Source organism: Flavobacterium sp. NPDC079362 (assembly GCF_050267765.1).
In the GTDB taxonomy this organism is placed as follows: domain Bacteria; phylum Bacteroidota; class Bacteroidia; order Flavobacteriales; family Flavobacteriaceae; genus Flavobacterium; species Flavobacterium azizsancarii.
Genome location: NZ_JBNNFM010000006.1, coordinates 115,344 through 205,578 on the forward strand (window position 1 = coordinate 115,344; position 90,235 = coordinate 205,578).

A 90,235-nucleotide genomic window follows, 5' to 3' on the forward strand; every position below is an offset into this window, starting at 1 on the left:
ACTTTCGGAATGGACTTAGCTAAATACAAATTAGATAAAGAATAATTCAATCCCGCTCGCGGGATTAAATTTAAAATAGCAATGAGACACGGAAAAAAATTCAATCACTTAAGCAGACAGACTGGACATAGAAAAGCTATGTTAGCTAATATGGCTTGTTCTCTTATTGAGCACAAACGTATTAACACTACTGTTGCTAAGGCTAAAGCGCTTAAACAATTCGTTGAGCCTTTAATCACAAAATCAAAAGAAGATACGACTCACAATCGTCGTATTGTTTTTGCTTACTTACGTAGTAAATATGCGGTAACTGACTTGTTCAGAGACGTAGCTGCTAAAGTTGGAGACCGTCCAGGTGGATACACTCGTATCATTAAAGTTGGAAATCGTTTGGGAGATAATGCTGATATGGCAATGATCGAACTTGTAGATTTCAATGAACTTTACAATGGAGGTAAAAAAGAAGTTAAAAAAGCAAAAAGCCGTCGTGGTGGTAAAGCAAAAAAAGCTGATGAGACTTCTGAGGCTCCAGCTGCTGAGTCAGAAACGACTACTGAAGCTTCTGAATAATTATGAAAGTAATGATTCTATAGAAATCAAGGATAAGCTAATTTTTAGTTTATCCTTTTTTTTTGGTTTTTTTTTTTAAATTAGTTTGAAATATAACTTATTTTGAAACTTAGGTTTTAATTTTATCAATGAAATTTTTAAAAAATCTTGGAAGCACTGTTTTAAAGAAGTAAATTTGCAAAATATCTAATTACAAATAAAGCAAGCTTTACTGGTTTTACAGGACGTTTAAAAACAATACAAATTAAATAATGAAATACACTACACGACAAAGCGCCATTTTATTACTAAGTGATGGGACTATTTTTCACGGAAAATCTATCGGTATTAGCGGTAAAACTTTTGGTGAAGTTTGTTTTAATACTGGAATGACCGGATATCAGGAGATTTTTACAGATCCTTCCTATTTTGGTCAAATTATGGTTGCAACTAATCCTCATATTGGAAATTATGGTGTTAATGATTTAGAAATTGAATCAGATAGCATCAAAATTTCAGGTTTAGTTTGTAAAAACTTTAGTTTTAATTATTCAAGAGAAGATTCTTCGGGAAGTTTAGAAGATTATTTTATAAAAGAAAATCTAATCTGTATTTCTGATGTTGATACCCGTGCATTGGTAAGTTATATCCGTGATAATGGAGCGATGAATGCTGTTATTTGTACAGATGGTACTTCTATTGAAGATTTGAAAAAAGAGTTGGCCAATGTGCCAAACATGGAAGGTCTGGAGTTGGCGTCGAAAGTATCAACTACTGAACCTTATTTTTTTGGTGATCAAAATGCTACCTATAAAATTTCTGCCTTAGATTTAGGGATTAAGAAAAATATTCTAAGAAACCTGGCTAAAAGAGATTGTTATATTAAAGTGTTTCCATATAACTCAACTTATAAAGATTTAGCTGAGTTTAACCCGGATGGTTATTTCTTGTCAAATGGCCCTGGAGATCCGGATCCGCTTTTTAGTGCTATTGAAGTAGCAAAAGAAATTTTGGCTAATGATAATCCTTTGTTTGGTATTTGTTTGGGGCACCAAGTAATTGCTTTGGCAAATGGTGTTCAGACTTACAAAATGTTTAATGGTCACAGAGGTATCAATCATCCTGTTAAAAACTTAATAACAGGGAAAGGTGAGATTACTTCGCAAAATCATGGTTTTGCTGTTAATAAAGAAGCATTGGATAATCACCCGGATTTAGAGATAACACATCTTCATTTAAATGATGGGACTGTAGCGGGTATGCGTATGAAAAATAAGAATTGTTTTTCAGTGCAGTATCACCCCGAAGCAAGTCCTGGACCTCATGATTCATCATATTTGTTTGATCAGTTTGTTGAGAATATAAAACTAGCTACTGCTAAAACGATATAGTTAATAAATAAAGCTGTTTAATGGTTAAAATGCATTTTTACTATTAAAAATTTTTATAATTTCGAAAAAAAATATAATTTATTAATAAAAAACAAAAATAATGAGTATTATAATTAAAGTTCACGCAAGACAAATTTTTGATTCCAGAGGTAATCCTACTATTGAAGTTGATGTAATTACTGAGAACGGAGTTTTAGGTAGAGCTGCTGTTCCTTCCGGGGCATCAACTGGAGAACATGAGGCTGTTGAATTACGTGACGGAGGAAAAGCTTTCTTAGGTAAAGGAGTTTTGAATGCAGTGAACAATGTAAATACTGTTATTGCTGAAGAATTAGTTGGAACTTCTGTTTTCGAACAAAACACGATTGATCAATTGATGATTGATTTAGATGGTACTCCAAATAAATCTAAATTAGGTGCTAATGCTATTTTAGGAGTTTCTTTGGCTGCTGCAAAAGCTGCTGCTAATGAACTGGGCTTGCCTTTATACAGATATGTTGGTGGTGTTTCTGCCAATACATTACCTGTGCCAATGATGAATATCATCAATGGTGGTTCTCACTCTGATGCTCCTATCGCATTTCAGGAATTCATGATTTTTCCTGTAAAAGCGACTTCTTTTTCTCACGCTATGCAAATGGGAACTGAAATTTTTCATAGCCTGAAAAAAGTTTTACATGACAGAGGATTAAGCACTGCTGTAGGTGACGAAGGTGGTTTTGCTCCAAACTTGGCTGGTGGTACTGAAGATGCTTTAGATACTATCAAAAAAGCGGTTGAAAATGCCGGATATACTTTTGGTGACGAAATTATGATTGCTCTTGACTGTGCTTCTGCTGAATTTTATGTAAACGGTAAATACGATTACTCTAAATTTGAAGGAGAAACTGGTAAAGTAAGATCTTCTGCTGAACAAGTAGAATATTTAGCTGAATTAGTGGCTAAATATCCAATTATCTCAATTGAAGACGGAATGGATGAGAATGACTGGGACGGATGGAAATTGCTTACTGAGAAAATTGGACACAAAGTTCAATTAGTAGGTGATGATTTGTTTGTTACTAATGTAGAGCGTCTATCAACTGGAATTGAAAAAGGAATTGCAAACTCAATCTTGGTAAAAGTAAACCAAATTGGAACTTTAACAGAGACTATTGCAGCTGTAAACATGGCTAAAAATGCAGGATATACTTCAGTTATGTCTCACCGTTCAGGAGAAACAGAAGATAATACTATTGCTGATTTAGCTGTAGCTTTAAACTGTGGTCAAATTAAAACAGGTTCTGCTTCCCGTTCTGATCGTATGGCAAAATACAATCAATTATTAAGAATCGAAGAAGAGTTAGGAAGTACTGCTTATTTTCCTGGATTAAACGCTTTCAAGATCAAATAATTGTAAGAGTTATATGTTATAATTAAACCATTCGTTTTTGCGAATGGTTTTTTTTTGGACTTTTAACAAATTCATAGCAGTATTCTTTTTTTAATTAGTCTTAAATTCCTTAGATTTGATAAATTATTATTTTAAAGATTTATTTCCGATATATTATGTCAAAAATAGCTACATTAGAAGTAGATGGTCAAAAAATTGAACTTCCGGTAATCACGGGGAGTGAAAATGAGTCCGCTATCGATATTAACAAATTACGTGATTTAACTGGTATTATCACTCTTGATCCCGGATACAAAAATTCTGGTTCTTGCAAAAGTGAAATCACATTCTTAGATGGAGAATTAGGAATTTTACGCTACAGAGGATATTCAATTGAGGATTTAGCTGAAAAAGCTAACTTTTTAGAAGTGTCATATCTTTTGATTTTTGGAGAATTACCAACAGCTCAGCAATTGGAGCAATTCGAGAATGGTATTAAAAAACATACTTTGGTAAACGAAGAGATGAAAAATATCATTGACGGTTTTCCTAAAACAGCACATCCAATGGGTGTTTTATCAGCTTTGACAAGTGCTTTAACAGCATTTAATCCAAAAGCGGTAAACGTTGAAAACGAAAAAGAAATGTACGAAGCCATTTGTAAAACAATGGGTAAATTTCTTGTAATTGCAACCTGGACTTATAGAAAAACTATGGGTTACCCGTTGAACTATTACGACAATACACAAGGTTATGTAGAGAACTTTATGCAATTAATGTTTAAATTGCCTACAGGACCTTATGCAGCTAATCCGGTTATTGTAGATGCGTTAGATAAATTATTTATTCTTCATGCAGATCACGAGCAAAACTGTTCTACATCTACAGTAAGGATGGTAGGTTCATCTCATGCTGGTTTATTTGCTTCTATTTCTGCAGGAGTTTCTGCTCTTTGGGGACCACTTCACGGAGGGGCAAACCAGGCAGTACTTGAAATGTTAGAGGAAATTAATAAAGATGGTGGTGATACTGAGAAGTTCTTAGCCAAAGCAAAAGACAAAAATGATCCTTTCCGTTTAATGGGATTTGGTCACAGAGTTTATAAAAACTTCGATCCAAGAGCGAGAATCATTAAAAAAGCAGCTAAAGAAGTATTAGAGACGTTAGGCGTTGAAGATCCTATTTTAGAAATTGCTAAAAAATTAGAAACAGCAGCTCTTGAGGATGAGTATTTCAAATCAAGAAACTTATATCCAAACGTAGATTTCTATTCTGGAATTATTTACAGAGCATTAGGAATTCCTACAGATATGTTTACAGTAATGTTTGCTATTGGTAGATTACCGGGCTGGATTGCGCAATGGAAAGAAATGCGTGAGAACAAAGAACCAATTGGCCGACCAAGACAAATCTACACTGGACATCCGCTGAGAGACTTTAAGTCGAACAAATAAAAATATTTTAAAGCTTCACTTAACTGTGAAGCTTTTTTTATCTTTGGTCAAAATATAATAAAGTTATGTTGCAATTAAATGTAAAGAACGAAACCTCAAGATTACGTGCTGTAGTTTTGGGTTCTGCTGTTCATAATGGGCCAACTCCATCTTTAGATGAAGCCTATGATCCTAAATCATTGGAACATATTAAAGCAGGAACATATCCTATCGAGAAGGATATGGTTGCTGAAATGGATGCTTTTAATGCTGTTTTTCAAAAATATGATGTAAAGGTCTATCGTCCTGAAATGATTGAAAATTACAATCAGATTTTTGCCAGAGATATTGGTTTTGTAATAGATGATACTTTTGTAAAATCAAATATACTTCCTGACAGAGAACGTGAGTTAGATGCTATTGGGTATATAATTGATCAGATAGATCCCTCGAAAGTAGTTCGTCCACCTGTGGAAGTTCATATCGAAGGTGGTGATGTGATGCTTTGGAATGATCATATTTTTATCGGAACTTATAAAGGAAGTGATTATAAAGATTACATCACGGCAAGAACAAATATGCATGGTGTTAATTTTATTAAAGAATTGTTCCCCAATAAAATTGTCAAAGAATTCGATTTGGTTAAGTCCAAAATTGAGGCTCGTGATAATGCATTGCACTTAGATTGCTGTTTTCAGCCCGTTGGAAAAGATAAAGGGATTATCTATAAAAGAGGTTTTCGTGAAGAAGCTGACTATATGTATTTAGTGAATCTTTTTGGGAAAGAAAACTTATTTCATATCGAAAGAAACGAAATGTATAATATGTTTTCTAACGTATTTTCTATTGATGAGAATGTAGTGGTTTCAGAGAAAAACTTTACAAGATTAAACAATTGGCTTCGTGCAAATGGTTTTACAGTAGAAGAAATTCCGTATGCCGAAATTGCAAAGCAGGAAGGGTTGTTGAGATGTTCGACGCTTCCATTAATTAGAGATTAAATATTTGTTTCAAGTTTCAGGTTTCACGTTGCAACAAACTTGAAACTTGAAACCTGAAACAGAAAAAAATATAAAAATGAAACAAACTACAAATGCAATTTTGATGATTCGGCCAGTTGCCTTCAGAATGAATGAGCAAACTGCGGTGAATAATTACTACCAAAAAGTATTAGACGGACTTTTGCCAAGTACCGTGAATGCAAAAGCGCAACAAGAGTTTGATGCTTTTGTTGAAAAGTTAAGAGCCGTTGGTGTTGATGTTACAGTTGTTGATGATTCTTTAGATACAGATACTCCGGACAGTATTTTTCCAAATAACTGGGTTTCTTTTCATGAAAATGGAGATGTAGCGCTATATCCAATGTTTGCTGAGAATCGTCGTTCAGAACGTCGCGAAGATATTTTAGATATTCTTGAAGACAAAGGTTTTGAGATCGCTAATATAATGGATTATACATCTGCAGAAGAAGATGGTTTTTTTCTTGAAGGAACCGGAAGTTTGCTTTTAGACAGAGCGAATGCTAAGGCGTATTGCGCTTTATCGCCTCGTGCTGATGAAGAATTGTTTATTGAATTCTGTGAAGATTTTGATTATGCGCCGGTTATTTTCGAAGCTTTTCAAACCGTTGACGCAGAACGTAAATTGATTTATCATACCAATGTTATGATGTGCCTTGGGGAAACTTTTGCGGTTATCTGTGCAGATTGTATCGATGATAAAAAAGAACGCAAAATGGTTCTTGATAATTTAAAAGCTGATAAAAAAGAAATTATTCTGATTACAGAAGCTCAGGTAAATAATTTTGCCGGTAATATGCTTGAAGTTCGAGGTACAGATGATAAGAAATATATCGTTATGAGTGCATCTGCACATCAGAGTTTGACCCCAAAACAGATTGCTCAGTTAGAAAACCATGCTGAAATTTTGAGTTCAAGTCTTGATACGATTGAAGCTTGCGGAGGCGGAAGCGCCAGATGTATGATGGCCGAAGTTTTCCTGCCGAGAAATTAAGTTTTAGAAACTTCAAAAAAAAATCCAAATTCCATACTGAAATATTCAGCTTTTGGAGTTTGGATTTTTTTTATTTAAAATAGGGAATAAGTTACATCAAATTTACTTTTACGATATTAATTATTGAGCTTACAATATATTGTATTCCGATAGAGATAACAATAAAGCCAACAATTCTCGAAATAGCGACAATTCCTGAAGCGCCTAAAATTCGGGCCAGGTAATGTGCGCTTTTAAGAATAGCGAAAATTGCGACTGCAATGGCAAAAATGGCTAAAGACGAAAAAGCCATTTCTTTCATTCCGCTATGTTCCTGATGAAAAGCAATCAATAAAGAAATGGAGCCTGGGCCAGCCAGCATTGGTATGGCTAATGGTGTAAGGGCGATATCGTTTCGTTGTTGTATTTCGTTTTCTATTTTTTTATTGATTCCGCGTTTTTTGTTGAATTTTCCGGAAAGTAATGAGAATCCTGAATTTACAATTATAATTCCTCCGGCGATCCTAAGGGCATCAATACTGATTCCAAAAAAAGATAAAACATATTGGCCAATAAAAAAGGAAACGATCAAAATGATAAAGACATTTATGGCCGTCCAAAGCGAAATGCGTGAACGCTCTTTTTGAGAGTCATGTTGGGTTAGTCCAACAAAAATTGGCACAGTGCCAATTGGGTTTAATACCGAAAAAAGAGCGGCAAATAAATAAATGAATATATCCATACTGTTTTAGTTAGTGAAGTAAAAATAGTCAATTTTTAATATTTCAGGGTAAATTCATATTAGGATATTGTTTTTTGATGCTATTAATTCTATATCAATAACCTAAAGTAAGCTCATTCTTTTTGATTACTTTTGTAGCATATTTTAAAATGATGAAAAACAAAAAAACTTTAGTTCTGGGTGCTACCACAAAACCAGATCGTTACGCTTTTAGAGCTATAAATATGTTAGTAGAAAAAGGACATACTGTTTTAGCAATTGGTCAGAATACAGGCGAAGTTGCAGGTGTAAAAATTTATACCAAAGCAATTCCTGTAAAAAACATTGATACAGTGACGCTATATTTAAATCCTGCCCGCCAGCGTGATTATTATAATTACATCATAGAAGCGCAGCCTAAAAGAGTGGTTTTTAATCCTGGGACAGAAAATCCGGAATTCTATCAGTTGCTGGAATTAAACAATATTAAGGCTGAAGTAGCTTGTACTTTGGTTTTATTAGCTACAAATCAATATTAAACTTTTTTAGGAGCTCATCCCGCACCCGAGCCTGAAAGTGCGAATTGGCGAAGCAATTCGTTGCAATCTTTTTGTTTTTTAAAGAAAAAAAACAAAAAGGATTTCCACTTCTATCGGGGCTAAAAAGAAACATTAAAATAGTATTTTTGTAGTCATGGAATTTTCATCAAAACTAATAGAAAAGGCAGTCAACGAAATGTCTCAATTACCAGGAATTGGTAAGCGTACTGCATTGCGATTGGTTTTGCATTTATTAAAGCAGCCCAAAGAACAAACAGGTTTTTTATCTCAGGCGTTACTCAATATGCGTGCAGATATAAAATTTTGCGAAAGCTGTCATAATATTTCAGACACAAAAGTTTGCGAAATCTGTGCAAATCCGGTCCGAAATCATCAGACGATTTGTGTAGTGGAAGATATTCGTGATGTGATGGCGATCGAAAATACAGGGCAGTACAAAGGAATTTATCACGTTTTGGGAGGGAAAATTTCCCCAATAGAAGGCGTGGGGCCAAGTCAGCTAAATATTTCAACTTTAGTAGAAAAGGTAAAATCCGGCGCAGTAGTGGAAATTATTTTTGCGCTCAGTTCAACCATGGAAGGAGATACCACAAATTTTTATATCTATAAACAAATTGCCAAATCAGAAATTATAATTTCTACAATTGCAAGAGGAATTTCTGTAGGTGATGAATTAGAATATGCAGACGAAATTACACTTGGAAGAAGTATTTTGCATCGTGTTCCGTTTGAAAAAACTTTTAAAAATAATTAGATAGATTATATAAATGAAAACATCAACTCAGAATACAATTTTAATTACAGGCGGAGCTGGTTTTATTGGCTCGAATTTGTCCGGGTATTTTTTAGGATTAGGGCATAAAGTAATCTGTCTCGATAATTTTGCGACAGGGCACCGTCATAATTTGAAAGATTTTATAGAGAATCCTAATTATAAATTAATTGAAGGAGATATTCGAAATATTGCCGATTGTATTTTAGCGGTCCAAGGTGTTGATTATGTTTTGCACCAGGCAGCTTTAGGATCTGTTCCAAGATCGATTAACGATCCAATTACAACAAATGATGTAAATGTTTCCGGTTTTTTGAATATGCTGGTAGCTTCGCGCGATGCAAAAGTGAAAAGGTTTATATATGCAGCAAGTTCTTCTACGTACGGAGATTCGCAAGGACTGCCAAAAGTCGAAGATGTCATTGGGAAACCATTATCGCCTTATGCTATTACAAAATATGTAAACGAATTATATGCTGAGATTTTCAGTAGAACGTACGGAATAGAAACTATAGGATTGCGTTATTTTAATGTTTTTGGCAGAAAACAAGATCCTAATGGCGCTTATGCGGCTGTAATCCCAAAATTTGTAATGCAATTGATGAAACATGAAAGTCCCGTGATCAACGGTGACGGAAATTATTCGCGTGATTTTACTTATATCGATAACGTGATACAGATGAATGAATTGGCAATGACAAGTCAGAATCCGGAAGCGGTAAATACAGTTTATAATACTGCATATGGAGACCGAAATACATTAAACGATTTGGTGGGGTATTTAAAAGAATATTTAGCTGAATTTGATTCAAAAATTGCAGATGTCGAAATTGTTTATGGTGCCAACAGAGCGGGTGATATTCCGCATTCATTGGCAAGTATCGATAAAGCAAAAAAAGTGCTGGGTTACGATCCGAAATTCTCTTTGCAGGACGGATTAAAAGAAGCGGTCAGCTGGTATTGGAATAATTTAAAATAAGGATCAAGATAATAGTAAAAGATGAAAATTACAAAAATTTGTTGCATTGGTGCAGGTTATGTTGGAGGTCCGACAATGGCAGTAATTGCTCAAAAATGCCCACATATTCAAGTGACAGTTGTCGATTTGAACGAACAAAGAATTAAAGACTGGAATGATCCAAATACAGATAATATTCCGATCTATGAGCCGGGACTTTCAGAAATAGTCGCTGAGGCAAGAGGACGAAATCTTTTCTTTTCCACAGAAGTAGAAAAAGCTATTGATGAGGCTCAGGTGATCTTTATATCAGTTAATACCCCAACCAAAACTTACGGAAAAGGAAAAGGTATGGCTGCTGATTTAAAATATATTGAACTTTGTGCCAGGCAAATTGCCAAAGTTGCCAAACAAAATAAAATTGTAGTAGAAAAATCGACTTTACCCGTTCGTACGGCCGAGGCCATAAAAAGTATTCTAGATAATACAGGAAATGGAGTTCAGTTTCAGATTTTATCAAATCCGGAGTTCTTAGCTGAAGGAACAGCGGTTACCGATTTATTACATCCGGATCGAATTTTAATTGGTGGTGATACGACTCCGGAAGGTGAAGAAGCAATTAATGCTTTAGTTGATGTTTATGCAAATTGGGTTAGTAAAGATAAAATATTGACCACTAATGTCTGGTCGTCAGAATTATCTAAGTTAACAGCAAATGCATTTTTGGCACAGCGTATTTCATCTATAAACGCGATGTCTGAGTTGTGTGAAAAAACAGGTGCTGATGTAAATGAAGTAGCCAGAGCAATTGGAATGGATAGCAGGATTGGCCCGAAATTTCTAAAAGCATCAGTTGGCTTTGGAGGTTCTTGTTTTCAAAAAGACATTTTGAATTTAGTCTACATTGCAAAATCGTATGGATTGAATGAAGTGGCCGATTATTGGGAACAGGTCATTATTATGAATGATCATCAAAAAAGAAGATTTTCGAATAAAATTGTTCAGACTCTATACAACACAGTTGCTGATAAGAAAATCACATTTTTAGGATGGGCTTTCAAAAAAGATACCAATGATACCCGTGAATCTGCCGCGATCTATGTGGCGGATGATTTGATTAACGAACAGGCTAAAATCGCTGTTTATGATCCCAAAGTTTCGAGAAATAAAATGTTAAGTGATTTAGATTATTTAGAAACCAGATCGGGAGAAGAAAATAGTAATGCATTAACAATATTAGATGATCCTTACAAAGCCTGCGAAGGAGCGCATGCCATTGCTATTCTTACGGAATGGGATGAGTTCACAACTTACGACTGGCAAAAAATTTACGATTCGATGCATAAGCCTGCTTTTCTTTTTGATGGAAGAAATATTTTGAACACAAAAGAACTGGAATCAATAGGTTTTATTTACAGAGGGATAGGCGCTTAATCAGTAACTATTGAGTTAAGATCTAATATGGAAGGTAAAGAAAATAGGTTTGCAATTTTGTTTCAATAAAAAGAAAAAATGAAGAATTGGTATGTAGTGTATACAAAACCCAAATGGGAAAAAAAAGTTGCAGAAAAACTTACGGAGGTTGGGATAGAATGTTATTGCCCGTTAATTACTCAAATGAAGCAATGGTCAGACAGAAAAAAGGCTATTGAGGTACCTCTTTTTAATTCCTATGTATTTGTTCAGTTAGAAGACGGGAATAGAAATTCGGTTTTTCAGGTTTCCGGTGTGGTTCGCTATTTGTTTTGGTTAGGGAAACCTGCAATTGTAAAAGACGGGGAAATCGAAATTATAAAGACTAGTCTTAAAGCTCCGAATATTAGTGATATTTCGGTGGCTTCTATTCAGGTTGGAGACCGTATAAAATTAGAGACAGGAGCATTTAGTAATCAGGATGCAGTAGTTCAGGAAATATCAAATACCTATTATACGCTGGTTTTGGAATCTTTAGGCTGTGTGCTTAAAATAAAATACAAATAATTTAGTTATATTGTGTAACTATTGGCATTCAACAGAAGGTAAAATTTCTCCAAATAGAAATTTTATCGTCTGTTTTTTTATTATAAGACGTTTTTTATGTGTTGATTGGTAAGGGGTTGGCATTTCTTATTTTTTATTATTTGTTAGTTTTTTCTGTATTACGGGAAACCGTATTGAATAAATTGACTTAATATGTTATATTTGCCGAAAATGAATTTAGAGTAGCTGTGTCAAACCTTTGTGACTCAGAAGGGCGAAGCCGTGAATTGTTATGACTGAAATAGATAAAAAAGAGTACAAATTGATCGAAAATATAAAAATAGCTATTGTTGGCTTAGGTTATGTTGGTCTGCCTTTGGCCAGATTATTTGCTACGAAATATTCAGTAATAGGTTTTGATATCAATGAATCCAGAGTAGCGTCTTTAAAATCAGGTACCGATACAACATTAGAAGTAGATGATGTTACTTTGCAAAAAGTACTGGTTGAGAATCCAAACACTGAAAAAGGATTGTATTGTACCACTTCCTTAAACCATTTGGCAGATTGTAATTATTTTATAATCACAGTTCCAACTCCGGTAGATAAAAATAATCGACCTGATTTAACTCCTTTGTATAAATCGAGTGAGTCCGTTGGTAAAATACTAAAAAAAGGAGATATCGTAATTTACGAGTCGACCGTTTATCCGGGTGTTACAGAAGAACAGTGCGTTCCTGTTTTAGAAAAAATTTCAGGATTAAAATTTAATGAAGATTTTTATGCAGGATATTCACCTGAGAGAATAAATCCGGGTGATAAAGAGCATACAGTTGAAAAGATTTTGAAGGTAACTTCAGGATCAACGCCAGAAATTGGTTTAAAAGTCGATGCTTTGTATAAGTCAGTAATTACTGCTGGAACACATTTGGCACCAAGTATAAAAGTGGCAGAAGCGGCAAAAGTGATTGAGAACTCACAAAGAGACATTAATATCGCTTTTGTAAATGAACTGGCTAAAATATTCAACTTAATGAATATTGATACCCAGGAAGTATTAGAAGCGGCTTCTACAAAATGGAATTTTTTACCCTTTAAACCAGGATTAGTAGGGGGACATTGTATTGGTGTCGATCCTTATTATTTAGCACAAAGAGCTCAGGAATTTGGTTATCATCCTGAGATTATTTTAGCAGGCCGACGTTTGAATGATAGCATGGGCGAATATGTGGCTTCACAAATCGTAAAACTAATGATCAAAAAAGGAATTTCCGTTAACGGAGCCAATCTCTTAATGCTTGGAATCACTTTTAAAGAGAATTGTCCTGATGTTCGTAATACAAAAATTGTAGATGTTGTAAAAGCATTAAAAGAATACGGTATTGTAGTAACCATATTTGATCCGCTTGCGAATGCGAATGATGTAAAAAAAGAATATAATCTAATAACAATTGATAGTGTTCCAGACGATAAATTTGACGCGTTAGTTTTAGGAGTAGCACATGCTGAATTTTTACAGCTGAATTTTGCGGAGTTGCAAAATGAGAATAGTTTAATATACGATGTAAAAGGAGTTTTGGGTAGTATAGCTGATAATAGGCTGTAGTATTTAAAAGTTCGTTTTTATTTTAAAAAAAAATGGAAGCAAAGAATTCAATCATACATGTAATTTTGACAGGAGGAGTAGGAAGCAGATTGTGGCCACTTTCCCGAAAAAGCCGACCTAAACAATATTTGGAGATATTTGAAGGTAAATCTTTATTCGAGATGACTGTTGATCGTAATAGTTATTTAGCGAATAAGGTGATGGTTGTGGGGAATGTAGATAATCATCATTTGAGCGGTGAAGTAATGGATAAAACCAAAACTTCTTATGTGAATATTGTGGAAGCCACACCTCGCAATACTGCAGCAGCGATTGCTTTTGCTGCATTTGCATCAAATCCTGATGATATCTTAATTGTAACACCTTCTGATCATATCATTGATAAAATAGAAGATTATAATAAAGCAATCAATGAGGCTATTTCAAAAGCAGAGGATGGTTTTATTGTAACTTTCGGTATTATACCAACCAAACCGGAAACAGGATATGGATATATTGAATCAAAAGGAGATAAAGTCGTTTCATTTCGTGAAAAACCCAATCAAACTACAGCAAAAGAATTCATTGCAAAAGGAAATTTTCTTTGGAATAGTGGAATGTTCTGTTTCAAAGCGATCGTCCTTTTAGAGGAACTAAAACAATTTCAGCCTGATGTATATGAAAAATCTAAAGCAGTTTGGGAAGCAAGCGAAAATGGATTTTTAGATTTGAATTTATCATTAGAGATTCCATCCATTAGCATTGATTATGCCGTGATGGAGCGAAGTAAAAAAATTAAAGTAGTTCCTGCTTCTTTTTCTTGGTCAGATTTAGGGTCATTTGAATCAGTTTATGACTATCTGGTTTCAAAAAATCACCCAGTTGATAAAAATGGTAATATGGTCATTGGTTCTGGTAAATACACTACTTTTCTTGGTTTGAAAAACACTATTTTCGTATATACCGACACGGCAAATTTAATTTTACAAAAAGAAAACTCACAAGATGTAAAAGATATTTATAGTGAGTTAGAAAAAATAAATTCAGATTTATTAAATTAATTGAAATTTAAAATGAAAAAAATTCTTATAACTGGCGGAGCCGGTTTTATTGGGTCCCATGTAGTAAGACGTTTTGTAAATAAATATCCGGGATACCAAATCTTCAATTTAGATGCTTTGACGTATGCCGGTAATTTGGAGAATATTAAGGATATCGAAAATCAACCCAATTATACTTTCATAAAAGGGGATATCGTTGATGAGGCTTTTATCAATGAACTTTTTTCATTGCATAATTTTGATGGTGTTTTTCATTTGGCCGCGGAATCCCATGTCGATCGCTCTATTGAAGATCCTTTAGCATTCGTAAAAACAAATGTAATTGGTACAATGAATTTATTGAATGCTGCCAAAAATCAATGGAAAGATAATTTTGAAGGGAAACGTTTTTACCATATCAGTACTGATGAAGTATATGGTTCTCTTGGAGTAGAAGGTCTTTTTACAGAAACTACTTCTTATGATCCTAATTCACCTTATTCAGCTTCGAAGGCAAGTTCCGATCATTTTGTGAGAGCGTACGGTGAAACGTATGGTTTACCTTATGTTCTAACGAACTGTTCAAACAATTATGGTTCCTATCATTTTCCGGAAAAATTAATCCCCCTTTTTATAAACAATATTATCAACAACAAACCATTACCAGTGTACGGAGACGGAAACTATACACGTGATTGGCTTTTTGTCGAAGATCATGCTATTGCAATAGATTTGGTTTTTCATGAAGGAAAAAATCATGAAACCTATAATATTGGAGGGTTCAATGAATGGAAAAATATTGATTTGGTGAAATTACTGTGCCAAATTATGGATCAGAAATTAGGAAGGTCTGAAGGTACTTCTGAGGAATTAATTACTTATGTTAAAGACCGTCCCGGACATGATTTACGTTATGCGATAGATGCCTCAAAAATTAATAAAGAATTGGGATGGAAGCCATCCGTGACTTTTGAAGAAGGATTGGAGAAAACAATCAATTGGTACCTTAATAACGGAGAGTGGCTGCAAAATGTGACTTCTGGTTCTTATAAAGAGTATTATCAAAAACAATATTCATAAAAGCAAGTAATTTTATTTAAACCAAATAGGTTAAATTATAATTTCATATGAAAAAAATAACATACGTTCTTACGCTCCTTTTTATTTTAGTATTGTCAGTTAATGCAAATGCTCAGGACATACTCAAATCTAAAGATTTAAGTACTGTTAAAGTCGATTATTTGTCAGATGATGATTTGGCTAAAATTAGTGCTCAATTAAAAAGTAATAATGCAACAATTGATAGTGCGGAGCCAATCGCTTTGTCAAAAGGGATGAGTCAAACAGAGTTTAATAAGCTTAGAATTAAGCTTACTGAATATGAAAAGAAAAATGGTAAAGGAGTTGCAAATGATAATAGTAAGCCAAAAATAGTAGATAAGGATTCCGATTTGGGTAGAAAACAAGAGACAATTAAAAATAATAAAGTAAAAGATTCAGCAAATGCTTTAATTTTTGGATCTGAATTGTTTGATAATCCTACTTTAAATTTTGAACCTGATTTAAAATTGGCAACTCCTATGAATTATATTCTGGGACCTGGAGATGAATTGCAGGTAAGCGTTTATGGTGTTCAGGAATACAATGCCAGTATACCTGTTAGTGTTGAGGGAAAGATAACTATAGATTACGTTGGGCAAATTTTAGTTTCCGGAATGTCAATTGAAGCAGCTACTCAAAAAATTAAAGCATCTATTGCAAGAGTCTACAGTACAGTTTCATCTGGCCAATCTCAAGTCAGTGTAAGTTTAAGTCGAATTCGTACAATAAAAATAACGATTGTAGGAGGAAAACAGCCAGGAAATTATTCTATTTCTTCTTTGGCAACAGTGTATAATGCTTTGCATTTGGCTGGAGGGCCTGGAAAAAATGGAAGTTATAGAAATATAGAATTAATTAGAAATAATAAAGTTTATAAAAATGTTGACATCTACAAGTTTTTGGTGAAAGGGGATCAATCTGATAATGTGAGTTTGAAAGATAATGATGTTATTCGAATTCCTGCATATAGTCAAAGAGTTACAGTGGAAGGAGAAGTAAAACGTCCGGGAATTTTCGAAATGAAAAAAGGAGAAAAGTTTTCCGACCTGTTGAATTTTGCATCTGGTTTTAATGAATTTGCTTATACTGCATCAGTAAATGTAATGCAGAAAACAGGAAAAGAATTCAAAGTACATGATATAAACGAAAGTGAATACAATACTTATTTACCACAATCTGGTGATGTCTTCAGAGTGACTAAAATTTTAAACAGATTCGAAAATCGTATTAAAATCGAGGGAGCTGTTTTTAGACCAGATTATTATTCTTATAGTGAAGGAATGAGGATTTCTGATCTTATTACAAGAGCAGAAGGTCTGAAAGAAGATGCTTATACAAAAAGAGCAAGAATTATTCGTTTAAAAACAGATTTGACTACAGAGATTGTAAATGTTGATTTAAGTGCTGCTTTATCAGGTGATTTGAGTGCGGATTTAGAGCTAAAAAGAGAAGATATTGTAACCGTATATTCTATTCTGGATTTTAGAGAAGAATATAAGGTTACTATTGATGGTGAAGTAAAAAATCCAGGTGTGTATGAATACTTTGAAAACTTGACATTAAATGATTTGGTGGTTCAGGTTGGTGGTTTAACAGGTTCTGCCTCTAAGAGAGTTGAAATTGCAAGAATGGTAAAGTCTGATGTTATTGATGATGCTGATCCTAAGCGTATTGAATTAGTGGAACTTGAAATTACAGCGGGCAATAATGAACAAATTAAAAATTTTGTCTTAAAACCTTTTGACGTTATTAATATTCGAAGAATGGCGATTTATGAAAAGCCGGAAATGGTCATTGTTAGTGGTGCTGTAAGTTATCCGGGTAAATATGTTTTGGCAAATAAAAAAGAAACAGTCTATAACGTTGTGATGAGGGCAGGAGGATTAACCTCTATTGCCAATCTAGATGGTATGAAAATAAAAAGACCATTCAAACAAGAACAAATTGATCAATTAGAAAGTATAGATTTAAATTTATCAAAGAATGATTCAGTAAAGGGTAAGTTAGCTAAAAAGCTTAAAGAAGATTTAAAATTTGCTATCATACCAGTTAACTGGGAAAAAATTGTAAAAGATAAAAACCATTATTCAAACGTTACTTTGTTTCCTGGCGATGAGATTAAAGTTGCTGTTTATAATGAGGGTGTAAAAGTAACTGGAAACGTATTATTGACTTCTGAGATTCCATATAGAAGTGGAAAAGGTTTTAAATATTACATTAATGCAGTTGGAGGTGTAGATAGTAAAGGCTGGAAGAAAAAAGCTTATATTATTTATCCAAATGGGAATGCTTCCGTTACAAGTTCATTTTTATTCTTTCGATCATACCCAAAAGTAACACCTGACTCTCAAATTGTAGTTCCAGAAAAACCGGAAACTAAGAAGATGAGTACAGGAGAGTGGGTGGGAATCGGAAGTGTTTTGACTAGTTTAGCATTGTTAATTGTTACAGCTTTTAAATAAAATATTTTTTAATGAATAATACACCTGTTGAAAACGATGAAATTTCGTTGAAAGAATTAATACAAAAGGGTAGAGAGTGGTATTCTTATCTTTTATCGCAATGGAAAGTCATTGTTTTAGCTGGAATAATTGGAACAGCTTTAGGATTAACATATTCATTTATTAAAAAACCAATTTACACCGCAACGTTATCTTTTGCATTGGAAGATGAAAAGAGTGGAGCAGGGTTAGGTGGAGCTTTAGGTTTGGCTAGTTCATTTGGATTAGATTTAGGAGGAAGTGGAGGTGGAATTTTTACAGGTTCTAATCTAACAGAATTATTTAAATCGAGATCAATGGTCGAGAAAACCATGTTGTCTCCAGTAAATATAAATGGAAAGATTGTGTCCTTAGTTGACATGTATATTGATATTAATGAATGGAGAAAAGATTGGGATAAGAATTCTAAATTGTCTAAAATAAAATTTTTGCCAAATTCAAATCGACAAAAATTTACTCGTGTACAAGATAGTATTATGGGATTGATTTATCGAAACATATCTACAGGAGCTCTAAATGTTGCACAAAAAGATAAAAAAGTAAGTATTATAAGTATCGATGTGTCCTCTACAAATGAACTTTTTTCTAAACTCTTTTGTGAAACTTTAGCAAATCAAGTTAGTAAATTTTACATTGAAACTAAAAGTAAAAAGGCAAGATTGAATATGGCTATTTTAGAGCGTCAAGTGGATTCTATTAGAGGAGAATTAAACGGTGCAATTACTGGTGTGGCAATTGCTAATGATAATACTTTTAATTTAAATCCAGCTCTTAATGTTAGAAGAGCGCCTTCTGCGAGAAGACAAGTTGATGTTCAGGCAAATACAGCTATTTTGACTGAGTTAGTAAAGCAGGCAGAACTAGCAAAGGTTACTCTTCGTAAGGAAACTCCATTAATCCAAGTGATTGATAAACCAATAATGCCTTTGAATAAAGTTAAATTCGGTAAGATAAAGGGGGGAGTCTTAGGTGGTTTCTTAGGTGGTTTATTTACCGTTTTAGCTTTAATATTAAGAAGATTTTTTAAATTGATTAGCAAATTATAAATACATATAGTAAATATTAATGAACATTCTAAAATTGATAGGCAGGAAGGAAGAGATATTTGAAAGTGATATTTTAATTTATGAAAAACAATTGTCCAAAATTGTTAAGTCTTCTTCATTTTTAGTGATTGGTGGTGCAGGTTCAATAGGTCAAGCTGTAACGAAAGAAATATTCAAAAGAAATCCCGCTAAATTACATGTAGTTGATATTAGTGAAAATAATATGGTAGAACTTGTAAGAGATATTAGAAGTTCTTTTGGCTATATTGATGGTGATTTTCAAACATTTGCTTTAGATATTGGCTCAATTGAATATGATGCCTTTATTAAATCTGATGGGAAATATGATTATGTTTTGAATTTATCAGCATTGAAACATGTTAGAAGTGAAAAAGATCCTTTTACTTTAATGAGAATGATAGATGTAAATGTTTTTAATACAGAAAAAACTTTAGAGCAGTCAATCGAAAATGGGACTAAAAAATATTTTTGTGTTTCTACAGATAAAGCAGCTAATCCAGTTAATATGATGGGTGCTTCAAAAAGAATCATGGAAATGTATTTGATGCGTAAAAGCCAACATATTAAAATTTCGACAGCTCGTTTTGCAAATGTTGCTTTTTCAGATGGATCATTATTACATGGTTTTAATCAACGAATAATAAAAAAACAACCAATCGTAGCACCAAGCGATATTAAAAGATATTTTGTTACACCTAAAGAATCCGGTGAGCTTTGTTTAATGTCTTGTATTTTTGGGGACAACCGCGATGTTTTCTTTCCTAAATTAAGTGAAAATTTGCATTTAATTACATTTGCAGATATTGCAGTTAAATATTTGAACGAATTAGGCTACAAGGCCTATCTTTGCAGCTCTGAAGAAGAAGCTCGAGATAAGTCTGAAGCACTAATTAAAGAGAAAAAATGGCCATGTCTGTTTACTAGTAGTGATACAACAGGAGAAAAAGATTTTGAAGAATTTTTTACAGATACTGAAGTATTAGATATGGATCGATTTGAAAATTTAGGAGTGATAAAAAATGAAGCTAATTATGATGCACTAAAATTAGAGGGATTCAGCACTAAAATTAAAATTATGAAATCAAATAAAAGCTGGAGCAAGGATGAAATAGTTGATTTGTTTCATAAAATGATTCCAAATTTTGGACATAAGGAAACAGGTAAATATTTAGATTCTAAAATGTGATTATGGCTTCAATTGATTCAGTTATATCTTTTATAAAAGAACAATATAAAACAGAAAGTTTTATACCTCTACATGTTCCCAAATTTGGAGGTAACGAAAAAAAATACCTTCTAGAAACTATTGATTCTACATTTGTATCTTCAGTTGGTGCTTATGTAGATCAATTTGAGATAATGATGCAAACTATTACGCAAACTCAAAAAGCGGTTGCAGTTGTTAACGGTACAGCAGCAATTCAGGTCGCTTTGCGTTTATTGGGTGTTAAATCAGGAGATGAAGTATTAACACAAGCATTAACGTTTGTTGCAACTGCCAATGCTATAGCATATCAAAACGCAACTCCTGTTTTTCTAGATGTAGACTTAGATACTATGGGTTTATCGCCTAAAGCAATTTCCTCGTTTTTGGAAGAATTTGGTGAATTACGTGAAGATGGGTGTTATAATAAAAAAACGGGAAATAAAATAAGTGCTTGTTTACCAATGCATACCTTTGGGTTTCCAGTACATCTTGATGAACTATTAGCAATTTGTAATGCTTGGAAAATTCCATTGATTGAAGATGCTGCAGAATCATTAGGTAGTGAATACAAAGGAAAACCTACCGGGAGTTTTGGAAAGTTAGGTGCTTTTTCATTCAATGGAAATAAAATAGTTACTTGTGGAGGTGGTGGTGCGATTGTTAGCAATGATCTTAAATTGGGAGAAAAAGGAAAATACTTAACTACGACAGCTAAGATCCCACACCCTTATGAATATGTTCATGACGAAATGGGATATAATTTCAGAATGCCAAATTTAAACGCTGCATTGGCATGTGCCCAATTAGAACAGTTGAATAGTTTTTTAGAAAATAAAAGAAAGTTAGCAAGAGAATATGAATCTTTTTTTGCTACCAGGGGAATAAAGTTTAGAACAGAAACTCCAGAAACCAAAGCTAATTATTGGTTAATGTGTGTTGAGTTAGAAAATAAAATCGAACGAGATTTATTTTTGGAAACAACAAACAAAAACAATGTAATGACTAGGCCAATTTGGCAATTGATGTATCGTTTACCAATGTATAGTCACTGTTATAGAGACCAACAAGTTAATGCTGAATTTTTAGAAGAAAGAATTGTAAATATACCAAGTAGTGTCAGATAAAAAGATAATTCTTATAGGATATTCAGGACATGCTTATGTTGTGGCAGAAACCATTTTGGAAAATGGCTATGAATTGATTGGATATTCAGAAAAAGAAGAATCAAAAAGTAATCCTTATAACTTGTTGTATTTAGGATTTGAAAACGAAGAAACTTTTACAGGATGGAGAACTGATGCTTCTTTCGCAATTGGTATAGGAGATAATAAGATTAGACAAAATGTTGCCGTTTTAATTGAAACCAGAGGAAAAACAACTCAAACAATTATTCATAAAACGTCTCATTTGTCAAAGAATGCTTCAATAGGTTGCGGAACTTTTATTAATAAAAATGTAGTTGTTAATGCATTTACATCAATAGGAAAAAATGTAATCTTAAATACAGGTTGTATAATTGAGCATGAATGTGTTTTGTATGATGCAGTACATATAGCACCCGGAGCTGTTTTAGCAGGTAATGTCACAGTTGGAGAAAGGACTTTTGTAGGAGCTAACTCTGTAATTAAGCAAGGTATTGTAATTGGTAAAGATGTTATAATAGGCGCAGGCACTGTTGTAATCAATGATGTGCCTGACGGTAAAAAAGTAGTTGGTAATCCTGGTCGAATAATTTAAATATGAATAAAGTAATTATTATAGCTGAAGCTGGAGTAAATCATAACGGTGATATTAATGTAGCAAAGAAATTAATTGATGCTGCAGTAGATGCCGGTGTTGATTATGTAAAGTTTCAAACTTTTAAAGCAGATAGTTTAGTTAGTAAATCGGCTAAAAAAGCAGAATATCAGAATGTTAATATTAATGACGGAGATGATTCTCAATATACTATGTTGAAAAATTTAGAGTTAAGTCATGAAGATCATTTACAGCTAATGTCTTATTGCTCTGAAAGAAATATTAAATTTTTCTCAACGGCCTTTGATGTAGAAGGAGTGAATTATTTAAATGATTTAGGCCTTTCTTTTTTTAAAATTCCTAGTGGAGAAATAACAAATTATCCTTATTTAAAAGCGGTTGCTTTATGTGGAAAACCCGTTATTATGTCGACAGGTATGTGCTCAGAAATAGAAATAAAGAATGCTTTAGAGGTATTAATGAAATTTGGTATTAGTAAAGAAAAAATTTCAATTCTGCATTGTAATACAGAATATCCGACTCCAATGAAGGATGTAAATCTAAAAGCAATGTTATCTATTCAAAAGACTTTTGATGTGGAAATAGGATATTCAGATCATACACTTGGTATTGAAGTACCAATTGCGGCAGTTGCAATAGGAGCCAGAATAATAGAAAAACACTTTACATTAGACAGAACATTACCTGGACCTGATCATGTGGCATCTTTAGAGCCTGATGAATTGAAAAATATGGTGAAGGCAATTCGTAATATAGAATTGGCTATCAGTGGAGATGGAGACAAAAAACCAAGTGAAAGCGAGACTAAAAATATTGCTATTGCAAGGAAAAGTATTTTTATAAATAAGAGATTAGAAAAAGGACATACAATCACTGATAGTGATATAGTTTCATTGAGACCTGGAGATGGAATATCTCCGATGGAATGGGAAAATATAGTTGGAAAAAAATTGGTCGTTGATAAAAATGAGTTTGATAAACTTTTATTTTCTGATATAGGATGAAAATAGGTGTATTAACTAGTTCAAGAGCTGATTACGGAATATATCTTCCTTTGCTTCAAAAAATGAAAAATGATTATTTTTTTGAAATAGAGATTATAGCTTTTGGAACTCATTTGTCAAGATTGCATGGATATACCTTAACAGATATAGAAAAAGACAAATACAATTGTATTCATAAAATTTCTTCTCTAATTTCAAATGATGACGAGCAATCGATTGCTTCTTCTTATGGATTAACGGTATTAAAGTTTGCAGATTTTTGGAAAATGCATCGATACGATTTAGTCCTATGTTTAGGAGATCGTTTTGAAATGTGTGCGGCCGTACAGGCAGGAATTCCTTTTGAAGTAAAATTTGCTCATTTGCATGGAGGAGAAACTACATTAGGAGCAATAGATAATATTTATCGCCATCAAATTACTTTAGCATCATTTTTGCATTTTACTGCTACAGAAACGTTTACTGATAAAGTTAGGTCTTTAACAAATTCAGATAACAACATTTTTACGGTTGGAGCGTTAAGTTTGAGCGACATTAAGAGTTTTATCCCTGTAGAAAAACAAGCTTTTTATGAAAAGTTTATTATCCCTAGTGAAGAATTTGCATTAGTTACCTTTCATCCGGAAACGATTTCGTCCAATGATAATATTCAATACGCGCAGGAAATGAAAAATGCTTTAGCTACTATTTCTGAGAAAATATTTGTAGTTATTACAATGCCAAATGCAGATACACAAGGATCAATATATAGGAAGGAAATTCAAAAACTAAAGACCGAAAAACCTGAAAAAGTCCTATTAATTGAAAATTTTGGTAAGATTAATTATTTTTCCGCAATGCATTATTCTAAAATTCTAATTGGCAATACTTCAAGTGGTATTTTAGAAGCAGCTTCTTTTGGTAAATATGTGATAAATGTTGGAGATAGACAGAAAGGAAGAGCTCAAAGTAGTAATATTATAGACTGTAAGTTTGAAGAATCATGTATTGTTTTAGCTTTTGATAAAGCATTAAAGTTGGAAAAGTACGAGGGTGAAAATATATATTTTAAAGATCATGCAGCCAATAATATAATTAATATTATAAAGGAATTTTTATGAGAATTTACAAAGACCATCTAATTCTTTCTGGAAGTAAAGTAAAAGAAGCACTACTTTTGTTAAATGAATTGTCGCAAGATGCTATTCTTTTTGTAGTTAACCAAGAGGATAAATTAATTGGTGCACTTACTGATGGAGATGTAAGAAGGGGATTGATTAAAGGTTTCACAATTGATAGTTATATTGATGAAATTATTCAGGATAATCCACGATATATAACTAAGGGTGAAAATAATTTAGCAAAAATTATTGAGTATCGTGAAGGGGATTTCAGAATTGTACCGGTAGTTGACGAAAACCATAAAGTTGTAAATGTTATTAATTTTAGAAATATTAGGTCTTATTTACCTATTGATGCGGTAATTATGGCAGGTGGTAGAGGACAACGTTTACAGCCTCTAACTGATTCTAAGCCAAAACCATTGTTAAAAGTTGGTGATAAGGCAATTATGGAACATAACCTTGACCGTTTAACATTATTTGGAATCGATGATTTTTGGGTATCTGTAAAATATTTAGGAGAACAAATCGAAACCCATTTTGGAAAAGGAAATGATAAAAACATTAAAATAGAATATGTTTGGGAAAGTGAGCCCTTAGGTACAATTGGTGCTGTTTCTAAAATTAATAATTTCGAACATGATTATATTTTAGTTACTAATTCTGATTTATTAACAAATATAGATTACGAACAATTTTTTTTAGAATTTATAAAACAAGATGCTGATTTGGCAGTTTTGACTATTCCATATCAGGTCAGTATTCCATATGCCGTTTTAGAAACTAATAATGGTCTAGTTAAAAGTTTTAAAGAAAAGCCAACATATACTTACTATTCCAATGGAGGGATTTATTTAATGAAAAAAGAAATGCTTAAATATATTCCGGAGGATATTTTCTTTAATGCCACAGATTTGATGGAAGAACTAATTAAAAATAATTTAAAAGTGATTTCCTATCCATTTGTTGGGTATTGGTTAGATGTTGGTAAACATGAGGATTTTGAGAAGGCACAAAAAGATATAAACTATATAAAATTTAAGTGATGAAAAATTTTATACTCATAATTGGATTAGGTTCCATGGGTAAAAGAAGGGTGAGGAATTTAAAAGCTCTAGGAATAAATAATATAATCGGATTTGATAAAAGAGATGACAGGAGAAGCGAATCTGTGGAGAAGTATCAAATAGAAGTTGTGAGTAGTTTAGAAGATGCTCTATCAAATTTTAAAATTGATGCTTTTGTTATTTCCTTACCACCAGATATTCATCATATTTATATGAAGAAGGCTTTAGAATTAAATATACCAGCTTTTATTGAAGCGAGTGTAGTTGATACTGATTTTGAAGAAATGATTATAGAATCTAGAGAAAAAGGTATATGTTTAGCGCCATCATGTACTTTATTTTTTCATCCGGCAATAAAAAAAATAGCTGAAATTGTAAAAAACGAGGAACTTGGTATAATATCTAACTTTTTATATCATTCAGGACAATATCTTCCTGATTGGCATACGTATGAAGAGGTTAATGATTATTATGTTTCTAATAAAGAAACAGGTGGAGGAAGAGAGATTGTTCCTTTTGAATTAACATGGATTACTTTAGTTTTGGGATTTCCAAAGAGAGTTGTTGGTCTCTATAAAAATGCAATTGAAATAAAAGGGGCAGAGCATATTGATGAAACATACAATTTATTAATGGATTATGGTAATTCAATATTTAATTTATCAGTTGATGTTGTTTCTAGATATGCAACCAGGCGATTAACTATCAATGGAGACAAAAAACAGTTATATTGGAATTGGGATGATAATATGATTAAAATTTATGACCCTGAAACAAGTAATTGGGATGAAATAAAGTATGAAACTATATCTGCTCAAACAGGATATAATAAAAATATAACAGAGCAGATGTATATAGATGAGATGGCAGCTTTTTTAAAGGCGGCCAAAAGAGAAGGTGACTTTCCAAATACATTAGAACATGATCATCAGGTGTTGAAAGTTTTATATGCTGTTGAAAGTTCGGATGATAATAATGTCATTGAAAAATTGTAATGATAGGAATTTTTATTACCGCGAGATTAGGGTCAACCAGATTAAGTGAGAAGCATTTGATAGAAGTAAATTCAAAACCTTTGATAAAACATCTTGTAGAACGCTTTTCGGTTGCCTTTAAAGACATTATTGAGAAAAATGAATTGAAAATATTTATTACAACTTCGATAAAGCCTGAAAACAAAAAATTTGAAACAATATTTGATGAAAATGATGTAGAAGTATTTTATGGCTCTGACGAAAATATTCCTTTTCGTCATTTGCAATGTGCTCGTAAATTTGATGTAGATTTTATAGTTTCCATAGATGGAGATGATATCTTATGCTCCACTGAAGCATCAAAATTAGTAATAGATAGCTTGATGAACGGTTCAAAAATGGTATATACTTCTGGACTGCCTTTAGGTATGAATAGTACTGGTTATAGCAAGGACTTTTTAGAGAATTCTTTAAAAGGAATTGAATCTAATAAATTAGAAACTGGATGGGGGAAAATTTTTAATAAAGATGAGATTGATATTATTCAATTAAAATTTGCAGATGAAGTAGCAAAAATTAGAATGACTTTAGATTATGAACCAGATGCTGACTTTTTTAAAAAGGTGATATCAAATATTGATGTTTTAAATGTTTCTGACAAAGTCTTGATTGATTCGATAATTAAAAACGAGTGGGATCAATTAAATAATCATCTAGATGATATTTATTGGTCAAATTTTAACAAACAAAAACAAGAAGAAAACTAATTTTTTTGATATGGAAAAATCATATTCGCAAAGACTGCATAATGTAATACCAGGAGGAGCACATACCTATTCAAGAGGTGATGATCAATTTCCATCAAATGCACCTTCTATTTTAGAAAGAGGAGAAGGAGCTTACGTTTTTTCGCCAGAAGGGAATAAATACTTGGATTATGGAATGGGATTACGATCGGTTAATATTGGTTATGGAAATAAGGAAATAGCCGATGCGTGTTATGAAGAAATTTTAAAAGGGAATAATCTTACAAGAGCTTCTGTGACAGAGTTGAAAGCAGCTGAATTATTGTGCGAGTTAATCCCGTCTGTAGATATGGTCAAATTTGCTAAACATGGTTCTGCCGTTACAACAGCAGCTATGAAATTAGCGAGAGCCTATACTGGTAGAAAGATGGTCGCAGTTCCTGTAGAACAGCCTTTTTTTTCATATGATGATTGGTTCATAGGGTCAACAGTTCTTACTAGAGGTACGGTTGAAGAAGCGAGTCAACTTACTCTTAAATTTAATTATAATAATATAGATTCGTTAAGAGCACTTTTTGATGAATATCCAAATCAAATTGCGGGAGTAATGCTTGAAGCGGCAACTACGGTAGAGCCAACAACCAATTTCCTTCAGGAAGTTCAAGATTTATGCAAAGCAAATGGAACAGTTTTTATAATTGATGAAATGATTACTGGTTTCAGATGGGACTTGCAAGGTGCTCAAACTTATTATGGAATAGAACCTGATTTGTGTACATTTGGAAAAGCTATGGCTAATGGTTTTGCTGTTGCAGCTTTGGCAGGGAAAAGAGAAATTATGCAGATTGGAGGAATATTGGATGAAGGAGCCGAGAGAATATTTTTGACATCGACAACTCATGGTGCAGAAATGAGTGCATTAGGAGCTTTTATTAAAACGATGGAAATATTAAAAAGAGACCTCGTAGTAGATCATTTTTGGAATTATGGTAATAAATTAGTTACCGGAATAAATAATATTTCTAAGGAATTGGGAATTCATGAGCAATTTTATGTAGAAGGATATCCTTGTTCTCCAAACTATGTTGCAAAAGATAAGGATCGTAATGTGTCGTTGGCAATGCGTACTTTGTTTGCTCAGGAAATGTTAGAAAAAAAGATAATGATGCCATATATAGCAGTTTCTTATTCGCATCAGGAGATAGAATTGGATATGACATTATCTGCAGCGAAACATGCTTTGACGATTTATAAAAAAGCATTAGAAAGTGGATTGGAAGTATATCTAAAATCTCCAGTCATTAAACCAGTATTCAGAAAATATAATTAATGAAGTTAGCTGTAGTTTCTTTAAATTCAGTTTGGGAGGATAAACAATCCAATTTGAAAGAGGTTGAACGTATAGTTGCGTCTTTAAGCCTAAAGGTGGACTACGTTATTTTTCCTGAGATGTCTTTGACTGGTTTCTCTATTTCTAATTTGGCTTTGGCGGAAGATTTGGAAAGTTCAAGTTCACTTATAGCTATCCAAAAAACAGCTAAAGAGCACCGAATGAATATTGTATTTGGATTGATGATTTCTAAAAATAAAAAAATATATAATAGTTGCATTGCTGTAAATAATAAGGGAGAAATAGCTGGGACTTATGAAAAAATACATCTTTTTTCTTATGCTGGAGAAGATGAATTGATTGTAGGAGGTAATCAGATTAGGAGCCTTCCGTGGAATGGTGGTTGGGGATTAAGTATTTGTTTTGATTTAAGATTTCCAGAGCTTTACCAAGAATTGTCAAAGGAGAATTTAATTTTGGCTAATATAGCTAATTGGCCAAAAGGAAGAGTAAGTCACTGGAGAGCTTTACTGAATGCTCGAGCTATAGAAAATCAAAGTTTTATGATTGGTGTTAATCGAACTGGTCTTGATGGGAACGGTTTGGAGTACGAAGAAAGTTCTTGTGTTTTTTCGCCTACAGGAGAAAAGTTAGAACCTTTAGAAATCTGTGAAGAAATAAAAATATTTGATTTGAATTTAGATGAAGCGATAGAATATCGAAAAAAATTTCCAATTAAAAAAGACAGGCAGAATACCATTTATAAAGAGTTCTATAAATAATAAACAAGAATACAAGGATGTTTTCAATAAAAGATAAAGTAATAGTTGTAACAGGAGGTAATGGATTATTAGGAAAGCAGATGGTTTCTACTTTTCGCGAACAAGGAGCAGTCGTTATAGCAGCTGACATTTTTTTTGAGGAACAATATACTTATGATTTCGTAATTGATATCACTAATGAAGATTCAGTAAAGAATGGAATAGCGACTATAGTTGAGAAATACGATCGTATTGATGGCTGGGTAAACAATGCTTACCCTAGAACAAAAGACTGGGGTACTAAATTTGAAGATATACCTCTTGAATCATGGCGTAATAATGTAGATATGCATTTAAATGGGTATTTCCTATGTTGCCAAGTGGTACTGGAGCAAATGAAAAAGCAAGGATTTGGTTCGCTTATTAACATGTCATCTATTTACGGATTAGTCGGGCCTGATTTTACAGTTTATGAAGGTACAGAAATGACTATGCCGGCTGCTTATTCAGCAATCAAAGGCGGACTGAATAATTTAACACGTTATTTAGCTTCGTATTATGGAGTACATCAAATTCGTGTGAATACCGTTTCTCCAGGGGGGATTTTTGATAATCAACCACGATTATTTGTAGATAATTATAACAAGAAAGTTCCAATGAAAAGGATGGGAAATCCTCAGGACATCGTGTCAGCAGCTCTCTATCTTTTAACAGATGAATCTTCATATATAACCGGACATAATCTGGTTGTTGATGGTGGATGGAGTATAATTTAATAAAACTATTTATGAAGAATCTAGTGTATATCGGTTATCAGCCTTTAACACAAAAGGTGATGGAAGATTTTTTTATTAAAGATTTTATCCTCGATGGTTATAATGTTCAATATTGGGACCTATCTGAAATTTATTTTCCGGAAGTTAATTTTTTAAATGCTATTAATGAAAATTGGATTGTAAAAGTATGTGAAATTTCACAATTAAAGAGGCTTCTAGATAACGAAGATGAAGAATGTTTTTACTTTATTAATTTTCCCTATGAATGGTTTGTAATTAAAGTTTTTAAATTACTTACAAAGTATGATGTGAAAACAGGCATAATAGCTAGAGGAATGTTACCATTGCCCTCTTTTAGCTACGATCTATCTTTAACGAATTTTCTGCTGAAATTAAATTTTAAGAAAATTGTTAAGTTCACTCAAAATAAGATTTCATTTTTATTAAAAAAAAATGGATTTATTAAGCCTTTTGATTTAGTGTTTTATACAGGCAATGAGTCACTAAAAATTCTTGGAACTGGTTTTCAAACGGATATAAAATCAGCAAATCTAATTCCAATAAATTCTTCCGATTATGAAAAGTATCTAAAAACTAAATCTACCATTCCAGAATTCGTTGGAAAATATGTAGTTTTTTTAGATGAGTATTTGCCATTTCATCCAGATTGGGAAATGTTTAAAATTGAGACATTAGAGGCTTCAAAATATTACGAGTCCTTAAATAATTTTTTCGCAGAAGTCGAAGAGAAATATGGTCTTAAAGTTATTATTGCAGCTCACCCTAAAGCAGATAAATATAATAAAGAAAATTTTTTTAAAGGGAGAGAGGTTTACTTCGGTAAGACAGTAGAGTTGGTTAAAAATTCAGAATTTGTAATTGCTCACATGAGTACGGCAGTTGGTTTCGCAGCAACCTTTGAAAAAAAAATGATTTTTATCTATACTTATGATCTCTATAGAATAATGAGGTCTCAATATAATATAATTAAATATTTTTCAGAAATATTCAATACGCAGCTAATTAATATAGATTCATTTGTAGTCTCTGAAATTGATACAAAAATTGATAAAAAAAGATATAATAATTTTATTTTTTCTTATATGACAAGCGTAGAAAACAGAGATATAGATTCTTATTCTTTAGTTAAGAGAAATTTTTAATTGTTTATTATACATCAGATATAATTTAGAAAAAAATGGATTATCTAAAAGTTTTATTCTTGTGGTTCATCGTAAAATTACCCTCGGTATTCGGGGGTAATAAAATTAGAAATTTATATTATAAGAGATTTTTTCTTCACTCAGAGTTTGTTATTCCGGAGAATGTAATAATTTCAGACATTAAAAATATAAAAATTGGACGTTCTTTTAGAGTATGTCCATATGTTAAGTTGTTTACGGAAAATAAGGGCTCAATAATCATAGGGAATAATTTTTTCGCAAATTATAATTGTTTTTTTAGCGCAAATAAGGAAGATATTGTAATTGGTGACGATTGTCTTTTGGGCCCTGACGTATTGATAATTAATAGCAATCACGATTTTCAAACAAATATTTTGGTAAGAGAACAAGCTAATCTTGCTAAAAAAATATCAATAGGGAATAATGTTTGGATTGGTGCAAAAAGTGTTATTTTACCTGGTGTTAGCATTGGTGATAATGCTGTTGTAGCTGCCGGTTCAATTGTTAATAAAAGTATTGAAGCTAATACTTTAGTTGGAGGTATTCCAGCAAAAATAATTAAATATATAAAATAAGTTCATCAGTCATCATCAATTTATTCTAGACTCTTAATGCAGCAATCTTATACAAAAAATTACGTTAAAATCTATCTGTGGCAAGGTCTTTCGTTAGTTTTAAATTTTCTTTCGATGTTTATAGTGATACCCTATCTTACATCTGAGCCTACGGTTTATGGTATTTATTCGGTATGTATTTCATTTTCTATATTTCTTGCTTACGCTGACTTAGGTTTTTTGGGAGCGGGTCAAAAATATGCCGCCGAATATTTTGCCAAAGGAAATAGAGAAGAAGAAATTAAAGTTATAGGATTTACCAATTTTATATTGTTAATTTTTTTATTATTATTCTCGCTTGGTTTTTTTATTTTGAGTACACACCCTCAATTATTGGTTAGGGATATTGAGTCAGTTCAACAAGGAAATGTAGCAAGTTCGTTATTATTGATCTTAGCAATTTTTACACCAACTACATTGTTGCAGAGGTTGTTGCAAATGATATTTGGAATTCGAATGGAGGATTTTATAATTCAGCGAAGCAATATTATAGGAAGTGTATTTAAAATTCTTTCAGTCCTGTGGTTTTTTAGAAAAGGACAATATGACATAGTAGGATATTTTCTCTTTACACAAATTATTAATTTAATAGCGACATTAATTACATTATTAATAGCACGAAAAAGATACAATTATAATTTTAGAGGTTTATTTCGTTCTATTTGTTTTAGTAAAGTTGTATTTGCTAAAACCAAATCTTTAGCATTTGCAAGTTTATTTATCACAATTTCATGGATATTGTATTATGAACTCGATTCGGTGGCTATTGGAAAATTGTTAGGAGCGAATCAGGTTGCAATTTACGCTATAGGGTTAATGGTGCTTTCTTTTTTTAGAAGTATTTTAGGAATTCTTTTCTCTCCATTTGGTGTTAGGTTTAACCACTTTATTGGACATGGAGATGAAGAAGGATTAAAATCTTTTTATTTGCAAGTCGTTTCTGTTTTAGCACCGATTGTCGTATTTCCAATAATAATCATTGCTATACTGGCGCGCCCAATTGTGTTTTCATGGGTAGGCTCAGATTATTCAGAATCAATTATTGTTATTCAATTTTTGGTTTTCTGTAATATTTTAGCATTTGTTACTTATCCAACTAATTTCATGTTGATTGCAAAAGAGCGTCAAAAAGTCCTTTATTTGATTAATATATTGTTGCCTTTTGTTTTTTGGATAGGAATAATTGTTACAATTAAATTTTGGGGAGTATACTCTTTTGCTATTTTTAAATTAATAGCTTTTTTATTCTCGGCCGTATATTTCTATAGGCTGATGATAGAATATTTAGACTTAAGATTTATAAATTCTTTAAAGGTTTTTAGCTCAATGTTGTGGCCAGTTTTATTCCTGATTTTAACTTCTTTTGCCATAAAGGATTATTTGCCAGAGGAAAAGTCGAAGATTAACTTATTAGTGATAGCTTTTTTTATCGGTGTATTAATAATGTTTTCTTTTGGAATTCAATATTTTGTGTCGGATAATTGGAGAAAACAAGTAAGGAAAATTTTAGGGCAATTTAAAAAAAAGTAGTTTTATTTAATGCAAAAAACATGGAAAAGAAAAAGATACTCATTTTTAGTGATTGCTACATTTATGGAGGTAGTGAAAAATTAATGGCTTTCTTACTGAAAAATGAAGTTTTAAAACAAAATTATACTCTTTTATATAGTTATAGAACGCATAAAGAGTATGAAGTTGGACTGAAAAACGAAAATATTTCTACAAGAGCAAATAATTTTCCTTTGTTTTTAATGTCTAACAATACTTTATTTTATAAAATTAATTGTCTTAGCATTTCAAAATATTGGAAAGGAGCGATAAAAGTTCCTTTTTTTTTAGCACAAAAATTTAGAATCTATTTTTTATGGAATTTGTTAACTTTTATTTACTTGTTAATTAAAACGAAGCCAGATTTAATTCATGTCAATAATGGAGGATATCCTGGCGCTATAACATGTAATACATTGGTCGTTGCGAATTTTTTGACAATTCGTACTAAGGTTATTTATCAAGTCAATAATCAGGCTTTATCTTGTAACAGTTATTTTGAAAGAATTTATGATAATTTTATTCATAAAAATGTGAATTGTTTTATTAATGCTTCTCTTAGAGCCAAACAGCAGTTAGTTGAAAAACGAAATTTTGATTCCAATAAAGTTTTTTTGGTAGATAACTGTGTGCCCTTACCAAAAGTAAAAATGAATAGAGAACATGTTTTTAAAGAATTAAATATCCCTTTGAATAGCTTTTTGATTGTGGAGGTTGCTTTCCTCTCGGAAAGGAAAGGTCAAAAATTTTTGATAGATGCTCTAAATTCTTTATATAAAAAACAGTTGATTTCGGCCGAAAAAGTATATTGTGCTTTTATAGGTAATGGTGAGCAGGAAGCTTTTTTAAGGAATTATATCAATGAATTAGGTTTAAGCTCCAGTGTTTTTCTTTTGGGATATAGAACTAATAGTGAAGATTTCATCGCAGCTTGCGACTTGTTTGTATTACCTTCTATAAGAGATGAAGATATGCCTTTGGTAGTACTATCCGCTTTAGGATATGGGAAGCCAATTATTTCAACTGATTTTGCAGGGATTTCACAGGTGATAAAAACGAATGTTAATGGGGTATTGATAGAGAACAAGCTTGAGACTTTTACCAATAGTTTAGCAAATGAAGTCTATAGACTATATATTGATAGTGCATTAAGAAAAGAATTGGGTACAAGTGCAAAAAAAACATATGTAAATTTTAGTCCAAAAGCTTATGGAGAGAAATTAAAGCAAATTTATGAGCAAATTTATGCCAGTTAAGGAAACTATATTATTGCTTGGAGGTACAGGATTTATTGGTAAAAATATAATTGATTATATTTTAAATAAGAATGACTTGTCAAATTATCAAATTGTTGTTTTGTCTAGAACTTTTCAAAGCGATACAGTTGCACCAATTGAATATGTTTTTGGGAATTATGAAGATAAGGACGTTTTAATTAGTTTATTCTCGAAATGGAATTTTACAAAAGTATTTCATTGTGCGACTTCAACCACTCCATTGTCTTCAGGGAATAATATTCTTAATGATGTTAGTGGTAATTTAATTGCAACGATTTGTTTATTAGATATAATGAAAGAATATAGATGTAGCTATATTTTGTACTTATCATCTGGAGGTGCTGTGTATGGGGAAAAAAAAATGAACACAATTTCAGAAAATGAAATTTGTTATCCGGTTAGTTCTTATGGAGTTGTAAAGTTAACCATAGAAAATTATTTACGCCTCTACCAAAAACAATATGGAATTAATTACTTGATCTTAAGGGTTTCAAATCCTTTTGGTAAATTTCATGCTTCTGAGAAACAAGGGGTTATTAATATTGCTATAAGAAGAGCATTGAAAAATGAAACTGTTGAGGTTTGGGGTGACGGCACACAGTCTAAAGATTATATTTTTGTGGATGATTTGGTAAAAATTATTTTTAAGTTTCTAAAGCAAGGTGTTGTTAATAAAACGATCAATGTAGGATCGGGAGAAATCCATCAATTAAATAGTATATTGCATACGATTAAATTACATTTGCCAGCTTTAAAAATTAATTATGTTGCTTCAAAAATAACTGATGTAAAAGATTTCTGCTTAGATATTTCATTGATGAAATCATTGGTGAATTTTAAGTTTACAAAATTTGAAAAAGCGATAGAAGATACAATTGAATGGGAAAAATCAAAAACATAAAAAGCAAACTAGAATTATTTAATACAATAAATATATAGATTATGATGAAAACAGTTATATTATGTGGAGGCTATGGAACACGAATTCGTGATGTAGCAGATGATATACCTAAACCAATGATACCTATTGGTGGAAAACCTATTATTTGGCATATTATGAAGACTTATGCATATCATGGGTATCATGATTTTGTATTATGCATGGGGTATAAAAGTGAAGTAATTAAAGATTTTTTTATAAATTATGAACTTAGAACTTCGGATATAACAATAAAGCTAGGTAAAAAATCTGAACAAATTATATCAGAAGCAAGTCATGATGAAGATGGTTGGAAAATAACACTCGCAGAAACTGGGATTAAGGCAATGACTGGAGCGAGAGTTCGGCGTATTAAAAAATATATAGGTGATGATCCATACTTTATGCTAACATATGGAGATGGTGTGGGAGATATTGATATTGAAGCATTAGTTGCTTTTCATAAAAAACATGGAAAAATGGTTACGCTTACAGGTGTAAGACCACCTGGAAGATTTGGAGAGTTGGGTATTGCTGAAGATGGTACAACAATAACTGGTTTTAACGAAAAACCACAAGCAAGTGGAGGTCGTATAAATGGAGGTTATTTTGTTTGCAAAAGAGAATTTTTAGATATACTAAGTGAGGATGAAGATTTAGTTTTAGAACAAGAACCAATGAAAAGGTTGGTTGAATTAGGAGAATTAAAAGTTTTCGAACATGATGGTTTTTGGCAACCAATGGATACTTCTAGAGAATTTTCTTTATTAAATGAACTTTATAATAACAATCAAGCACCATGGGTAAAATGGGAGAAAAAGTAATTTTTGGCGATATATATCGTAATAAAAAAGTTTTAGTTACAGGGAATACTGGTTTTAAAGGATCTTGGCTATGTACTTGGCTAATTGCTTTAGGTGCAGAAGTGTACGGAATCTCTAATGAAATTCCAACTCAACCTTCTATGTTTTCAGAATTGGAATTAGGAGAAAAAATGAATCATTTTTTTGCTGACATTCGTGATTTAGATTCTTTGACCAAAATAATAAACCAGATTGAACCACATTTTGTTTTTCACTTAGCTGCACAGCCTATTGTTTCATTATCTTATCAAGAGCCTATTGATACCATTACGACGAATGTAATGGGGACTGCAAATATTTTAGAGGTTCTACGCAATTATTATAAGCCTTGTTCTGCAATAATTATTACTAGTGACAAATGCTATGATAATGTAGAGTGGATTTACGGTTATAAAGAAACTGATGCGGTTGGAGGAAAAGATATTTATAGTGGTAGTAAAGGTGCAGCAGAATTAATTTTTAAGTCATATTACCACTCATTTTTTAAAAAATCAGATGGCTTAGTTCAAGTAGCTTCAGCTCGTGCAGGAAATGTTATCGGAGGAGGTGATTGGGCATTGGATCGAATAATTCCTGATTGTATGAGATCTTGGAGTGATAAGAAGGTAGTTGAGATTAGGAGCCCTAAAGCTACCAGACCATGGCAACACGTATTAGAACCATTAAGTGGTTATTTGCAATTAGGAGAAAAACTGTATAAAGATCATTCTTTAAATGGCGAAAGTTTTAATTTTGGTCCTAAACCAGAATATAATCATACAGTTCAGGAAATATTAGAAGATATGAGTACTCGTTGGCATTTTCAGGATTCTAAAGATGCTTACAAGGTTACGGGAGATATAAAGTTTTACGAGGCTGGATTGCTGAAACTAAATTGCGATAAGGCTTTGTTTCACTTTCAATGGAAACCAACTCTTGATTATAAAACCTTAATTGAGTTTACAAGTGATTGGTATTATGAGTTTTATGTAGAAAAGAATAAAATGTTTTCATATACAAAATCACAAATTGAGAAATACGAAAATTTAGCAACACTTGCAAATATATCATGGACGAAATAACAATAGAAGGGGTTTTGTTGAGTCCTTTAAAAAAAATTGAACATCCGAAAGGTGATATATTTCATGGTATGAAAAAATCCGACAAAGGATTTTCTGGTTTTGGAGAAGCATATTTCTCAACAATAAATCACAATGATACAAAACCATGGAAAAAACATTTTCAAATGACATTAAATTTTGTTGTTCCAGTAGGAGAAATTCGTTTTGTTATTTATGATGATAGAGTAGGTAGCAAGACAAAAGATCATTTTTTTGATGTAACTCTAGGAAAAAATAATTATCAAAGAATTACAATCCCCCCAGGTCTTTGGGTGGCATTTAATGGTGTAGGGGAAGTATATAACCTACTACTAAATTTAGCTAATTTAGAGCATGATCCTAATGAAATAGAGCGTAAAGAGGCTTTGTCTGAAATTTCTTATTTATGGTAAATAAGAAAATTCTTGTAACTGGAGGAAGTGGATATATTGGTGCAAGGCTTTGTTTATATCTAGTAGAGCACGGATATGTTGTGACACCCCTTTGTTATTCTAATGTACCTTATGATGTAAATTGGGTTTCTAAGATGCATAGAATTGTGGTAGGTGATATTAGAGATGAAAAATTACTTTCTGAGTTAGCAGAGGAAAATTATGATATAGTGATTCATTTGGTATCTCTAGATCATAATCAATCTAATGGTCTGCCATCTAAGGTTAGTGCTTTAAATATTGCACCAGTATGGTCTATACTAGATGCTTTTTCTAAAAAAGGGCTCGAAAAATTTATATATTTTTCTACAGCACAGGTGTATGGAGCACTTAATACTAATATTATTACAGAATCTCATCAAACTAATACTCAAAATGCTTATGGTTTAACACATGATATAGGAGAGGTTATCTGCGAACATTATAACAGGGTTTCTAATGTTGATTGCCGGATTGTTAGACTTTCAAACAGTTATGGTTCTCCAATTTTTAAAGAAAATAACTGTTGGTGGTTGGTCGTTAATGATTTATGTAGGTCAGCTTATAATCATAAGGAAATAGTTTTACAGTCTGATGGTACGCCATTACGAGATTTTATTCATGGATGGGACGTTTGCAATGGTGTTCTGACTATTATTGAGACACATAAAGACTATTCTGTTTATAATTTAAGTTCTGGTGTAACGTTATCTATAATGGAAATTGCTATGAAGATAAAAGCCATATTTTTTGACAGATATAATATTAATTTACCTATAAATGCGAAAAAACGTAGTTCTGAAACAGAAGTTAATAAATATTTGCTAGATAATAGTTTGATTGTAAGTATTGGATTTAAGCCTATGTGGAGTTTAGAAGATGGAATTAATGAACTTTTTGACTATTTAGAAGACAATAATGGATAATAAAGCTCTTTTTTTTTCGATTGTAATACCTACATATAATCGATCATTAGATTTAGTAAGATGCCTAGACTCTTTAGTATCTCAAACTTATAAAAATTTTGAGGTTATTGTTTGTGATAATGCATCTGTAGATAATACTAAAGAAGTAATTGCACAGTATGAAAACATTCTGGATTTGCAACATATTTATTTGGATGTAAACTCTGGCGGACCAGCAAGACCTAGAAATGTTGGTGCAAGACAAGCTAAAGGAGATTGGATTTGTTTTTTAGATTCTGATGATTGGTTTTCAAGTAATAAATTAGAATACATATCAAAATTAACTTTAGATGATCTTGATTTTATTTATCATGATTTGAACATTATTCAAAATGGAGCAATGTTAAGAAAAATGAAATCGAAAAATTTAAGTAAAAAAGATGCTTATCACGATTTGTTATATAGTACGTATGGTATTCCTACATCTTCAGTATGTGTAAGAAAAAAAATATTTAATGATTCTGTAGGTTTTGCAGAATTAAGTGAATTAGTAGGTTTAGAAGATTATCATTTATGGATTGAATTAGCTAAAACAGGCACACGCTTTAAATATATTCCATTATCATTAGGAAATTATTTTTTAGGAAATGAAAATCTTTCATTAAATGACGATGGTCGGATAGTTCGGTATAGATTTTTGTTTCAAAAGTATATTGATGCTGAAAAAAAACGCAAGAGTAAGAAGAAAATTTCAGCTACATTAAATTATCATATAGGTTGGATTTATGCTAATAAAAAAAAGTTAGACAAATCTGGTAGTTTTTTGGTTCATGCTTTTTGTTATGGATCATTTGCTATAAAGTGGGGAGTAATTAGAATTGTTTTGAAAAATTTATTTAAGAAATAGTTTTTTAGTAAAGTGATAAATAGATGAAAAAGGCGGTGATTGCTATAATTTGGTATGTAATTATTTTACATATTTTGATTCCGTATTTATATTATTTTATAGTTGGTTTCACTCCTGTTTATTCAGATATAATAGATTATCCATCTTTAAATAAATCTACTCTAATAATCATTGTTCCATTAATAATTAGTGTTTTTGGTTTAAAATTAATTTCTGCTAAGCATGAATTTGTGATGCCTATTGTCGATGGACGTCCAATAAATTTTTTATATTACTTTTCAGTAGTATTTAAATTAGTAACATTTTATATGACCGGTGGCTTTGAAGGCATGCTATCAGGTGAAAATTCAGGATCATTATCAAATTACATATCGCTATTCCTAAATCCATTTACATTGTTATTGCTTTTATTATTTGTTCAGAAACGAAAATCGAATGTGATTTTCGCAATATTTTTTTATGTTGTATGTGTTTCATTGTCAGGTAGTAGAAGTGGGATAATTTCAATATTTTTTGTTTTGTTTATAGGGATGGCTTTCGAAGTTTTTAAATATTATAAAGTTAAAATACAAAATTTTTTGAAGTTTGGTATGTTATTGGCTCCAATTTTATTTGTATACGTTACAATTTCGCGGGGATTTGATGAAATAGTTGGCTTTGATTTTATAATGAATCAAATAATAGGAAGGATATCAACATTAGAAACTTCTATGTTGCCACTTTATTATCAAAGCCATAATTTAGATTTAACCTTGTTTTATTCTAAATATGATTTTTGGAATCAGTTAAAATTATCTATTGATACTTTATTGCCAGGTCAAATTTTCGAGTTTGATGTTATGCCTAATAATTATTATCGTGCTATATTTATGGGTTACTCGGAATCTTTTGTCTTTGAAAATTATATGTCTGTAAATCTTACACTGCCTATTTATTTATATTTAAAATATGGTTATTTGGGCTTGTTTTTTACTGTTTTATATATTGTAGGTTTTTACAAGTTGTTAGTTATCTTCAGAAATAAACCTTTTGTTATAATAGCTCTATTATCCACCTTTTATAATTTGATTTATTTTTTTGATTGGGTTATGGTTGTTATCACATTATATTCATCTTTTTTAACAATTCTGTTTGTTAAAATGTTTATTCCTGTTTATAAAATAATAGTGCAGATTTTGCAAAAATTAAGACTTTTTAATCCTAATACACAAGAAATTGATAATGTTAGTTAATAAAAGAATACAAAAATGTTAGTTTCCGTAATTATTCCAATGTATAATTCTGAAGTAACTATAGAGGGCTGTATTAATTCAGTAATGAGGCAGACCTATCGCGGTGAAATGGAAATTATTATTGTCAATGATGGCTCAAGAGATAGATCACAGGAAATTGTTGAGTCTCTAATCGAAAATAATAGATCAAAAATTTTAATAAAACTTTTTAATAAAGAAAATGGAGGAGTTTCTTCTGCAAGAAATGTAGGAATGAGAAATGCAAATGGAAATTTTATAGCTTTGCTAGATTCCGATGATTTTTGGGCATTTAATAAATTGGAAAGACAAATGGAAATATTTTCTAAATATCCTGAAATAGATTTTTTAGGAACAAATAGAAACAATGAACATTTGAAACGTTTCCTGTTAAAATTTTTTGATGATGTAACTTATATTAGTGCTAGACTTTTACTTTTGAAATGGTTCTTTATAACTCCAACAGTTGTTTTTAGGAGAGAAGTATTTGATTCTGTTGGTGAATTTGATGAAAGTCAAAAATATGCTGAAGAGGGTAACTATTGGCTTAGAGTATGCAGTGAAAATTGTTGTGCACTTCTCAATGAAAGTCTTGTAACCACTGGCGATGGTAAACCTCATTTTGGTCATTCGGGTTTATCAGGAAATTTACTGGGAATGCAGCAAGGAGAATACAAGAATTTAAAAGATGCGCTTAACTTAAAGATAATTAACAAGATTGAATATGCTCTGTTATTTCTATATTCAACTGCAAAATATTTAAGACGTTTATTAATTGTTAAAATTAGAAACTAAGATATGTATAAAAGATATGGTTTTTTTGGATCTCTCAAGTTATTGGTTTCACTAATATATACTAAATTGTTTTTTAGACAAGCTAGATTAATAAGGCTGCCATTTGATATAAGAAATAGGAAGCACGTAAAATTAGGTAAAAATTTTACAACTGGTAAAGGCTGCCGAATTGAAGCACACTCAGACGGAGATAAAAAAGTAATTTTTATTGGTAAAAATGTGCAAATAAATGATTATGTTCATATTGCAGCAATGAAAAATATAACAATCGGAGATAATGTTTTGATAGCAAGTAAAGTATTTATCTCAGATCTTAACCACGGCAGATATGGCAACGAAGACTTACATGATTCGCCTGATATTCCTCCTAATAATAGAAAATTGTATAGTAAATCTGTTATCATAAAAGATAATGTTTGGCTAGGAGAATTTGTTTCTGTTTTGCCTGGAGTAACTATAGGTAAAGGAACTATTGTTGGAGCAAATTCAGTGGTTTCGAAAGATCTACCAGATTATTCTATAGCAGTTGGAGTACCTGCAAAAGTGATTAAAAAATTTAATTTTAACACTCAAAAATGGGAAAAAGTTTAAATGTTAATTATCAAATGGAAATAAAAATTACCTCCTGTATTGTTTTGTTCAAAAATGATATTAAAATGTTGCAACAGACGATCAGCTCTTTTTTAGAAACTGCATTAAATGTAAAACTCTATTTAGTAGACAATTCTCCAACTAATGAATTGGAAGTACTTGTTACTGATTCTAGAATTGAATATATTCATAACCCTTCTAATCCTGGTTTTGGAGCTTCTCATAATATTGCAATTAAGAAAGCATATGATTTACAGTCAGATTATCATTTAGTTCTTAATCCAGATATTTATTTTGAGAAAGGTACATTAGAATATCTTTGTAGTTTCATGGATTCTAATCTAGAGATTGGACAGGTAATGCCTAGAATTACCTACCCAAATGGCGAATTTCAATATTTATGTAAGACAAATCCTACTTTTTTTGATTTGTTTGCTAGAGGTTTTATGCCTTCATTTTTTAAAAGGATTTTTAAGAAAAGAATGGATAAATATGAATATAAGAATTATGATTATAACAAGATTATATTAGATATACCTTATTTATCAGGATGTTTTATGTTTTTAAGGACTGACGTTCTGGAAAAAGTAGGTTTTTTTGATGATAAAATTTTCATGTATTTAGAAGACGCAGATTTAACAAGAAGGTTTTTAGAAGTTTCTCGAACAGCGTATTATCCAGATGCTCATGTTTTTCATCATTTTGCAAAACTTACTCATAAAAAATTAAAATTTAAATTGATAACAGTTCAAAGTGCTTTTATTTATTTTAATAAATGGGGTTGGTTAAAAAGTATTTATTAGATGACTAAGATATTATTAACTGGTGCAAATGGTTTTTTAGGAAAATCAATTATAAATGAATTGTCAAAAGATGAGGTTAATTTTTTTTGTTTGTCAAGAACTTCTGGAAAGTATTTAATAAGTCTTGAACATAAAATACCTATTTTTGAAGAGACTTTTGATTTAATAATTCATGCTGCTGGAAAAGCACATAGTATTCCAAGGAGCGAAGAAGAAAAAAAACAGTTTCATGATATAAATGTTATTGGGACTAATAATCTTTTACTCGGATTAGAAAAAAAAGAACTCCCTAAACAATTTGTTTTTATCAGCTCCGTTTCAGTTTATGGACAGGAATTTGGCAGAGATATAAAAGAAGAATTTCCATTAGTAGCAAAAGAACCTTATGGAAGAAGTAAAATTGAAGCAGAAAAAATTGTTACAGATTGGTGTATAACAAATAATGTTATTTGCACAATTTTACGTTTACCGTTATTAGTAGGTAAAAATCCTCCAGGCAATTTGGGAGCAATGATTAAAGCAATTAAAAGGGGATATTATTTTAATATTGCTAACGGAAAAGCACGAAAAAGTATGGTATTGACAAAAGATGTAGCCTCATTTATAAGTGTAGTTGCACCTATAGGTGGTGTATTTAACCTAACCGATGGAATCCATCCTAGTTTTTTTGAACTAAGTTATGCTATTTCTAAGAAAAAAAGTTTTAGTTTGCCATTATTTTTAGCAAAAATAGTTGGAAAAATAGGTGATTTGGTAGGTGATAAATCTCCATTAACTTCATTAAAAGTAAATAAAATAACTTCTGATTTAACTTTTGATGATTCAAAAGCGCGTAAGTTATTAAATTGGAAACCAGAGTCAATTATCGATTATCTTAAAACTGAAAGTTTTTAAGGTACGTAATGTAAAGAAATTTTATTTATGAATATATGGAGTATGTAATTATCTTTTTCTTTTTAACAATTTTAATGCTGATTTATTTTAAAGCCGCAAATCATTTTAATATAATCGATAAACCCAATTTAAGAAGTTCACATACTGAAATTACCTTAAGAGGCGGTGGAATTATTTTTTGGTTTTCTGCCTTAATTTATTTTTTGCAAAATATTCAGACCAATTACTTTTTCTTTACTGGGATTACTTTGGTCAGTTTAGTTAGTTTTTGGGATGATATTAAGAGTTTGTCTAACAAAATCAGGATTTCAATTCACTTTTTAGCAATTACCTTGGTTTTTTATGATTTAGATGTATTTACATTAATGCCTTTTTATGGAGTTGCTATTGCCTATATCCTGGCCATAGGATTGATAAATGCTTATAACTTTATGGATGGGATTAATGGTATCACAGGATTGTATACTTTGGTCGTTATGGGCGCATTATTATATGTTAACAAAAACATTCAATTTTTCTTTGATGCTGTTTTTATAAAGTATGCGATGATCGCTAGTTTAGTTTTCTTATTTTTTAACTATAGAAAAAAGGCAAAATGTTTTGCCGGGGATATTGGCAGTATCGCTATTGCTTTTTGGGTTATTTATTTGGTTTTGAAATTGATATTAGTAACAAATTCGCTTGTATGGCTTTTGTTCTTAGCGATCTATGGTGTTGATGCCATTTGTACCATTCTCCATCGATTATACTTAAAACAAAATATTTTCGAAGCACATCGTCTTCATTTGTATCAGGTTTTAAGTAATGAATATAAAATTCAACACCGTTTGGTGTCTTTATACTACGCAATCGCTCAAAGTGCAGTTTCAGCTTTAGTTATATTTTTATATAAAAGAGTTAATGATATCCTATTATTTGTAATTGTGATGTCACCATTACTTTTATTATATACCATTAAGTTTTATTTGTTAAATAAAAGCGATTTAAAATTAAAGGCATGATTCCAAAAATAATTCAGGGAGGTAATTTCTCCGATCATCGCGGAACTATTTCATATGTTAATGATTTTAAGTTTAAGGATATCGAGAGATTCTACATCATTGGTAATTCTGATGAGAATCCTATTCGTGCCTGGCAAGGACACAAATTAGATGTTAAAAATTTCTATTGCTTAACTGGTTCTTTCAATATACATTTTGTAAAAATTGATAATTGGGAAAATCCTGCGAAAGAATTAACGGTGGAAACCATTTTTGTTTCTGCAGATGATAGTAAAATAGTGCATATTCCGGCAGGTTATGCTAATGCTATAGAATCTTTAGAGAATAATTCAAAACTAATTTCTTTTTCAACATTGCCGCTTGCAAATGTTGGTGACGATGATATTCGTTATGCTTCAGATTATTGGAAAATTAATGCATAATAAACGAATTTATTTATCCTTATCTGAACAAAGCGGCTTTGAACAAGAGTATATTTAAAAAGCTTTACAAACAAATTGGATCAATTCCGGCGGACCAAATGTAAATGAATTTGAAAGTGCTTTAGAAAATTATCTTGGTAAGAAATCATTTGTCTCTGCACTCAATTCAGGTACATCGGCTATTCATTTAGCATTACTTTTGTTAGGAGTAAAGGAAGGAGATGAGATTATTTGTCAAACTATGACTTTTTCGGCTTCGGCCAATCCAATTCTGTATCAGGGATCCATCTCAATTTTTGTAGACAGCGAATTGGACACCTGGAATATTTGTCCTGAAAATTTCGAAATTGCAATTAAAGATAGAATTAAAATAGGCAAAAAGCCAAAAGCAATTATAGCAGTACATCTTTATGGGAATCCTTGTAAAGTGAATGAAATTTATGCTATTGCTGATAAGTATGATATTCCAATTATTGAAGATAGTGCTGAAGCTTTGGGAAGTTCTTATAAAGGGAAGAAATGCGGGAGCTTTGGAGATTTTGGAATATTTTCATTCAATGGAAATAAAATAATTACAACATCAAGTGGAGGCGCTTTAATCACTAATTCAAAAGAATTAAAAAACAGAGCCATTTTTTATGCAGCACAATCTAAAGACGAAGCGGTACACTACCAACATAGTCAGATAGGGTATAAGTACCGAATGATTAATATTTGTGCCGGAGTGGGATTGGGGCAGATGAAAATTTTAGATAAAAATGTAGATTCCAGAAGAAAGATAAATAGTTTTTACAAGGAGATATTTAGGTATATTGATGGAGTAGATGTTTTTGAGAGTATTAATGAAAATTATTTTTCGAACTATTGTTTAAGTACTATTCTGGTTGAACCTTATAAAAATAGAAATAAAGAAAGTTTGAGACTTGCACTTGAAAATGCAAATATAGAAAGTCGCCCACTTTGGAAACCGACGCATTTACAGCCAACTTTTAAAAAATACCCCTATTACGGTAGTAAGATTGCCGAAACTTTATTTGAAAAAGGATTATGCTTACCCTCGGGATCAAATTTGTCGATAGAAGATAAAAAGAGAATTAGAGAAGTTATAGTTGACTTTTTTAAAAAATAAATATTAATATGAAAATTGAAGAAACGTTTATAAAAAACTTAGTAGTTGTAGAACCAACTGTTTTTGGAGATGAAAGAGGTTATTTTTTTGAATCTTATAGTAAAACTAAATTTGAAGATTTAGGAATTGATATAGATTTCGTGCAGGACAATCAATCTTTTTCAAAAAAAGGAACTTTAAGAGGTTTGCATTATCAAAATCCTCCTTTTGCACAAACTAAATTAGTTCGTGTTTTAGAAGGAGAAATTATAGACGTTGCGGTTGATTTAAGAAAAGAGTCTCCGACATATAGAAAAGCTTTCAGCATTCTATTGACTGCAGAGAATAAAAAACAATTATTAGTTCCTCAGGGATTTGCTCACGGTTTTTCTGTAGTTAGCGAAACAGCATCGGTAATGTATAAATGTGATCAGTTTTATAATAAAGTTTCTGAAGGAGGAATTAAATTTGATGATCCATCATTGAATATTGATTGGGGAATGGATCTCAAAGATGCAATTGTTTCTGAAAAAGATCAAATACTTCCTTTTATTGACAGTTGTAATAGTTTGTTTTAATGAAAAAGATTCTTGTAACAGGAGCAAACGGGCAGTTAGGTTCTGAATTAGCAGTTTTATCATCAAATTATGATCAATATCAATGGTTTTTTGCTGACAGAACTCAAATTACTTTAAATGATTTAGATGTTCTTGAGACTCAGTTAGATCAAATTCAACCGGATGTGATTTTCAATTGTGGTGCTTATACAGCAGTTGATAAAGCCGAAAATGAAAAAGAGCAGGCTTTTGCGATAAATCATTTAGCGGTAGAATTAATTTCAAAATATAGCCAGGACAATAATGTAAAATTAATCCATATTTCGACAGATTATGTTTTTGATGGTACTTCTTCTATTGCTTTAAATGAAGACAAGGAAACTAATCCTGTAAATGTTTACGGAGCAAGTAAAAGAGCCGGAGAAATTGCTTGTTTGAAAGAAAATCCAAATTCAATTATTATACGAACTTCCTGGGTCTATAGTAAATTTGGAAATAATTTTGTGAAAACGATGCAACGTTTGATGCAGGAAAGAGAGGCTATTAACGTGGTTCACGATCAAATTGGTTCACCTACTTATGCAGCTGATTTAGCCCAGGCAATGATTGCTATTTTGGAATTTCCGGAATGGATTCCAGGAATTTACAATTATTCGAATGAAGGTGAAATAAGCTGGTATGAATTTGCGTTGAGCATTAAAGAATTGGGAGGATACAGTTGTAATGTTGGCGGGATACCATCAGCATCCTATCCAACTCCGGCAAAACGTCCTGAATTTTCATTATTGGATAAGAAAAAAATTAAAGCCACTTATAATTTAGAAATTCCAAATTATAAAGAGAGTTTAAAAAAAATGTTTGTATAAGTAAAGATGATTTTAATATTTGATTTTAGCATTTCGATAATTAAGAAATCTAAAATCTAAAGTCTAAAATCTAAAATCAAAATATATGAAAGGAATTATTTTAGCCGGAGGTTCTGGCACACGTTTACATCCATTGACTCTTGCGATGAGCAAACAAATGATGCCGGTGTACGATAAACCAATGATTTATTATCCATTGTCTACGTTGATGATGTCAGGGATCAGTGAAATATTGATTATTTCTACTCCGCATGACTTGCCAAATTTTAAAAAACTATTAGGAGATGGTTCGTTTCTAGGTTGTAAATTTAGTTATGCAGAACAGGCAATTCCTAACGGTTTGGCTCAGGCTTTTGTCATTGGGGAGGAGTTTATCGGTAATGATGATGTAGCTTTAATACTGGGAGATAATATCTTTTTTGGATCTAATATGCAGGAACTTTTAAAGTCAAATACAAAACCAAATGGAGGAGTTGTTTTTGCTTATCATGTGTCAGACCCGGAACGATATGGGGTAGTGGAGTTTGATGAAAACTTCAAAGCTATTTCTATCGAAGAAAAACCTGAGGAGCCAAAATCCAGTTATGCAGTTCCCGGATTGTATTTTTACGATAATTCGGTGGTTGAGATCGCTAAAAATATTAAACCAAGTGCACGTGGTGAATATGAAATTACGGATGTGAATAAAGTATATCTGGAAAAAGAAGATTTAAAAGTGGGTATTTTGAGCAGAGGAACCGCCTGGCTGGATACCGGAACTTTTAACAGTTTAATGCAGGCAGGACAATTTGTTCAGGTTTTGGAAGAAAGACAAGGTTTAAAAGTAGGTTGTATTGAGGAAATTGCCTGGAGACAGGGATTTATAAATGATACTCAGCTTGAAGAATTAGCTTTACCTTTGGTAAAATCCGGATATGGTACTTATTTGCTGGAATTTTTGAAACAAAAGAAAAAGGGTGTTAAAATCTAATTTAGATCAGGAAATAATTTTTTAAAACCTTTAATTTGTACTTTTGTAAGACAGACAAAGTTTACAAAATTAAACTATACCAAATTGGATACAGATAAACAAACCAAAATGACCTCTTTGTTACATAATTTTCTCTCACCAAGAAATTTAAGAACGAGCATAAATAATCTTAGCTATTTGCCGAGATGGATCATCATTGCAATAGATGTGATGGTGTTGATTTTTTCGTTTACATTTACTTATATGCTGTTTGAAGGAACTGCATTGGGGTATATTATTACGTCTCATCAGTTTTATTTTGTTGCTAGTCTAATTGTTATAAACGTATTTTTCTTTTGGTTGTTTAGAACCTATTCCGGTATTATTAGGCACTCTTCGTATATTGATGCAATAAAATTGTTGTTTTCTCAAATGTCGGTTTTGGTGTTTTTTTTATTTTTCAATTTAGTTTTTGAATTGTATACAGGACACAAAGCCTTTTTAAATACGGCGCTTTTTATTAACCTGGTATTGTCATTTTGTGGTTTGTTTTTGTATCGTGTGATAGTAAAGCAAACTTTTGAGTTGTACTTTTCTGAGAAAACCAATTCTAAGTTAATCAGAACAGTAATTTACGGAACAGATGCAAATGCGATTTCGGTAGCCAATGCATTAAAATTTGAAACTCCTTCCCGTTTTAAAATTGTTGGATTTGTAGATAAAAATAATCAGAATGCATCTAAGCGAATGTTAGATTTGCCTATTCTGATTTTAAGAAAAAAATTACCGGCTCTAATGCGATCTGTAGCTGCAGAAGGGGTAATCATAGCAGACAAAAGTTTGTCTAAAGAAGAACAGTTAATTATTGTCGATCAGTGTTTAGAATTCAATTATAGAGTATATACAGTTCCACTAATTTCGGATTGGGAGAATCAAAAAGAAATTTCCCAAAAAGTAAAAAACATTCAGATTGAAGATTTACTGGAGAGAAAACCGATAGTTCTGGATAGTAAATCGATTTCGAAACAATTAAAAGATAAAACGGTTCTTATTACCGGAGCTGCAGGATCAATAGGCAGTGAAATAGTAAGACAGGTTTTAGGGTTTAATCCTAAAATGGTGATTATATTAGACCATGCAGAAACACCGCTTCATAATTTATGTTTAGAAACATTAACAATTGGATCTGAATCAAAAATCGTAGCAGTGATTGCTGATGTCAGAAGTAAAAAAGCTTTAGAGAAAGTTTTTAAAAACTATAGTCCGCATGTTGTTTTTCACGCTGCAGCATACAAACATGTTCCTTTGATGGAAGAGAATCCATCGCAGGCTATTCAGACCAATATTAAGGGAACTAAAAATTTAGCTGATTTATCCTGTAAATATCATGTAAAGAAGTTTGTAATGGTCTCTACTGATAAAGCGGTTAATCCTAGCAACGTAATGGGAGCGAGTAAGCGAATAGCAGAGAAATATGTTCAATCTTTATTTTTGAAAAATCAAAGAGAAAACATTGATGGGGCTACTAAATTTATCACAACCCGTTTTGGAAATGTTTTAGGTTCAAACGGATCCGTAGTGCCTTTGTTTACAAAACAAATCGCTGAAGGCGGACCTGTTACTATAACCCATCAGGATATTATTCGTTATTTCATGACCATTCCTGAAGCATGTCAATTGGTTTTAGAAGCCGGTGCTATGGGTAACGGAGGTGAGATTTATATTTTTGATATGGGTAAACCGGTAAAAATTATTGATCTGGCCAAGAAAATGATTAAACTCGCAGGATTTATTCCTGATAAGGAGATCAAGATTAAAATTGTTGGATTAAGGCCGGGAGAGAAACTTTACGAAGAGTTATTGAATGATACGTCAAAAACATTACCAACTTATCATAATAAAATTATGATTGCCCAGGAAATACAAGACGAATATGAAAACTTGCATATTGAAATTGATGAGCTTATTGGTATCGCCGATTTCTACGATAACGATGATATTGTAACCAAAATGAAAAAAATTGTTCCTGAATTTAAAAGTATGAATTCTGCTTTTGAAGTTCTGGATAAGTAGTTTCTTATTGTAAATTGAATTTTAGATTCAAATGATATTAAAAGGTGTTTTTTTAGGAAAACGCCTTTTTTGTTTTTTAGATTAAATCTTAAAGGAGGTTGTTAGTGTAGTTCTTAAAGTAGTATCTCTGTATAGGAGACAAATAAATAAAGCTGCTCACATAGCGATAAAAGAATTATTTGTAAAGAATTATTCTTTTCTTTGCAACTTCAAATTCCATTTTTTAAAGTAAAATATGTTTTTTAATTCTTTAGCATTTGCTGTTTTTTTGCCAATCGTATTCTTTCTGTATTGGTTTGTTTTTAATAAAACAAAAAGCACCCAAAATGCTTTGTTAATCGTTGCCAGCTACTACTTCTATTCTTGTTGGGATTGGCGATTTTTGTTCTTATTGGTCTTTTCTACTTTTCTTGATTATTATACCGGAATTCAGATAGAAAAAGGAAAATCAGATAAAAGCAGGAAATTTTGGTTTTGGCTGAGTGTATTAACCAATTTAGGTTTTCTTGGGATTTTTAAATATTACAATTTTTTTGCTGCCTCTTTTTCAGAATTATTAAACTCGGTTGGGATACAAGCCAGTCCTATATTGTTAAATGTCATTCTTCCGGTCGGAATTTCGTTTTATACGTTTCATGGATTGTCGTATGTCATCGATATTTATTTAAAGCGTATAAAAGCCGAATATAACTTTATAGATTATTCCTTATTTGTGAGTTACTTTCCACTGCTGGTTGCCGGACCAATAGAAAGAGCAACACATTTGTTGCCTCAGGTAAAAGTAAAAAGAGTATTTAATTTTCAAACGGCTAAAGAAGGAATTTATCAGATCATCTGGGGATTGGTCAAAAAAGTGGTTATTGCTGATACGTGCGCGACTTATGCTAACGCTATTTTTGATAACTATACCACTATGAACTCGTTTTCATTGATTCTTGGGGCAGTCTATTTTGCTTTTCAAATTTATGGCGATTTTTCAGGATATTCAGATATCGCGTTAGGAGTGTCAAAATTGTTTGGGTTAGACTTACTGCGTAATTTCAATTACCCTTATTTTTCAAGAGATATTGCGGAGTTTTGGCGACGCTGGCACATTTCGCTTTCGTCCTGGTTCCGCGATTATTTGTATATTCCTTTAGGCGGAAGCAAAGGAGGGATCTGGATGAAAATTCGAAATACGTTTATCATTTTTGTAGTAAGCGGGTTTTGGCATGGCGCCAATTGGACGTATTTGGCCTGGGGATTTATAAATGCAATTTATTTTTTACCGTTACTGTTATCAAATAGTAATCGGAATAATATTGACGTAATTAAAGTTTCCTGGAATTTTGATTCGGTAAAAGTGATTTTTAATATTTTGATAACCTTTTCGATAACCTGTATTGCCTGGGTGTTTTTTCGGGCCAGGACAATTACAGATGCTGTTTTGTATTTAAAACGCATGATTGTGAACCGGGATTTTAGTTTTCAATATCTGGATAATGAACGTTACAGTTATGAATTACTGCTTGTAATTGGTTTGTTTGTTTTAGTGGAGTGGAATAACAGAACCAAAGTAGAACCTCTTTCAGGTAAAAGAAGCATGCTAAAAGTAGCTTTGGCAATTGCAGCTATTATAGCTCTTGGGACCTTTTCGGATTATAAAGAATTTATATATTTTCAGTTTTAATGAAACAGTTTTTATTTTATGCGCTTCGAATTTTAATCATCACACTTTTGATTGCTGTTGCATTGGATGGTATGTATACGTATGTTTTTTTGCAGTCTAAAAACAGAGGAAAAATTGAAACGGTCTTTAATTCTAAAGCAAAAAAGTTTGATGTAGTTATCCTGGGATCATCACGTGCAAATAATCATTTTGTATCGCAAATGTTCGAAGACAAAGGTTTGAAAACATTTAATTACGGAATGAGTGGCGGACATTTGTTTGAAGCATCATTAATGCTCAAGCTAATGATCGAAAAAAAATATGAAATTAAGAACGTTATTCTGGAAGCTGATTTGAATCTTTCTAACGATAAGGAATCTGATGGAGTTGCGGCAAAATTTTTACCGTACATTCATAGTTCAAAAGTGATAGAAAAACATTTCTCAGCTCAGGATAATTTTAATGAATTGTATTATCTGCCTTTCTACAGGTATATAAAATACGATTCTAAAATAGGTTTTAGAGAGGTTTATAAGATCATAAAAGGCGAGTTGACAAATGCTTTAGACAATTTGGGATATTATCCTCTGGTGAAGCATAAGAACGGCAATATGAAAAATAATATTGTTAATCTCAATCCGTTGCCGAAGAATAAGTATTACGAAGAAATCAAAAATATCTGCAAAGCGAATAATATTAATTTTATCGCGGTAATGACGCCGATGTGCGAGAATGTAAAAGGAATGAATTATTTTGATAAAGTAAAAAAAGCATATCCTGAAATTCATAATTATGAAAACGTAGTGCAGGAAGATAAATACTTTTCTTCTTGTGGGCATATGAATGATGCCGGAGCTAAAATTTTTACAGCACGAATATTGTCTGACTTTTTTGGAAAAAAATAAACTTTTCAATCTTAGAAAATCAGTACTAATTCGTGTTTATTAGTTGTATTCAGCTGATAGGTTGTTTAATACGATACTAATAAATATTTGATTAAACACATAGATTCTGTGTTGATTTCCAAATTATATTTATAATTTTTTATATTTTTGTCTCTAAGTCAGCTTTAAGCTAGACTCTGTAGCGTGTTTAAGTTATTCTTTAACTTTACACGCTATTTTTTGTTTTTCATAGTCTTTGTTATAAGTCATTTTATTTTTGAATAAAACATAAGTCATGGCTAATAGTTTTCTTTGAACCGCTACCAATGCCTTCATTTTTATTCCATGTTTTGATACTAATCGAGAATATAACTCTTTAAAATTATCATCCCATTTCACAGCCGATAGAGCTGGAAAATGCATGGCTCCGCGCAAACTCCTATTTCCCCTTTTAGATATTCGGGATTTCCCTTTTATAGAGGTTCCAGATTGTTTTTCTTTTACATCAAGTCCGGCATAGCTTGCTAATTGTTTTTTGTTTCTTATCAATTCAAACCCATTTGTTTCTGCTAAAATTATCACTGCTGTCAATTCTCCAATCCCAGGCAATGTGCAAATGATGTCTATTTCTTTTTTTAGATTTTCATCGCTTCTCACAATATCGTTGATCTCTTCTTTAATCTCTTGTTCCTGACTAGTCAAAAATCGAATGCGTGACTTTATTCGTTTTAAACTATTCTCATTGGGTTCAGCTTCTGATAATTCTGCATGTAACTGATTTTTCACTACAACTCGTTCTGTTACTATCTGGTCTCTTTCACGGGGTAATTGCTGTAGATTTTTGTAAACTCTTTTTGGGCGTTTCCATAAATCTAATTGCCTTTCTAATCCAAATTGAGCGATTGCCTGTGAACACGTTTTATCAGTAATAGTTTTAAGGTCTAAGCTTCGGATATAATTACTAATTTTGTTTGGCAATACAATACTAACCTGATAATCATTTTGGTCTAAATAATAAGCAAATCTTTGATGATAAACTCCTGTAGCTTCCATTACATAAATAACTTTTACCTATTCATCGCTTAGCTTTTTTACCCAGTCTGTAAGAGATACAAAACCTTTTTCTGTGTTTTTAAAAACCTTATAAGCATACAATTCAGTAGATAAATCATCAAACATTCTACCTAAGGTAACTACTAATTCTTTTTGAGCCACATCAATACCTACTACTTGTTTTAATTCTTTCATAACTTTAAAGTTTAATTTTATAAAGTGATGAATCTTCCTTCGTCTTTTCTCCTAATTGGATATTCTGGATATTAAGATTTACCTAATTCCTTACATTCTGTTCAGACTCTAAAAGATAAAAAAGAATGAGGCTTTTTCTATGTGACAATATGTTTCTTTGAACTATTTAAATACATATGTGCTCTCATTCTCTTTCACTTCACTTTTCAAATTTATTGACTTTAATTCTAAAAATCCATAACTTCGCAAACATAGGAGAAACATAGGTAATGTGTGTAAAAGAGAATGCGAAAAAAAAACATATTTCTTTTACATAGTGTGCTTTGTGTATTTTAAACAAGTGAAACGCCTTATTTTTAGTTACAAAAAAAGCTATGTTTGTATGTGTTAAAACGATTACACCAATTCGTAATTTTTAAAAGTTTATTCTACAAAAGCCATAAACGGTTTAGATAATTATCGGAATACGTTTTTTATTTCGAATCGCCACTCTTACCAGAACAAATCCACTGGTAATGATCATTGGTAAAACAATCAGAAAATGTGCTTTGTTGATCAGGAAAATGGTGTAAAAGATTAAGAATAACAGATGTAAAACCGCGAAGCGATACGTCCATCTTTTGTTTTTTATAAGAGAGAAGAAAATCAAAATCAACAATAATGGACTAAATAAAAGTACATTATAATTCATTGCCAGTTCCTGGTGAAGGGAATAAAATCCAACTACAACAAAAAAGATTCCGATAAAAGATAAAATCAAAAGATAGATTTTGTCCACTATTTTGTTGTGCGCCAGAACTACAAAACCTAATATGATGAGGTAAGTATAAACGTTGTTCCACCATGAGCCCGCGGTTTCTTTTTCGAAAGTCAATAAAGTTTTAGTCTTAGCAGCCAAAGGGTGGTCTTGATAAGTAGTTTTCTCTAAGCTATTTTTTAATTCAAACGGCAGGAAAATCTTAGTGCCGGGCTGATCTACTTTTGTTCCAAAAATAATACTTGTCCCCAACTGATCGTAAAAATGGCCATTGAAATAAGGAAATAAAATCGAACGGTATGTTTGGTCTGTATCGCCTTTTTTGGTGATGACTTCCCCGTCTAGTGATTTATTGATAATATCTGCCACCATTGAAGTACAGTTTTTATCAATAAATTTATAAGTATAATAGCGGTTTTCAAGAGCTAAAGTAGCATTTAAATTGTCAAAAAGTTTTTGTTTTAGATCTTGGGAAATAAGAAGTTCCTGTTCGAAAACGCTTCTTTTTTCAGTGGTATAATCATTTATAAAATCAGAGAACGAACGCACACTTACAAAATATTGTAAATCTCCTTTTGCAAATTTGGCAACAAAATTGGGTGTCCTAAAATCAAAATTCCCATAATTGTAAACGATATCAATATTGTTTTCGGGATCTGCAACGCGTACAGCAGTATGACCAAAATACGAATAGGTTTCATTCCCTAATCCGCATGTAATTACGCTTATTTTTGCCTCTTTCGATAAAGGCAAGCTTTGGCTAAAACCAATAAAACCTAGTAATAATAGTAAACTAAAAATTGTTTTTTTGAAAATGACATTTTTCATGATTTAAAATTTTAAGAAGTTTATGGTTTTATAATTTTTATCTAAAGATAGCTAAATATATTTTTGGAACTTTTTGTCCGTATTGTGATGTACAATTTAAAAAACAATAAAAATGCAAAAACGTACTTCGGCGGTTATTTTTAGTAAACGTGAGTGTGTTCTAATTTTTACCAAAAATATAATTTTTTAGTCAGCAAACTTCTTCCTTTTGATAAATATTCCGAAAGTCGAAATTTATAATCAAAAACTCCTTATTATAAAATGGTTTTGTTAAAATCACGTAATCTTTCTGATGAATTCATTTTGATTTTAGTTTGATTATTTTAGATAATAGTGTGAATTGTTCATATAATTATGCGAAATTTGTCGTTGCAAAAAATAAAACTTTAGACCATGAATATTAAAAAACACATTCCTAATTTAATCACATTAATCAATTTGTTTTGTGGTTGTGTCGCCGTTGTTTTTGTTTCACAAGCCGATTATTTAATGGCTTTTTACATGGTTTGCTTAGGAATCTTTTTTGATTTTTTTGATGGTTTTTTTGCCAGATTATTCAAGGTTTCCAGTCCGCTTGGTTTGCAATTGGACTCTTTGGCAGATATGGTAACCAGCGGTGTTGTGCCGGGTTATATTATGTATACTATGTTTTTAAAAAGTGCAAACCCTAATGATCTGATGGCATCCTCTATTATTCCTTTTTTGGGATTTATTGTAACCTTGGGTTCTTGCTACAGACTGGCCAATTTTAATATTGACACGCGTCAGACAGATTCTTTTATTGGACTGCCAACGCCGGCAAATGCTTTGTTTATTCTGAGCCTTCCTTTGGTTTTACAATTTTCAGATTCTTTAGTGATTTTCGAAATTTTGAGCAATCATTGGGTTTTATTAGGTATAACATTATGTAGCGCTTATATCTTAAATGCTGAAATTCCTTTATTTGCTTTAAAAATAAAGAAATTTACGGTAAAAGATAATGTCCTTCAGATTGTGTTTTTACTGGTTTCATTATTATTGTTAATTACGCTTCAATATATTGCAATTCCGTTAATTATCATTTTTTACGTGTTGTTATCAGTTGTGAATAATATATTTTTGAAAAAGTAGTCTTATTTTAATGGCAAGAAAAACGACAAGACGAACTCCATATTCCCGGAAAGCGAAACCTCAGAAATCGATTTTAGCGCGAGTAATTCGTTTCATTATTTATTCTTTTTTTGTATTACTGTTCTTTGCTGCGGTGTATCATTATCGTGATGGACTTGCGTATTATTTGGGTTTTAAATCGAATAAAGTTTTAGATGAAGATGCGGTTGATAAACATCTTTCAGACGTTCGTAATATCCGGGTTCTCGAAAATCATAAAGGAAAAGTAATAGGCATTGATGTATCTGAATTTCAGGGAAAAGTGCAATGGGATGAAGTAGAAGTTCTGGATGAAAAATATCCTGTAAAATTTGTATTTATCCGTGCGACTGCTGGAAATGACAGAGTGGACAGGCAATTTAAGAAAAATTGGGAAGGAGCAAAAGAGTATAAAATTATACGTGGAGCCTATCACTATTACAGGCCAAACGAAAATTCTATCGAGCAGGCCAATCTTTTTATTAAAACAGTAAAATTGCATAAAGGCGATTTACCTCCGGTTTTAGATATCGAAAGATTGCCTAAGAACCAACCTTTGGATAGTTTAAAAAAGGGTTTAAAACGCTGGCTAAATAAAGTTGAAGCGCATTATCAGGTGCGTCCTATAATTTATTCCGGAGAGCGCTATTATAGTGATTTTCTGAAAGAAGAGTTTGGGGAATACTTGTTTTGGATTGCCAATTACAATTTCTATAGAGAGAAAATCGAAGACGATTGGCTTTTTTGGCAATTCACAGAAAAAGCATCATTGCCGGGAATCAAACATCGTGTAGATGTGAATATTTACAACGGTGATCTGCAGCAGTTGCAGTTTATAACAGTGGATTAATTTAGTATTCAGTCTCAGTTTACAGTTTTCACTGAGACTGTAAACTGAGACTGAAAACTTTTTTATTTAAGCTGTGTAAGCGTATATAGGAAAAAAAGAAATGCAATTGTAATGAGGATCGCTTTCTGATTTGCAAAATTAATAGTGAAACCGGCCCATTTTAATTTCTTAGGAACAAACATTCTTTTGTCTTGTTTGTTGTGATAAAACATTCCCAAATGCCAGTTGTTTGGGTCATTATGCCAATTATTGTAATCTTGTTGAGTTGGTTTTTGTGGTATCATTTTTTTGTAATTTTCAGTCACTATTTTCAATTTCAGAAAACTGTAAACTAAAAACTGCGACTGTATACTGATTTAGAATTCAAGTTTCTTTTTACGAAGTTCAAAGTTTTGACCAAGATAGACACGGCGCACCATTTCATCTTCAACTAATTCTTCCGGAATTCCGGCTTTCAAAATTCCTCCTTCAAACATTAAGTAGGTTTTGTCCGTAATTGCTAAGGTTTCCTGAACGTTGTGATCCGTAATTAAGATTCCGATATTTTTATTTTTCAATTGTGCCACAATTCTCTGAATGTCCTCAACTGCAACAGGGTCAACTCCTGCAAAAGGTTCATCTAATAAAATAAATTTAGGATCTGTTGCCAAAGCACGTGCAATTTCAGTACGGCGACGCTCTCCACCTGAAAGTAAATCACCCCTGTTAGTGCGAATATGTTCTAAGCTGAACTCTTCAATTAAACTTTCCATTTTTGCAATTTGCTCTTCTTTAGAAAGTTTTGTCAATTGCAAAACACTAAGGATATTATCTTCGATACTTAGTTTTCTAAAAACAGAAGCTTCCTGAGCTAAATAGCCAATTCCCTGTTGCGCACGTTTGTACATCGGATAATCGGTGATGTCCAGATCGTCCAGATAGATATTTCCTGAATTTGGTTTTACCAATCCTACGATCATGTAGAAAGAAGTTGTTTTTCCGGCACCATTAGGGCCCAAAAGTCCAACAATTTCTCCTTGATTAACCTCTACAGAAATTCCTTTTACGACGCTGCGGCCTTTGTAGGTTTTGATTAAATTATCGGCTCTTAATTTCATTTTTTTAGTTTAATCGTTTAAACGTTTGAATCGTTTATTCGCCACAAATTAACGAATAAACGATTCAACAAATAAACCTATTAACAATTATTTAGTTTCAGCTTCCTCAAGAGCTTCCCAGAATTCGTAAGCTCTGCGTAAATGAGGTACCACAATAGTTCCTCCAACCAGAGTTGCGATTCCCATTGCTTCCATCATTTCTTCTTTTGTAACACCTTCTTTATGGCTGGTTTCCAGATGATATTTTACACAATCGTCACAGCGTAAAACTGCAGATGCAACTAATCCTAAAAGCTCTTTTGTTTTTACGTCAAGAGCTCCGGGAGCGTAAGCATTCGTGTCAAGGTTAAAAATTCGCTTTACAATTTTGTTGTTGTCAGCCAGTAGTTTTTCGTTCATTTTAGAACGATAATCGTTAAATTCTTGTATGATATCAGACATTTTCTTTCAATTTATTTTTATAGACAATCCTTGAAATCAGGATACTCACTTCGTAGATAATCAACATTGGTATTGCTACAATAGTTTGACTAACTACATCCGGAGGAGTTACAATTGCGGCAACAATTAATATAATTACTACAGCATATTTCCAGTATTTTCTTAAGAAATCAGGAGTAACTAATCCTAATTTGGTTAAGAAATAAATAATAATTGGTAATTCAAAAAACAATCCACTTGCGAGAATACTTGTTTTTACCATTCCCATATAAGAATCAAGTGTAAATTGATTTTTTACCACATCACTTACAGAGAAAGTGGCAACGAAATTAACAGACATCGGAATCACGACATAATAGCCAAATAACACTCCTAAAAAGAAAAGCAGGGAAGAAGTGAATATAAATAATTTGGCATTTTTTCTTTCTTTCTCGTATAAAGCGGGGCTGATAAATTTCCAAAGTTCCCATAAAATGTAAGGGAAACTAAGGATGAAACCGGCTAAAAGACACATCCATACAAAAATGTTTACCTGTCCTTCCATTTCTGTATTCTGAATGATAAAATTCAGTTCAGTAATACAGATACTGTCAGCGAAACCCAGTGCATGAGATAAATCACAAAACCATACATAAGTAAAAAATGTTGGTCGGATTGGGCCTAAAATAATCTGATCGAATAAATAATCACTGATAAAATAAGTGAAAAATGCCATGATGCATATTGCAATGGTACTTCTTACTAATAACCATCTTAATTCTTCAAGATGGTCTAAAAACGACATCTCGCCAAGGTTCTTTTTTGCCATTATACGATTCCTTCTTTTAAAATGTCATGTAAATGTAATACTCCTTTGTACTCACCATTATCTGCAACAATCAGTTGCGTAATCGAAAAATCTTCTAAAATATTTAAGGCGTCAACGGCCATAGTTTCTGAGGATACTGATTTAGGATTTCTTGACATAATATCTTTTGCAGTTAAGTCAGCAATAGTATCTACGTCATTTAGCATTCTTCGGATGTCTCCGTCAGTAATAATTCCGATAATTTTATCATTTTCGATAACAGCTGTTACACCTAATCGTTTTTCAGAGATCTCAAAAATAACTTTTTTAACTGAGGTATCCGGCGTTACCATTGGTTTTAACGAATGTTCAATCATGTCTTTTACACGAAGCAATAATTTTTTGCCTAAAGCTCCGCCCGGATGGTAAACAGCAAAATCTTCCGGTTTAAAATCACGCATTTCCATCAAACAAACTGCCAGCGCATCACCCATTACGAGTTGTGCCGTGGTGCTGTTTGTTGGTGCTAAATTTATTGGGCAGGCTTCCATTTCAACGGTTGTATTCAACACGTAGTCAGAACCTTTTGCCAGAAATGAAGTTGTGTTTCCTGTTATTGCGATTAAGGTGTTTCCGAAGCGTTTTAATAACGGAACCAAAACTTTTATTTCGGGACTGTTGCCGCTTTTTGAAATGCAGATAATGATATCTTCGTTTTGTATCATTCCTAAATCACCATGAATGGCTTCTGACGCATGCAGGAACATAGATGGCGTTCCGGTAGAGTTAAAAGTGGCTACCATTTTTTGAGCAATTATCGCGCTTTTTCCGATTCCGGTAACGATCAGACGACCTTTAGTTTCGTAAATACGCTGGACAGCTTCGTAAAAATTTTCGTCCAAAAAATCAATTAACTTTGTAATTGCTTCACTTTCAGAGAGTATGGTTTTCTTGGCAATCGCCAATATATTTTCTTTTGTGATCAAAACAGGATATTTTAAATTTGTATGTATAAAAGAAAGTTGTATCTTTATGTGTTGCAAATTTATACAAAATACCCTTAATATAAAGAATGAATTCAAACGAAATTGAAATACACAAGGAATTAAAGAAGTATTTCGGCTTTAGCCAATTTAAGGGCTTGCAGGAGCAAGTCATTACAAGTATTTTAAGTCAAAAGAATACTTTTGTAATTATGCCTACTGGTGGAGGAAAGTCTCTTTGTTATCAATTACCCGCTTTAATTCAGGACGGAACAGCTATCGTTGTCTCGCCTTTGATTGCTTTGATGAAAAATCAGGTTGATGCTATTAGAAGTCTTTCTTCAGAAAACGGAATTGCGCATGTATTAAATTCCTCTCTTACTAAAACAGAAATTGCACAGGTAAAAAAAGACATTACTTCTGGTTTGACCAAGCTTTTGTATGTGGCGCCGGAATCTCTGACTAAGGAAGAGTATGTGGCTTTTTTGCAAAGTGTGCCTATTTCGTTTGTGGCTATCGATGAAGCACATTGTATTTCAGAATGGGGTCATGATTTCAGGCCGGAATACAGAAACCTGAAAAATATTATCAAACAATTAGGGCAGGTGCCTATTATTGGGCTTACTGCAACTGCAACCCCAAAAGTTCAGGAAGATATTCTTAAAAACCTGGATATGTCTGATGCCAATACTTTCAAAGCATCATTCAACAGACCCAACTTATACTACGAAGTTCGTACAAAAACTAAAAATATAGAATCGGATATTATTCGGTTTATCAAACAACATAAAGGCAAATCCGGAATTATTTACTGCTTAAGCCGTAAAAAAGTAGAATCGATTGCCGAAGTTTTACAAGTAAACGGTATCAGTGCTGTTCCTTATCATGCAGGTTTAGATGCTAAAACCCGTGCAAAACATCAGGATATGTTTCTGATGGAAGATGTAGATGTGGTGGTGGCAACAATCGCTTTTGGTATGGGAATAGACAAGCCGGATGTTCGTTTTGTAATTCATCATGACATTCCAAAATCACTAGAAAGTTATTATCAGGAAACCGGTCGCGCGGGACGTGACGGAGGCGAAGGACATTGTCTGGCGTATTACTCTTATAAAGATGTAGAAAAGCTCGAAAAATTCATGTCCGGGAAACCTGTGGCAGAACAAGAAATTGGTTTTGCATTATTGCAGGAAGTTGTGGCTTACGCCGAAACCTCTATGTCACGCCGAAAATTCTTATTGCACTATTTTGGTGAAGAATTTGACAGCGAAACCGGTGAAGGTGCTGATATGGATGACAACGTTCGTAATCCTAAAACCAAAGTCGAAGCGAAAGATCAGGCTGTTAAATTGCTGGAAATTGTTCGTGATACCAAGCATATTTATAAGTCAAAAGAAATTGTGTTTACTTTAATAGGTCGTGTAAACGCTGTGATTAAAGCCCATAAAACAGACACGCAATCATTTTTTGGTTCAGGTTCAGATCATGACGAGAAATACTGGATGGCATTATTGCGACAAGTTCTCGTAGCAGGTTATTTGTCTAAAGATATTGAGACTTATGGTGTGGTGAAAATCACTAAAGAAGGTTTGGATTTTATCAAGAAACCAGTTTCATTTATGATGTCTGAAGATCATGAGTATAATGAATCTGAAGATGAAGCAATCGTAACGGCATCAAAATCTTCAGGAACTGCAGACGAAGTTTTAATGGGAATGTTGCGCGAGCTGCGTAAAAAAGTAGCCAAAAAACTTGGGGTTCCTCCGTTTGTTGTTTTTCAGGATCCTTCTCTTGAAGATATGGCTTTAAAATATCCTATTGCCTTACCTGAATTGTATAATATTCATGGTGTTGGAGAAGGAAAAGCCAAGAAGTATGGTAATGAGTTTATTACTTTGATTAACCGTTATGTAGACGATAATGATATTATTCGTCCTGATGATTTAGTCGTGAAATCTACCGGAGTTAATTCGGTAAATAAATTATACATCATCCAGAATATAGACAGAAAATTACCATTGAGTGATATTGCATCTGCAAAAGGACTTTCGATGGATGCTTTGATCAAAGAGATGGAGCAGATTGTGTATGCCGGAACGAAACTGAACATCAAATATTGGGTAGATGATATGCTTGATGAAGATCAGCAGGAAGAAATTCACGATTATTTCATGGAATCAGAATCGGATAAAATCGAAGACGCTCTTAAAGAATTCGATGGCGATTATGATATTGATGAGTTACGACTAATGCGAATTAAGTTTATTAGTGAAGTAGCGAATTAGTTATAAGTTAAATGTGAGATGTAAAAAGTATCGATACGATCATCTCACATTTTACTCAGTATAAACTTCCCCGCGATGCGGTTTTAAAGCATCTCTTATGGGAATCATATTTTCGTCAGTTGCTACCATAAAAGCGGTGGCATGCATATCGTTTACGATTTTAAATCCTGTAATATTTAAAGGAAGTTTTTCGATCACAATATATTCTTTCAAATGAATTTCATGATGCTCAGCTGTTTTTGCAGCAGCCGGACCGCGAAAATCCCAAATTAGTTTTATTTTTCTAGACATTTTTTTTAAAGGTGCAAAGGTTCGGAGTTGCAAAGATACAAAGTCTTTCTTGGCAAGATTAATAACTTACTGTAGAATTAAGGGTAAATTTTGTTTAATATACAGACAAATTTTTTATTTTCTTTGCGACTCTGCGACTTTGCGCGATAAAAAAATAAAGCTTTGCTAACTTTGCTTATATCTTTGTAAATCTGCGTGCAAATTTTACAGTTAAGGTATATTTCATTTCAAAATGTTATTTTTGCATGTTCTTTTCATAAATAGAAAAGCTAATTGAATAAATAAAACAAAATGCCAAGAGAACTTTTACTTCAGGTAACTCCGGAAATAGCGGCAAACGAATTGCTGCTAAAAGACTATTTGTCTAAACAAATAAAGGTTTCTCCAAAGGAAATTCAACATATTTCTATTTTAAAACGATCTATTGATGCGCGTCAAAAAGCGATAAAAATCAATCTGAAAGTGATCATCTATTTACAAGGAGAGACTTTTCAGCAAACTAAAATAGAGCTACCTATATATAAGGACGTTTCTTCGGCTCAGGAAGTCATTGTGGTTGGAGCCGGTCCGGCGGGACTTTTTGCCGCTTTGCAATTAATCGAATTAGGTTTAAAGCCAATTGTAATCGAACGCGGAAAAGATGTTCGGGGTCGCCGACGTGATTTAAAAGCAATAAATGTTGATCATTTGGTCAACGAAGATTCTAATTATTGTTTTGGAGAAGGCGGTGCAGGAACTTACTCTGACGGAAAATTATATACACGTTCTAAAAAACGTGGCGATGTAACGAGAATATTGGAGCTTTTAGTAGCTTTTGGTGCTTCTGAGGATATATTGGTAGAAGCACATCCGCATATCGGAACCAATAAATTGCCGAAAATTATCGAAGATATCCGAAATAAAATCATCGAGTTTGGCGGACAGGTTTTGTTTGATACCCGTGTAACGGATATTTTGGTAAAAAATAATGAAGTAGAAGGGATTGTTACTCAAAACGGAGATAAGATTCTTTCGAACAAACTAATATTAGCGACAGGGCATTCAGCGCGTGATATCTTTGAATTATTAGATAAAAAGAAAATTTTTATCGAAGCGAAACCTTTTGCTTTGGGAGTTCGTGCAGAACATTCGCAGGAATTAATTGATAGTATTCAATACAGTTGTGATTATCGTGGCGAGCATTTGCCTCCTGCACCGTATTCTATTGTAAAGCAAGTAAACGGCCGTGGAATGTACTCGTTTTGTATGTGTCCGGGAGGTGTAATCGCGCCTTGCGCAACAAGTCCGGGCGAAGTAGTTACAAACGGCTGGTCGCCATCTAAGCGCGATCAGGTTACGGCAAATTCAGGAATTGTTATAGAATTGAAACTGGAAGATTTTAAACCTTTTGCAAAATTTGGTGCTTTGGCCGGAATGGAATTTCAAAAAAGTATCGAACAAAAAGCATGGCATCTGGCTGGGGAAACTCAAAGAGTTCCGGCACAGCGAATGATCGATTTTACTCAAAATAAAGTTTCAGCAGATATTCCGAAAACATCTTATGTACCGGGAACAACTTCGGTAGAAATGGGGCAGGTTTTTCCGGGATTTTTATCACAGATTTTACGCGAAGGATTTAAAGAATTCGGAAAATCTATGCGTGGTTATCTGACCAATGAAGCTATTTTGCATGCGCCGGAAAGCAGAACTTCGTCTCCGGTTCGTATTCCAAGAGATCCAATAACGTATGAGCATTTGCAAATAAAAGGTTTGTATCCGTGTGGAGAAGGAGCCGGCTATGCGGGCGGAATTATATCGGCCGCTATTGATGGCGAAAAATGTGCCTTGATGATTGCTGAAACTTTAAAATAATATATTTTGATGAAAGACTTTTTTTTGAATTTGTTTGGTAGAAATAATAATCCAAAATCGATCGTTTCGTTTGATGTTATGGATGCTATTTATTCAGAGTTGTATAACGGGAATAATAATTTTGAATTTAAAATGAAAGGAGTTCATGATACGGTTTCTGTAAGTCTGTATTCGTTTCCAAGTTCTTTTGATCATGACGAGGGAAGAGCTGAGATTAAGAAAAGCGGTTTCAAAAATGCTTACGAAGTTTTAAACGAAATCTATAAAAAGATTAATATAGGGCCTGTTTCTGAGGAACAAATGCTTCAGGAATTAGAGTATGACTATATTCATATTCAGTTTTATACAGAGCCAACTGCAGAAGCGAAAAAATATTTTAAGCATATCCTGCATAATTTTGTCATCTTCTTTTGTTGTACGAATAGTTTGGAAACAAACGATTTCAAGATGCTTTATAACAATAGTTATTTCCTTGATTATACAAAAGGAATATTAGATGCGGAAGCTATTGATATAAAGGAGCCAAAAAATGATGCTCAAAAATTAGGTTTCAAAGAGTTTGAAAGGATTTTGCAGGGAATTTGCCAGCATCTGAATATCGAATTACCGGAAAGTATTGAGCTTCCTTCACGGGAAAATTTATTGCCGGAAGAGGTTGAGGTTACGCAGGAGACTTTTGAAGAATTTATAAAATTGGTTTCAAGAGGAGATGTAGACGAAAAATTAGTTCAGAAGCAATCAAAGAAACTTTTGAAGAATTTTAAAAAAGGACATACGGAATATCACGAAATTGTTCAGGGACAATGGGATTTCTTCGAAAGTATTGATGCTTGGAACAGCGACTGGAAATTTGACCCTGAAGATGCAGAATATTTCATTTCGGAAATGATAGGCGAAGATCTTAATTTCGATTATCCGGAAGAAACCTATAGTCATGATTTGTTTCCTTACATTCAGTCGGCATTAGAGCAACGAGGATTAGAATTGATGAGTTATGATACTCACGGAGATAACTATTTGTTTTTTGTGGCCAATAAAAATGATGTTCCCAGAATTTTACAATTGTCTGAATTGACAAAAATTGAGGTAGATAGTTTGTGATTAATTGCCATGACCCGAGCGATAGCGAATAGGCGAAGCAATTTACTAATTAATTTTCACGCAGATTTTGCAGATTATAGATTGGTTGAAAATTTAATTTTAAATCTGCGGATATCAGCTTGAATCTGCAAAATCTGCGTGAAAATGCATTGCAAATAATTCTTGAATTCGTGGCGAAAAAAAAATATTTAGTTCTGTTAAGGAATCAAAATTATTTTCCCGGTACTTTTTCGGCTTTCCAGATAATCATGCGCCAGTTTTCCTTCTGATAATTTGAAAGAAGTAGGTTCAGAAACTTTGATTTTTCCTTCGATAATCCAGTCAAATAATTGACTGGCTCTTTTGATTCTTTCTTCTTTAGAAACTAAGTAGCTCCACAAGTCGCCACCTGTTAGGGTTTTAGAAGTATCCATTAGCATTCTTGGATTTATGGGTTCAGGATCTCCACCGGCCATCCCAAAGAAAACGACTTGTCCGCATTCTTTGGTCACTTCAAAACTATCCATTAAAGTACTTCCGATACTGTCGTAAACGACATTGACACCTTTTTCAATCACTTTAAAAATAGCTGATTTCCAGTCTTCATTGTATAGAAAAACATGATCCGCTCCTTGTTCAATGGCAACTTTGGCCTTGTCAGAAGATGAGGTCAGGCCAATAACATTAGCGCCTAGTGACTTACTGATTTGAGTTAGTAATTGCCCGACTCCACCAGCAACGGCATGAATCAATATTGTTTCGCCTTTTGTGGTTTTGTGACTGTCTGTTGCTAAATAATGTGCTGTCAGGCCTTGCAATAAAATGGAAGCGGCAGTTTCGAAAGAAATGGCTTCCGGCAAAGGAAGAACATGGTTTGTATTTACGGCTACTAATTCTGCATTTGCAAAAGGAACATCGGCGAAAGCCACGCGATCTCCAATTTTATATTCCGGATGATTGTTTGCATTCACAATAATTCCGGCACCTTCATAGCCCGCAATAAAAGGCGGATTCCCTTTTAAATGATAATTTCCTTTGCGTCGGTAAACATCAGCGAAATTTAATCCGATGGCTTTCATTTCGACTAAAATCTCATCGCTTTTTAATTCAGGATTCGGAATTTCGATATATTCTAAAACATCTGAAGTCCCGAAAGAAGAGAAGGTAAGTGCTTTCATTTATAGTGTGTTTAGAGATGCAAAGTACGGTAAAAATCATTCTTATTGCCAGAGATTAAATGGATTAAAATGGTTTTTAACACTTGGTTCAATTTGATTGTAATCTGTGACAATCTTTTAATCTGTGGGAAAAAAACATAAAAAAACCGTTCATTTTCATGAACGGCAACTATTATTAACCAATATAAAAGTCTGTTATTTCTTTTTTAGTTTGTCTTTGAAGACTTTTTCGAATTTCTCGATTTTCGGCTGGATTACCATTTTGCAATACGGCTGGTTTTTATTGTTCGCATAATAATTCTGGTGATAATCTTCGGCTTTATAAAATGCTTTAAAAGGTTCTGTTTTTGTCACAATAGGGCTGTTGTATACTTTTGCTTTGTTTAGTTCGGCTATAATACTTTCGGCCGCTTTTTTTTGTTCGGCATTTTTATAGAAAATCACAGAGCGATATTGAGTTCCAACATCTGCGCCTTGTCGGTTTAGCGTTGTAGGATCGTGAACGGTAAAGAAAACCTTGAAGATTTCATTAATATCCGTCACGTTTTTATCAAAAGTAATCTGAACTACTTCGGCGTGTCCGGTTGTTCCTGTGCAAACTTCCTCATAAGTTGGGTTGGCGGCTTTACCTCCGGAGAAACCGGAAACGACAGATTTTACGCCGTCCAGATTTTCATAAACAGCTTCAACGCACCAGTAACAGCCTCCGCCAAGCGTGATGGTTTCCAGATTTGAGGCAGTTTTTGGTTTGTTACTTTGCGAGAATCCGTTTAGGGATAATGCGAAAATGGCAATTAGAAATATATTTTTCATCGTTGTTTTATTTAGAATCAGGTATAAAGTCTAGTGCAATCGAATTCATGCAATATCGTTTTCCGGTTGGCTCAGGTCCGTCATCAAATAAATGACCTAAATGTCCTCCGCAGCGACCGCATAAAGCTTCGATTCTTTCCATGCCAAGAGAGTTATCATTTTTGTAAACCACACTTTTTTTATTGTCCTGTTCAAAAAAGCTGGGCCACCCGCAGCTGCTGGCGAATTTGGCACCGGAACGGAAAAGTAAGTTGCCGCAAGAAGCGCAATAGTAAGTTCCTTTTTCGTCTGTATTCCAGTATTTTCCCGTAAATGGTCTTTCGGTATCTGCATTTCGCATTACGTCATAAACATCTTCTGGTAATACTTTTTTCCACTCAGCATTCGTAACATTGAGTTTTGTCGTATCGGTATTCGAATAATAAGGATTTCCTGGTTTGTTGATTTTGTTTTCCATAACCACTGATTTTGTATTTTGTTTTTTCGCGCTTTGTCCACATGCCTGCAAAATAAAGAGCGGAATTAAAAAGCAAAGACTGAAGATTTGAGTTTTCGTTTTCATTTTTTTTGAGTGCTTTAATTCTGTTTTTCAAAGATACGACGAGATTTCGCCTTGAAATGTCGTCTGCTTTACAATTCAGATTTTTTTAAGTATGTTTTAACTTTTAATATGTACGTAAAATAGATAGTTTTAGTTTTAAGTGTTGTTATTAAAGGATTTTAGGGTTTAAAATAATTGTATTTTGTTGTAAGTCAGTTTTTTGCAAAGTATCAGGCTCGTTAAACTTTTCACAATCTCCGTCAGGATTTTCAAGCCATTTCTTTTTTCGTATTTTTGTTTAATCAATAAGCCCTATGATAGAAGAAAACGTAATATTAGTAAATCAAAACGATGAGCAAATTGGCTTAATGCCAAAATTAGAAGCACATGAAAAAGCTGTTTTGCATCGCGCTTTTTCAGTTTTTATTTTAAATGATAAAAACGAGATTATGCTGCAGCAACGCGCTCATCAAAAATACCATTCGCCTTTACTCTGGACCAATACATGCTGTAGTCATCAGCGTGAGGGAGAGACAAATGTCGAAGCCGGAAGCAGAAGATTGTTTGAAGAAATGGGTTTTAAAGCCGAATTAAAGGAGCTTTTTCATTTTATTTATAAAGCACCTTTTGATAATGGTTTAACAGAGCATGAACTCGATCATGTTATGATTGGATATTATAATGATGATCCGGCCATAAACCCTGAAGAAGTAGAAGATTGGAAATGGATGAAGAGCGAAGATGTAAAAGCTGATATTGAGAAACATCCTGAAATTTATACCGTGTGGTTTAAAATAATATTTGATGAATTCGATCATTATTTAGAAGATCATAAGCTTTAACCAGACTAACCAGCTACCCAAATGAAAGTAACCATATCAAGAAAAGCGCATTTTAATGCTGCACATCGATTGCACAGAAAAGATTGGACATCTGAAAAAAACAATGCTGTTTTTGGAAAATGTAATAATCCCAATTTTCATGGTCATAATTATGGTTTAACAGTAAGTGTTACAGGAAAAATTGACCCGGAAACTGGTTTTGTTGTAGATGTGAAAGTATTGGCGGATATTATACACGAAGAAGTGGAAATTCCGTTTGATCACAAAAATTTGAATCTGGATGTTCCGGAATTTCAAGATTTGAATCCAACAGCTGAAAACATTGCTGTTGTGATATGGAATAAAATTAGAAAAAGAATTCAACCTGATTTTGACTTAGAAATCGTTTTGAATGAAACGGACCGTAATTTTGTAACTTATAAAGGAGAATAATAAATGTCACTAAAAATAGGAGATATAGTTCCGAATTTTACTGCAAAGGATAGTCATGGAGAAGTTTTTGAAAGCCAAAGTGTTTTGGGGCGAAAACCTCTTGTGATTTATTTTTACCCAAAAGATAATACGCCGGGATGTACTACTGAAGCTTGTAGTTTCAGAGACCAGTACGAAGATTTTGCAGCTTTAGGTGCAGAAGTTATTGGTATAAGCAGCGACAGTGTAAAATCACATCAAAAATTTGCCAACAAACATCAATTGCCTTTTATACTCTTGTCTGATGAAGACAAAAAATTACGACACATTTTTGGTGTCCGCGATACTTTATTTGGTCTTTTGCCTGGAAGAGTGACGTATGTAATTGATAAAAATGGTGTTGTTATTTTGATTTTTGATAGTATGAATGCCGGAAAACATATTCCGAAAGCACTTGAAACAGTCAAAGAATTAGTATTGTAGAAATAGAAAATAGTATCAAATTGATATTAAAATAATAAAGACATTAGCCTTAAAAAGATGAACCCAAAATCATACCCGTTACAATTTGAACCCATTTTGAAAGACAGAATCTGGGGCGGAGAAAAACTAAAGACAATTCTGAATAAACCAATCACTTCTAAGATAACTGGCGAAAGCTGGGAATTGTCTACCGTAGAAGGTGATGTAAGTGTTGTTTCGAACGGAATCCTGAAAAGTAAATCGTTGATGGAACTGATCGATAAAATGCCAAATGAAATTTTGGGAACAAAAGTTTACAGTCGTTTTGGAAAACAGTTTCCGTTGCTTTTTAAATATTTAGATGCACGCGAAGATCTTTCAATACAAGTGCACCCAAATGATAAATTGGCTAAAGAACGTCACAATTCTTTTGGTAAAACCGAAATGTGGTATGTAATGCAAGCCGATGCTGATGCCAGAATCATTGTGGGTTTTAAGGAAAATTCAAGTAAAGAAGAGTACCTGAAACATTTGAATGATAAAACCCTGGTTTCGATTTTAGATGATGTAAAAGCAAAAGCGGGTGATGTTTTCTTTTTAGAAACAGGGACTGTTCACGCTATCGGAGCAGGATTGGTGGTGGCTGAAATTCAACAAACATCAGATATCACATATCGTTTGTATGATTTTGACAGAAAAGATGCTAACGGAAATACAAGAGAACTTCATGTAGATTTAGCGCTCGATGCTATCAATTATAATAAGGTAGATACACAAAAGAAATACGATACAAAAACGAATACTTCTAACGTAGTGGTTGACTGCCCTTATTTTACTACCAATTTTATTCCTTTAGAAGATAAAGTTGAGGTAGCTAAATCAGGTGAAACTTTTACGGTTTATATGTGTATCGAGGGAAGTTTTGAAATTGAATTTGATGGTTTTAAACAATCGTACATAAAAGGAGATACCGTTTTAGTTCCGGCTGAGATAAATGCATTTATTTTGAGCGGAAAAGCTTCTATTTTAGAAATTTACATTTCATAGCGCTTAATAGAAAGATTATATGTATTTTTGCAGTCGCAAATTAAAATAAAAATAAAAATGGCAAACGTTAAAAATTTAAAGAAAGACATCAACTTCGTATTAGGAGATATTATTGAAGCAATTTACTTATTCGAAATGTCTACGTCAGGAAATCCTACTCCGGAAACGAATGCTTTGATCGATCAGGCTATTGCTGCATTTGATACTTTGATCACAAAAGTGAATGCTAAGAATGTTGAAAACAAAAAAGCACACTTCAAACAAATCAATGTTGAATTGGAAGAAACTGCTAATCAATTGATTGCTAAAATCAACGAATTGTAAGCAAAAAAAGTATAAAAAAAGTGCAAATTTATTTTGGTAAAACGAAAAACCGCTTTATATTTGCACCCGTAATGAGTCGCCAGCGTAGCTCAGTTGGCTAGAGCAGCTGATTTGTAATCAGCAGGTCGTGGGTTCGAGTCCCTCCGCCGGCTCAACATAAAACCATCACTTATAGTGGTGGTTTTTTATTAAAATAAGCAGTAAATTTATTTTGGAAAATACAAAAATCCACTTTATATTTGCACCCGTAATGAGTCGCCAGCGTAGCTCAGTTGGCTAGAGCAGCTGATTTGTAATCAGCAGGTCGTGGGTTCGAGTCCCTCCGCCGGCTCAACGGAAAACCATCACTTTTTAGTGGTGGTTTTTTTTTTTTTTTTTTTGAATAAATTGAAATTGTTTTGGATCAAACGCAAAGCTTGGGGATTAGCCAAAAAGATTAGATAATCTGAAATGAAGAAATCTACTTTACGCACTCCTCTAAATTGGCTTCTAGTTGGAAAAATATTAAAGTTTTTAATACCTGATTGCATAATCACAAAAGTGATCAATAAGAAAACGGAGCATTAGTATTTATTTGCGGAATGTGGTGGTGATCCTATTTTTTATTATCGTCAATTTCTAAATTGACTAAAAAATCAAATAGTTCTTTTGGTTGTATTTTTAAACCAATCGATAAGTTGAGTATCGTTTCTAAAGTAATATTTTCTTTTCCCTTTTGAATTTTACTAATAAAACTAAAATCGAGATCGCAATTTTCATCAATGTCTCTATAGGACATGCCTTTTTCTCTTTTTATTTCGCCCAAACGCTTACCAAATTGCGCTAAGAATTCAATTTTTTTGTTTTTACTAATCATTATCGCTTTATATTAAGGCAATTTGATTAATTTTAATTAAAAAAACGTGGTAATAAAATACCACGATCGCTTTTTTTTGTTATATTTGTTGCAAATAACTATATATTTGCGATCTTCACATAAAAATATTTGAAGCATTCGCTTTGAATCTCGCTTTTGAAAACTGGTAATTTTTAATTAGGAACGAGAGGATAAGTAAGATGCTCACGTCTATTGGCGTGGGCTCACTTATTGTTCCTCGGTATACCAGTACCTCAAAGGCAGTAAGATGAGTTCTGCGCCATTTCTTATTTTAGGCCTGTTAAATTCACTTATATTCTTAGCTAATCTTCTTCATTTTTCATAGTTCCGTATTTAAATAGTGCCTAACTAAAACCATTACTATGAATTAAAAAATTGAAGCAATATTTACTGCCTGTAACGTCTTAGCTTTATTTTGAATTAGTAGATTAGACCGATTGCAGGCTTTAAAACTGCACATATAACCAGCTTTATTTGAGCAAAAAAGCCCTCTAACTGGCGATCAAACAAGTATAGAGAGCTGAGCTGATTAATAAAAACTTTCGTTTCAAATTAACTAATCCCAAAATTATGAAAATTTTTTCATTGAGCAAAGGGTTGGTGCTACTTTGGTATCCGTTTATTTTCGGGTTTTATCTCTTTTGCACGCCAGCCCTAGCAAGGAATACCTTGCAATTCTCTTCTGTACAACAGCAACAACAAATTCGGGTCACGGGTATCGTGACTGATGGTGTAGTCCCCCTTTCAGGGGTGATTATTTCTATAAAAAACCAAAGAAATACTGTCGTGACAGATTTTGACGGTAAATATAATATAACGGTATCATTTTCTGATATTCTAATTTTTACTTACATCGGTTACAAAACCATAGAGATTCCAGTTGCTCGACATTTAACAATTAATGTTCAGATGCAGGAAGATGCGACGGCACTTCAGGAAGTCAAAATCAATGCAGGCTATTATTCTGTAAAAGAAAGTCAGCGTACAGGAAGTATTTCAAAAATAAGTTCAAAGGATATTGAAAAACAACCTGTTACAAATGTACTTGCTGCTATGCAGGGAAGAATGGCAGGGGTGAGTATAACTCAAAATACAGGAGTATCTGGAGGTAATTTTGATATTCAGATAAGAGGGCAAAACAGTTTGCGTTCTAATGGAAACAGACCTCTTTATATTATTGATGGTGTTCCATATTCTTCGGATTCCGGAGGTTCTGATCTCACAGGGATTGTACTTCAAGGATCAACGAGTCCATTAAATAGTATTAATCCAGGTGATATTGAAGGCATAGAAGTTCTCAAAGATGCTGATGCGACGGCTATATATGGTTCTCGAGGAGCTAATGGTGTTGTACTTATAACAACCAAAAAGGGTAAAGCAGGAAAAACACAATTCACAGCAAATGTATCTGGAGGACTAGCAAAAGTAACCCGGCTCATGGATTTGATGAATACAGAGCATTACCTGCAAATGCGAAGACAAGCATTTGTAAATGATGGTATAGCATATGGTCCAACAGATTATGATGTAAACGGTACATGGGATCAAAATCGTTATACCAACTGGCAGAAAGTGCTTATAGGTGGCACTTCAGAGATTAACGATGTACAGGCATCGTTATCAGGAGGTTCTTCCGGTACACAATTTCTCTTAAATGGTAATTTCCATAAAGAAACAACTGTATTTCCCGGAGATTACAATTACAGAAAAGGTAATCTGCTTGCAAATATGAACCATGAATCCGAGAATAAAAAATTCCAGGTCAATTTTTCTATGGGATATACCGCGCAACAGAATAATCAGCCGGGAATGGATATTACCCAACAAGGAATTCTTTTAGCACCTAATGCTCCGGCCTTATATGATCAGAAAGGTAATCTAAATTGGGAAAACAGTACATGGAATAATCCCATTAGTAGTTTGGAAGGGGAGTACATTTCGAGAACTAACGATCTTTTTGCTAATGGTTTGTTATCCTATAAAATCACTCCTTGTTTAATAGCCAAAACAAGTTTTGGCTTTACTGATACTCGTTTTAATGACAGTCGTACACAGCCCTCTACAATATATGACCCTGCTTACGAAGTTGGAAGCGAATTTTCATCGATATATGTCAATAACACCACAAGAAAATCCTGGATTATAGAACCTCAATTATCATGGTCTAAAAAAATAGGAAAAGGGAAAGCGGAAATTCTAATAGGCTCGACTTTCCAACAGCAAAACGCTACTCAACTCGTACAAGAAGCTAATGGATTTAGTAGCAATAGCTTGATTTATAATCTTTCTTCCGCTTTTAATGTCTTTGATTTGGTGCATAGTGAATCTGTTTATAGATATCAAGCCTTTTTTGGAAGAGTCAATTTTTCATGGAATGAACGTTATATTTTAAATTTTACAGGACGCAGGGATGGTTCAAGCAGATTCGGTCCAGGTAGGCAATTTGCCGCCTTTGGTGCCATAGGTACTGCCTGGCTGTTTTCGAATGAAAAGTTTATAAAAGAAAATTTTGATTCTCTAAGCTTTGGAAAATTTAGAGCGAGTTATGGCACTACTGGAAATGACCAGATTGGGGACTATCAATTTTTAAACACTTATGGGGCTACAGGAAATAATTATGGAGGTGTTATCGGTCTGGAACCAATACGATTGTTTAATCCCAATTTTGGATGGGAAATCAATAAAAAATTGGAGTTGGCAATCGAAACGGGATTTTTTAAAGACCGTATTTTTATAACGGTGGGATGGTACAGTAATAGATCTTCAAATCAATTGGTTGGCATTCCGCTTCCGGCAACAACCGGATTTAATTCCATCCAGGCAAACTTAGAAGCTACCGTTGAGAATAGGGGAATTGAACTTACTCTTAGAACAGTCAATTTTCAAAGACAATCCTTCAATTGGACAAGTAATTTTAATTTGACTATTGCTCGCAATAAATTACTCTCTTTTCCAGATCTTGAAGGATCAACTTATCAAAATCAGTTTGTAATTGGGGAGCCACTAAATATTAAAAAAGTATATCATTATACTGGAATCAATGCACAAACAGGTGTTTACCAGTTTGAAGATTACAATGCTGACGGTTTAATTACAGCCGTTGAAGATAAACAGGTAATACGTGATCTGAATCCGAAATATTTCGGAGGTCTTCAAAATACAATTACCTACAAAAAATGGCAGTTGGATTTTCTATTTCAATTTGTCAAGCAGCTAAACTATAGCGGATCATATGGTACAGGTCTACCTGGCACTATGACCAATCAACCAGCAACGGTGATGGACCACTGGCAAAATCCTGGAGATATTGCTAGCCATCAAAAGTATTCAACTGGAGTTAATAGCCAGGCAGTTGATGCATTTTATAAATATTATGCCAGTGATGCTATGATAATAGATGCCTCTTATGTTCGACTTAAGAATTTGTCTTTATCGTATAGCATGTCTGAGCAGGTGCTTAAAGGCGTAAAATGTAGACTGATATTTCAGGGACAAAATCTCTTTACGTTTACTTCCTTTAAGGGTGCTGACCCAGAGTCCAGATTTACTACAGCCCTTCCTCCATTGAAAGTTTTTACAACAGGGCTTCAGTTTACTTTTTAATCCTTTAATTCAAATATTATGGAAAAGAAATCAATTTTTCTATTTATCCAAGAGCGTGTAATAGAGATCTCATTTAATAACTTTCTTGTTGTATTGCTTGTATCAGGGATGATACTTACACAGGGCTGTGACAACTTTGTTGAAGTGGATCTTCCGTCATCCCAGCTCACCCAGAGTGGGGTTTTTGAAGACAGGGCTACTGCCAATGCTGCTATGGTGAGTATTTATGCCAAAATGCGAGATAGTGGTATCTTAAGTGGAAATCTTTCAGGGCTGTCCAATCAGATGGGAAATTATAGCGATGAACTAGTTTATTACGGCGATATTTCCGGTACCACTCGAGATTTCTACAACAATGCAATCCTGCCTTCCAATACAGAGGTTTTTAACTCATGGAGTAGCAGTTACAATCAGATTTATGCGGCAAATGCTATTATTGAAGCAGTAAGTGCTTCGAGTGCTCTGGGACTTAAAGATAAAAACCAATTAACAGCAGAGGCATTATTTGTTAGGTCCCTACTGCATTTTTATCTTTTGAATCTGTACGGAGATATACCTTATATAACCACAACCGAATATCAGAAAAATAGAGCAGCAAAAAAGATGCCCTGTGCCGAGTTGTATTCCTATATTATAAAAGATCTCGAATTGGCAGTAACACTATTGCCTGAAGAGTATGTTTCCAGTGATCGTATACGTCCCAATAAATCCGTAGCGATGGCTTTGTTGGCTAGAGCATATCTGTACAACAGACAGTGGGCAGAAGCAGCCAATGCCGCATCTTACCTATTAAACAATACCCAGACATACACTTGGCAAACTAATTTGAGCGACATGTTTTTGAAAGAAAGCACCACTACAATCTGGCAATTTAAGCCTCGTGTTGATGGACAAAACACGCAGGAAGGTGAAACGTTTATATTTACAGCAGGACCGCCGTCACTTGTGGCTCTAAGTACAAACCTTATAAATGCGTTTGAACCGGGTGATCAGCGCAAAGAATATTGGATAGCAAAAGTTACTACGGGTACTGATACTTGGTATCATGCCAATAAATACAAACAAAGATCAAATACTTCTGGTTCATTAGAATATTCTATAGTATTTCGTTTGGCAGAACAATATCTGATTCGAAGTGAAGCCCGCGCTGAGCAAGGAGATCTAGCAGGAGCAAAAGAAGATTTGGATAAAATCAGACATACGGCAGGTCTTGCAGGAACCACGGCTCTGAGTCAGTCCCAGATGCTTAAGGCTATACTTCAAGAAAGAAGAGTGGAATTCTTTACAGAATATGGACATCGTTTTTTTGATTTAAAAAGAGCAAATCATTTAGATGAATCGCTATCGCCATTAAAGACAGGGTGGGATACAACAGATAAGTTATTGCCGCTACCCGAGTCAGAGTTAATCCTTAATCCAAATTTAAAACCTCAAAATCCTGGTTATTAAAATAAGACTCTATTTTATGAAATACAATATAGATAAATTATTCCGAAGAATACCACTGATTGTCAGATGTACAATATTGGTCACTCTTTTGACACCGTCTTTTGGGTTTGCACAAGGTAATGCTAAAAAACAGCTTACAAAAGAGGACTATTCTTTATGGAGTAATCTTAGAGTGGGCAAACTTAGCCAAAGTGCAAAATGGGTAAGTTTTTCTCTTTTTTATGAAAGTGGCGAAGATACCCTATTTGTTAAAAATAGTACTGCAACCAAAACCTATAGTTTTCCTGGAGCAAGTAAAGGAGAGTTTATCGCTGATAATTGGTTTTCTGCGATGAGCTCTAAAGGGGAACTTGTAATTGTTGATTTGTTAACTTCAAAGCGAGAGATTAACGCAGAGGTAATCCGATATGATTTAAGAGTTGGAACAAAAGACATCATCCTTTTAAAAAAGAGGGCAGATGGCAAAAAAGATCTGGAACTAAAAAATGTAGTCACTAAGAAATCCCTGCTCTTAAAAGATATTGAAAACTATTGGTATAACTCAGGCAGAGATGCTGTGATCTATACGACAAAATCTGAAAACAATACAGCAATCGGGCTTTTTAATTTACGTGATAATACCACTACTATAATAAACAATAATCCTAACGCTTTTCAATATTCAGATATAGTTTGGCAAAAAGGCGGAAAGTCTATAGCTTTTTTACTACAGCCTTTGGAAGGTAGTAAAAGAATATACCGTACTTGCGTTGGGTACTATAGGTTAGCAGAGGATAAGTTTTATAGTTTTAATCCGTCTGCGCAGGATCATTTTCCTGAAGATATGGAAATAATCACATCTTCTTTTGCCTATCTCAGCATTTCGGAGGATGGCAAAAGAATATTTTTTGGACTAGAGAAAGCTGTAATTCCAGTGGATCTCTCACAGGTGCAGACTTGGAGTACAAAGGATAAATATCTTTATACTGCTAAAGTACAGATTGATGGTTGGGACAGAGCAGCAAAAGTAGCAGTGTGGTGGCCTGAGCGGAATAGTTTTAAGCGTATTACAGATAATGAATTTCCGAAATTGATGTTAAGCGCTGACCAAAAATATGCTTTTCTTTACAATCCTGAGCAATATGAACCGCAGGCAAACCGTGAAGCTCCTCTTGATATTTATATTTTGGATCTGGAAACAGGTACCCGCAAACTTTTGTTGCAGAATCAGTTGGGTAAGGAAGCGGCAATATCTATTTCTGTATATGAAAAATACATTGTTTATTTTAAAGACAGAGACTGGTGGGCTTATGATATAGTAAGTGGCCAGCACAAAAATCTTACTAAAGAGTTGGGGGTTTTCTTTTCAGATAACGAGTCAGATAGGCCGGAACAGGCCAGTCCTTTTGGTAATCCGGGATGGATACAAGGTGATAAAACTCTTTTTGTTTACGATAAATATGATATCTGGAGTATCGCAATAGATGGAAGATGTGCACTTCGATTAACTAGTGGTCGTGAAGAGAAAACCACTTACAGAATTGTTGCTCAATCAACCCAGCAGTCTTTCAAAATGAACTATGACGGAAGTTATAAAGGGGTATTTGAATCTAAAGACAGATTGCTGATCAAGGCCGAAGCGTTGGAATATACAGGCTATTGTTTTTGGGATAAAAAAGCTGGATTGCAGCCCTTGATAGACAAGATGATGTATACGAGTGAATTTATTGCATCAGCCAAGAATGATAGTTATGTTTATAAGGAAGAGAACTACAATTTATCGCCGAGATTGCTTATTAAAGAGAAATCAAATTCAAAAGTAAAAATGCTTTTTCAAAGCAATACGCAACAGGCAAAATACTATTGGGGATGTTCTAAACTAATTTCTTATACCAATTCCAAAGGAAGTATTTTAAATGGTGTCTTGTTCTATCCTGCAAATTATCTTGCTGGTGCAAAATATCCAATGGTAGTGCAAGTCTACGAAAAGCAATCCAAAGAATTGTATCGCTTTGTAAATCCATCACAGAAAAACCCGACAGGATTTAATATTGCTAATTTTAATTCAAAAGGATACTTCGTTTTTTTGCCTGATATTGTTTATCAAGTTGGGGACCCGGGATCTTCGGCGGTAGATTGTGTTGTTTCAGCAACTAAGCACGTTATTGGCAGTGAATCGTCTATTGATAGTACCCGTATAGGTCTTATAGGTCACTCTTATGGTGGATATGAAACAGATTATATCATCACGCAAACCAATATGTTTAAAGCCGCAGTGGCAGGTGCTGCTATTACCGATTATGTAAGTGGTTATCTTTGGGCAACATGGGGATTTGAAAAACCTAATTTTTGGCAGTATGAATTTGGGCAACTAAGGATCGGGAGATCTCTGTATGAAGATTTCGCGTCGTATCTGAGAAACTCACCAATTTACCATGCCCATAAAGTGAACACACCGTTGTTGTCATGGACAGGCGAAAAGGATAGTCAGGTGCATTATTATCAGAGTATTGAATTTTATCTGGCCCTAAGACGCCTTGGAAAAATACATACGATGCTGCTCTATCCAGGAGAAGGTCATGTGCTTATGGATAAAAAAAATCAAAAAGATCTGACCCGGCGAATTGAAGATTGGTTTGACTATTACTTAAAAGGGAATATAAAGCCTGAGTGGCTCTAAAACAATAGGATTTGATAAAAAAAACAATGCAGCTCCATTTGGAGCTGCATTGTCATTATACAAGCAATAGCCTTATGGTCTAAAAACCGGTACAACACATTGATTGGCCGAATTTTTACCAAATAACTGGGCGCCACCTGCTGTGAGTCCTACGGTACAAACAAATCCGTTACTGTCTGTAGAACACATATCACGCTGCTCACAAGATGTTCCTTGTGGGTTCAGTTTGATGTACCCTTGAATTGGTGTAGCTGCTTTAGAACGCACATTCATGGCATGGGAGGTAAAAGCACTAGCTATTGCAAGAGCAAATACGGCAACAGGTAGAACCTGTTTTGAAAATTTTGTTTTCATGATTTATAATTTAATATGTTAGCGACCTACTCTTTTACAGGTTTTCGGTCTTTTCCCTGACACTGCAGTATATTTTCATGATGAGATTTTATTTTTGACTTTTATTTTTATAGGCACTCGTTAGCCTTTTATTTAATTTGTAATGGACCATATACTTTCCAATAAAACCGTAGAAATTATCATTGAGAACAAAAAAGTTCTTCAGTCTTTGGTTTTTGATATGATAGATATAAAAACTACCTTTATAAAAATTGGTATTAAGGTCGTAGATATCAATAATACTGGCATCCTTCCACATTTCAGCAGGTTCATATTTACCTAATAATGCTGAATTGACAAACAACAAATTTTTAAATACGCTACTTGTTTTATTGACTAGTAAAGGAGGAGCTGCCAATTTTATTTCCTGCCTGCTGGCAACTGTCGTCACTTTGATATGGGCTTTATTGACCGTATCTATTGTCTTACCGCGATAGCTCAGATTAAGATACTTATCAGTTACAATAAATTCATTGCGATACAGGTAAATGTAGATCAGCCTTTGAAGATCTTTGTCGTAATTGAGTGTTCCGTCGACATCGAAAATTCCATCTATTTGTTTCTGTAATAATTTTGCATTAAAAATTACCTGTGGTTTGTCTCCAAATTGAAGTGATCCCAGTATGCTTTCGCCTTTTGTATTGGAATTGGAACGAAATGCCAAGTTAATTGAATCCATGAGTTGATAATGAGAAAAAGTATTGCTTCCATTCCATTTTACAGATGCCTTCCAGTCTTTTATCAGACCTTTATAAATAACAGGAACCGAACCGTCGATAAGATAAAAATTGGGAGATAAAACACGAACCTGAACAGATTGGAATGGAAAATCAATTCGATTTAGATGAACCTTAAAATCATCTCTTTTTTGCAAGGTGCTGTTAAATGCTGTGATTCGTAAAGGAGCTGTATAATTCCCCAAGTATATCTTTTCTTTCGTGGCTCCAGCAAAATAATAAGAACTAAACTGAAGGTCAATTTCTCCTACTTTTACAGCATTGCCAGGAAAACGACGTACAAAATTATTTCGATGCTCAATGATGTCTTCTGATAGGATAAAAAGAAATGCAACAATACCAATACTAAAAAAAACAGTTATTGATAAAGCACTGGCAAGAACAGCAGGCTTTGAAATGAGATGCGTTTTTGGCATCATACCGGCCAGTATCAGAATACCTGCTGCTGCCAGAATTATGAAAACTGAATTAAAAATTAAATGTTCCCTCCATCCCATTTTTTCCAAAATGCCTCCACAGGAACACGGAATAAAAGAACTGTAGTTTAGAATAATATAGATATATGCAGTAAACATAATCATAAGACTAAAAGATGCAAAGAGCCCTATTAATCTCCATTTTTTTGACATGACAAGTAATGCAATGAACAACTCTGCTAATGGGACTATCCAGACAATGAAACCTGCAAAAGCACTTAATAAAGGTGACTGTCCTAATTGTACTCGGAAGTTTTCAAAGTCAAGCAATTTACTTACTGCTGCATAAACAAATAAAGATGTATACAATATACAAACGGTGTTGATGATTATATTTTTAATTACTATACTTAATCTCATGTTTTCTGATTGTTAAGTTGACTATAATTGTAAAATGTTTAGATCATTCTGATTTTTTCCCTATATAAATCGTGAAATTTAAAATTTTAGTAAACTCAAAAAAATAGAACCATTTTGATTACGATTCATTTCTTTGAAGCTGGAGCGAAAACAAAATTACAACAGGTTGTTCTACAGGTTGTTACCGAAAACAGGCTAAAACTTTTAAAAAAGAGGCTTTTTTCATTGCTAATAAGATAAAAAGAAGCGTTTTTCTTATTTTTCATTAGAGCTATTTGTTTAGTGTTTAAAAATTAACTGTATTTATACCTTTTTTGATGGAAGAAAAATATAGTTTTATCACGCTTATTTGTAATTGTATTTCTATTAGAAATGACTTTTTAATTATGAATTGATTTATGGGATTATTTTTTGTTGAAAAGCGATCCACTATTTAACAACATTATACCAAAAACAAGTAAAGTTATTTCTCAAAAGGCTTTTTGTAGTTAAAACTTTAAAGTGATGGCTCTGAAATAAAATTGATATTTCTTATTTCCGATTTCATTATCTAGAAAAAAGAAATATCAATTACTTACACAGGCTGGGAGAAACTTTACTTAATATAATTTAAAAATGAAGATAATATTTGTCTTTTAGAAATTTGCATAATTAGGAGCTGTAGGCAGAAGTCTAAAAAGAAATAATTAGTAGACTGTTGGGCTACAGAAAATAACAAAACTAGTAACCAATATAAACTTACGGAAATTGCAAAAGTGCTAGGTTTAACTTTGGAAGGAATTAAGAATTTTTTCAGAAGAAGTTATTTTTAATATTATTGGTCGTATAGATAATGACAATGATAATACTTTAGTAAATTCAAATATTAAAATCAGCTAGCTTTCATTGAGCTTGCTAAACTGATATAGCTTTATGAATGTTTACTTCATGTTAAAAAAGAGAAGCGGAATATTTATGAAAACTCATAAAAGAAAATAAATATTTTTGTAAAAACAGATATTAAAAGTAGAGAAAGAGGGATCCTAAGATTTTTTAAGTTGTAAAGCTACTTGGAATTTAAAATCTGGAAGCTAGTTTAATAAAAATTGTAACAATATTTTTCTTATGTTTGTTTCTTAACCAAAACATAAATTAGACATGGAAGAAAATTCAGTTTTCGAGAAATTTGAGTTACAGCTCGATCAATCTTCAAAAGATTTTTTGAAGGAAACCGTTAAATGGGCATATTTTTTAGGAATAGTAGGATTCGTTGGCATTGGATTAATATTGGTGTTTGCAATTTTTGCAAGTGCAATTTTTGCTACACTAGGAAGTTCGATACCAGGAATGGCGGCTTATGGCAGTTCTTTTGGCGTAGTGATAACTTTTATATATATTATATTTGGTGCAATTTATTTCTTTCCGGTTTACTATCTTTTTAAATTTGGTGCAAATGGAAAAAAAGCTTTTAGAGACAATGATAATGTAGCATTAACGGCTTCTTTTGGTTACTTAAAATCGCATTATAAATTCATTGGGATTTTTATGATTGCAATTCTCGTATTGTACGGATTACTATTTGTACTTTCTATGTTTGGAGCTTTATTAGGAAGATAAAATGAAACTTTAAAAATTCCAAATTCTAAACAATTGATAGAATCAATACTATTGGTTTAATTGGGATTTGGAATTCTAAAAAGTTTGAATTTGCTATAAAACAAAAAAGTCCTGAGATTCTCAGGACTTTTTTGTTTTATGTAGTTGTCTATTGCTTTTGTTCTTCTTTTTTAATATCGGTAACATACTTGGTTAGTTTTTTCCCGTAAAGCGACTGTGCTACTTTTGGAGTCATCGATTTCTGGATTGTATCAAGGAATTTTACATTGATATCGTAGATCTCCGATAAAGCAATATAAGGTGCTATTTCGTGATCTTTATTGTTAAGCGCAAAGTTTGTTGCGTACAGGTATTTTCTTTTAGTGTTAGACTCTTGTTTTTTGTCTATACTGTCAATAGCTTTTTGGTCTTGTCTTTTTATTGCCTTAAATCTTGACTCAACCATAGAAAGGCTTTCGTCATTAAAACGAGAATTTATTTTTTTGTATTCATTATATAATTCCTGATTTTTAGATCCGGTAATTTTTGCACCGTAAATAAAGTTATCTAAGTTGGTGTCGATATTGATATTTCCGGGCTCAGCAAAAAATAAAATATTATTGTCTAATGAATTAGTAACTCCGCGGTCTAGATATAAATAAAGTACTTCTGGAGACTCTAATTTTATGTTACTTTCAAAAGATGAATCTCCGTCTATTTTAATGCTGTCGATAGCTACAAGAGAAGTGTCAACGATTCTTTGAATGTATAAAGTTCCGTTTTTTAATCCTTTTATATTTCCTGTAAGGTGCAAACTGTCGGTTGATTCTTTTTTGCTACAAGAGGCTAATAGTGCGAGAGTAACAAAAGCAATAATTGATTTTTTCATTGGTTTTTTAGATTTTGCTGCAAAATAAAGAAAATAGTTTGAATGTAATGATGTCGTGTTTAAATTTTGCGAAAAATAAATTCCAGTCCATTTTACAACAGAGATTCTTTTGTTTATAAAGTAAAAGCATAAAAAAAATCCTGTAAGCAACGCCTACAGGATTTTAGAATATTTATTAGACTAAAAAAATTATTTAATCATCTCAAAACTTCTTTTTACAAAAGCAGTTAAAGCTTCTCCTTTTAATAGGTTTTGCGATAATTTTGCTAAGTCTAAAGCTTGTTTTACCAAGTGTTCCTGATGTGTTTTGTCTTCAGTGTTCAAAATGCTGGTTGCCAAATCTGAATTGGTATTTACAATCAGATTGTACATTTCCGGCATATTTCCCATTCCAAACATTCCGCCACCACCAGATTGACTCATTTCTTTCATTCTACGCATAAATTCTGGTTGCGTGATGATAAACGGAGCCGCCTGACTGTCCATAGCTTCCAGTTGAACACTGTATGCTTTAGGAATATAAGATTCTAATGAAGTTTTTAGTGTTTCTTTTTCTTCATCAGATAATTTAGAAATCGTGTTTTCGTCCTTTTTGATTAAGTTATCAATATGGTCAGAATCTACACGAACAAAAGTTACATCTTTATTATCACCTTCAATTTTTTGAATCAAATGTGAGATAATCGGAGAATCTAAAAGTAATACTTCGTATCCTTTTTCTTTTGCTGTTTCAATATAAGAGTGCTGTGCATCTTTGTTTCCAGCATAAAGAACTACTAATTTTCCGTCTTTATCCGTTTGGTTTTCTTTCAGTTTCTCTTTTAATTCTTCAAGAGTAAAGTAAGTGTCATCAACCGTTGGATACAGTACAAATGCACCGGCTTTTTCGTAGAATTTATCGTCAGAAAGCATTCCGTATTCTAAAACGATTTTAATGTCATTCCATTTAGCTTCAAAATCCGCGCGATTTTCGCTGAACAATGTTTTTAATTTATCTGCTACTTTACGGGTAATGTAGTTTGAGATTTTCTTCACTGCACCATCAGCCTGCAATCCAGAACGAGAAACGTTCAAAGGAATGTCCGGTGAATCAATAACTCCTTTTAGCATCGTCAAGAATTCAGGTACAATTCCTTCTACGTTATCGGTAACGTAAACCTGGTTTTGGTACAATTGAATTTTGTCTTTCTGAATTTGCATATCAGATCCTAACTTAGGGAAATATAAAATTCCTGTTAAGTTAAATGGGTAATCTACATTTAAATGAATGTGGAATAACGGATCTTCAAATTGCATTGGATACAACTCTCTGTAGAAGCTTTTGTAATCTTCATCAGATAATTCAGTCGGTTGTTTAGTCCACGCTGGATTAGGGTTGTTGATGATATTATCTACTTCAACTTCAGTAAAAATATTATCTACATCTTCAGGAGCAACTTCTTCTCCCTTTTTTTGTTCTATTTTTTCTTTTCTTGTTCCGAATTTAATCGGAATAGGCATAAACTTGTTGTATTTGTTTAATAATCCGCTGATTTTTGAATCTTCAAGAAATTCAAGAGAATCCTCGGCAATGTGCAAGATGATTTCTGTACCACGTGAAGTTTTGTCAGCCGGCTCTAAAGTAAATTCAGGGCTTCCGTCACAAGTCCAGTGTGCAGCTGGCTCATCTTTGTATGATTTAGTAATAATTTCTACTTTTTCTGCAACCATAAACGCAGAATAGAATCCCAGGCCAAAATGACCAATGATTCCCGAATCTTTAGCAGAGTCTTTGTATTTATCAAGGAACTCTTCGGCTCCTGAAAAAGCAACCTGGTTAATGTATTTTTCAACTTCATCAGCTGTCATACCTAATCCCTGGTCGATAATGTGAATCTTTTTTCCCTCTTTGTCAATTTTGATTTCAATAACAGGGTTTCCGAATTCTACTTTGGCTTCGCCAATGCTTATTAAGTGTTTTAATTTTAAAGTAGCATCAGTTCCGTTCGAAATCAATTCACGTAAGAAAATTTCGTGATCGCTATACAAGAACTTTTTGATTAAGGGAAAGATGTTTTCTACTGAAACATTAATTTTACCTGTTGTCATATTTTTATAATTTTTTAGTTTAATGTGATGAGTATCATTTCTTCAAATAGAATACCAATTGTTTTTTGAGTGACAAAATGGCGTAAGTGTTAATTTTGAAAGAAAATAATCGGATTCTGGAACAAAAGATATTCCTATGAATTGTATCTTTGTGGTATAATAATTGTTAAATGGGTAAGTATTAACTTAAATAATGTACAAAATGAAGAAAATTATTTTCATTTGCATGATTGCCACAATGTTTTTTGCGTGCAAATCAGCTTCGTCTACAACAGCTTCAACAGAAGCAACAACGCTATCGACTAAACTTGACCGACCAAGCCAGGTTGCTCTTAAAGGAAATTGGGTTTTAACCAATGTATCTTATCCTGGTTCTGAGTATATCAAAGTAAACTCTTTTGATCTTGCAGATTCTAAATGTTTTATTGGTAGTACATGGAATTTTATTTCAAATAATAATAAGGGAAGTATGGCTCTGACAGCGCCAAGTTGTACTGCATTTAATTCTCCTATTGTATGGAGTATTAACAATCAGGGTATGTTTGTACTTAAAATTCTTGATGCTGGTATAAAAGCAAAAAAAGTTAGAGACGGATACTTACTTAAAGTAGCGGGATTGACTGATAATTCATTTCAATTGATCGATAACATCAATGTTGGTGGACAAGTTAAGGATGTGACTTACCAATTTCAGAGAGCTAATTAATATTAAAAAGATAAAAACATGAGAAAAATAACAGTTTTAGGTTTGAGTAGTTTACTTGTATTAGTAAGTTTCTTTACAAGTTGCGATTCAGTGAAAAACGCTAATAATACACAAAAAGGTGCCGGAATTGGAGTAGTTGCCGGTGGTCTTATTGGTGGTATTTTAGGAAATAATTTAGGACGCGGTGGAAATGCTGCTTTAGGAGCTGCTATTGGAGCTGCTGTAGGTGGTGGAACTGGTGCTCTTATTGGAAACAAAATGGATAAACAAGCCCGTGAAATCGATCAGGCTTTACCAGGTGCATCTGTAGAAAGAGTAGGAGAGGGTATTCACTTAACTTTAAATGAGAATTCTGTTCGTTTTGATACTAATAAATCCACTTTGACTCCTCAGGCAAAAGCAAATTTAGACAAATTAGTACCTGTATTCAATGAATACGGAGATACTGATATTCAAATTTTTGGTTATACTGATAATACAGGAAAACCAGAATATAACCTGACGCTTTCAGGACAAAGAGCTGCTTCTGTGCAAGCTTATTTAGTTGCAAAAGGATTAAAATCAAGCCGATTCAAAACTTCAGGTTTAGGAATCGCTGATCCAATTGCTACAAATGATACTCCGGAAGGAAGAGCTCAAAACCGTCGTGTAGAATTTTCTATTACTGCAAATGACAAAATGGTAAATGATGCAAAATCTGAAGCTGGAAAATAAGTTTCAAACGCAATAAAATTTCTTAAAAGCTGTTTCATAATTGAAGCAGCTTTTTTTTGACTTTAGAAATTAAACATTGTAAATTTGTGCTTTCAAATACAACCCATGCTCGACATTCAAAATATCTCTTTTACGTATACCGACAGCCCTGTTATAAAAAACGTTTCTTTTACCATAAATAAAGGCGAAAATATTGCTATTATTGGCGAAAGCGGCTGCGGAAAAAGTACGCTCCTTAAACTTATTTATGGTTTGTATAACTTAGATGATGGCAAGATTTTTTATAATGAAAAGCCAATTTTAGGTCCTAAGTACAATTTGATTCCCGGAATGCCTTATATGAAATATCTGGCCCAGGATTTTGATTTGTCTCCTTTTGAAACGGTAGCTGAAAATGTTGGAAAATTTCTTTCGAATGGTTTTGCGAATATGAAAAAACTTCGCGTTCAGGAATTGCTGGAAATGGTCGAAATGGAAGCATTCTCGAATGTAAAAGCAAAATTTTTAAGTGGAGGTCAACAACAAAGAGTGGCATTGGTAAGAGTTTTGGCTTTAGAGCCTGAAGTAATTTTACTGGATGAACCTTTTAGCCAAATTGATGCTTTTCGTAAAAATGCTTTACGAAGAAACTTGTTCAGGTACTTAAAACAAAAAGGGATTACGTGTATTATTGCAACACACGATAGTACAGATGCACTATCATTTGCAGATGAGGCAATCGTCATGCGAAACGGAGAAGTCCTTGCAAAAGGGGATCCGGTAAAAATCTATGAAGATCCGGAAACTAAATATGTAGCATCACTTTTTGGAGAAGTAAATGAAGTTCCTACTCATTTGATGCTTTCTTATGAAGATCAAACCCATAAAACTTTAGTTTATCCGCATCAGTTCAAAATGGTTGCAGAATCAAATTTGCAGGTAAAAATAAGAAGAACTTATTTTAGAGGAAATCATTTTCTAATCGAAACTGTTTATAAAAGACAGCTAATATTTTTTGAAAGTGAAATTGATTTGCCTTTAGATCAGGAGATATTTTTAGGATTAAATTATTTATAATTAGAGAATTGGTTTAACTATAAGAGGTTGTCTGAAAAGACGACCTCTTTCTTTTATTATACTAGTAGATTTACAGAGTGTTTCTTGAAAAATGTAAATTTGGGCTAAAATGGTCTT

General features: G+C 32.9%; 86 protein-coding genes, 2 tRNA genes and 1 pseudogene (1 of these 89 running past the window's edge). 71 read left to right on the forward strand and 18 right to left on the reverse strand.

Features of this window, described 5'->3' with window-relative positions; genetic code table 11:
* The 7 genes from ACQKCJ_RS08190 to ctlX all read left to right on the forward strand — a co-directional run.
* A protein-coding gene (locus ACQKCJ_RS08190) for a DNA-directed RNA polymerase subunit alpha (RefSeq protein WP_026109818.1) crosses the window boundary here: on the forward strand, positions 1-45 show its 3' end. Its footprint begins 948 nt before the window's first position; the window shows 45 of its 993 coding nt (coding positions 949-993); the start codon falls outside the window, past its left edge; the stop codon is at positions 43-45.
* A 36-nt stretch (positions 46-81) separates the two neighbouring features.
* A complete protein-coding gene (rplQ, locus tag ACQKCJ_RS08195) occupies positions 82-570 on the forward strand; it encodes a 50S ribosomal protein L17 (protein WP_271334613.1) in 489 nt (162 codons plus the stop codon).
* A 251-nt stretch (positions 571-821) separates the two neighbouring features.
* Positions 822-1,940 carry a glutamine-hydrolyzing carbamoyl-phosphate synthase small subunit gene (carA, locus tag ACQKCJ_RS08200; protein ID WP_427401750.1) on the forward strand — a complete coding sequence of 373 codons (1,119 nt, stop codon included), beginning with the start codon at positions 822-824 and terminating at the stop codon, positions 1,938-1,940.
* A gap of 100 nt (positions 1,941-2,040) precedes the next feature.
* The gene (eno, locus tag ACQKCJ_RS08205) at positions 2,041-3,333 is read left to right on the forward strand and encodes a phosphopyruvate hydratase (protein WP_072960641.1); all 1,293 of its coding nucleotides are present in this window, start codon (positions 2,041-2,043) and stop codon (positions 3,331-3,333) included.
* 155 nt (positions 3,334-3,488) lie between these two features.
* Positions 3,489-4,766 (forward strand): citrate synthase, encoded by a 1,278-nt coding sequence (locus ACQKCJ_RS08210; protein ID WP_072960644.1) that lies wholly within the window; start codon positions 3,489-3,491, stop codon positions 4,764-4,766.
* Positions 4,767-4,831: 65 nt separating this feature from the next.
* Entirely contained in the window at positions 4,832-5,746 is a 915-nt protein-coding gene (locus ACQKCJ_RS08215) for a dimethylarginine dimethylaminohydrolase family protein (RefSeq protein ID WP_072960647.1), read from the forward strand.
* 76 nt (positions 5,747-5,822) lie between these two features.
* Positions 5,823-6,758, forward strand: a complete 936-nt coding sequence (gene ctlX, locus ACQKCJ_RS08220) for a citrulline utilization hydrolase CtlX (RefSeq protein WP_427401751.1) — start codon at positions 5,823-5,825, stop codon at positions 6,756-6,758.
* A gap of 91 nt (positions 6,759-6,849) precedes the next feature.
* Here the strand turns inward: ctlX and ACQKCJ_RS08225 are convergent, their stop codons facing one another.
* The gene (locus ACQKCJ_RS08225) at positions 6,850-7,479 is read right to left on the reverse strand and encodes a MarC family NAAT transporter (protein ID WP_072960650.1); all 630 of its coding nucleotides are present in this window, start codon (positions 7,477-7,479) and stop codon (positions 6,850-6,852) included.
* 152 nt (positions 7,480-7,631) lie between these two features.
* Between ACQKCJ_RS08225 and ACQKCJ_RS08230 the strand changes: the two genes are divergently transcribed.
* The 45 genes and pseudogenes from ACQKCJ_RS08230 to ACQKCJ_RS08450 all read left to right on the forward strand — a co-directional run bounded on the left by ACQKCJ_RS08230 (position 7,632) and on the right by ACQKCJ_RS08450 (position 53,313).
* The gene (locus ACQKCJ_RS08230) at positions 7,632-7,997 is read left to right on the forward strand and encodes a CoA-binding protein (protein WP_072960654.1); all 366 of its coding nucleotides are present in this window, start codon (positions 7,632-7,634) and stop codon (positions 7,995-7,997) included.
* A gap of 154 nt (positions 7,998-8,151) precedes the next feature.
* A complete protein-coding gene (gene recR / locus ACQKCJ_RS08235; protein ID WP_427401752.1) occupies positions 8,152-8,772 on the forward strand; it encodes a recombination mediator RecR in 621 nt (206 codons plus the stop codon).
* 13 nt (positions 8,773-8,785) lie between these two features.
* Positions 8,786-9,769: an SDR family oxidoreductase gene (locus ACQKCJ_RS08240; protein WP_427401753.1), complete on the forward strand. Its 984-nt coding sequence runs from the start codon at positions 8,786-8,788 to the stop codon at positions 9,767-9,769.
* A 21-nt stretch (positions 9,770-9,790) separates the two neighbouring features.
* Positions 9,791-11,182: a UDP-glucose 6-dehydrogenase gene (locus ACQKCJ_RS08245; RefSeq protein WP_427401754.1), complete on the forward strand. Its 1,392-nt coding sequence runs from the start codon at positions 9,791-9,793 to the stop codon at positions 11,180-11,182.
* A 78-nt stretch (positions 11,183-11,260) separates the two neighbouring features.
* Entirely contained in the window at positions 11,261-11,728 is a 468-nt protein-coding gene (locus ACQKCJ_RS08250; RefSeq protein WP_427401755.1) for a UpxY family transcription antiterminator, read from the forward strand.
* Between the two features lie 271 nt (positions 11,729-11,999).
* Positions 12,000-13,313 carry a nucleotide sugar dehydrogenase gene (locus ACQKCJ_RS08255; RefSeq protein WP_427401756.1) on the forward strand — a complete coding sequence of 438 codons (1,314 nt, stop codon included), beginning with the start codon at positions 12,000-12,002 and terminating at the stop codon, positions 13,311-13,313.
* 32 nt (positions 13,314-13,345) lie between these two features.
* Positions 13,346-14,353 (forward strand): mannose-1-phosphate guanylyltransferase, encoded by a 1,008-nt coding sequence (locus ACQKCJ_RS08260; protein WP_427401757.1) that lies wholly within the window; start codon positions 13,346-13,348, stop codon positions 14,351-14,353.
* A gap of 12 nt (positions 14,354-14,365) precedes the next feature.
* Positions 14,366-15,412 carry a dTDP-glucose 4,6-dehydratase gene (rfbB, locus tag ACQKCJ_RS08265; protein WP_427401758.1) on the forward strand — a complete coding sequence of 349 codons (1,047 nt, stop codon included), beginning with the start codon at positions 14,366-14,368 and terminating at the stop codon, positions 15,410-15,412.
* 47 nt (positions 15,413-15,459) lie between these two features.
* Positions 15,460-17,895: an SLBB domain-containing protein gene (locus ACQKCJ_RS08270; protein WP_427401759.1), complete on the forward strand. Its 2,436-nt coding sequence runs from the start codon at positions 15,460-15,462 to the stop codon at positions 17,893-17,895.
* Positions 17,896-17,906: 11 nt separating this feature from the next.
* Positions 17,907-18,980 carry a Wzz/FepE/Etk N-terminal domain-containing protein gene (locus ACQKCJ_RS08275; protein ID WP_427401760.1) on the forward strand — a complete coding sequence of 358 codons (1,074 nt, stop codon included), beginning with the start codon at positions 17,907-17,909 and terminating at the stop codon, positions 18,978-18,980.
* A gap of 19 nt (positions 18,981-18,999) precedes the next feature.
* Positions 19,000-20,187, forward strand: coding sequence for a UDP-N-acetylglucosamine 4,6-dehydratase (locus ACQKCJ_RS08280; protein ID WP_427401761.1), 1,188 nt, complete (start codon positions 19,000-19,002; stop codon positions 20,185-20,187).
* Between the two features lie 2 nt (positions 20,188-20,189).
* Positions 20,190-21,332: a LegC family aminotransferase gene (locus tag ACQKCJ_RS08285; RefSeq protein WP_427401762.1), complete on the forward strand. Its 1,143-nt coding sequence runs from the start codon at positions 20,190-20,192 to the stop codon at positions 21,330-21,332.
* Positions 21,322-21,945: an acetyltransferase gene (locus ACQKCJ_RS08290; RefSeq protein WP_427401763.1), complete on the forward strand. Its 624-nt coding sequence runs from the start codon at positions 21,322-21,324 to the stop codon at positions 21,943-21,945. Before ACQKCJ_RS08285 ends, ACQKCJ_RS08290 begins: the two co-directional genes overlap by 11 nt.
* Before the next feature lie 2 nt (positions 21,946-21,947).
* Positions 21,948-22,970, forward strand: a complete 1,023-nt coding sequence (neuB, locus tag ACQKCJ_RS08295) for an N-acetylneuraminate synthase (protein ID WP_427401764.1) — start codon at positions 21,948-21,950, stop codon at positions 22,968-22,970.
* Positions 22,967-24,070 (forward strand): UDP-N-acetylglucosamine 2-epimerase, encoded by a 1,104-nt coding sequence (gene neuC, locus ACQKCJ_RS08300; protein WP_427401765.1) that lies wholly within the window; start codon positions 22,967-22,969, stop codon positions 24,068-24,070. The genes neuB and neuC overlap by 4 nt, the downstream gene beginning before the upstream one ends.
* The gene (locus tag ACQKCJ_RS08305) at positions 24,067-25,116 is read left to right on the forward strand and encodes a nucleotidyltransferase family protein (RefSeq protein ID WP_427401766.1); all 1,050 of its coding nucleotides are present in this window, start codon (positions 24,067-24,069) and stop codon (positions 25,114-25,116) included. Before neuC ends, ACQKCJ_RS08305 begins: the two co-directional genes overlap by 4 nt.
* Positions 25,116-26,132 carry a Gfo/Idh/MocA family protein gene (locus ACQKCJ_RS08310; protein WP_427401767.1) on the forward strand — a complete coding sequence of 339 codons (1,017 nt, stop codon included), beginning with the start codon at positions 25,116-25,118 and terminating at the stop codon, positions 26,130-26,132. Before ACQKCJ_RS08305 ends, ACQKCJ_RS08310 begins: the two co-directional genes overlap by 1 nt.
* Positions 26,132-26,878, forward strand: coding sequence for a cytidylyltransferase domain-containing protein (locus ACQKCJ_RS08315; RefSeq protein WP_427401768.1), 747 nt, complete (start codon positions 26,132-26,134; stop codon positions 26,876-26,878). Before ACQKCJ_RS08310 ends, ACQKCJ_RS08315 begins: the two co-directional genes overlap by 1 nt.
* Positions 26,879-26,888: 10 nt before the next feature.
* A complete protein-coding gene (locus tag ACQKCJ_RS08320; protein ID WP_427401769.1) occupies positions 26,889-28,187 on the forward strand; it encodes a glutamate-1-semialdehyde 2,1-aminomutase in 1,299 nt (432 codons plus the stop codon).
* The gene (locus tag ACQKCJ_RS08325; protein WP_427401770.1) at positions 28,187-28,969 is read left to right on the forward strand and encodes a nitrilase-related carbon-nitrogen hydrolase; all 783 of its coding nucleotides are present in this window, start codon (positions 28,187-28,189) and stop codon (positions 28,967-28,969) included. Before ACQKCJ_RS08320 ends, ACQKCJ_RS08325 begins: the two co-directional genes overlap by 1 nt.
* Positions 28,970-28,986: 17 nt before the next feature.
* Positions 28,987-29,724, forward strand: coding sequence for an oxidoreductase (locus tag ACQKCJ_RS08330; RefSeq protein ID WP_427401771.1), 738 nt, complete (start codon positions 28,987-28,989; stop codon positions 29,722-29,724).
* Between the two features lie 11 nt (positions 29,725-29,735).
* Positions 29,736-30,887 carry a hypothetical protein gene (locus tag ACQKCJ_RS08335; RefSeq protein ID WP_427401772.1) on the forward strand — a complete coding sequence of 384 codons (1,152 nt, stop codon included), beginning with the start codon at positions 29,736-29,738 and terminating at the stop codon, positions 30,885-30,887.
* Between the two features lie 35 nt (positions 30,888-30,922).
* The gene (locus ACQKCJ_RS08340; protein ID WP_427401773.1) at positions 30,923-31,483 is read left to right on the forward strand and encodes an acyltransferase; all 561 of its coding nucleotides are present in this window, start codon (positions 30,923-30,925) and stop codon (positions 31,481-31,483) included.
* A 114-nt stretch (positions 31,484-31,597) separates the two neighbouring features.
* Positions 31,598-33,052, forward strand: coding sequence for a lipopolysaccharide biosynthesis protein (locus ACQKCJ_RS08345; RefSeq protein WP_427401774.1), 1,455 nt, complete (start codon positions 31,598-31,600; stop codon positions 33,050-33,052).
* A gap of 20 nt (positions 33,053-33,072) precedes the next feature.
* Positions 33,073-34,326 (forward strand): glycosyltransferase, encoded by a 1,254-nt coding sequence (locus ACQKCJ_RS08350; RefSeq protein WP_427401775.1) that lies wholly within the window; start codon positions 33,073-33,075, stop codon positions 34,324-34,326.
* The gene (locus tag ACQKCJ_RS08355; protein WP_427401776.1) at positions 34,304-35,248 is read left to right on the forward strand and encodes an NAD-dependent epimerase/dehydratase family protein; all 945 of its coding nucleotides are present in this window, start codon (positions 34,304-34,306) and stop codon (positions 35,246-35,248) included. Before ACQKCJ_RS08350 ends, ACQKCJ_RS08355 begins: the two co-directional genes overlap by 23 nt.
* 41 nt (positions 35,249-35,289) lie before the next feature.
* Positions 35,290-36,090, forward strand: a complete 801-nt coding sequence (gene rfbF / locus ACQKCJ_RS08360) for a glucose-1-phosphate cytidylyltransferase (RefSeq protein WP_427401777.1) — start codon at positions 35,290-35,292, stop codon at positions 36,088-36,090.
* Positions 36,066-37,190, forward strand: coding sequence for a CDP-glucose 4,6-dehydratase (gene rfbG, locus ACQKCJ_RS08365; RefSeq protein WP_427401778.1), 1,125 nt, complete (start codon positions 36,066-36,068; stop codon positions 37,188-37,190). Before rfbF ends, rfbG begins: the two co-directional genes overlap by 25 nt.
* Complete coding sequence (locus ACQKCJ_RS08370) at positions 37,178-37,621, forward strand: hypothetical protein (protein WP_427401779.1); 444 nt, start codon at positions 37,178-37,180, stop codon at positions 37,619-37,621. The genes rfbG and ACQKCJ_RS08370 overlap by 13 nt, the downstream gene beginning before the upstream one ends.
* The gene (locus tag ACQKCJ_RS08375; RefSeq protein WP_427401780.1) at positions 37,615-38,565 is read left to right on the forward strand and encodes an NAD-dependent epimerase/dehydratase family protein; all 951 of its coding nucleotides are present in this window, start codon (positions 37,615-37,617) and stop codon (positions 38,563-38,565) included. Before ACQKCJ_RS08370 ends, ACQKCJ_RS08375 begins: the two co-directional genes overlap by 7 nt.
* On the forward strand, positions 38,558-39,451 hold the full coding sequence (locus ACQKCJ_RS08380; protein ID WP_427401781.1) for a glycosyltransferase family 2 protein: 894 nt from the start codon (positions 38,558-38,560) through the stop codon (positions 39,449-39,451). Before ACQKCJ_RS08375 ends, ACQKCJ_RS08380 begins: the two co-directional genes overlap by 8 nt.
* Positions 39,452-39,474: 23 nt before the next feature.
* Positions 39,475-40,683: a hypothetical protein gene (locus ACQKCJ_RS08385; protein WP_427401782.1), complete on the forward strand. Its 1,209-nt coding sequence runs from the start codon at positions 39,475-39,477 to the stop codon at positions 40,681-40,683.
* Positions 40,684-40,698: 15 nt separating this feature from the next.
* Positions 40,699-41,496: a glycosyltransferase family 2 protein gene (locus ACQKCJ_RS08390; protein WP_427401783.1), complete on the forward strand. Its 798-nt coding sequence runs from the start codon at positions 40,699-40,701 to the stop codon at positions 41,494-41,496.
* A gap of 3 nt (positions 41,497-41,499) precedes the next feature.
* A complete protein-coding gene (locus ACQKCJ_RS08395) occupies positions 41,500-42,087 on the forward strand; it encodes an acetyltransferase (RefSeq protein WP_427401784.1) in 588 nt (195 codons plus the stop codon).
* Positions 42,072-42,890 (forward strand): glycosyltransferase, encoded by an 819-nt coding sequence (locus ACQKCJ_RS08400; protein WP_427401785.1) that lies wholly within the window; start codon positions 42,072-42,074, stop codon positions 42,888-42,890. Before ACQKCJ_RS08395 ends, ACQKCJ_RS08400 begins: the two co-directional genes overlap by 16 nt.
* On the forward strand, positions 42,891-43,784 hold the full coding sequence (locus ACQKCJ_RS08405) for an NAD-dependent epimerase/dehydratase family protein (RefSeq protein ID WP_427401786.1): 894 nt from the start codon (positions 42,891-42,893) through the stop codon (positions 43,782-43,784).
* Between the two features lie 35 nt (positions 43,785-43,819).
* Positions 43,820-44,785: an MraY family glycosyltransferase gene (locus ACQKCJ_RS08410; protein ID WP_427401787.1), complete on the forward strand. Its 966-nt coding sequence runs from the start codon at positions 43,820-43,822 to the stop codon at positions 44,783-44,785.
* A complete protein-coding gene (locus ACQKCJ_RS08415; RefSeq protein ID WP_427401788.1) occupies positions 44,782-45,207 on the forward strand; it encodes a hypothetical protein in 426 nt (141 codons plus the stop codon). Before ACQKCJ_RS08410 ends, ACQKCJ_RS08415 begins: the two co-directional genes overlap by 4 nt.
* A 73-nt stretch (positions 45,208-45,280) precedes the next feature.
* A pseudogene (locus ACQKCJ_RS08420) lies at positions 45,281-46,336 on the forward strand (DegT/DnrJ/EryC1/StrS family aminotransferase); the annotation flags it as partial.
* Positions 46,337-46,344: 8 nt separating this feature from the next.
* A complete protein-coding gene (gene rfbC / locus ACQKCJ_RS08425) occupies positions 46,345-46,893 on the forward strand; it encodes a dTDP-4-dehydrorhamnose 3,5-epimerase (protein WP_427401789.1) in 549 nt (182 codons plus the stop codon).
* Positions 46,893-47,738 carry a dTDP-4-dehydrorhamnose reductase gene (gene rfbD / locus ACQKCJ_RS08430; protein ID WP_427401790.1) on the forward strand — a complete coding sequence of 282 codons (846 nt, stop codon included), beginning with the start codon at positions 46,893-46,895 and terminating at the stop codon, positions 47,736-47,738. Before rfbC ends, rfbD begins: the two co-directional genes overlap by 1 nt.
* A gap of 85 nt (positions 47,739-47,823) precedes the next feature.
* The gene (gene rfbA, locus ACQKCJ_RS08435) at positions 47,824-48,708 is read left to right on the forward strand and encodes a glucose-1-phosphate thymidylyltransferase RfbA (RefSeq protein ID WP_427401791.1); all 885 of its coding nucleotides are present in this window, start codon (positions 47,824-47,826) and stop codon (positions 48,706-48,708) included.
* An 84-nt stretch (positions 48,709-48,792) separates the two neighbouring features.
* Complete coding sequence (locus ACQKCJ_RS08440) at positions 48,793-50,760, forward strand: polysaccharide biosynthesis protein (RefSeq protein WP_427401792.1); 1,968 nt, start codon at positions 48,793-48,795, stop codon at positions 50,758-50,760.
* Between the two features lie 235 nt (positions 50,761-50,995).
* The gene (locus tag ACQKCJ_RS08445) at positions 50,996-52,429 is read left to right on the forward strand and encodes an MBOAT family O-acyltransferase (RefSeq protein ID WP_427401793.1); all 1,434 of its coding nucleotides are present in this window, start codon (positions 50,996-50,998) and stop codon (positions 52,427-52,429) included.
* Complete coding sequence (locus tag ACQKCJ_RS08450) at positions 52,429-53,313, forward strand: hypothetical protein (protein WP_427401794.1); 885 nt, start codon at positions 52,429-52,431, stop codon at positions 53,311-53,313. Before ACQKCJ_RS08445 ends, ACQKCJ_RS08450 begins: the two co-directional genes overlap by 1 nt.
* A 192-nt stretch (positions 53,314-53,505) precedes the next feature.
* Here the strand turns inward: ACQKCJ_RS08450 and ACQKCJ_RS08455 are convergent, their stop codons facing one another.
* From ACQKCJ_RS08455 to ACQKCJ_RS08465, 3 genes are all read right to left on the reverse strand, one after another.
* Positions 53,506-54,354: an IS110 family transposase gene (locus ACQKCJ_RS08455; RefSeq protein ID WP_427401816.1), complete on the reverse strand. Its 849-nt coding sequence runs from the start codon at positions 54,352-54,354 to the stop codon at positions 53,506-53,508.
* A gap of 9 nt (positions 54,355-54,363) precedes the next feature.
* Positions 54,364-54,540 carry a hypothetical protein gene (locus ACQKCJ_RS08460; protein WP_427401795.1) on the reverse strand — a complete coding sequence of 59 codons (177 nt, stop codon included), beginning with the start codon at positions 54,538-54,540 and terminating at the stop codon, positions 54,364-54,366.
* Between the two features lie 448 nt (positions 54,541-54,988).
* The gene (locus tag ACQKCJ_RS08465; protein WP_427401796.1) at positions 54,989-56,125 is read right to left on the reverse strand and encodes a DUF4105 domain-containing protein; all 1,137 of its coding nucleotides are present in this window, start codon (positions 56,123-56,125) and stop codon (positions 54,989-54,991) included.
* A 393-nt stretch (positions 56,126-56,518) separates the two neighbouring features.
* On the opposite strand from ACQKCJ_RS08465, the gene ACQKCJ_RS08470 reads away from it, so the two are divergent.
* On the forward strand, positions 56,519-57,235 hold the full coding sequence (locus tag ACQKCJ_RS08470) for a CDP-alcohol phosphatidyltransferase family protein (protein ID WP_427401797.1): 717 nt from the start codon (positions 56,519-56,521) through the stop codon (positions 57,233-57,235).
* A 10-nt stretch (positions 57,236-57,245) separates the two neighbouring features.
* A complete protein-coding gene (locus ACQKCJ_RS08475; protein WP_427401798.1) occupies positions 57,246-58,103 on the forward strand; it encodes a glycoside hydrolase family 25 protein in 858 nt (285 codons plus the stop codon).
* 62 nt (positions 58,104-58,165) lie between these two features.
* Here ACQKCJ_RS08475 and ACQKCJ_RS08480 read toward each other — a convergent pair whose 3' ends face one another.
* From ACQKCJ_RS08480 to ACQKCJ_RS08500, 5 genes are all read right to left on the reverse strand, one after another.
* Positions 58,166-58,387 (reverse strand): DUF5808 domain-containing protein, encoded by a 222-nt coding sequence (locus tag ACQKCJ_RS08480; protein WP_072960800.1) that lies wholly within the window; start codon positions 58,385-58,387, stop codon positions 58,166-58,168.
* Between the two features lie 72 nt (positions 58,388-58,459).
* On the reverse strand, positions 58,460-59,200 hold the full coding sequence (gene lptB, locus ACQKCJ_RS08485) for an LPS export ABC transporter ATP-binding protein (protein WP_056255108.1): 741 nt from the start codon (positions 59,198-59,200) through the stop codon (positions 58,460-58,462).
* An 87-nt stretch (positions 59,201-59,287) separates the two neighbouring features.
* On the reverse strand, positions 59,288-59,641 hold the full coding sequence (locus ACQKCJ_RS08490) for a carboxymuconolactone decarboxylase family protein (protein ID WP_072960803.1): 354 nt from the start codon (positions 59,639-59,641) through the stop codon (positions 59,288-59,290).
* A complete protein-coding gene (tatC, locus tag ACQKCJ_RS08495; protein WP_072960806.1) occupies positions 59,634-60,449 on the reverse strand; it encodes a twin-arginine translocase subunit TatC in 816 nt (271 codons plus the stop codon). Before tatC ends, ACQKCJ_RS08490 begins: the two co-directional genes overlap by 8 nt.
* Positions 60,449-61,414, reverse strand: coding sequence for a KpsF/GutQ family sugar-phosphate isomerase (locus ACQKCJ_RS08500; RefSeq protein WP_072960929.1), 966 nt, complete (start codon positions 61,412-61,414; stop codon positions 60,449-60,451). The genes tatC and ACQKCJ_RS08500 overlap by 1 nt, the downstream gene beginning before the upstream one ends.
* Before the next feature lie 86 nt (positions 61,415-61,500).
* On the opposite strand from ACQKCJ_RS08500, the gene recQ reads away from it, so the two are divergent.
* Complete coding sequence (gene recQ, locus ACQKCJ_RS08505; protein ID WP_427401799.1) at positions 61,501-63,696, forward strand: DNA helicase RecQ; 2,196 nt, start codon at positions 61,501-61,503, stop codon at positions 63,694-63,696.
* 51 nt (positions 63,697-63,747) lie between these two features.
* Here recQ and ACQKCJ_RS08510 read toward each other — a convergent pair whose 3' ends face one another.
* The gene (locus ACQKCJ_RS08510; protein ID WP_427401800.1) at positions 63,748-63,987 is read right to left on the reverse strand and encodes a hypothetical protein; all 240 of its coding nucleotides are present in this window, start codon (positions 63,985-63,987) and stop codon (positions 63,748-63,750) included.
* 291 nt (positions 63,988-64,278) lie between these two features.
* Between ACQKCJ_RS08510 and ACQKCJ_RS08515 the strand changes: the two genes are divergently transcribed.
* Both ACQKCJ_RS08515 and ACQKCJ_RS08520 read left to right on the forward strand, forming a co-directional pair.
* The gene (locus ACQKCJ_RS08515) at positions 64,279-65,838 is read left to right on the forward strand and encodes an NAD(P)/FAD-dependent oxidoreductase (protein ID WP_427401801.1); all 1,560 of its coding nucleotides are present in this window, start codon (positions 64,279-64,281) and stop codon (positions 65,836-65,838) included.
* A gap of 9 nt (positions 65,839-65,847) precedes the next feature.
* Complete coding sequence (locus ACQKCJ_RS08520) at positions 65,848-66,939, forward strand: DUF6630 family protein (RefSeq protein ID WP_427401802.1); 1,092 nt, start codon at positions 65,848-65,850, stop codon at positions 66,937-66,939.
* Between the two features lie 197 nt (positions 66,940-67,136).
* On the opposite strand, the gene ACQKCJ_RS08525 is transcribed toward ACQKCJ_RS08520, so the two are convergent.
* The 3 genes from ACQKCJ_RS08525 to msrB form a co-directional block, all read right to left on the reverse strand.
* Positions 67,137-68,096 carry a quinone oxidoreductase family protein gene (locus ACQKCJ_RS08525; RefSeq protein WP_427401803.1) on the reverse strand — a complete coding sequence of 320 codons (960 nt, stop codon included), beginning with the start codon at positions 68,094-68,096 and terminating at the stop codon, positions 67,137-67,139.
* A 195-nt stretch (positions 68,097-68,291) separates the two neighbouring features.
* A complete protein-coding gene (gene msrA, locus ACQKCJ_RS08530) occupies positions 68,292-68,909 on the reverse strand; it encodes a peptide-methionine (S)-S-oxide reductase MsrA (protein ID WP_072960824.1) in 618 nt (205 codons plus the stop codon).
* 7 nt (positions 68,910-68,916) lie between these two features.
* Positions 68,917-69,471: a peptide-methionine (R)-S-oxide reductase MsrB gene (gene msrB / locus ACQKCJ_RS08535; protein WP_427401804.1), complete on the reverse strand. Its 555-nt coding sequence runs from the start codon at positions 69,469-69,471 to the stop codon at positions 68,917-68,919.
* 293 nt (positions 69,472-69,764) lie between these two features.
* Here msrB and idi point away from each other — a divergent pair, with 293 nt between their 5' ends.
* The 7 genes from idi (at position 69,765) to ACQKCJ_RS08570 (ending at position 72,867) form a co-directional block, all read left to right on the forward strand.
* Entirely contained in the window at positions 69,765-70,292 is a 528-nt protein-coding gene (gene idi, locus ACQKCJ_RS08540; RefSeq protein WP_427401805.1) for an isopentenyl-diphosphate Delta-isomerase, read from the forward strand.
* A 21-nt stretch (positions 70,293-70,313) separates the two neighbouring features.
* Positions 70,314-70,724: a 6-pyruvoyl trahydropterin synthase family protein gene (locus ACQKCJ_RS08545; protein ID WP_072960834.1), complete on the forward strand. Its 411-nt coding sequence runs from the start codon at positions 70,314-70,316 to the stop codon at positions 70,722-70,724.
* Positions 70,725-70,727: 3 nt separating this feature from the next.
* Entirely contained in the window at positions 70,728-71,186 is a 459-nt protein-coding gene (locus ACQKCJ_RS08550) for a peroxiredoxin (protein WP_072960837.1), read from the forward strand.
* Positions 71,187-71,243: 57 nt separating this feature from the next.
* Positions 71,244-72,212, forward strand: coding sequence for a type I phosphomannose isomerase catalytic subunit (locus tag ACQKCJ_RS08555; protein ID WP_427401806.1), 969 nt, complete (start codon positions 71,244-71,246; stop codon positions 72,210-72,212).
* 57 nt (positions 72,213-72,269) lie between these two features.
* The gene (locus ACQKCJ_RS08560) at positions 72,270-72,536 is read left to right on the forward strand and encodes a hypothetical protein (protein ID WP_055093243.1); all 267 of its coding nucleotides are present in this window, start codon (positions 72,270-72,272) and stop codon (positions 72,534-72,536) included.
* Between the two features lie 78 nt (positions 72,537-72,614).
* Positions 72,615-72,688: transfer RNA gene (locus tag ACQKCJ_RS08565), tRNA-Thr, on the forward strand.
* A gap of 105 nt (positions 72,689-72,793) precedes the next feature.
* Positions 72,794-72,867: transfer RNA gene (locus tag ACQKCJ_RS08570), tRNA-Thr, on the forward strand.
* Between the two features lie 264 nt (positions 72,868-73,131).
* On the opposite strand, the gene ACQKCJ_RS08575 is transcribed toward ACQKCJ_RS08570, so the two are convergent.
* Entirely contained in the window at positions 73,132-73,392 is a 261-nt protein-coding gene (locus ACQKCJ_RS08575) for a helix-turn-helix domain-containing protein (RefSeq protein WP_427401807.1), read from the reverse strand.
* A 591-nt stretch (positions 73,393-73,983) separates the two neighbouring features.
* On the opposite strand from ACQKCJ_RS08575, the gene ACQKCJ_RS08580 reads away from it, so the two are divergent.
* From ACQKCJ_RS08580 to ACQKCJ_RS08590, 3 genes are all read left to right on the forward strand, one after another.
* A complete protein-coding gene (locus ACQKCJ_RS08580; RefSeq protein WP_427401808.1) occupies positions 73,984-77,016 on the forward strand; it encodes a SusC/RagA family TonB-linked outer membrane protein in 3,033 nt (1,010 codons plus the stop codon).
* A 108-nt stretch (positions 77,017-77,124) separates the two neighbouring features.
* Entirely contained in the window at positions 77,125-78,465 is a 1,341-nt protein-coding gene (locus tag ACQKCJ_RS08585) for a RagB/SusD family nutrient uptake outer membrane protein (RefSeq protein WP_427401809.1), read from the forward strand.
* 16 nt (positions 78,466-78,481) lie between these two features.
* On the forward strand, positions 78,482-81,124 hold the full coding sequence (locus tag ACQKCJ_RS08590; protein ID WP_427401810.1) for a prolyl oligopeptidase family serine peptidase: 2,643 nt from the start codon (positions 78,482-78,484) through the stop codon (positions 81,122-81,124).
* 72 nt (positions 81,125-81,196) lie between these two features.
* Here ACQKCJ_RS08590 and ACQKCJ_RS08595 read toward each other — a convergent pair whose 3' ends face one another.
* On the reverse strand, positions 81,197-81,478 hold the full coding sequence (locus tag ACQKCJ_RS08595; RefSeq protein WP_427401811.1) for a DUF6520 family protein: 282 nt from the start codon (positions 81,476-81,478) through the stop codon (positions 81,197-81,199).
* Between the two features lie 88 nt (positions 81,479-81,566).
* Complete coding sequence (locus ACQKCJ_RS08600) at positions 81,567-83,090, reverse strand: DoxX family protein (RefSeq protein ID WP_427401812.1); 1,524 nt, start codon at positions 83,088-83,090, stop codon at positions 81,567-81,569.
* 1,137 nt (positions 83,091-84,227) lie between these two features.
* On the opposite strand from ACQKCJ_RS08600, the gene ACQKCJ_RS08605 reads away from it, so the two are divergent.
* A complete protein-coding gene (locus tag ACQKCJ_RS08605) occupies positions 84,228-84,686 on the forward strand; it encodes a hypothetical protein (protein ID WP_271334675.1) in 459 nt (152 codons plus the stop codon).
* Between the two features lie 148 nt (positions 84,687-84,834).
* On the opposite strand, the gene ACQKCJ_RS08610 is transcribed toward ACQKCJ_RS08605, so the two are convergent.
* Together ACQKCJ_RS08610 and htpG are read right to left on the reverse strand one after the other, a co-directional pair.
* The gene (locus tag ACQKCJ_RS08610; RefSeq protein WP_427401813.1) at positions 84,835-85,554 is read right to left on the reverse strand and encodes a DUF4369 domain-containing protein; all 720 of its coding nucleotides are present in this window, start codon (positions 85,552-85,554) and stop codon (positions 84,835-84,837) included.
* A gap of 189 nt (positions 85,555-85,743) precedes the next feature.
* Complete coding sequence (htpG, locus tag ACQKCJ_RS08615) at positions 85,744-87,642, reverse strand: molecular chaperone HtpG (protein WP_427401814.1); 1,899 nt, start codon at positions 87,640-87,642, stop codon at positions 85,744-85,746.
* Between the two features lie 202 nt (positions 87,643-87,844).
* Between htpG and ACQKCJ_RS08620 the strand changes: the two genes are divergently transcribed.
* From ACQKCJ_RS08620 to ACQKCJ_RS08630, 3 genes are all read left to right on the forward strand, one after another.
* Complete coding sequence (locus tag ACQKCJ_RS08620; RefSeq protein WP_271334678.1) at positions 87,845-88,348, forward strand: lipocalin family protein; 504 nt, start codon at positions 87,845-87,847, stop codon at positions 88,346-88,348.
* Positions 88,349-88,366: 18 nt separating this feature from the next.
* The gene (locus tag ACQKCJ_RS08625; protein ID WP_271334679.1) at positions 88,367-89,062 is read left to right on the forward strand and encodes an OmpA family protein; all 696 of its coding nucleotides are present in this window, start codon (positions 88,367-88,369) and stop codon (positions 89,060-89,062) included.
* A 105-nt stretch (positions 89,063-89,167) separates the two neighbouring features.
* Entirely contained in the window at positions 89,168-90,118 is a 951-nt protein-coding gene (locus tag ACQKCJ_RS08630) for an ABC transporter ATP-binding protein (RefSeq protein ID WP_427401815.1), read from the forward strand.
* Positions 90,119-90,235 lie beyond the last annotated feature (117 nt).

Excerpts from the sequence above, each read along its gene's own strand:
- ACQKCJ_RS08350 (WP_427401775.1), top strand. The coding sequence starts at position 33,073 with ATGGAAAAGAAAAAGATACTCATTTTTAGTGATTGCTACATTTATGGA.
- ACQKCJ_RS08215 (WP_072960647.1), top strand. The coding sequence starts at position 4,832 with ATGTTGCAATTAAATGTAAAGAACGAAACCTCAAGATTACGTGCTGTA.
- ACQKCJ_RS08330 (WP_427401771.1), top strand. The coding sequence starts at position 28,987 with ATGTTTTCAATAAAAGATAAAGTAATAGTTGTAACAGGAGGTAATGGA.
- ACQKCJ_RS08520 (WP_427401802.1), top strand. The coding sequence starts at position 65,848 with ATGAAAGACTTTTTTTTGAATTTGTTTGGTAGAAATAATAATCCAAAA.
- ACQKCJ_RS08280 (WP_427401761.1), top strand. The coding sequence starts at position 19,000 with ATGAACATTCTAAAATTGATAGGCAGGAAGGAAGAGATATTTGAAAGT.
- ACQKCJ_RS08560 (WP_055093243.1), top strand. The coding sequence starts at position 72,270 with ATGGCAAACGTTAAAAATTTAAAGAAAGACATCAACTTCGTATTAGGA.
- ACQKCJ_RS08620 (WP_271334678.1), top strand. The coding sequence starts at position 87,845 with ATGAAGAAAATTATTTTCATTTGCATGATTGCCACAATGTTTTTTGCG.
- ACQKCJ_RS08270 (WP_427401759.1), top strand. The coding sequence starts at position 15,460 with ATGAAAAAAATAACATACGTTCTTACGCTCCTTTTTATTTTAGTATTG.
- ACQKCJ_RS08605 (WP_271334675.1), top strand. The coding sequence starts at position 84,228 with ATGGAAGAAAATTCAGTTTTCGAGAAATTTGAGTTACAGCTCGATCAA.
- rfbG (WP_427401778.1), top strand. The coding sequence starts at position 36,066 with ATGGGTAAAATGGGAGAAAAAGTAATTTTTGGCGATATATATCGTAAT.
- ACQKCJ_RS08465 (WP_427401796.1), bottom strand. The coding sequence starts at position 56,125 with ATGAAAAATGTCATTTTCAAAAAAACAATTTTTAGTTTACTATTATTA.
- neuC (WP_427401765.1), top strand. The coding sequence starts at position 22,967 with ATGAAAATAGGTGTATTAACTAGTTCAAGAGCTGATTACGGAATATAT.
- rfbA (WP_427401791.1), top strand. The coding sequence starts at position 47,824 with ATGAAAGGAATTATTTTAGCCGGAGGTTCTGGCACACGTTTACATCCA.
- ACQKCJ_RS08210 (WP_072960644.1), top strand. The coding sequence starts at position 3,489 with ATGTCAAAAATAGCTACATTAGAAGTAGATGGTCAAAAAATTGAACTT.
- ACQKCJ_RS08385 (WP_427401782.1), top strand. The coding sequence starts at position 39,475 with ATGAAAAAGGCGGTGATTGCTATAATTTGGTATGTAATTATTTTACAT.
- ACQKCJ_RS08230 (WP_072960654.1), top strand. The coding sequence starts at position 7,632 with ATGAAAAACAAAAAAACTTTAGTTCTGGGTGCTACCACAAAACCAGAT.
- neuB (WP_427401764.1), top strand. The coding sequence starts at position 21,948 with ATGAATAAAGTAATTATTATAGCTGAAGCTGGAGTAAATCATAACGGT.
- eno (WP_072960641.1), top strand. The coding sequence starts at position 2,041 with ATGAGTATTATAATTAAAGTTCACGCAAGACAAATTTTTGATTCCAGA.
- ACQKCJ_RS08245 (WP_427401754.1), top strand. The coding sequence starts at position 9,791 with ATGAAAATTACAAAAATTTGTTGCATTGGTGCAGGTTATGTTGGAGGT.
- lptB (WP_056255108.1), bottom strand. The coding sequence starts at position 59,200 with ATGAAATTAAGAGCCGATAATTTAATCAAAACCTACAAAGGCCGCAGC.
- ACQKCJ_RS08335 (WP_427401772.1), top strand. The coding sequence starts at position 29,736 with ATGAAGAATCTAGTGTATATCGGTTATCAGCCTTTAACACAAAAGGTG.
- recR (WP_427401752.1), top strand. The coding sequence starts at position 8,152 with ATGGAATTTTCATCAAAACTAATAGAAAAGGCAGTCAACGAAATGTCT.
- ACQKCJ_RS08320 (WP_427401769.1), top strand. The coding sequence starts at position 26,889 with ATGGAAAAATCATATTCGCAAAGACTGCATAATGTAATACCAGGAGGA.
- ACQKCJ_RS08400 (WP_427401785.1), top strand. The coding sequence starts at position 42,072 with ATGGGAAAAAGTTTAAATGTTAATTATCAAATGGAAATAAAAATTACC.
- ACQKCJ_RS08470 (WP_427401797.1), top strand. The coding sequence starts at position 56,519 with ATGAATATTAAAAAACACATTCCTAATTTAATCACATTAATCAATTTG.
- msrA (WP_072960824.1), bottom strand. The coding sequence starts at position 68,909 with ATGAAAAATATATTTCTAATTGCCATTTTCGCATTATCCCTAAACGGA.
- ACQKCJ_RS08545 (WP_072960834.1), top strand. The coding sequence starts at position 70,314 with ATGAAAGTAACCATATCAAGAAAAGCGCATTTTAATGCTGCACATCGA.
- rfbC (WP_427401789.1), top strand. The coding sequence starts at position 46,345 with ATGAAAATTGAAGAAACGTTTATAAAAAACTTAGTAGTTGTAGAACCA.
- ACQKCJ_RS08610 (WP_427401813.1), bottom strand. The coding sequence starts at position 85,554 with ATGAAAAAATCAATTATTGCTTTTGTTACTCTCGCACTATTAGCCTCT.
- ACQKCJ_RS08625 (WP_271334679.1), top strand. The coding sequence starts at position 88,367 with ATGAGAAAAATAACAGTTTTAGGTTTGAGTAGTTTACTTGTATTAGTA.
- rplQ (WP_271334613.1), top strand. The coding sequence starts at position 82 with ATGAGACACGGAAAAAAATTCAATCACTTAAGCAGACAGACTGGACAT.
- ACQKCJ_RS08460 (WP_427401795.1), bottom strand. The coding sequence starts at position 54,540 with ATGAAAGAATTAAAACAAGTAGTAGGTATTGATGTGGCTCAAAAAGAA.
- ACQKCJ_RS08445 (WP_427401793.1), top strand. The coding sequence starts at position 50,996 with ATGTTTTTTAATTCTTTAGCATTTGCTGTTTTTTTGCCAATCGTATTC.
- ACQKCJ_RS08550 (WP_072960837.1), top strand. The coding sequence starts at position 70,728 with ATGTCACTAAAAATAGGAGATATAGTTCCGAATTTTACTGCAAAGGAT.
- rfbD (WP_427401790.1), top strand. The coding sequence starts at position 46,893 with ATGAAAAAGATTCTTGTAACAGGAGCAAACGGGCAGTTAGGTTCTGAA.
- ACQKCJ_RS08345 (WP_427401774.1), top strand. The coding sequence starts at position 31,598 with ATGTTTATAGTGATACCCTATCTTACATCTGAGCCTACGGTTTATGGT.
- rfbF (WP_427401777.1), top strand. The coding sequence starts at position 35,290 with ATGATGAAAACAGTTATATTATGTGGAGGCTATGGAACACGAATTCGT.
- ACQKCJ_RS08555 (WP_427401806.1), top strand. The coding sequence starts at position 71,244 with ATGAACCCAAAATCATACCCGTTACAATTTGAACCCATTTTGAAAGAC.
- ACQKCJ_RS08515 (WP_427401801.1), top strand. The coding sequence starts at position 64,279 with ATGCCAAGAGAACTTTTACTTCAGGTAACTCCGGAAATAGCGGCAAAC.
- ACQKCJ_RS08370 (WP_427401779.1), top strand. The coding sequence starts at position 37,178 with ATGGACGAAATAACAATAGAAGGGGTTTTGTTGAGTCCTTTAAAAAAA.
- ACQKCJ_RS08490 (WP_072960803.1), bottom strand. The coding sequence starts at position 59,641 with ATGTCTGATATCATACAAGAATTTAACGATTATCGTTCTAAAATGAAC.
- ACQKCJ_RS08325 (WP_427401770.1), top strand. The coding sequence starts at position 28,187 with ATGAAGTTAGCTGTAGTTTCTTTAAATTCAGTTTGGGAGGATAAACAA.
- ACQKCJ_RS08285 (WP_427401762.1), top strand. The coding sequence starts at position 20,190 with ATGGCTTCAATTGATTCAGTTATATCTTTTATAAAAGAACAATATAAA.
- ACQKCJ_RS08405 (WP_427401786.1), top strand. The coding sequence starts at position 42,891 with ATGACTAAGATATTATTAACTGGTGCAAATGGTTTTTTAGGAAAATCA.
- ACQKCJ_RS08305 (WP_427401766.1), top strand. The coding sequence starts at position 24,067 with ATGAGAATTTACAAAGACCATCTAATTCTTTCTGGAAGTAAAGTAAAA.
- msrB (WP_427401804.1), bottom strand. The coding sequence starts at position 69,471 with ATGAAAACGAAAACTCAAATCTTCAGTCTTTGCTTTTTAATTCCGCTC.
- ACQKCJ_RS08630 (WP_427401815.1), top strand. The coding sequence starts at position 89,168 with ATGCTCGACATTCAAAATATCTCTTTTACGTATACCGACAGCCCTGTT.
- ACQKCJ_RS08510 (WP_427401800.1), bottom strand. The coding sequence starts at position 63,987 with ATGTCTAGAAAAATAAAACTAATTTGGGATTTTCGCGGTCCGGCTGCT.
- ACQKCJ_RS08315 (WP_427401768.1), top strand. The coding sequence starts at position 26,132 with ATGATAGGAATTTTTATTACCGCGAGATTAGGGTCAACCAGATTAAGT.
- ACQKCJ_RS08355 (WP_427401776.1), top strand. The coding sequence starts at position 34,304 with ATGAGCAAATTTATGCCAGTTAAGGAAACTATATTATTGCTTGGAGGT.
- tatC (WP_072960806.1), bottom strand. The coding sequence starts at position 60,449 with ATGGCAAAAAAGAACCTTGGCGAGATGTCGTTTTTAGACCATCTTGAA.
- ACQKCJ_RS08310 (WP_427401767.1), top strand. The coding sequence starts at position 25,116 with ATGAAAAATTTTATACTCATAATTGGATTAGGTTCCATGGGTAAAAGA.
- rfbB (WP_427401758.1), top strand. The coding sequence starts at position 14,366 with ATGAAAAAAATTCTTATAACTGGCGGAGCCGGTTTTATTGGGTCCCAT.
- recQ (WP_427401799.1), top strand. The coding sequence starts at position 61,501 with ATGAATTCAAACGAAATTGAAATACACAAGGAATTAAAGAAGTATTTC.
- idi (WP_427401805.1), top strand. The coding sequence starts at position 69,765 with ATGATAGAAGAAAACGTAATATTAGTAAATCAAAACGATGAGCAAATT.
- ACQKCJ_RS08575 (WP_427401807.1), bottom strand. The coding sequence starts at position 73,392 with ATGATTAGTAAAAACAAAAAAATTGAATTCTTAGCGCAATTTGGTAAG.
- ACQKCJ_RS08240 (WP_427401753.1), top strand. The coding sequence starts at position 8,786 with ATGAAAACATCAACTCAGAATACAATTTTAATTACAGGCGGAGCTGGT.
- ACQKCJ_RS08475 (WP_427401798.1), top strand. The coding sequence starts at position 57,246 with ATGGCAAGAAAAACGACAAGACGAACTCCATATTCCCGGAAAGCGAAA.
- ACQKCJ_RS08390 (WP_427401783.1), top strand. The coding sequence starts at position 40,699 with ATGTTAGTTTCCGTAATTATTCCAATGTATAATTCTGAAGTAACTATA.
- ACQKCJ_RS08275 (WP_427401760.1), top strand. The coding sequence starts at position 17,907 with ATGAATAATACACCTGTTGAAAACGATGAAATTTCGTTGAAAGAATTA.
- ACQKCJ_RS08380 (WP_427401781.1), top strand. The coding sequence starts at position 38,558 with ATGGATAATAAAGCTCTTTTTTTTTCGATTGTAATACCTACATATAAT.
- ACQKCJ_RS08415 (WP_427401788.1), top strand. The coding sequence starts at position 44,782 with ATGATTCCAAAAATAATTCAGGGAGGTAATTTCTCCGATCATCGCGGA.
- ACQKCJ_RS08250 (WP_427401755.1), top strand. The coding sequence starts at position 11,261 with ATGAAGAATTGGTATGTAGTGTATACAAAACCCAAATGGGAAAAAAAA.
- ACQKCJ_RS08375 (WP_427401780.1), top strand. The coding sequence starts at position 37,615 with ATGGTAAATAAGAAAATTCTTGTAACTGGAGGAAGTGGATATATTGGT.
- ACQKCJ_RS08255 (WP_427401756.1), top strand. The coding sequence starts at position 12,000 with ATGACTGAAATAGATAAAAAAGAGTACAAATTGATCGAAAATATAAAA.
- ACQKCJ_RS08585 (WP_427401809.1), top strand. The coding sequence starts at position 77,125 with ATGATACTTACACAGGGCTGTGACAACTTTGTTGAAGTGGATCTTCCG.
- ACQKCJ_RS08395 (WP_427401784.1), top strand. The coding sequence starts at position 41,500 with ATGTATAAAAGATATGGTTTTTTTGGATCTCTCAAGTTATTGGTTTCA.
- ACQKCJ_RS08450 (WP_427401794.1), top strand. The coding sequence starts at position 52,429 with ATGAAACAGTTTTTATTTTATGCGCTTCGAATTTTAATCATCACACTT.
- carA (WP_427401750.1), top strand. The coding sequence starts at position 822 with ATGAAATACACTACACGACAAAGCGCCATTTTATTACTAAGTGATGGG.
- ctlX (WP_427401751.1), top strand. The coding sequence starts at position 5,823 with ATGAAACAAACTACAAATGCAATTTTGATGATTCGGCCAGTTGCCTTC.
- ACQKCJ_RS08595 (WP_427401811.1), bottom strand. The coding sequence starts at position 81,478 with ATGAAAACAAAATTTTCAAAACAGGTTCTACCTGTTGCCGTATTTGCT.
- ACQKCJ_RS08225 (WP_072960650.1), bottom strand. The coding sequence starts at position 7,479 with ATGGATATATTCATTTATTTATTTGCCGCTCTTTTTTCGGTATTAAAC.
- ACQKCJ_RS08525 (WP_427401803.1), bottom strand. The coding sequence starts at position 68,096 with ATGAAAGCACTTACCTTCTCTTCTTTCGGGACTTCAGATGTTTTAGAA.
- htpG (WP_427401814.1), bottom strand. The coding sequence starts at position 87,642 with ATGACAACAGGTAAAATTAATGTTTCAGTAGAAAACATCTTTCCCTTA.
- ACQKCJ_RS08340 (WP_427401773.1), top strand. The coding sequence starts at position 30,923 with ATGGATTATCTAAAAGTTTTATTCTTGTGGTTCATCGTAAAATTACCC.
- ACQKCJ_RS08590 (WP_427401810.1), top strand. The coding sequence starts at position 78,482 with ATGAAATACAATATAGATAAATTATTCCGAAGAATACCACTGATTGTC.
- ACQKCJ_RS08600 (WP_427401812.1), bottom strand. The coding sequence starts at position 83,090 with ATGAGATTAAGTATAGTAATTAAAAATATAATCATCAACACCGTTTGT.
- ACQKCJ_RS08260 (WP_427401757.1), top strand. The coding sequence starts at position 13,346 with ATGGAAGCAAAGAATTCAATCATACATGTAATTTTGACAGGAGGAGTA.
- ACQKCJ_RS08480 (WP_072960800.1), bottom strand. The coding sequence starts at position 58,387 with ATGATACCACAAAAACCAACTCAACAAGATTACAATAATTGGCATAAT.
- ACQKCJ_RS08580 (WP_427401808.1), top strand. The coding sequence starts at position 73,984 with ATGAAAATTTTTTCATTGAGCAAAGGGTTGGTGCTACTTTGGTATCCG.
- ACQKCJ_RS08410 (WP_427401787.1), top strand. The coding sequence starts at position 43,820 with ATGGAGTATGTAATTATCTTTTTCTTTTTAACAATTTTAATGCTGATT.